Genomic DNA, 115,343 nt, shown 5'->3' with positions numbered 1-115,343 from the left:
ATTAATACCTTGAAAGAGTTTACGGCACATCAAAAGATGTTTATGGTCAATTTATCGGGGTTTGACTGTTTTTTGCCCAAGGTCATTTTTGTAAAAATTATTGACCATAAACCAATAATTTCCATTCATACCCAACTTCAAAAAGTTTTGACCGAAAAAATGGCGTTTAAAGAAACTATCATATCCCAAAATTTCCACCCCCATATGACTATTGCTTCAGGTGATTTAAGTGTTGAGGCTTTTCGTGAAGCCTGGGTCGAATTTGAAAAAAGGGAATTCGAAGCCTCTTTTTTAACCAAGAGCCTGTTCCTTTTAAAACATAACGGGAAGTTCTGGGAAATTTACAGGGAATTTTTATTTAAAAAGTGAGCTAAACAACTTTTAAATTGTCTTCTTAAGAGGTTTATCAATAAACGTATAGTCTAGGAAACGCCAAATGACATCCACAGAGTCTGTTGTGCAAGCAAGCCTTTTTATCCACCCTCCTCCCATTAGACCTAACTGCGTAAATGTAGAATTCATTGATCATATATTCTGGCAAGCCATAATCCAAGGATAAGTGAGGACCTCATGCCAGCGGACCAGATCAATATCGAAAGTTCAGCGAAATTAACAGGTCTTTAAGTCCCTATGGCAGGGTAATTGCTATCTTTATTGCGAAATTTTATGGTTTAAGTATGTACCCAAGACCTGCATTGTTTTTTGCTTTTTTGTTTATGCTGTCCTTTATTGCGGCTGCGCAGACCGACTTGCCCAATACTACCCCTCTTGAAATTGGAACAATTGCCAATCCCGATGAAAACAACAATACTTCGCAAGGAGCTGCTTTGAATATCCCATCGGTAATCGACCTAAAACCGAATGCAAATCTCAGGGATTCCCTTACCAGTATACCGGTAAATATGAACCTTAATAACGGATTGCTCCAAGCCGGTCATGATTTAAAGTTGGATCCTAAAGTAGGAAGGTCTGAAAAACAGGGAGGTTCCCCAGAACGCTTCGGTGACCAGTACCTGGGCGATATTAAAAGCAATGGCAAATTTGTGGGCATCGTCTGTCGTGATCATGAATATGTAGACGGTGATCGGGTAAAAATTTCCTTGAATGGTAGGATTATCGACTATAATGTGATGCTTACAGGGAGCTTTAAAGGGGTTAATGTGGATTTGGAAAAAGGCTTTAACCGTTTAGATTTTGAGGCTCTTAATGAAGGTTCTTCCAGTCCAAACACGGCACAGGTGAATGTGTATGATGATAAAGGGGAATTGATTTATTCCAATAAATGGCTACTTTCCGAGGGTTCTATTGCCACTTTGATCATTACTAAGGAGTAGTTGATTGATGGTTTATGGTCGATTTTAAAACCTAAGACCCCCAAATTTTCAAAGCACCCATTTCCTTTGTCAAACCCTTATTCCCTTTCCCCCGGTTTATAGGTCCTTTTTGCCCTTTTCTGTACATCCTTCTTATAATACGGCACCTCCTTGAATTGCATATCGGCATAGCGCTGGGCTTGATCATTAAAGTGAGCCGAATTAGGATCTCCACTTTGTCCACCGGCCAAAATACTTTTGGCTTTTACTTTATCGCCAAATTCAACTACGGCCACAAAACTATTTCCACGTGTACCATAGATTTTTTTGGTATTGTTGGTATAACGTGCCCCATAGGCCGCCAAGGCACCCCAACGACCAGAGGCAAACCCTATTGGAATACTGGGCTTATCATCATCAAAAGGTTGTTGAATATCCCCGTTTAGGCGTTGGTATCGGTTTATCTCCCCCCAAGGTACATTCCAAGTGCCAAAATCGGCAACCAAATCAGATAGAACAGATGCTAAACAAGCAAGCATTTCTTCTCTTGAAAGGTAATTTTCGATATGGTTAAATAGTTCCATTTGTGTAGGTCTTTCATTCATCTGACCTGACGAACCCAATTCCCATACCCTGGTGCCATAAAAATGCGCCATAGTCATGGCCTCGGATTCTTTTGAAGTCTTAAAATCCCATTCCCGTAAAATATTAATTGCCTCCCCTAATTTTGGATTCTTATTAGGTTGTATATCAAAGGCTTTGACCAATTCCGGTATCAACTTTTCAAAAGCAGGCAAATAAGGGTCATGGGCCAGTTTGATCAAACTATCCAAGGTATACCCCTTTCTATCCTTCAGAAGGTTTATCGCATGTATTCCACGAAAATTCTCCTGGTCGATGGACATATAATCAGGATAGTTTTCCTTCTTTGGACTGTATTCCAAAGCTGCTGTAAATGGCGTTGAATTACAATTCTGCAACCAACCGTTAAGTGGATTTACCAGCAGGATATTTTCATTAACTGTATGCAACCCCTGCCAATCGGTTTCGGGGTTACTACCATCTACAGGTTGTGAATAATCGAAGGCTTCATCCCTTTTTGGTACAAAATTTCCATGAAAATAGGCAATGTTCCCTTCGGCATCGGCGTAAACCGTATTGTTGGAGGAGTTGGTTCGAAGATCCATCATTTTTCGAAACCCTTTATAACCCTCTTGCTTCGTACGAATATAGGATTGCTCCAAGGCCTTTATGGGTTCCCACATCATAGCGGAGGCCGTCCATTGCCCATCGACCAAATGGGTTATGGGACCGTGATGCGTGCGGTAAACAGGAAAAGTCTCTTCTTTCAATAGATCTTCTTCCTTATATTTTAATGTAATTTTTGATTCTTTAATGGGTCGTAGCTCTTGCCCATACCGATATAAGAGCTTGTCATCAACCCTAACAACGGTTTCCTTGAACTCATCCATAACATCGGTATAGGTCGAAGTGTGCATCCACCCGGTTTTTTCATTGAATCCCTGATAGACAAAAAACTGTCCCCAAGTGACCGCGCCGTAGGCATTGAGCCCCTCTTCACTTACGACATGTACTTCCCCTCGAAAATAAAATGACGTATGCGGATTGATCAAAAGCATAGCGCTACCCGATTCCGTTAATTTTCCTGATATCGCGATACCATTAGATCCTTGGGGTTCGACCATTTCTTTATCTTTTTTGATTTTTAGCTCCTCCATGGCAGGGATTTGGTGGCCACTTTGGTAAAATGCCTTGATTTTTGATGTTGAAATACGTTCAATATCCCCACCGATAGAACCTTCACTGAAATACATGGGCATCCAGGGTTCAAATCTGGTCAATAATCGAGGTTTTACTTCAGGATGTGTGTACAAATAGAAATTCACGCCATCAGCGAAAGCATCACACAACTTCTTAAGCCATTCAGGACTATTTTCATAATTGGCCATGGCTTCTTCCTCGGTCATGAACAATTTTACCCGTAAATCGCTGTATAGAGATTCATCCCCTTCCACCTCTGCCAGTCGACCAGTAGCCCAAATATAATTTTGTTCCACCCGATTAAAATCATCCTCACATTGGGCAAAAAGCAAACCGAAAACCGCATCAGCATCGGTTTTGCCATAAATATGTGGCACGCCAAAATCATCGCGGATTATGGTAATGTTTTCAGCTTGGGCTTTCCATTTTTCAACTTCTGTTAAATTCTTTGCCTCTGAACAGGAGAGCATTCCCAAAAACAAGAAAAAGCAAACAATCCTCATACCCTAAATTTTGACGTGGTTTTACATAGCCTTAGACTAGTATTGTGAAATTAATTGACTTGAAAATGATATGCTAATTTTTATACAAAAAACCTAACCGAAAAGGCCCAAGAAACGATTCCCGATATTTTTACAGTAACTTGCAACCTCCTAAATGAATCCCTCAAAATGTCAAACAAAAAAGTAAGCGTTCTAACTGCCTTTAAAACCATCATCTGGCCAAGAAGGAATCTGGTTTTCATAGGTTTGGTGTTGATTGTCATAAGTAGGGCGGCAAGTTTTGTGACTCCTGTGGCTTCCAAATATTTGATTGATGATGTTATTGCCAAGAAAGATGAGGAAATGCTAAAAATACTTGTTATCGTGGTTCTTTTGGCAATATTGGTTCAGGCAGTAACCTCATTCTTACTTACTAAAATCCTCAGCGTACAGGCACAATATATGATTTCGGAATTAAGGGCCCAAGTACAGCAAAAAGTACTTTCCCTGCCCATTCGCTTTTTCGACAATGCCAAATCGGGTGCCTTGGTCTCCCGGATCATGTCCGATGTTGAAGGTGTGAGGAATCTAATAGGAACAGGGCTTGTACAGCTTGTTGGGGGAACCCTAACAGCGATTGTTTCCCTAATCCTATTGCTACGAATAAGTGTCAGCATGACATTGTTCACCTTCGTGCCATTGGCTTTGTTTGGGATTATTGCCCTCAAGGCCTTTAAGATTATTCGTCCTATTTTTCGTAATCGCGGCAAAATCAATGCCGAAGTTAAAGGAAGGCTAACCGAGACGTTAGGCGGTATTCGTGTGATCAAAGGATTCAATGCGGAAGTACAAGAACATAAAGTATTCGAAGCTGGTGTTGAGGAGTTGTTCCAAAATGTAAAGAAAAGTTTGACCACCACGGCCTTTATGACAAGTTCTTCCACATTTCTTATAGGTGTTGCCACTACTGGGGTAATGGGTTTTGGGGGTTACAAAATAATGCAGGGTGAACTGACCATTGGCGATTTATTGATGTTTACAGTATTACTGGGTACTATGGTGGCCCCTATCGTACAAATGAGCAATATAGGCAGTCAATTGACGGAAGCTTTGGCCGGATTGGACCGTACTGAGGAATTAATGAATATGACCCCAGAGTCCGATGAGGAAGAGCGGGTAATAGTATTGGAACAAGTTAAAGGGGATATGGCCTTTGAAAATGTCTCCTTTGCCTATGAGGAAGAAAAAGAAGTATTGCACAACATCAGCTTTGAGGTTAAATCGGGATCGGTGGTCGCCTTGGTCGGGAGCTCGGGTTCTGGAAAAAGTACGATTGCAGGATTGGCAGCGAGCTTTTTGAATCCACAATCGGGCAAAATAACCATTGACGGACAAGATATGTCCAAAGTAAATCTCAACAGTTTTAGGCAACACTTGGGGGTGGTGCTACAAGATGATTTCTTATTCGAAGGTACGATTAGGGAGAACATACTATTTCCACGACCAAATGCCAGTGAAGAAGAATTGCTACAGGCCGTAAAAGCAGCTTATGTTGATGAGTTTACCGACCGCTTTGAAGAAGGTTTGGATACATTGATCGGGGAGCGCGGCATTAAGCTTTCGGGGGGGCAACGTCAAAGGATCGCCATTGCCAGGGCGGTTCTTGCAAATCCGAAAATATTGATATTGGACGAAGCCACATCGAATTTGGATACTGAAAGCGAAGCCTTGATTCAAAAAAGTTTGGCCAAACTAACTGAAGGGCGAACGACCTTTGTAATTGCCCACAGATTGAGCACCATTCGTAAGGCCAATCAAATCTTGGTCATAGAAAACGGTAGGATTGCCGAAGAAGGGACCCATGATGACCTTATTGCCAAAGAGGGTAGATACTATAATTTATTTACATATCAAGCAAGAATCTAATGTAACCGATTGATACGTGGCCAATGATAATTATATAGAGAAGGGACTTTTTAAGATAGTCGGCATTTTGTTGATTTTTATTTTCCTGTGCAATTGTAAAACCAACTATCCTAGAACATTCACCAAAGATCATGGAGCCCTAGTTCGAGGGGATAGTACCCGACAACAACTAACGCTGGTCTTCACAGGCCATGAGTTCGCCGATGGTTCGGAAACTATTCGGGATATCCTTAAAAAGTATAAAATCAAGGCCGCCTTCTTTTTTACGGGCACATTTTATAGGAATCCCAATTTTAAGAGGGTTATCGAAAATCTAATTGAAGATGGGCATTATTTAGGTGCTCACTCCTATGACCATCTTCTATATTGCGATTGGAATAATCGGGATAGTCTTTTGGTCACCTATCAAGAGTTTCTGGGCGATTTAAAATCCAATTATAAGGAAATGAAGCGTTTTGGGATAACCAAAAAGCAAGCCCCCTACTTTTTGCCTCCTTACGAATGGTACAATAATCACATCGCGGATTGGACATCGGATTATGGGCTTAAATTGATCAATATGACCCATGGCACCTTGTCCCACGCAGATTATACGACCCCAGCCTATTCGAATTATCGCAGTAGCGAAGCTATTTACAATAGCATTTTAGATTTTGAAGGAAAGAATACATCAGGTTTAAACGGATTTCTTCTTTTAATGCATGTAGGCACGGATCCTAATCGAGAGGACAAATTCTATAATCGTCTTGAAGAACTTATCCTCGAATTAAAATCTAGAAAATACGCCTTCGTCGGTTTGGAGGACATCCTTGCAAAGGAATGAGAATACCGTTATATTTATAGGTAAGCTTTAAACCTATAAAATGCCCCGACTACTATTTCTTCTCTATTTTGTTTCACAACTGGTCATAGCATCAAACCATCCAAACGATATCCATATTCGAATCAATCAGATGGGATATCTCCCAAATGAACCAAAAATTGCACTACTTTTTGCACATAGACCCATAAAAGAAAGAATTGTACTGGCCACGAAAGACGAAAGCCGTATCGTTGCTTCCTTTAGACCTAAAAAATCAGAAACGCAAGGATGGGGAACATTCGAATATTATTACGAAGTTGATTTTAGTACTGTTTCCGAGGAAGGGGAATATGTCTTACAAACGAAAAACAAGCAATTTACTTCCCAAACCATTAGAATTTCAAAAAATGCCTATGAATTCCAATCTGAAAAACTATTGGGATTCATGAGACAACAACGATGTGGGTACAATCCTTTTTTCGATGTTATTTGCCATCAGGGTGATGGCCGTTCATTTTATGGTCCTATGCCAGATTCAACTTTTGTAGATGCCACAGGAGGTTGGCACGACGCAGGGGATCAACTAAAATATCTGATAACCGGGAGTTATGCAACGGCCCATATGCTGAAGGCCTATGAATTGTTTCCCAATACATTCATGGATAGTGTTAACCATTTAGGGCAACCAGGATCTAATGGTATTGCCGATGTCCTGGATGAGGCCAAATGGGGATTGGATTGGATTTTAAAACTCCATTCCCAACCGGACCAATTGATCCACCAAATAGCCGACGACCGTGATCATCGCGGTTGGAAAATGCCCGACCAGGACAATGCTGATTATGGTTGGGGACCAAATAGTCATAGGGCAGCCTATTTTGCCACAGGCAAACCACAGGGTTTGAATAAATATAAAAGCGAAGCGACCGGGCTCTCGAATTTAGCAGGTCGTTCAGCGGCTGCCATGGCCATAGCCTCCCGTATCTGGAAGGAAGAATTACAGGATTCCATCTATGGAGCCCTTTATTTGAAAGCAGCCAAATCCCTTTATAAATTGGGAATTGACAAAGAGGGTTACCAACAAGGAAATTCTTATGGTGCCCCATATCGATATTCGGAAAAAACATGGGCAGATGATATGGAATGGGGTGCCGCAGAACTTTATAAATCCACGCGGAACAAGAAGTATCTTGAAGATGCCATAAAATATGCTAGACAGGCCAATACCATCTCCTGGATGCCCTATGACTCAGTACCTCACTACGAATACTACCCCTTTGTGAATATGGGTCACTATGCTTTATATGAACATGCCGATCCGGATTTCAAAAAGACCTTGGCCGCGTATTACAAAAGTGGCATCGAAGACAACGTAAAGAGGGGTAACACAAATCCCTATACGATTGGTGTGCCCTTTATTTGGTGTTCCAATAACTTATTGACAAGTTTGATCACACAGGGTATTCTTTATGAAAAAATGACTGGGGACAAAACATATAGAAAATTTATGGTCGAGCAGCGGGATTGGCTTTTTGGCAGAAATCCTTGGGGTACGAGTATGTTCACAATGATGCCAGAGCAGGGTGAATTCCCCTATGATGTCCACACAAGTACTTGGGCCTTGGGTAAAAAACAAGTCCCTGGTGGGTTGATCGATGGCCCTGTCTATAGTACCATCTACAATTCCCTTAAGGGATTACACCTGAGTGAACCCGATGAATTTGCAGAATATCAAAACAACTATGTGGTCTATCATGATGACCTAGGCGACTATTCAACAAATGAACCTACCATGGACGGTACGGCCGGCTCTATACTCATGATGGCCTATTGGGCGGATCAAAATTGAAAAAACAAAAAATAAGTACTAGAAGGAATCAATCTAAATTAATGACTTCCACTATTTGAGGTGCGTATTTCTTAATGGTCATTTCCACACCACTCTTCAAGGTCATTTGATTTACACTGCAGCCAACACAGGCCCCTTGTAATCTCACCTTCACGGAAGTGTCATTATCAATTGAAATAAGCTCAATATCACCCCCATCACTTTGTAGAAAAGGACGAATCTCATCAAGTGCTTTTTCTACATTGGTCCTTATGTCATCCGTTGTCATATGCATTATTTATTAACTGACGAACAACCTGCCATGGTTGTAATCTTTATAGCCTCGGTAGGAGGCATACTTTCATTTCTATTTACCATTTCCCGAACAACGTTCTTGGTAATATCCTCAAATGCCATTGCAATTGGGGTCGAATCCTGAAGTGCAGCGGGGCGGCCTACATCTCCAGCTTCACGAATGCTTTGTACCAAGGGCACTTCCCCTAAAAATGGAACATTGAGATTCTCAGCCAAATTTTTTGCCCCTTCCTTACCAAAGATATAATATTTATTGTCAGGTAATTCCCCAGGCGTAAAATAGGCCATATTTTCGATAATGCCCAATACCGGGACATTAATGGATTCTTGTTGGAACATGGCTACCCCCTTTCGCGCATCTGCCAATGCCACCTCTTGGGGCGTGCTAACGACCACCGCACCGGTGACGGGCATGGCCTGCATTATGCTTAAGTGAATATCGCCAGTTCCTGGAGGTAAATCGATCAATAAGAAGTCGAGGTTGCCCCAATGGGCATCAAAAATCATTTGATTCAATGCTTTGGCGGCCATAGGTCCTCTCCAGATTACAGCCTGGTTAGCTTCCGTGAAGAAACCAATGGACAATAATTGTACCCCATAATTTTCAACGGGCTTCATTTTTGACTTACCATTGATAGTAACGGCCATAGGTCGTTCTGCTACAACATCGAACATAATAGGCATTGAAGGGCCATAGATATCCGCATCCAACAACCCAACCTTAAAGCCCATTTTAGCCAAGGTTACGGCCAAATTTGCTGTTACCGTGGACTTACCTACACCCCCTTTACCCGAAGCAATCGCGATGATATTCTGGATTCCGGGTATAGGTTTTCCTTTAATTTCATTTACCTTGGGATTGGCGGGGGCTTCCACCTTCAGGTTTATTTTTATCTTGGCCTTTTCATATACTTCTTTATGAATGATCTTAAGAATCTCAACTTCGGTCTTTTTCCGTGCCTGAAGACTAGGGTTATTAATGGTAATATCAACTTCAACTTCATCACCGAATACCTGTATGTTCTTAACAGCACCACTTTCCACCATGTTCCGACCTTCTCCTGGAACGGTGATATGTTCAAGGGCTTTTAAGATATCTTGCTTATTCAATTTCATAGCGATTTTCGTTCTTAATATAAATTCATTCTAAACAACAAAGATACGTCTTAGGGCCGAGAAGCTAAAGTTATTGGATTGAAAAGTGGTATTTTGAAATAGATGTTCCCTATGGTATTAACTTAACTCTTTAAAAGGATCCCAAAAGTGTTTTTCAAAATCGATGATTTGATTGTCCACCACTTGGATTCCTTCACTTTCGAGAAGCTGTTGCATTAGGTTAGTGCCATCGAAATGATGCTTGCCAGTCAACAACCCTATTTTATTCACCACCCGATGTGCCGGTATACCTGGCATGTTATGGGACCCGTTCATGGCCCAACCTACCATCCTGGCACTCCGGGCAGCACCCAAATACTTGGCGATGGCACCATAAGTGGTTACCCTGCCATATGGAATGAGCTTGGCAACTTCATAAACCTTTTGAAAAAAGTTACTGTTTTCTTCGTTCATAGAATGAAATCCTAAATGATTTCCATTTGCAAATATTTTTATACACTTCCAAAATGCTTATTTCATCTGTTTAAAATCCTATATATAGTAATCATCAAAAGCACTACCATCAAGGCACTTAGAATATAGTTGGAGTTCTTAGAAAAACGTTTGGTCTTGTTTTCCAGTTTATTGAAATAAATAGTGTACATGTACAAGACCGAAAAAGTACCACATCCGGCGGCCAAAACAAACACCACGATATCCCAAACTTCAAACTTTATCCATCCCGTAGCGTTCCACATAATATTAAGCCCACTATAGTATGGTATGGTCAATAGATTAAGGGCCGCCAATAACATCCCTTTAAAAAAACTATTTCGCTTACTGATGTCCACGGCTTTTACCTTCTTTTTTTTATTACTTCTGGCCGCTATAAAAAAGTAGATGGCAAAAAATGCGAAAACAAGCACTGCAATCTTAAGCAGAACCTCAACAACGTCAGGATTCCTATGTAAGTATTTGGATATATAAACGGCGATTACAGCTTGTAGCATAATCATAGACGATACACCCAGGCTGAATATTATCCCGTTCAATTTCCCTTTCTCGACACTTGTCTTTGCCGCATTCATATTCAAAAGTCCAGGAGGTACCGTAGCCATAAACGCTGCAGAAAATGTTGCGAAAAATAGAATGAGCAAATGTTCCATACGCTAGTTGATCCTAAACTTGATATAGGTAATCGGTTTTCCTTTTTCAAGGTACTGTTTTTCGTAGAAAGTCTGGATATTCAATACCTCCAAGGGGCTTCCCTCGTTTTTATAAACATCATGATTTGCGTAGATTACCTCCCTTTTTGTGCCATGCAAGAGCCCTAAGGTATACCCATGCATAAACCCACTATCGGTCTTTAAATGTACTATCCCCTGATCAACCAATATATGCTCGTATTTTTTTAGAAATACCTCATTGGTCATCCTATGTTTTGTTCGTTTATATTTTATTTGGGGGTCAGGGAAGGTAATCCAAATTTCGGTCACTTCATTTTCCTTGAACAATCGATCTATCAATTCTATTTGGGTTCTTAGGAAGACTACATTGCCCATGTTCCCTTCCAATGCTGTTTTTGCGCCTCTCCACAATCGGGCACCCTTGATATCCACTCCGATAAAATTCTTTTGAGGATACATTCGCGCCAAGTCGATGGTATATTCCCCTTTGCCACAACCCAGTTCGAGCACTATAGGATTGTCGTTTCCGAAATGCGTGTTCCAATGTCCTTTAAGAGGAAAGAAGCCTTCTTCTATTTCGTTCCTATTAGGTTGTACCACATTCTTGAACGTAGCGTTTTCCTTAAACCTTTTAAGCTTGTTTTTGCTTCCCACAGCATTTTATATTATATCCTATGGCAAATCTAATGAAAACCTTCTAGGCAGAATCTACTTGCGGATTATTTTGGGGATGGGCTTTCTCTAAAGTAAAGGAAAATTCAGATCCTACTCCCTCCGCACTTTCAACATATATTTTTTCATTATGGGCTTCGATAATATGCTTTACAATGGAAAGGCCAAGACCGGAGCCACCTTCACTGCGGCTACCACTTTGGTCAACCCGGTAAAATCGCTCAAATAATCGTGGTATGTGGCGTTGGGCAATTCCTTCTCCATTATCGGTTACCCTTACAATTACTTTATTTTTAATCAAGTTCTCAACACTTACTTCCGTGGTTCCATTTTCTTGACCATATTTAATGGAGTTGACCAAGAGGTTGGTTAACACCTGTTGTATTTTATCGCGATCAGCATGAACAAGAATGGGGTATCTATACTCCATGTCGAATGTTAAGGCAATCTTATTCTTGGCAGCTTTCATTTCCAGTAATTCAAAAACATTTTCTATGAGCTCAATAATGTCGAAATCTACAAGTTCAAGATTTAAATCCCCGACTTCAAGTTTGGTGATCATATCAAGGTCCTTGACAATATAGATGAGGCGCTCAACCCCTTTATTTGCCCTTAGTAAATATTTTCTGCGTACATTTTTATCCTCCAAGGCCCCATCAAGCAAGGTTAATATATATCCTTGTACGGTAAAAAGGGGGGTTTTTAGTTCATGGGAGATGTTGCCGAGAAAGTCCTTTCTGTACGCTTCCCTAATATTCAAGGTGTCTATTTCAATTTTTTTATCCTGGGCGAATTTTTCAATTTCTGCAGTAAGTGTCTTCATATCCGTCGTTATGGGACCGGAAGAAAGATTTGTCGATTCAAGCAAAGCAACATCATCATATATTTTTTTTATTCTACGATAGATGAATTTTTCAATTCTAAGCTGCAGGATAATAAAAGAACTAGCGAAAGAAAGTGCGGCAAAAACCCCAAGAAAAAAAATATTTACATATTCAAAATACCAGGATAAACCCAACAATACCAATGTAGTAATAAAGCTGATTAAGAGCGCTGACCTAAGGGCAAACCTATAGGATTTTCTTAAATGAATCGCCATTATAGTACAAACTTATAGCCCACCCCTTTAACAGTCTTAAAATGATCGTCCCCTATTTTTTCACGTAATTTTCTAATATGAACGTCAATCGTACGACCACCTACAACGACTTCATTTCCCCAAACCCTATCCAGGATTACTTCCCGTTTAAATACCTTGTTGGGTTTAGACGTCAATAAAGACAATAATTCGAATTCCTTTCGGGGTAAAATTATTTCTTTGCCATTATTGATAATTTTATATTCCTCCCGATTAATTACAATCTTGCCCACCTTGAAGATCTCTTCATCAACGGCCGGATCTTCTTTAAACCTGCGAAGAAGGGCCTTTACTTTGCGGACTAGGACTTTAGGTTTAATAGGTTTTGTAATATAATCGTCCGCCCCGGCATCAAAACCTGCCATTTGGGAATAATCCTCTCCACGCGCGGTAAGAAAAGTGATAATCGTATTTTCAAAACTAGGGTTTTTACGGAGAATCCCACAAGCCTCAATTCCATCCATTTCAGGCATCATGACATCCAAAATAATCAAGTGGGGCAATTTTTTCTTGGCCATGGCCACACCTTCGATACCATTTTTGGCGGTAAAAACCTGATATCCTTCGGCAGTGAGATTATATCCGACGATTTCCAAAATATCAGGCTCATCATCTACCAGAAGTATTCTAATATCTTTCTTCTTCATGTAACTTTTAATTCATTATGAACATAAAGTAAAGATAACACTATTACAATGAAACGATTATGAAGCGCATTAATTGGTAACGTTATCATAACACTGAGCCCGTAAAAACATAACAATTACATCTGAACTGTTGATCAAACCTTGCATTTCATCGAATTTTTGGCCTAATCCAATGTACGCAACCCCCATCGAAGACAAATATTAGTATATTTGTGGCACACCTATTGCGTTAATTTTTTTATGAAGAAACTTTACTTTGTTTTCTTTTTATTTTTTGTTTCGCTAGGCTTTGCACAAGACGTAAAGTCTAATGGTGATATTGCTGATTTTAAGTTATATCCTAACCCGGTCACTAATGGCAAAGTCTATATTGTTACCGCGGATAAAGCCCCAAAAAAAATCTTTATTTTCGATGTCTTGGGAACCAGGGTTTTGGAAACCACGCTTTTCAGGGAAGAATTGAATGTTTCCGAATTGGATGCTGGGGTATATGTTCTTCGTGTATACCAAAAAGACAAAATCGCCACCAGAAAACTGATTATTAATTAGTTAATCCCGTTTTACGCTACTATATCAGCAATGATTCCTTCGATAATCGACCTAAAATATCGATGAAATGCATCATCGCGATTCTTCACCTACATTTTATCGAATTTCACAACATTTTCAACTTGTAACTATCGTCTTTCAGTATCTTTATATTGTTGATCCCAAATCAATACAATGAAGAAAATCTACTTTATCCTGCTTATGGTGTCCTCTATTGCGCTTTTTGCGCAAGAACCCGAGCATTTAGCAAACGCTCGAAACCATGATCTTCCAGGGTTTAAACTTTATCCGAACCCTGCGTTCAACGATGTAGTCTATATTACTACCGACAAAAATGCAAGGAAAGATATCATTGTGTATGATGTCTTTGGCGAAATCGTATTAACCGATCGGATCTTGAATAGTTCTTTAAACATTTCGAGACTGATTCCAGGGGTATATGTGCTACAGGTTTCAGAGAATAATAATACCATTACACGAAAACTTGTGGTAAAATAAGTGCAGTTTTAGAATTGTTCGATTTGTTGTATCATTACCTTTGTGGGAACAAATCCGATGATCGACACCACCAAAATAATAGCGAAATACTCAAAGGATGAATTTGAATCAAAGGCTTTGGATGTCTTTAGATTTCAATTTAAGAACAATCCCATTTACAATGAATTTTGCCATTATTTAGGCCGATCTTCCTCTAGTGTTAAAAAAGTTCAACAAATCCCTTTTTTACCCATTCACTTTTTTAAATCAAAGAAAGTAGTAGCAACCAATTCTGACGTGCAGACCGTATTCTCAAGTAGCGGAACAACGGGACAGGCGTTCAGTAAACACTATATTACCGACATAAAGTTATATGAACGAAGTTATACCAAAGGCTTTCAATATTTTTATGGGGATGTTGGCCAATATTGTATTATAGCCTTATTACCTTCTTATTTGGAGCGCAGTGGGTCCTCCTTGATTTACATGGTCAATGGCCTTATTGAAAAAAGCAATCACCCTGAAAGCGGTTTTTATCTGAATGGGATAGATAGGCTCATCGATACCTTGACCACCTTGGATGCCAAAGGCAATAAAGTATTACTCATTGGTGTTTCCTTTGCCTTACTCGATTTGGTTGAAAAGCACCAGCTTCGTCTAAAGAACACCATTGTTATGGAAACCGGCGGAATGAAAGGTCGTCGAAAGGAATTGATTCGTAAGGAATTGCACGATTATCTTAAAAAAGGATTTGGCATTGAAACAATTCATTCTGAATATGGGATGACCGAACTACTATCACAGGCCTACTCCAAGGGAAATGGCAGATTTAAAACGCCCCCTTGGATGAAGCTACTGATCCGGGATACTGAGGATCCACTGAATTTTGTGCCCTTTGGAAAAACGGGAGGAATTAATGTGATCGATTTGGCGAATATCTATTCGTGCTCGTTCATCGCTACCCAAGATTTGGGAAAGATGTATGAAGACGGGAGTTTCGAAATCCTAGGTCGTTTCGACCATTCGGATGTACGTGGGTGTAACCTTATGGTAATCTAATTGTCCCCATTTGGCAACCCTAAACCGCTACCATGACAAAATAATTCTTCTTGCCACGCTGCAATAAAACAAACGTATCGTTTATCAAATCCTTGGTCGTAATCAAGTAGTCTTCCTCGACTTTCTCCTTGTTTACCGAAATAGAATTTTGTTTCAATTCCCTTCTGGCCTCCCCATTGGAACCTAAAAATCCAGTTTTTGCGGCTAATGCACCAATCATATCAAGACCGGCATTCAATTCAGACCTAGGAATATTGGCTTGGGGCACCCCTTCAAAAACATCCAAAAAGGTCTTTTCGTCCAATTTTTTCAAATCTTCGGAAGAGGATTTCCCGAAAAGGATATTGCTTGCCTTCTGGGCATTTTCCAAATCTTCCTCGGAATGCACCAATGTTGTAATCTCATCGGCCAATCGCTTTTGGACTATTCTAAGATGAGGTGCCTCCAAATGCTCGGCAATCAAGCTATCGATCTCATCCTTACCAAGGAAGGTGAAAATTTTAATATATTTAGCTGCATCCTCATCGGAGGTATTCAACCAATACTGGTAGAATTTATAGGGTGAGGTTCTATTCGGGTCTAACCAGACATTGCCTCCCTCGGTTTTTCCAAACTTGGTACCATCGGCCTTGGTAATCAGAGGACAGGTCAACGCATATCCCTTTCCGCCACCGATTCGTCGTATAAGTTCGGTACCAGTGGTGATATTTCCCCATTGGTCACTCCCTCCCATTTGTAGCGTACAATTATAATGTTGGTAAAGATGTAGGAAATCGTATCCTTGCACCAATTGGTATGTGAATTCAGTGAAGGACATACCATCCTTGGATTCGGCAGATAACCGTTTTTTAACAGAATCCTTGGCCATCATATAATTTACGGTAATATGTTTTCCTATATCCCTGATGAATTCCAAAAACGAAAAGTTCTTCATCCAGTCATAATTATTGACTAGAATAGCGGCATTTTCAGCCTTGCTGTCAAAATCCAAGAACTTACTTAATTGGACTTTTAAGGCTTCTTGGTTCGAACGCAATGTATCCTCATCCAACAAATTGCGTTCTTCCGATTTGCCCGAAGGATCACCAATCATTCCAGTAGCCCCTCCCAATAAAGCATATGGTTTGTGTCCGGCCAATTGAAAGTGGCGCAGCATCATTACGCTTACCAGATGCCCTATATGAAGTGAATCCGCTGTGGGATCAATACCTACATAGGCAGATTGCATACCCGTCATTAAATGTTCTTCGGTGCCAGGCATGGCGTCGTGTATCATACCCCTCCATCCTAGTTCTTCGACAAAATTTGTGCGCATTTGAAGATTTATTTAATAATAGCTACAAATATATAAGGAATTACATTGCCTTTCCCTATTTGAAATTGGATTTATTAAGCTGCATTTACCTAAATTTGGCCCATGGTTTTGGTAACAGGTGGTACAGGATTGGTTGGGGCGCATCTTATGTTGCATTTACTAAAAAACAATACAACGGTACGTGCAACATATAGGAAAGGCAGTAATCTAAAACAGGTAGAAAAAGTATTTTCCTATTACACCAAAGAGGCTTCGGAACTTTATAATAAAATAGAATGGGTCTTGGCCGATATCAACGATATCCCTGCCTTGGAAATCGCATTTCAAAATGTGGACTATGTGTACCACGCTGCGGCCTTGATTTCATTTGACCCGAGGGATTACTACAAACTTAAGAAAGCAAATATCTTGGGAACGGAAAATATTGTAAACCTATGCTTGTCCCATTCCGTTAAAAAACTTTGTTATGTAAGTACAATCGGTGCCATAGGTAAAAGTACCGAGGGCCAAATGGCCACCGAAGAAAATGACTGGTCAAACCAGGATGTGAATGTGTATGCCCTTACAAAATATAGGGCAGAAATGGAAGTTTGGCGTGGTTCGCAGGAAGGTCTGGATATTGTTATAGTAAATCCGGGTCTGATTCTTGGTCCAGGATTCTGGGATACAGGTAGTGGTGCACTTTTTAACATAGCCCAAAAGGCAAAGGATTATTATCCTCCTGGAGGTACAGGTTTCATTACGGTGAACGATGTTATTCAAATGATGACCGAACTAATGGCTTCAGATATCGTAAACCAAAGGTTCATTGCGGTTACAGAGAATATCACCTACAAGGACATTTTGACCAGATTGGCTATAGCATTAGGCAAAAAACCGCCTTCGAAAATGTTGCGGTTATGGCAATTAAAGCTTGGTCGGCTAATTGATTTTCTAAAAAGCCTGACGACAGGAAGTAAGAGGAGAGTCACTCGAAAAACCATTGAATCTTTATTACATCCAGAAACTTATGATAACCGGAAAATCGTTGATGCCATTGGCTTTCAATTCGAACCCTTGCAGGCAACAATTGCCTTTTGTTGTGAAAAATTCAAAGAAGAGAATCCCTAGTTTTTGATTTATCCCTTTTTAGGGGACGATTCTTCAAGTTACTTTCCAAAAGTAAACTGTCACTTATCCTCTTTTCTTCCGTTATCCGACCTTTCTCCTTTTCTAGAAATGCCTCGATCTCTGTGTACATGGCCTCATATTCTTTAGGTATGGAAGCATAATAGGCATCGCTTGTCACAAATTGCAGACTATCGACCTCGTATTTTTGAAAAACGAAGCTGGTGGGTTCAATATTATGGTCTCGCAATATGTCCGCATTGGAATTCTTCGCGGCATTCAAAATGGCCAGATCACTAAGAATATTGATCATTTTATCCTTCGGGATTAAATCCTCAGGCTTTTTAAGCAACTTCTCGCCACAGGAAAACAGGAATAAAACAATTACGGTTGCTATCAGGTGTTTCATTATGGTCTATTGAAAGTTAGGCGTTTTGCATTCCTTTGGGCAGAAAATTTACCTTCTTCGTAAGCCAGATGTCCATTCACGAAAGTATGGGTCACTTTAGATTTAAATTCGATTCCTTCAAAAGGGGACCAACCGCATTTATAGGCAATATTTCCTTTGGTCACCTTCCAAGGGTAATCAAGATCGACCAGGACCAAATCGGCATAATACCCTTCCCTAACAAAACCCCTTTTTTTAATCTGAAATAACTTCGCCGGATTATGGCACATTTTTTCGACCAGCTTTTCCAAAGAAAGGGGACCATCATGGTACTTTTGTAGCATGGCGGGAAGCGCATGCTGTACCAACGGTCCACCGGATGGGGCCTGGGTATATACATTGCCCTTTTCCTGCAGAGTATGGGGGGCATGGTCCGTGGCAATGACATCAATTCGATCATCTAATAAAGCTTCCCAAAGTTTACTTCGGTCCCCGGCCGTTTTAACGGCAGGATTCCATTTTATCAAAGTACCCTTAATATCATAATCCGCATCTGAAAACCAAAGATGGTGTATGCAGACTTCCGCTGTAATTTTCTTCTGCTCTAAAGGAATGTCATTACGAAACAGATCAGTTTCTATCCCTGTTGATAAATGGAAAACATGAAACCTTGCACCGGTTTTCTTTGCAAGGGCAATCGCTTTCGAAGAAGAAAGATAACACGCCTCGGCACTGCGGATCAATGGGTGGTATTTTATAGGAATATCATCCCCAAATTTTGCTTTATAATTAGCTAAATTTCGAGTAATGGTGGTTTCGTCCTCGCAATGTGCCGAAATCACCATTTCTGTATTTCTGAATATTTTTTCAATAACTACTTCATCATCGACAAGCATATTCCCAGTAGAAGAACCTAAAAAAAGTTTAATTCCCGAACAGGCATTTCTATCCAAACGTTTTATTTCTTCGAGATTATCGTTGGTACCACCGAACAAAAACGAATAATTGGCAAAGGAAGATGCTGCGGCCCTTTCAAATTTTTCTTCCAATTTTTTTATGGTGGTGGTCTGCGGAATGGTATTTGGTTGTTCCATAAAGGAGGTTATACCTCCTGCTACGGCGGCCCTACTTTCCGAGGCAATATCGCCCTTATGGGTTAGTCCGGGTTCCCTAAAATGAACTTGGTCGTCTATCAATCCCGGAAGCAAGTATCTACCCCTTGCATCAATCACCTTGGCCTCTGAATCCCTGATGGCTTCATCGATCTTAACTATAAATTCACCATCAAGGAGAATATCGGATTCAAAAATCTTATTCTCGTTCACGATATTGGCATTCTTAATCAGTACACGGCCCATATTCAGAATTTGTTTTTTTGGAATATACTTTTTAGTTTCATTTTCATTACCCCAAAGACTGCTTCGCTAATGATCGAAGAGCTCATTTTAGACTTCCCCTTTTCCCTATCCCTGAAAATAATGGAAACTTCCTCTATTATATACTTTTTCAAATATGCCCTGAATTTCATCTCAATTTGGAAAGCATAACCTACGAACTTCACAGAATCCAAATTAATATTTTCAAGTACATGCCGTTTGTAACAAACGAAACCAGCAGTAGGGTCATGAACACGCATCCCGGTAATCAACTTTACGTAAAACGACGCTCCATAGGATAGCAGAATTCGATACAACGGCCAGTCAACCACATTTACCCCTTTCTTATAGCGCGAGCCCACAGCTACATCGGCTCCATTCTCACAAGCTTTTTGCAAACGTAAAAGATCTGTTGGGTTGTGTGAGAAATCGGCATCCATCTCAAAGATATAATCATAACTGCGGGCAATCGCCCATTTAAAACCATGGATATAGGCGGTTCCCAATCCGGATTTTTCATGACGTACCTCCACAAACAAGCGATCAGGAAATTCTTTTTGCATGACCATCACATGATCAGCTGTACCATCAGGTGAATTATCGTCAACAACGAGTATATGAAAATCTTTCTTTAACCCAAAAACAGCCCTTATTATGGCATCAATATTCTCAATTTCATTAAAGGTGGGGATAATGACCAAACTACCTGCCATAATCTTCTTCGAATTTCCACAAAAATAGTATTTTAAAAGCTGTAGAAGAATATGAACCTACTATTTATCATTTTTTTAAACCTTTGGATACCATGTAGAATTTGTAATTTTGCGACCGAATCAACAATCCACAATACCATTGAAATTACCTAAGCTTTTCTTATACCTATTAGGTTCTATATTAATTTTAAATCTATTTCAAGCCAATTTTACGGAGCTTATTTACGATGAGGCCTACTATTGGCATTATGCCAAGAACTTGGCTTGGGGGTATTTTGATCATCCATCTATGGTTGCTTTAATGATCAAGATCGGTGGTTTTTTGTTTGAAGGTGAACTAGGTGTTCGTTTTGTCAGTTGCCTGTTTTCTGTCGGGACGTTTGTTCTTTTATGGTTAGCTATTGATAATACTGAAAAAAAGAAGTATGTGCCCCATTTTTTTGTATTGGTCTTTTCAATGACCTTACTAAATGCTTATGGCTTTTTTACCTTGCCTGATACGCCCTTACTTTTCTTTACCGCCTTATTTCTGTTGATATACAAACGTTTTATACGAACACCCACGCTTGTCCTTGCCATTTTCCTAGGTATCATAATGGCCGCACTAATGTACAGTAAATACCACGCAGTACTCGTGATATTCTTTGTGTTGCTTTCAAACCTTAAGTTGGTTTCTGACAAATATGCCTGGATAGCGGTTATCACGGCCTTGCTGTGTTATACACCACATTTTGTATGGCTTTACGAACATGATTTCATATCTATAAAATATCATTTGTTTGAACGGCCTAATGCCCCGTATGATTTCAACAAATATACCTTGGGGTTTTTGGTAAATCTAGTGGCGATTTTCGGACTCACATTTCCATTTATGTATTATGCCCTTATCAAAAGCCGCTCGAAGGACCTATTCACCAAGGCCCTGCTCTATTTAACCTACGGCGTTCTGATATTCTTTTTTATATCCAGTTTTAATCGACGCGTGCAGACCCAATGGATCATCGTGGTTTCTATACCTATGGCAATTCTTGTTTATAGTTATTTGTTGGAGCATGCCAGCGTTCGTAAATGGCTATTCAGGCTTGGCTTGATCAACATTGCCATTATCTTATTTCTTAGGATAGGCTTGATATATGAACCTTTATTCCCCGTATATTATGAAACACATGGGAATAAGGCTTGGATGAAGGAAATACAATCCAAGGCTGGCACGAATCCGGTGGTTTTTGAAAACTCATACCGAAATGCCCCTATGTACGCATTTTATACAGGCGAAACTTCATACTCCTTGAACAATATTAATTATAGGCAAAATCAATATTCAATAGATAATTCGGAAGAAGCGGTTCAGCACAAAAAAGTTCTTTATGTTTCTAAATACTTGAATAAAAAGGAGTTTACTTTTCCAAAAGCAAGCGGTAGTATTTATTACGCCCATTTTATTGATGACTTTGAATCATTTAGAAAATTAAGGTGTATTGTGGAAGACGAAAAATTCAAATTGGATGATCAAACGCATACCGTTAAGGTGTTCAATCCCTATGCCACGAACATCCCTTTGGAAAAATTGCAATTTGCCATTGCTTATTTAAACGAATCCAAACAATTCGAGGAACTTGTACCTATTCAACTGGATACCGACAGAAAGAAATTAATGTATCTTTCATCAAATGATACAACACTTTTTACGTTTAGGTTACGAAAGCCGATAAAAACCGTGTCCCCCAAATATTTTAAAATTGTGATATCAGAAAATGGTTTGCGATACGGATTGAACAGCGAGACGATTAAATTAGACTAATGGAGCCCATACTTCGAAATACCCTAACAACCGATTGGATTACCTTTTTGGTTATCCTTAGTCTTATTTTCATGGTTTTGGCAAAGAATGTATTTTATTCGAGATTCTTAAATTTCATCATACTACCCTTTAATAACAAGTACATTTTCATGTACAATAAAAAGGAAAAAATAATGAATTGGTTTAATCTTTTTTGGGGATTGTTCCTGATCATTAACTTTTCGCTTTTTGTTTATTTGTTCTTGGATGTTTTTCATAAAACGGACCAAATATCAAGTACTTTGGCATTTCCTTGGATTATCATGGCATTGATACTCTATCTGTTTGTAAAATTGGGCATGCAGTTGGGCAATGGGTATATCTTTGGTATCCAAAAAATGGTCACCGAGATTGTGTTCAAAAAATTGTCCTATTTCAATTACAGCGGCATGATCATGTTTTTAGCCAATATCTTCTTGACCTATATTTTTGTCGGTTCAAAAGTTGTGGTTTATGTGGCAATTCTGCTAATTCTTTTGATAAATGTAATTGGCTGGATAACAATCCTAAGGAATTATCAAAAATTGATTACTAGCTACTTTTTCTATTTTATTTTGTACCTTTGCGCTCTTGAAATTGCACCGTTAATCCTCATCGGGAGCTATCTAAAAGACTAGGATTTATGAAAATAAAGACGATTTTGGTATCGCAGCCTGAGCCTAAAATGGAAAATTCCCCATATTCAAGACTCATTGACAAAGAAAAAGTTAAAGTTGATTTCAGGCCCTTCATTCATGTTGAAGGGGTCGATGCTAAAGGAGTTCGTCAACAAAAGATAGATTTACGCAATTATACGGCCATTATATTGACCAGTAGAAATGCCGTTGATCACTTTTTCAGGATAGCCGAGGAAATGCGTTTTAAAGTGCCTGACTCGATGAAATATTTTTGCCAGTCGGAAGCCGTTGCCTACTATTTGCAAAAATATGTGGTGTACCGTAAGCGAAAGATCTATGTAGGCAAAATGAATTTCAATGATCTTATCCCCGTATTCAAAAAATACAAGGACGAAAAATTTCTTTTACCCTCCTCCGATGTCTTAAAACCCCAGGTGCCTGAAATTCTTGATGATTTGGGCGTTGATTGGACTCGAGGTATATTCTACAAAACCGTTATCAGTGATTTGTCGGATTTAAGGGATGTGTATTATGATGTTTTGGTCTTCTTTAGCCCGTCAGGTATTGAATCATTACTGAAGAATTTCCCGGATTTTGAACAGAAGGATACGCGGATCGCAGTGTTTGGCAATTCCACGATTGATGCGGCCACAGAAGCTGGTTTGCGAATAGATATCAAAGCGCCGACACCAGAAACCCCATCAATGACGATGGCACTACAAAAGTATATTACTACGGTTAATAAAAAATAAACGTAAGGCCTCTTAAAAGGGGCCTTTTTTATTTCCCACCAACCTTCAAATCCCGAGCACGTATTTATCTGCTTCGGTAAGAAAACCAAGAAACCTTATTTTGATAAGCTTCGGTTATTAATAAACACCCTATATGCCAATAATATCCACCCAAAAATCAACAAGGTTCCTCCCAATGGGGTCAACAAAGCTATTTTTTTAAAATCGAAAGAGGTCAATGTATTGGTCGCTAGAAAATAGATTGAAAACGAGAACAGGATCGTACCCATAACGATTAAATAAAAGATAGCATTTTTTTGAAGTTCGGGCAAGAATTTGGTGTTCGCCAAGATAAGTAAGAACAAAGCGTGGTACATTTGGTACCTAACTCCGGTCTCGAAAGTCATTATGGCGTTTGCATCGATCAATTGCTCCAAACCATGTGCCCCAAAAGCACCAAGTATAACCGAAAGCACTCCAAATAAAATCCCTGTGCTAAAAATTGTTTTGTTCATAACTTAATACGTCTCTATTTTTATAAAAATAACAAATTGATACCTTCGTATTCCATTACAGTCATGTAAAAGTAATTAAACCTAATGTTACGAAAAATACTAGTTTTAGGTGCCGGGAAATCAACTTCTTATCTATTGGACTACTTCTTGGAAAAGTCCGATACCGAAAAACTGCACCTTTCTATCGGAGATATAAATCCAGATGCGATTCCGTCCTCAATAAAGGACCATCAAAATTGCAATGTCATACTTTTGGATATTTTCAAGGATAAGGACCGCAAAAAGGCTATCAAGGATAGTGATATTGTTGTCTCTATGCTGCCCGCCCGTTTTCATATAAAAGTAGCCGAGGATTGCGTTACTTTGGGCAAACATCTTGTTACCGCTTCCTACATCAGTGAGGAAATCAAAGCCCTTGATGAAGCTGTGCAAAAGAAAGGGCTGGTTTTTATGAACGAAATCGGTCTTGACCCGGGCATCGACCATATGAGTGCCATGCAGATTATTGACCGAATCAGAAACCAAGGGGGGAAAATGGTGCTGTTCGAATCGTTTACCGGCGGGCTGGTCGCCCCTGAAAGCGATAACAATTTATGGAACTACAAATTTACCTGGAATCCTAGAAATGTAGTCCTTGCCGGGCAAGGGGGCGCCGCAAAATTCATACAGGAAGGCACGTACAAATACATTCCATACCATAAACTATTTAGGCGTACTGAATTTTTTGAAATCGAGGGTTATGGCAAATTCGAAGGATATGCCAACCGGGACTCTCTAAAGTATCGTGAGGCTTATGGACTAGAGGATGCCCTCACCTTGTATAGGGGAACCATGCGTAGGGTCGGTTTTTCAAAAGCCTGGAATATGTTCGTTCAATTGGGAATGACCGATGATAGTTATACCGTTGAGAACTCCAAGGGAATGTCTTATCGGGAATTCACCAATTTGTTTCTGCCGTATTCCCCAACGGATTCCGTTGAATTGAAGTTGAGGCATTATTTGAAAATCGACCAAGATGACAGTAAATGGGAAATGCTTTCCGAACTGCATCTCTTCGATGCGAAAAAGACCATTCCCCTCGACCATGCTACCCCTGCCCAAATATTACAACTGATCCTGGAAGATAGTTGGACACTGGACGAAGAGGATAAGGACATGATTGTGATGTACCATAAGTTTGGTTATGAACTTCAAGGTAAAAAATTACAAATCGATGCCAATATGGTCGTGATAGGTGAAAACCGCACCCATACGGCCATGTCAAAGACCGTAGGACTACCGGTTGCCATTGCCACGCTGCTGATTCTGAACCAAAAAATAAAAACCCCAGGGGTACAAATTCCCATATCGAAAGAAGTTTATGATCCAATTTTGAAAGAGCTAAGACACTATGGAATCATTTTTAAGGAATATAAAGTACCTTATTTGGGGTATAACCCAGATAGCGTAGGAAATTAGATTTAAACAAGATTTCGTATTTTTGCTTTCATATTGAAATTTAAAAATGAAATCTGAAGATAAAAATGTAAAGATTGATGGGATTGACAAGAAAATCCTAAGGTTCCTCATGGAAGATGCCCGTAAGCCCGTCCTTGAAATTGCCCGGAACATAGGTATTTCAGGTGCCGCAATTCATCAACGTCTGCGTAAATTGGAAGCTTCAGGCCTATTATCAGGTTCAAAGTTCATTATCAATCCGAAAGTTTTGGGTTATACCACCATGGCATATATAGGAATCTATTTGGATAAGGCCATGAGCAATCCGATAGCCGTAAAACAACTGGAGAAAATCCCCGAAGTATTGGAATGTCATTATACGACGGGCAATTGGTCGATCCTTATCAAAGTACTATGCAGGGACAATGAACATTTAATGCATGTACTCAACAAAGAGATTCAACAGATCGAAGGGGTTTCACGTACAGAAACCTTTATATCGCTAAACCAACAAATCGACCGTCAGATAACGATATAAAAAAAGACGCCCTAGGACGTCTTTTTCTTTTTGTTTGAATAGCCCTTAATCCCTTCCTCCCAAGACTTGTAATCCCCAGTAGAAAAGGGTGGCCAAGGAACCAATGGCCGCTACCAAATAGGTGCGGGCAGCCCACTTTAAAGCATCTTCGGAACCTTTATATTCTTGATGTGTTACCATATTCTTGGCCTTCAACCAAGCCAAGGCTCTATTACTGGCATCATATTCAACGGGCAGGGTAATAAAACTGAACAAGGTCGCCATTCCCATCATCACCAAACCTGCAATGGCTACCCAATAGCCAAAGCCCACTCCTGCTGCTGCGCCCAGCATCAATCCTCCAAATACGACCCACATTGACATGCCCGAAGTAACACTGACCACGGGGACTAACTTAGACCTCAAGGTCAACCATTCATAGGCTTGTGCATGCTGCACGGCGTGACCACATTCATGGGCAGCCACGGCGGCCGCTGAAGCATTGCGTTGGCTATAAACCCCTTCACTCAGGTTAACCGTCTTGTTCTTCGGATTATAGTGATCCGATAACATTCCCGGGGTAGAGACAACCTTTACATCCCTAATCCCATGGTCGGCCAACATTTTCTCGGCAATCTCCGCACCGCTCATTCCATTTTGTAAATGCACCTTGGAATAGTGCTTGAACTTGCTTTTTAGTTTACTACTTACCAGCCAGCTTATCAAGGCAATGGCACCAATTAATATATAATATCCCATCATAATTTTTCTGTTTTAACTATTATCAACTAAAATACTAAAGTTTCCCATCTTTCTGGGATGATAATCAAAACAAAAACCCCGCCAAAATTGACAGGGTATATTTTACTGACAAAATGTACTATTTATGCCAATGCAGCGTCCCAACCGAAGGCCTCAATGATCTCTTTATAAATAACCTCACCTTCAACGATGTTCAGCCCCTTTCTCAAAGATGCATCTTCGGCACAAGCTTTTCTCCATCCTTTATTGGCCAAAGCCAAAACATAAGGTAAGGTTACATTGGTAAGGGCTACAGTAGAGGTGTAAGGCACCGCACCGGGCATATTGGCCACTGAGTAATGAACCACATCATCAATGATATAAATAGGATCCTCATGGGTGGTAGGCCTGGTGGTTTCCACACAACCCCCTTGATCCACGGCAACATCGACGATCACAGCTCCTGGGTGCATCGTCTTCAGCATATCCCTTGTAATCAAATTAGGGGCTTTGGCTCCTTTTACCAATACCCCACCAACGATTAAATCATGGGTTTTAACATGTTTTCTTATATTATATTCATTAGAAAACTCGGTCACCACATGGCTTGGCATTACATCATTAACATAACGCAAACGTTTCATGTTGATATCGAGAATAGTAACATGGGCCCCTAAACCAGCAGCCATTTTTGCGGCTTGTATACCAACGATACCAGCCCCTAAGATCAATACCCTACCTGGAGGAACACCTGGAACACCTCCTAGTAAAACACCACGCCCTTTTTTGGGCTTCTCTAAATATTTAGCACCTTGCTGAATAGCCATTCGGCCAGCTACTTCGGACATTGGAGTCAACAAAGGCAGGGTGCCCTCTTCATCTTCTACCGTTTCATACGCTATACATATAGCCTTCCTTTCGATCATCGCCTTGGTCAAAGGCTCACTGGATGCAAAATGAAAATAAGTAAATACGACTTGCCCTTTTTGAATGAGACCATATTCTTCCTCAATGGGTTCCTTGACCTTTATAATCATTTCACTTATACTATACACCTGACCAATTGTATCCAATATAATGGCACCAACCTGTTTATAATCATCATCGGAAAAGCCACTGCCTTCCCCTGCTCCGGATTGCACATACACCTTATGGTTCTTATGTGCCAATTCAAAAACACCAGCGGGTGTCATGCCCACCCGACTTTCGTTATTCTTAATCTCTTTTGGAATACCTACTTTCATTGGATATGATTTTTAGAATATGCAGGTAAAATTGTGACAATTGTTTGGATTAAAAAAATTATGTATTCAAAAATAGGGGGTTAATTCGTTATAATACATTATTTTTCGTTTTACACCCCTTATTTTTAGGGGTTGTAATTAGTTTATTAACTAATTAATTAGATATATTGCTTTTTACAGGGGGTTAATCGTTTAAAATGTAATAACTTCTTTTCTAAAAAAAAAAGCCGCCTTCCAAAAATGGAAAGCGGCTTAAATTATTTAATAGAAGGTAATTACCCCACAATATTTACGATTTTACCGGGCACCACAATTATTTTTTTAGGGGTCCTTCCCTCTAACTGTTGTTGGGTCTTTTCATGGGCCATTACCGCTGCTTCAATTCCGTCCCTATCCAAATCCAAGGGTAACTCTAACGTAAAACGCATTTTGCCATTGAAAGAAATAGGGTATTCCTTACTGTCTTCAACTAAATACGAGGCATCGAATATTGGGAAAGGTGCTGTGGAGATAGATTCTGTATGACCCAATTGTTCCCAAAGTTCCTCTGCGATATGCGGGGCATAGGGCGAAACCACTATGGCCAAAGGCTCTAAAATTGCCCGACTCGTACATTTTTGTGCGGATAACTCGTTCACACAGATCATAAAAGTAGAGACCGAGGTATTAAAACTAAAGTTTTCAATGTCCTCCTCGACCTTTTTAATGGTTTTATGAAGGGTCTTTAAATTTTCCTTAGTTGGTTCGGTGTCATTGAATTTGGCCCCATTAACATCAAAATACAAGCGCCATAATTTCTTCAAGAACGAATGTGTCCCTGTAATCCCTGCCGTGTTCCAAGGTTTGGACTGTTCCAATGGTCCGAGGAACATTTCATACAACCGCAAGGAATCGGCCCCATATTCCACACAAATACTATCCGGACTAACCACATTGTATTTGGATTTGGACATTTTTTCAACTTCGCGCCCAACGATGTATTTACCATCTTCAAGTACAAACTTGGCATCCTTATATTCTGGCTGCCATTTTTTAAAAGCCTCCACATCCAACTCGTCAGAAGCATTTACCATCGAAACATCCGCATGAATAGGAGTGACCGTTTTATTGCCGATTTTGCCTTTAGAGTAAACATTGCCTGTTTCCTCTTCCCGATATACAAAAGCACTCGTCCCCGTAATCATCCCTTGGTTGATCAATTTTTTCGCGTATTCATCCTTAGGTACCAAGCCCTTATCGAACATGAATTTTTGCCAAAACCGTGAATACAATAAATGCCCTGTGGCATGTTCGCTACCCCCAATGTAGAGATCCACATCTTGCCAATAGTTTATTGCTTCCTTCGAGAAGATTTCATCACCATTTAGGGGGTCCATATACCTATTAAAATACTGGGAACTTCCGGCCCAACCGGGCATCGTATTTAATTCCAATGGAAAAACATTCCCATTATCTATTAAATCATTACTAACTACCCTTGCTTTAAGACGATCCCACGCCCAGACCGTGGCATTTCCCAAGGGCGGTTCGCCGGTTTCGGTCGGAAGGTATTTTTCAACTTCGGGCAAGGTTATAGGCAAATGCTGTGCCTCGATCATTTGGGGTAATCCATCCACATAATATACAGGGAAAGGTTCTCCCCAATAGCGCTGGCGGCTGAATACGGCATCGCGTAGACGATAATTTATCTTTCCTTCACCCTGACCTATTTTCTCCAGTTCAAAAATGACCCGGTTTACCGCTTTTTTATAGGATAATCCATTTAGAAAATCCGAATTTGCGATAACCGTAGTTGCCTTATCCGCAAAGGCCTCCTCCGAAATATCAATACCCTCAAAAATGTTAGGGATAGGAATATTGAAATGTTTTGCAAAGTCATAATCGCGCTGATCCCCACAAGGGACAGACATAACGGCTCCTGTACCATAACCGGCCAATACATAATCGCCGATCCATATGGGTATGGGCTCCTTGGTAAACGGATGCTCTGCATATGCGCCTGTAAAGACCCCCGTTATGGTCTTGACATCAGCCATACGGTCGCGTTCCGAACGTTTGGCAGTAGCTTTGACATACGCATCGACCTTAGTTTGCTGTTCTGGGGTCGTTATTTTTGAAACCAATTGGTGTTCTGGGGCCAAGGTCATAAAGCTGACCCCGAAAATGGTGTCTGGTCTAGTTGTGAAAACCGGAATTCCGAATTCTGAATTCTGAACTCTGAATTCGACTGTGGCTCCTTCGGAACGTCCTATCCAATTGGTTTGGGAGTCCTTTAGGGGTTGTGGCCAATCTATCTTGTCCAAACCATCCAACAAGCGTTGGGCATAAGCAGTGATCCGCATGCTCCATTGCGTCATCTTTTTACGAACTACCGGATGACCTCCACGTTCAGAAACCCCGTTGACAATTTCATCATTGGCCAAAACCGTACCTAACGCGGGACACCAGTTCACCTCGGTTTCCGCCAGATAGGTTAATCGGTACTTCAATAAGATCTCTTGTTGTTTTTGGTTGGAAAATGCGTGCCATTCCTTGGCAGAAAACGCTGCTACATCATCGTCACAAACAGCATTTACCTTTGTATTTCCAACTTTTTCAAAAACAGCGATCAATGATTGAATATCCTCTGCTTTATCGACATCAACATTGTACCAAGAATTGAACAATTGAATGAAAATCCATTGGGTCCATTTATAATATTTGGGATCAGAGGTTCGTACCTCACGACTCCAATCGAAAGAGAAACCGATTTTATCCAATTGTTCACGATACCTTTTAATATTGGTTTCGGTCGTAATTGCCGGGTGTTGACCTGTTTGTATCGCATATTGTTCCGCCGGTAGACCAAAAGAATCATAACCCATGGGATGCAGCACATTAAATCCTTTATGCCGTTTATAACGTGCATAAATATCACTGGCGATATAACCTAACGGATGGCCAACATGAAGCCCGGCCCCTGATGGGTAAGGGAACATATCCAATACATAGAATTTTTCTTTTTTAGAATTGTTCTCCGCCTTAAAAGTTTGGTTTTTGGCCCAATATTTTTGCCATTTGGCCTCAATTTCATTGAAATTGTACTGCATTTTTGTCTTTCTTATCTCTATCGGGCAAAAATAAGTTTATTCAAATTACTTTCCTATTTTTACATATTGAAGTATACTACGCATGAGCAAATCTTTTGAACAGTACCAAAAACGAAAATTGATTTCTTCGTATTTCTCAGTGGTCTTAAGTATTGGGCTGGTACTTTTTCTATTGGGCATCCTTGGTTTATTGGTCTTGAACACCAAAAAAATGGCCGACCATTTTAAGGAACAAATTACGATTTCGGTATTTTTAAAGGAAAACGCCAAGGACGTCGAAGTAGATCAATTGCAAAAGAGCCTTGCCATGGCCGAATACACCAAAACGGCCACCTATGTTTCCAAAGAGGAGGCCGCCGAACAACACAGCAAGGAAATCGGGGAGAATTTTATCGATTTTCTGGGTTATAACCCATTAAAAAATTCTATCGATGTACAATTAAATGCTGATTTTGTTTCGCCCGAACAGATCGAAGAAATCGCCACTGGGATTTCAAAAAAGAATTATGTAGATGAAGTTAGTTATGACAAACCCTTGGTCGGTCTTCTTAGCGAAAATGTGAAAAAAATCAGTTTTTGGATCCTCGTGGCAAGTGCTATTTTTACATTTATTGCGGTTTTGCTCATTAACAGTTCTATAAGACTGTCGATATACTCCAAACGCTTTATCATAAAGACCATGCAAATGGTAGGGGCCACAAAAATATTCATTCGAAGGCCTTTTCTTTGGACAAACATCAAACTAGGCATGTTGGGTGCTGTCCTTGCCTTATTGGCCCTAGGGGGTGTGTTATACTATTTGGATGCGAATTTTACCGAATTCAATATTTTACAGGATAGCACGCTATTGATCATACTGTTCGTAAGTGTCTTTGTATTAGGTGTCTTGATCTCATTGATAAGTACCTATTTTGCAACCCAGCGCTTTTTAAACCTAAGGACTGACGAGCTATATTATTAATTGGAATACTCCTTTATGTGGATCACGTACCACTTTAAGTGCGTTACGCACATAGATCTGTTTTCAAGGCTTCGCCCCTCAAGTTTAAAAATTCCACCACATGTAATAAAAACATAAAATACCGTTTATATAAAAATAAATAGGCAGGACTTCATTACATTTGCGATATGGCCAAAAAGCAGCACAATTCAAATGGGCAACCGGTAAAACCTGAATTTATATTTCAGAAAAAAAATTATTTGTTCATGTTCGTGGGCATTGCCTTTATCGCCTTGGGTTTTATTCTTATGGTTGGCGGAGGTAGTGATGACCCCAATATTTTTAATCCGGATATTTTTAATTTTCGGAGAATCCGATTGGCTCCTACGCTAGTCTTGATAGGGCTTGGTATAGAGATATATGCGATTTTGTTGAATCCCCATAAGAAGCGAAACTAATTTGGAGACCTTAGACGCAATAATCCTTGGGATTATCCAAGGACTCACGGAATTTCTTCCAGTATCATCCAGCGGACATTTAGAATTAGGAAAAGCTATTTTAGGCGATAACTCGATCCCGGAAGAAAGCCTTTTATTTACGGTAGTACTCCATTTTGCAACGGCGCTGAGTACGATTGTTGTTTTCCGTAAAGATGTTTGGGAAATAATAAGCGGACTTTTTCAGTTTAAATGGAATGAGGAAACCCGATTTTCACTAAAGATCATCGTTTCAATGGTACCGGCCACATTAATCGGCCTGTTTTTTGAAGAACAATTGGAAGCTTTTTTCGGTGGCGACATACGGTTTGTGGGTTTTATGCTATTGATTACAGCTGTTCTTCTTTATTTTGCCGATAGAGCAAAGGACACCGATAGAAAGGTATCTTATAAAAATGCATTTGTAGTCGGTGTTTCACAAGCAATAGCCATGCTTCCAGGAATATCCCGAAGTGGAGCGACCATATCAACATCGGTCTTATTAGGTGTTGACAAAACCAAAGCTGCCCGTTTTTCATTTTTAATGGTGGTCCCCTTGATTTTCGGTAAAATGGCCAAAGATATTATGAGCGGGGAACTGAACTTCGAGAGCGAAAATACTTTTGCCATGGGTGCGGGATTTATTGCTGCGTTCATTGCGGGATTAGCAGCATGTACTTGGATGATCAAACTGGTAAAACAAAGCAAACTTACTTACTTTGCCATTTACTGTTTACTGGTAGGACTAATTGCAATCGCATATAGCTATTGGGGCTAATTGGCCCACCCCAAAAATGACCAATAAAAAGACCCTTTAATGAAGTCATTATCTAAAGAGGATTTTTTGGAAGGACAGTTGCTTTTGATTGATAAGCCTTTGGGCTGGTCTTCGTTTCAAGCTGTGAACAAACTAAAATGGGCCATACGTAAGAAATTCCACCTAAAAAAAATAAAGATTGGCCATGCAGGTACCTTGGATCCATTAGCTACTGGACTTTTGCTTATTTGTACGGGCAAGTTCACCAAAAAAATAAATGACCTTCAAGGGCAAGCGAAAGAGTATACAGGAACCATCACCTTGGGGGCAACCACACCCTCTTATGATCTTGAAACCGCTGTGGACGAAACCTTTTCCATAGCGCATATTTCGGATGCCTTGATCCTAAAAACCACAATAGATTTTATCGGGGATATTGAACAGACACCCCCTGTATTCTCCGCGCTTAAAAAGGATGGAAAACGATTGTATGAATACGCTAGGGAAGGCAAGGAGGTTGAAATAAGAAAAAGACAAGTAACCATTTCTGAATTTGAGATCACCAAGTTCAACTTACCAGAAATTGATTTCAGAGTGGTCTGCAGTAAAGGTACTTATATACGATCCTTGGCACATGATTTTGGAAAAGCATTACATTCTGGAGGCCATTTATCGGCATTAAGAAGAACCAAAATAGGTGATTACAACGTAAATAAAGCCATGGACCCCAACGTTTTTGCACAAATGTTGCTTGAATCAGGGAATATTTCAGGTTAAAATCGGAATATGATCCATTTCAAAGAGAAATTAAAATATTTCGACAAAATACAGGTTATAGCCTTATGCACCTAAACCGTCAACAATTATCATTACTCATTACCATCTTCTCTATGGCTATCATTGTCCTAGGGTTGTATAACATTCATCTTGGCGGACAACAAAAAGAAGATGAGTATGTGGTTGAATTGGTTTTAGATGAGGAAGTACTGGAAGAATTGATCAAAGAAGAGGAAAAGAAGTTGGAAGAATTGCAAGAGCAAGACCCTATAAAAAGCCATATGGCCTTTAATGAAACGGCTAAACCCAGTTTTGGGAGCCCTGAGCCCCTTAAGACCCTTGACGAAATATTGGAGGAAAAGGCCGCCAATGAATCTGATGAAATCCAACCATATGATGCTGAAGACTCGGATTATGCGGAAAAGGTAAAGAAGTTGGCTAAACAAAGGGAGGAGAAAAAGCAGTTGTTGGGTGAAAGGGAAGCCCAAAAAGAGGAACGAACCAATAATCTGGCAGCCAGAAGAACATCGGTCTCTTACTCGCTTATCGGAAGGAGAAATTACAAATTACCCCCACCAATCTATACTTGTATAGAAGGTGGAAAAGTGGTAATCAATATTGAAGTCGATGCGCTTGGAAATGTTATCGATGCAAGCTTTAATTCAAAAAGCTCTGGCACCTCGAATGGTTGTCTGGTCGACAACGCTATCACCTATGCCCTCAAGGCCAAGTTCGATGCCTCTTCAAAAGCACTTCAAAAAGGGACCATCACATACTTATTCCAAGGAAAGTAAGACTAAGAGATCCTTGAGTATGCTTTGCCCTTTGTCGGTATTGTACCAAACCTGTAGTTCTTCCTTGAAACTAGTCGTTAAAACTCCATGTTGATTTTTGAAATCAATAACCATTTGCTCCAGATTTTTAGGTCGGGAACCCCACTCTCCCAACACCTCACCCGAAATATTATCAATCATGACCAACTTAGGAATGCCCATGGCCCCGTCGATCAAAAAGCGGTTCATAATATCCAGATTTTCATCTCGCAGGATTATTTTCAAGGTAATCTTGTCATTGAGGGTTGCCACTTTGTTGATCATGGGCAAGGTTTGTGCTGCATCCCCACACCAACTTTCGGTCAACACCAACCAAGTCACATTTTTTTGATCATATCCCTTTATTTTCTTAGCGGAGTCTTCATTGATTTTCAACGTTTTGTCCAAACGTTTCATTCTGCGTTGGTTCAGAAGCGTATAATCAATCATTTCTTTGGATACATCTTGCCCGGTAGCTTTTCCTTCGCTCGACAAGTTGTCCATCAAAAGCCTATAATCCTGATATGATATTCCCTTGGCTATTCCGTTTTGTAACAGTTCTTCGGTGGTAAGCTCCGAATTCTCCACGACGATTGCGTCCATAAGTGTTATATTTTAAAATGGCAAAGTTACCGTAGGAAAACAATTCCATCGGTAACATAGGTGACATTAGTTACGAATTTATCCTAAAACCTTACATAAGCTATTTTTGATCATTCCCTCCCAGATGCCATATGACTTGTTCAGAATTACCAAGGCCTATTTAAGTGTCTTTTCAGAACTAATATTCATTCCTTAAAATGGGTTTCTGGGTTCCTGATGCCATTAAAATTAGATCGTCATAAATTCTGGGGGTTTACCGAAAGGCTTTTGAATAGGTTTGCCTTGGCCATGTAGTATTTGTTCCGTACTTCAATTCTTTTTAATTCGGCATCGATAAGTTTGCTTTCGCGTGAATTGATCAAAAACAATGAACTTTCCCCAAAACTGAATTTGCGTTCCTCGGCCGTTAATAGTGTACTATAATTTTGAACGATTTCATTAATAAGTAGGTTCTGTGATTCAAAGGATTCCAATTCACGATATACGGACAAGATTTTGTTCTTAACCTCTATTTGGGCATTATCTAGCTCATATTGCGCCTCCTGTAATTTGAACTTGGCCAACTGTAGATCTCCTCTTTCCTTTCTTAGAAAAAGTGGCAGTCGAAAACTAATCCCGCCTTTGTACTGCTCTGTTTCAAAGGAATTAATGAATTCCGGCGTTTCGGTCAAAAAATTATACTCCATATCTATTTTAGGCAATAATCGATTTGCCATTAAGCGTTTTTCTACGCGTAATCCATCAATTTTGTAACCCAATGATTTTAATTTCGGATGATTTTCAATAGTAAAACTATCGAGGGGCTTTCCTAAGATTTCAAGGGTAATGTCTATTTCAGCTTCAATTTCGGTTTCAGGGATGACATTGGGTTGCAACTCTATTGGGATGCCCTCATTAATCCATAAAAAATTCGATAGAACCAAGGTTTGTTTCATTAAACCCACATTTGCCTGTTCTAGACCCAATGCCCGAGATTGCATGGCAATTTTCGCCTCCACAGTATCGATTGCAGCAATATCGCCAGCATTAGCACTGCTTTTTATTCCTTCGAACCTAGTATTCGCATTATCCAAGAAGTTTCTAAAAATCAATGCTTCTTTATAGGCTTTCAACCAGTCAAAATAGGCCAATGAAGCTTCATAAAGTATCTGATTGACCAATAAGTCCCGGTCTGCTTTAGACCTATTCCTGAAATATTTCGCTTTTTTCAAGGTTGCCATGCGATCATTGATCCATAAACCTTGACCCACTGACATAGAGATTCCTGCACTATACAGACCCTCAGAGGGAAGCGTCTCCATAGGGTTCAAAAATTCACCATCATTCTGTTCAAAATTACCCTTGAGTTCAATACCATACCAAGTAGGGATCTTGAATGTGGCATTTAACCGGTCGTAGTATTCGGTGCCCTTGAATTTCTTTTGGTCATAATCAACCTCGATCTTCGGATCAAAACCTCCACGGGCTTTCATTAGATTTGCCTGACCGATCCCCAATTGTAAGTCGGCCTGTTTTGCTATGGGATGGTACTTTTTCACATAACCCAGATACTCGTTGAACCGCAATACCATTTGGTCCTCTTCTTGACCTTGTAATGCCAAACACGAGATAAAAAAAAGGAATATACCGTATTTATACATCACGATTTCTTTTTGGAGTCCGTATTGACCGTTTCAGGTTGATAATAATTTGGAGGGAAACCATTCAATTGTCGCCATAGTTCATACCAAATAGGCACATCTTCCAAAAGGGCAATGGTATTCGCTCCTGATCCAACACGAATAGCCTCTGGCCATGGATAATCATCGGGGTCAGGGGCCAACAAAACCCTATACAATCCATTTTCACTGATAAAGCTTTCTATGGCGACAACTTTTCCGCCATACGTACCATAAGAAACATTAGGCCAACCACTGAATACAATTGCAGGCCATCCGTCAAATTGGATCCGTACTTTTTCACCAAGATGCAATAAAGGTAGGTCCAAGGGTTCAACATAGGTCTCAACGGCCAAATCTATATCTGAAGGCATTATACCTACCAGACGATCACCTTCCTTGAAAGTTTCTCCTATTCCGCCTTGTATGGCCTTATTAATATAACCATTCTGTGGTGCCCGAATGTAATAGAGGTCATTTCGCATCTGGTAGTTCGTAAATTCGTTCTCTAATTTGGTAACCTGGGCTTCTGAGTCATACTGATTCGATTGTGCCGTGAACATATCACCTCTTGCCTTTGCTATTTTATCAGTGTATTCGGCCATGACTCGACTAATCTCAACTTGGGCATTTATAATCTCATTTCGGGCGGCCAATACCTTATTTTCCTGGGAAATCAATTTAGCTTGTGTTTCCTGAAGTTTTAGGCGTTTTTCTTCTACATCGGTCATGGCTTTCAGTCCCTCGGACTGTAATTGCAAAATACGGTCATACTGTCTTTGGGCAATTTCCATATTTGTTTTGGCCGCCTCAAAATCAATACTATCGCTTTTCACCTTAAGTTTTGATTGTAGCAATTTGTTTTTGGATTGTTCTAATTTTAATCCCCGCTCTTCGGCCAGCGCTGCGATTTGACTGTTTAATGCCTTTACTTTACCCTCATAGGAGGTGACAGAGGATTCCTTGGCCCTAATTTGCTGCCCTGTTCTTTCAACCAGTTTTGGATCGAGATATTCGTTCTTGATCTCTGAGATGAAAAGAATGGTGTCGCCTTTATCCACGTAGTCCCCTTCCTGTACATACCATTTTTCAATTCTTCCTGGGATTGGGGATTGAATCGTCTGGGGACGTTGATCGGGCTTTAGGGTAGTTAGGTAACCCTTGCTTGTGATGTTTTGTGTCCAAGGCAAAAAAAGGATTAGGAAACCTGTAATCGCAAAGGCCAATAAAAAGCGATTAAAATGCTTATAATGTCTTTGATGAAATACTTTTTTGGCTGAAGTAAATCGGTCTAAAGAAACCTTTTGATTTAATCTGTTATGTGAAATATTCAACATGCTAAATTACTTTTTCATCGATTATTCTTCCTTTCTCCATTGTAACGACATGGTTACAATGTTCGGTCCAAAGCTTATTTTCACTTACCACGATTAAAGACCAACCATTTTTCGGGTCACTTAAAAAGTCGATGATTTCAGTGACCTCTTCCTCATTGAATTGATCCAAAGGGTCTTTTAAAAGGAGTAATTTCGGATTTCTTACAATACTCCGGGCCAAAACTATTTTTTTGGCCACTGTAAACGGTATTTGTTGCCCTTCCGGATAAAGGATCGTTTGCAATCCTTGTGGTTGTTCCTTTACGAATTCGCTAAGCCCTAACTTATTAATGACCCAGTTTATCCGCTCTTGGGCAATGGAAGTATCCCCAAATGTAATATTGTTAAGGATAGACCCCTCGAAAGGCAATTCCCCGGGTAAGGTATGTCCTATTTGTGACCGGTAAAGGTTGAGGTTTAAAGCTTTTAACGAATTTCCATTTACATATACCCCGCCCGAATCAGGTTCCAAAATACCCGATATGATCCGGAGCAAGGTGGTTTTTAAAGATCCACTTTTGCCATTGATGAGCATTCTGGAGTTGGGGGGTATCTTTAAACTTATATTATCGATGACCGTCTTTTGACTTCCGGGAACTTTGTAGGAGACCTTCTCCAACTCCACGGAAAGGGGTTCGTTTTCCCCAAAGGAAATTTGACCCTCTTGGGATTCGAGTTCCTTATCTACTACTTGGCCCAATTTTTCCAATGATGTCAATAGGTCATAAAAAGTCTCCAATCCCAGGATCATTTTTTCTACCGAACTAATGACCAAAAGAATAATGATTTCCGCGGCAACGAACTGCCCAATGTTCATTTCCTGGTTTAAGACCAATAAGCCTCCGATCAAGAGCAAACCGGCAGTTACCAATACTTTGAACCCGATCATTTGGATAAATTGCAATACAAGGATATTGAAATGGCTTTCCCTTGCTTTTAGGTATTCGGTCACCAATTCATCGTTCTTATCCAAGGCGTGGGATGTTTTCCCTGAAAGTTTAAAACTTACCATAGACCGCGCAACCTCTTGCAACCAATGGGCTACCTTATATTTGTTTTTAGATTCGTTCAAGCTTGTATCCAGACCCTTTTGGGCCGTAAACTTGAACACCACATAAATCAATAAGAGCAATAAAATGCCATAAATAATAAAAAACGGATGGTAGAAAGAAAGCAGTAATAGTCCAAGAACTATCTGCAATAACGCAGCCGGAAAATCTACTAAAATCTTCGAAAGACCTTTCTGAACCGTAAGGGTATCGAAAAACCGGTTTGCCAACTCCGGTGGATAATAATTTCTTAGTTCACTCATCTTTATTTTGGGAAACCTGTACGCAAATTCAAATGAGGAACGTGTGAATATTTTCTGTTGCACATTTTCAATGATCCTAATTTGCATTAGCTGTAGCACCCCAACAAATGCCACTCCCAAAGTCACTAAGACAACCAATACGATCCAAGAAGTACTGATACGTGCACCTTGTAGCAAATTGATTATGGCTTGAATGCCCAGTGGAAGGGATAAGTTGACAATCCCTGCGAATATAGCGTAATAAAACACTTGGTAAATATCCCTTTTATCCAAGCGCAACAAGCCCATTAGGCGTTGCCATGAGGTCATAATGGTTTTGGTCATTCTTTCTATGGTTTAAGGACGCTGAAAACAAGGTTTTGAAAGTACACAGTAGGGTCATTGATTTGATGACAATCCGTCAAGGTGGGAAAATGGTCCATGAGAAAATATTGATGTAGTGACCCTTCCAAAATTGTACTGGCAAGACTTGAGGGATACGGATAATCCACATCAATTGCTCGTATCATATCACTTAGGCGTGTGACCAATCTTTTGTATATTACAAAATAACCCTCTTTATTCTCTGCATCGACCTCTTTGGTCAAATAGGATTTGGAATACTCATTAATTACGATCTTGTTCAACAACACCTCATTGATATGTGAAAATGCTGAATCTTCCTCAGTACCTTTGGTGACGATTTCAATGGCTTTTTTTAATTTTTCGGTAGAATTACCCATACTATTGGTGGCAAAAACCAATTGATACTCTAACCAACCCCAATACCAAGAAGTTAAGTATAAGAGTAGTTTATGCTTATTTTCGAAATAGCGGTAGATGGAACTTTCATTGGAAGCGATTTTGATTCCCAATTTCTTGAAGGTAAAACACTCAAAACCCATCTCATTGATCATAAGGATACTTTCCTTTACGATACGCTTTCCTAAAGCCGAAGATTCCGGGTCTTTGACATAGATATTATCGTTGATGTTGATTTTAACCGATTGCATCAAACGTTCCATAACATTATTTTGAAACACAAAATTAATAGCTTTACTATCATATACTAATAGTTTAACTATTTTTTAACGAAAGTTTTACTCTCTTTTTTTATTTTTGGTACCCAAAATATTACTTATTGGGTTTTAGTTGAATCTTTAAATATTTGATTTATGCGAAAATTTATTTTTATAACCACCTTCCTATGTTGTTTAGGATGGGTTAAAGCACAAGAAGATGTACCACTTATTGACAAAGGCACGGTGCTAATATTAGGGGAGCCCTCATCAGGAATTAACTATCAACATATTCATTTCCCTAAAAGGAATTTTATCCTTAAAAGAGGAGGGATAGCAGATTTTAAGCAACTCATCGGGGAAAAAGTTGAAGTCCATCAAATCGAATATGCCGGAACCGATAAGACTAAAATCGTGCTTAAACGAAAAGATGGGCGTCGTTTTTTTAGGTTTTTCCCAAATGTAAAAGCCGATTTTGAGAAAGCCTTGGCATTAGGTGAGTTAAAACTCGAATAAAAAATACAGAGCCTTTTAGAGCAGGTTAAGAAGTCGTTCTCAAACCACCAGTCATCGGTACATATTCTTCGCTAGTTATGTGAAAACCATGATACTGGTGGTTTTTAATGCTCAAAATTCATTAAATATGATTCTATCGCAAAGCAATACTTTAACACAGGACATCAATGCTGCCCGTAAAGCAGGGTATTTAATCGAATTTTATTTCAGGAATGGAAAACTGATTGGCAGAAACCCTAATCGAAGTTATAGCCCCAGCGATTGTTTTCTTGTAGAACATTGTAGACACGAAGGCATGAGCGACCCTGGGGATGCTTCAATTCTATTCTTGATTCAGTGTGCCGATGGCCAAAAAGGGTATTTGAGCAGTGCATACGGAATTTATGCGAATACCGAGCTTATCGATTTTATTCGTTCAATGAAAAAGATGAACAATCCTAAATAATCCCTTTATGGTTTTGACGCATATCCTTACTGATACAAGAGAGCAAGCTCTTAATTGCATTGAAATACTACTTAGTAAAAAATTATTGTTGGATGCAACGATTTCTGAAAAAACTACATATTCTAAAAACGAAACCTCAGGTAAATTGGAATCAAAGTCCAATGTATTGATAATAGGCAGGACCAAAGCCCTACTCTTTCAATCGATCGATCAAGAACTAAAAAAAAGTTATCCCAAGAATATGCCTGGCCTCTATGCGGTGCCCATTGTGTACATGAACGAGGATCAAAGCGATGAAATTCGCGATAAAACCGCAAAGATCTAAAATGGTTTGCCGTTCGATTCAAGTTTGAATTTATCCATATCTTTAAACTAAAGTTAATCATTATGGACAAACACAGATGTGGATGGTGCGTGGGAGATGATCTCTATGAATCATATCATGACAAGGAATGGGGCGTCCCGGTAAAGAATGATGCGATTTTATTTGAATTTCTTATTCTGGAAACCTTTCAAGCCGGATTGAGCTGGATTACCATTCTTCGAAAACGGGAAAATTTCAGGAAGGCTTTTGATCAATTTGACTATAAAAAAATCGCCACCTACGACGAATCTAAAATACAGGAATTACTTCAAAACAAAGGGATTATTAGAAATAATTTAAAAGTTAGGGCAACCGTTACCAATGCCCTTTCCTTCATGAAAATTCAGGAAGAATTTGGAAGTTTCAGTTCTTACATCTGGGGGTTTATCAATGGCAATCCTATTAAGAATGCCATAAAGAATCATAAAGAAGCACCTGCCCAAACCCAATTGTCAAACACCATTAGTAAAGACCTCAAAAAAAGGGGTTTTAAGTTTGTAGGGAGTACTGTGGTTTATGCACATATGCAAGCTACGGGTATGGTCAATGACCATGAAGTCGATTGTTTTAGATATAATGAGGTTTGATTTAATCCTCGATGATGTGTAAAGACGCTTGAATTTCAGCTTAGGATAAATCGTAAATTTACCGAGTAAAAAAAATAAGTCAGACATGGGATATGGTTTGTGGTTCGGATTGTTTGTGTTTATTGGCACCTCTTTGTGCCAAGGCCAGAATAGGGAAGAACGTGAACATCGTATAAGGAAATCACAATTTCCAACAGTGCAATTAGACAGCCTGGCAATTGGCCCCAGAATCAAACAAAAACGCTATTATAAGGAGGTAGATAGTCTGCAGACCACATATATCTTTAAATTCAAAAAAGATCGCTTACATTATTTTCTATCCTATGATGATACTGGCAATTTAATAACATCCGGATTTCGGGTTAATGAAATCGATATACCCGAAGAAACATACCAAAAAATAGAAGGTTATTTATCCGATACTTATGAAAAGTTTAGGATTAAGCGCATCTTTCACGAATATCCCGTAGTGAATACCGAAAGTGATACCCCTGATTTGTCGGACACATTTCAAAATCTCATGCTTCCTGGCAATGCATACAAACTCATCGTATTCGTTAAGAATAGCACAGGGAGGGGCGAACTTGATCTTTGGTTCAAAGCAGATGGAAGTCTTATTCGAAAACGGCCAGCATTACCAATGAACCACGACCGTATTTTATACTGAATATGATATCATAAAATGAACGAATTCATCCAAACTTTGGAACTTGAATTTCAGTCGAACTCAGATCCAAGTATTGCAGCTGGCCAAAAGGCCTATATGCGTAATCAATTTGAATTTTATGGTATAAAAAATCCAAAAAGAAGGGAAATTCAACGACCCTTCTTGGAGAAATCCTATTTGCCACCAAAAGTTGAATTGCAACTTATTGTGAAAACGCTTTGGCAAAAACCCCAACGTGAATATCAATATTTTGCCCAGGAATTGGTTTTTAAATATAGAACCCAATTCGATAAAAATGATATTGTTCTTCTGGAGTTTATGGCAACCCATAAATCGTGGTGGGATACCGTGGATTATATAGCGGTTAAATTGATAGGTCCGTATTTTGAATATTATCCTGGGCAATTAGACACCTACATCGAAAAGTGGTTGGCCTCGGACAACATTTGGTTACAACGTTGTTGTTTACTGTATCAATTGAAACGAAAGGATAAAATAGATGCCCAAAGATTGGAATACATTATAAAGAGACTTTTGGGATCCAAGGAATTCTTTATCAATAAGGCTATCGGCTGGGTATTACGGGAGTATAGTAAAACCAATCCCTCATGGGTAAAAAACTTTACCCAGCTAAATGATTTGTCAAGCTTAAGTCGGCGTGAAGCACTCCGGTTAATGGATTGAACTACCGCCTTGTTAGAATAGCAATGAATTCAGATCTTGGGATTTCCCTTGCCCCCAGACTTTCTAAATGCGTGGTATACAATTGACAGTCGATCAATCTGTATTTTTTTTGCTGAAGTTCTTGTGCCAACTTGATAAAAGCAAACTTCGAAGCGTTATTTACCAAACTGAACATGCTTTCACCACAGAAAACATGACCTTGGTCAATACCATAGAGCCCCCCTACCAATTCACCATCTTCCCAAACCTCATACGATTGTGCATGTCCCAGTAGGTGCAATTTCAAATAAGCTTGCTTCATTTCATGGGTTATCCAAGTACCATCTTGATGCTTTCTTTTTACTTTCGCACATTGATCGATGACCTCTTCAAAGCAGGTGTTTTTGGTCAACGTAAATTGATTGTCCTTCAAGACCTTTCGCATACTTTTCGCAATCTTGATTTGGTCAGGGAATAAGACCATCCTTGGATCCGGACTCCACCACAAAATCAAAGACCCCTCATTGAACCAAGGGAAAATACCACTTTTATACGCCAGCATTAATCGTTCAGGGGAAAGATCGCCACCCACGGCCAATAACCCTTCCGCATTTGCATCTTCGACCGGAGGAAAACAAATGGCATCGCTAAGAAAAGTCAAAGGTCTGTATGGACTATTTTTTTTCACTGATAAAGTTTAATTTAAAAATACATAATTCAAAAGAATATGGAGGTTCTAAAAAATATGGGCAAAAAAAAGACCCTTAAGGGTCTTTTTTATTCGATTATTAAGTTTCCCTAAAATGGAAGGTCATCATGGTCCTCATCGTTGATATTATCAGCAGGCTCAAAGGCATCCATTGGTGGCACGGGTGGTATATTGGGAGAACCTTCGGCAACTTGGAGATTCTCGATACGCCAACCCTGGATAGCATTGAAGTATTTTACCTCCCCTTGAGGGTTTGTCCATTCCCGGCCCCTTAGATTAATACTAATCTTTACATCCTGGCCAACCTGATAGCTATTCAGCAAATCACATTTATCCTGTACAAATTCTACGAGTATATGTTGTGGGTATTGTTCCTCAGTGGTCACGACCACTTCCCTCTTTCTAAAACCATTGTTCCCAAAAGTCTTTGTTTCATCAATCAGTTTGATTTTTCCTTGTATTTCCATGTTTCAATAATTATGCTATCTGCGTTTAATGTTTACTATATCCTATTTCTAATTAGGGAGCCCTAAAAGATATGTTCCCTGTTTTTTTCCGTTCTGCTTTTTTGCATGTCCTTTTTCCCACCTGTAGTTTTCAGAACCCAGACCATCTAACAAAAGCTCCAAATCCTTGAGTGTATACATTCTTGGCAACGAGGCCTGACCGTCCCAAGCATAACAGATCGGGATAATCGGAATCAGATAGGTAAAAACAATTTGCCGACAAGTTAAGGGTTTTACAAATGGTGTCATAAAAAGTACCATAATAATTAATAAAACCAATGAAATTGGCAGTAGTAACCACCAAATAAGCAGTGGAATGTTATTATCGCCCATCTCATAAATCAATAAGGGCTGGTGGGTTCTTTGGGCTGATTCCAAGATTGCCCTAGCCTTCGCTGGCCGCATATGATGAAAACTGTTCATCATGGTCTTAAGGCCTTTGGGAGCCGATGAAATATTGGTTGCATCAACCGAAGTTTCGAGATAACTGATATTGTCCGAAGTTTTCGAATTGAACTTTTTCAACATTTCAGGGCTGGGATACATATCGGTCATGATCAAGGAAACCTCTTCCAGACCATTGATTTTATGAAGCGAGGCTAAAACTTCCGGCATTGCCCCGCCTGATCCAGAACCTAAGTCAACAATCGTATTCAGGTTTTTGCTTTTTAATATATCCGCAATCATCTTGGCCAACAGTTCTGGAATCCCGATCATCTTTTGAAGGATTACGATTAAATTGGTCATACATACACGTAGCCATGCAGGAAACCATCCAAAATCCTCGAATTCGAATAATTGGATACGTTTTAGATTGCCAAAAGTAGTTTCCATGCCAAATCCACTTCTTTTCCGTTAATATACTCCTGGGCCCTGCGATGTATCCTTTCGGTGTCCTTTGATTCGACCAATGTGCTTAGTTCTCTGTTAGAAGCAATAAATTCATTGATTTCGGAGGATGTGGGTAGCTTTGCTACATTACCTAACATTCCGAGATCGTTACCGGTCAAAATACGGCTTAACCTAATTTTTTTGGGAATGGCATCTACACCAATTCCTAAACTTGACAAGGGTTTGGGCACTTCGAACAAGCCTTTGGCGGCCCTTGAATACCAATTGCCCCCCATACGGGCCACTTGGTCTATCTTTTTAGGGTCAATACTGCCATTAGCGTCCAAAATTTCGGAATCAATATGTATTTTAACCACCTTGGAAAAAATCAAATTCCCTGCGCCACCTTCATTCCCCAAAGGTTCGATTTTCGTCACCTTACATTCAAATTGCACGGGGGATTCCGCTACCCTAAATGGTTTTACAAAATCGGACTTCACCATGGTAAGTCCGGCTTTCACAAACTCATTTATCCCTTCGGGATATTCGGTACTCGAGAGCGACATTTGTTGTACCATATTATAATTAACCACATTGATAACCACCTCCTTGACTTTTTCCACGTTTTCCAAGGTATGCTTTGTGGTATTGTCCCTCACCCTACGGGCAGGCGAAAATATCAATATGGGCGGATTGGCACTGAACACATTAAAAAAACTATAGGGCGATAGATTGGGCCTGCCCATGGTATCAATGGTGCTCGCAAAGGCAATAGGTCTAGGTCCGATCGCCCCTAAAAGATATCCGTGTAATTCCGGTATGGTGATATCTTTTGGATCTATTGAGATTGTATTTGCCATAGTCTAACAAATGTAGTCAATTTGGTTACTATTAAAAATATATGGCCTTGCATGCCACACACCAATTATGCTCATTTTACGTTATCTTTAAAGCAACAAACCGGCCTGATGGATTTTAATCCCAAAAAGAAGACTTCGAACTTTGTTTTACTGGCAATTGCCTTTGCCATTGTGAGTTTGATTTTATGGAACACCAATAGTTTCTTTAAAAAGTTCAAGGAGGAGGAACGATTGAAAATGGAGATTTGGGCTACCGCCCAATCCGAGTTATTACAATATTCCGAGGACATGGATATGGGTAATCTTACCATAAAAGTACTTCAAAACAATACTTCTACCCCAATGATCCTAGTAAACAAGGATGGGTCTATCAAGACCAATAATATGCCGAAAGACAAAGTAGGGGACTCTCTGTATGTACAGCGAAATATTCGAAAATTCGAAAGTGAAAACATGCCAATATCCATAGACCAACAAGGCGAACATTTAGCTACTTTATACTATGGGAACTCAGAGATGTTGAACAAATTAAAATATTATCCCATAGCGCTCTTGTTGATTATTTTTCTCTTCGGGGCCGTTATTTTCTTTTTCTTTAAAACCAACAAAGCCTCGGAGCAAAACAAATTATGGGCCGGCATGGCGAAAGAGACAGCCCATCAGATCGGTACTCCATTGTCCTCACTTTTAGGATGGAACGAACTATTGAAGGCTGAAAAAATAAATCCGGAGATCACCAAGGAAATCCAAAAGGATATTTCGCGATTGGAAACCATTACGGAACGATTCTCCAAAATAGGATCCTTACCCGAGCTCAAAGAAGTTGATATCGTACATGAAACAAAGGAAGCCTATGATTACCTGAAACTTAGAAGTTCTAAATTGATCCATTTTTCGTTCAATACAAAGGTCGAAAAAATGCCTGTACTATTAAATCACGCTTTATATAATTGGACCATCGAGAACCTGGTCAAAAATGGCATCGATGCCATGAAGGGCAAGGGGAGTATCGCCATCGATATTGTGCCGGCAGGGAGATATGTAAATATTTTAATCGCCGATACTGGGAGTGGTATTCCGAAAAGTGATTACAAAACCATTTTCAATCCTGGGGTAACGACCAAAAAAAGAGGCTGGGGCCTAGGGTTGTCACTGGTCAAGAGAATAGTGGAAGAATATCATAAAGGAAAGATAAAAGTACTTTCTTCAGGTAAGGAGGGTACCATAATGCAAATTTCATTAAAAGTAAATAAATAAGCCATGTCGAAGGAGAAGTTAGTACTACTTAAAGAAGCGGATATTACCAATAACTGCCCTGAATGTTTCAATCAGGATATGAAAATAACCTTTAAACAAAAACATAAGTATGGGAAGTTATATGACCGAACGACCAATGAAGTGACCCATACCATCAAATGTAATAAATGCGAATCGATCATCTATCCCGTAAATTGGACCGATGATATAGAACGCATATTCAATTATTATCAAAAAATGGTCAAGCCAGAGAAGGCCTCGATTCGATTTACATCCCTATTCTATATTCTGGTGATTTCCCTGTTGGTAATACTAGGGGCGGTAATATACCTGTGGCAATCCGGGATTATTCAATTTTAGAACGGATTTTTGCTGCAATAGACTCAAAATCCTGTTTAGATAGGGAAACTTTATATTGAAAAGTAGCCTCTTTCATTTCATTCAAGGGGATCAAATGTACATGAACATGGGGCACTTCGAGACCGATTACCGTTATCCCTACGCGTTTACAATCGATGGTGGCTTCAATGGCCCTCCCTATCTTTCGTGAGAAAGCCATAAGTCCTAAATAAGTTTCCTCATCCAAATCCATGATCTTATCGACTTCTTTTTTGGGAATACATAAGGTATGTCCTTTGGCATTCGGATTAATGTCTAAAAAGGCAAAAAAATTATCATCTTCCGCTATTTTGTAACACGGGATTTCCCCATTGATGATTTTAGTAAAAATGCTGGCCATGGTTAGAACTTGTTTTATGAAAGGCAAAAAAAAATCCTATCGATATTGATAGGATTAAATATAAAGATTTATCGTTATCTATTCCCTTGTAATCTCTAAAATCTCAAAGGTGATTTTTCCGCTAGGCACTGATATTTCAGCAGTATCACCTACTTTTTTCCCCAACAGACCTTTACCGATTGGAGAGCTCACAGAAATCTTGCCGGATTTCAGATCCGCTTCGCTTTCAGCTACTAATTTATATTTCATTTCCATACCATTGGTTTGGTTCTTTAGTTTTACGGTAGACAGGACCAATGCCTTTGAAGTATCCAATTGGGACTCATCGATCAACCTGGCGTTGGCCAAAGTGCCTTCCAACTTAGCAATTTTCAATTCCAAAAGTCCCTGTGCTTCCTTGGCAGCGTCATACTCCGCATTTTCGGACAAATCCCCTTTGTCCCTAGCTTCGGCTATTGCTTGAGAAGCCTTAGGGCGTTCAACATCCCTAAGATGGTTCAGCTCGTCCTTTAGCTTTTTCAACCCTTCTGCCGTGTAATAAGATACGTTACTCATAGCTTCATCGTTTAATAAATAGGAAAATCCCCTTTTTTAAAGAGGATTTAACGCAAAGATACATATTTTTTGTTCAATTTTGTTGGTCTCTTCGTTATAGGAAACGTATTATGAATCGTATCTGTGGAATATTTTTGGTCATTTTGGCCTTTGGGTGTAGCAATGATACAACCAATCGAAATCCGTATTTGCAGGAAATTGGTTTTAGGTTCGACATGAACCTAAACCTTCCTTTATATAGTCCTCTGACCAATACCGGCTCAGCTATTTATGTGGGCACAAAAGGTGTGGGTACTGCCGGGATTTTCGTGATCAATACAGGTTTCAATGAATTTGTCGCCTCTGAAGCAAGTTGTCCCAACCATGCGCCCAATGATTGTTCGACCATGGTCCTCAATGGACAAACGGCCACCTGCGCTTGTGATGATTACGAATACAGTCTATACACGGGACAAATGTTGAACAGACCCGATGATGGTAAACGTTATTATGATATGCTGATTTATCGTACTGCCTTTAGCGGTAATATATTAAGTGTCTCGAATTAAGAATAACAATAGTATTGTATATGGCATGAAAATGAAAGGCATCATCATTTAATCTATTGCTACCTTATTTTCTTCATGCCAAGGCCCAATATCCCAATAGTTTATTTCATATAAAATCCACTGGATTAAATCCTTCTTTTACCTTAATTTAGTACCTGGAACATAGATTTTAGTGATAAACTAATCTGGTCACTCATACTAAAACCGGTTTGAAATGAAGTATCGAAGGCTTGGGAAAACCAATTTGAATGTCTCGGAAATATCACTTGGCACCTGGCAGGTAGGTGGCCCGTGGGGAAGTGGATTTGATTCGGCTTCGGCTATAAAAATCATCAATACAGCTATTGATCATGGTGTGAATTTTATTGATACTGCTGACGTCTATGAAGCTGGACTTAGTGAAGCGGCCGTCGGTAAAGTGGTTCGATCCCGAAAAGAGGAAGTCTTTGTCGGCACCAAATGCGGAAGGCAGATAACGCCCCATACAAACGAAAATTACCACCCAAAAGAACTGAGGAAATATGTTGAGGCCTCCCTGAAAAATACAGGTTTGGAATGTTTGGACCTCATTCAGTTGCATTGTCCACCTACGGAAGTATTCTACCGACCTGAAATTTTCGAATTATTCGATCGCTTAAAGGATGAAGGAAAAATAAAAAACCTGGGAATCAGTGTCGAAAAAATCGAGGAAGCCTTAAAGGGCATGGAATATGAAAATGTCGCTACGGTACAGATCATCTTCAATATGTTTCGGCAAAGGCCGAAAGAACTGTTTTTTGAACAGGTTAAAAAAAGGGATATCGGCGTTATTGTAAGGGTACCTTTGGCAAGTGGTTTATTGACGGGTAAATTCAGTGCGGCAAGCACTTTTGATGCAGATGACCATCGAAATTTTAATCGGGAGGGTGCGCAATTCGATAAGGGCGAGACTTTTTCGGGTATTCCCTACGATATAGGGCTTGAAGCTGTTGAACAACTTAAGGCCTTATTTCCAAACCAAAAGAATTTAGCACCTATCGCCTTACGGTGGATTTTGGATCATCCTGAAGTTGGATGCATTATCCCAGGAGCTTCCAAAGTGGAACACTTACTATCGAACATCACCGCAAGTGATCTTGCACCCCTCACGGACAAAGCAAGAAAAAAGGTGGATGCCATATACGACCGATGGGTTCGAAAGCATGTACACCACAGGTGGTAATTTAATTTATTGTTTCCCCAAAATACGATCCATCACCCAACTGGTATGTAGACCTGATTCTCCCAAAGAAGGATGTAAGCTTTTACCCAGTAAATGCTCCTTGATATTCGCCACATGGAACTTTTGAATATGTTTAGGATTCTCGATTTCAAGTTTTTCCTCGCCCAGGCTGTTTATTAGAACAATAGGAGCTTCATCAAAGACGGAAAACATGATTTTTCCTCGGCTTCCATATATTTCGACCTTGTCTTCCCGTTGATGACTGCCAAAATTCCAGCTTCCAGAGCCAGTAATGCTGTTCTTATGTATCCATTGCCCTAAAATGGCATCTTTCGCACTATACAACCCCATTTGATTTGTGGTAATGCCATAGGCCTCCTTTATTTCACCCAATAAAAATACAAAGAGGTCGAGCCCATGGCTGGCCAAATCATCGAAATACCCACCAGGCGCAATTTTGGCGTCTGTCCTCCAATTGGGCGTCCCACTCAAATCCAATTCATTGGGCGGTTTGGACAAATGCCATCGAATATGGCGAACCTCGCCAATAGCATCCTCATCCAACCATTGCTTTATTCGAAGAAAACGGGGCAATGAACGTCTGTAGTAGGCTATGAACAATGGCAGGTTCCTTTCATTGAAAGCCTTGTGGATTTCAAGGCTATCCAAATAATTAGGCGCCATTGGTTTTTCAACACAACAGGGCTTACCCGCATCGGCCACTTTTAGCGCATAGTATTTATGGGAATCTGGAGGGGTGGCTATATAGACCGCATCAACCTCCTTATCCCCAATCAAGTCCTCCGCACTGGTGTAAAACTTAGGAACGCTGTGCCGTTTCGCATAATCTGCGGCTTTTTCCTTATCGCGGCGCATAACGGCCACCACTTCGAAACCCCCGGTATTTTGATAGGCCGGACCGCTTTTAATTTCGGTTACCGAACCACAACCTAGTATGCCCCATCTAATTTTATTATTATTATTCATTTATAACGCTTGATTTATAGATCCTGACTTTTAATTTGCGTTTCATTTTCCACTACTTTCCGATCTTTTCCAATTAAAAAATAAAGCAAGGTACCCAAAGGGTTCAATAGTAAGACTACAGCTATCCAAATCAATCTATCATAATTTCCCTTAAACCTACCTTTAAATATATCGATAATGGCAACAACGGGAAAGATGGCCAAAACAGCGATGATAGCCAAAATCAAAATTTGCCAAATTCCGAATCCAATATCCATACGATGGCTTATTTTTCTATAAAACTACAAATATTCAACATGATACAAGACCTGAAATACCACCATTTTGGGTCCTACTTGACCCATGAATGAAATGTAGGGAACAACTTTATAATTCAAATGTGGCACCAAGTAGAAAATTCGTGCCTGCTTGTGGGTAATAACCGGCCCCTTCTATGGTTGTTGTTTGCCCTGGAGATGTCCAATTATCATCATAGGTAAAGAAATATCCATTAGAAACATACTCGGCATTGAAAATATTGTTCACCAATAACGATAATGTCAATCGTTTGATAAAGGTGTTGGTTTCTATCTCATATTGTGCATTGAAATCGGTTTGCGAATAGGCATCCAAAATTGATCCTTTGGCATCGATATTTCCCATATATTGTTTTCCCACATATTTACTCAACAACGCTAATTGAAACTTTTCATTTGGCAGATACGATATCTGGTTCCCAATAATGATATCGGGCGAAAAGGCAATATGTGTATCTCCCAGATTCTCCAGTACCCCATCACGCTGAAAAAGGAAGTCTTTGTTCTTATTGGAACTTAAGGCAATATTTGGACTTAGGGCAAACTTATCACCTATGGCAATTTGTGCATCGATTTCCAAACCAAATCGATAACTGTCCCCTACATTAGCCCGCAATGGGGCGCCTACATCATTCAGCTCACCGGTAAGCACCAATTGATCTTTATAATTCATATAATATACATTGGTATTGACTTGTACGTCTGAGGAAACATACCGCCAACCTAACTCCAAGTCGTTCAGTCTCTCTGGTTTTGGGCTCCCATTTTCATAGTCATTTCGATTGGGCTCCCGATTTGCCACGGCGAAGGACATATAAAAATTATTATTTGGATTCAGATTATATGTTGCCCCTAACTTTGGATTGAAAAAGTCAAATGTATCGTCTACTATTCCGGTATCTTCACCATTGGCCTCGTAACCAACAGTTCTATACTGTAAATCCCCGAAAAGACTCCAATGATCATTCAATCTATAATTGGCCTTTGCGAAAACATTAAAATCTTTCTTTTTCGAAGTATCATCATAATACCGATCCCTTATAAAACTGTTGGATGCATATGCTGCCCAAATCACTTCACCGAAATGTTTGCCTTCATAGGTATTCCACCCTCCACCTAAAATCAAATCAAGATTCCCTTTGTTGTAATTGGCCGAAAAAACGGTGCCATAGAAATCATTATCAAGCCACCTTCTTCGAATTAAATCCGTCGTGTTCACTTCTTCCCCATTGACCACTAAAGGCGTGAAACCATACGTATCAAAATCGTCATCCTCCCTAAATTGCTCAAAATATCCCCTTCCTTTTGTATAATGCAATGCAAGATTGGTGTTCCAATATCCATTCAATTTTTGGTTCCACAAGAGTTGGGCGTGGTTTTGTTTATAATTATCAACTTCATTATCGTAAAATTTTGTATTGCCGTTTTCATCAGTATAGATACCGGAAGGGTTGAAGGTTCTATCTATTTGCAATGTGGCGGCATCGATACCATTCCATGCTTGATAGGTAATTTCATGTCCTCCGAAAAGCACGGCCTTCAGTAAGGTTTGGTCATTTTTAAACGCTCCCTGTAAAAAATAGGAATCCAAGTCTGATGAAGCCCTATCTATATACCCATCCGAAATGATTCGGGATAATCGCCCTGATATCTCAAACTGATCATGCATGAGCCCCGTACTGAATTTAAGGTTATTTCGTAAGGTATTGTAACTACCAATTGAAGAGGAGATTCGTCCATAAGCCTCTTCGGACAAACCGTCTGTAGCAATATTAAGACTTGCCCCAAAAGCCCCAGCGCCATTTGTTGATGTTCCAACCCCACGCTGCAATTGCAGGCTTTCTGTAGAAGAGGCAAAATCGGGCATATTTACCCAAAAGGTGCCATGGGACTCGGAATCATTATAGGGTATCCCATTAATCGTGACATTTACCCTTGTCGCATCGCTGCCACGAACCCGGATACCCGTATAACCTACCCCTGCCCCGGCGTCGGAAGTTGTTACCACAGCAGGCATAAAGTTCAATAACACAGGTATATCTTGCCCAAGATTTCTTGGTTTTAATTGCGCTTTGGTCAGATTGGAAAAAGTGACCGGTGATTCCTTGGTTACCCTGATGGCAGAAACAAAAACCTCATCCAGGGTTATTTTTTCACCTACCAAAGAATCGGTTTGGATTTCTTGGGCAGTGAGCCACATACCCATGACCATAAAACCTATAATAGTGGTTAAAAGTTTAAAGCGACGGTGCTTTTTGGTCTTCTTAAATTGATTTGGATTGCAAGACGAATCCGGGATTTTGAAATTTGAAATTGAATAGTGCAGTTTCATCCGTAATACCATTATTACGAATAAAAGGGGCAATTATTCCTTGTTAACATTGATTTCTGTTTCGAATAGAAACATTGGCCTTTCCAAATGGCAACTTTTGCCTCCCTTGACAGCATTACCTGTCCAGGTTCGTTGGGTGTAATCTCAGCTTTTCCCGACCTTGTTTCAGAAACTGATCTTAACAAGTCCGGGGTTTTAGCACCCCTTTGAGATACGGCAAAGGTAGTACAGCCTTTTGATATTTCGTATAAAAAAAGAAAAAAATATAGCAATAAAAAAAGTGCATCTGAGTGATGCACTTTCTGATTATATTTCGCAGTCCCTACCCTATTATGAGACCTGATGCGAGGGTTTCAACAAGTCGTTCACGGTTTTAACGGGATTGAAGGTAGATAATGGCACCTCTACAAAAATCGTGTTCCAATATGCCATAGCCCCATTCCATAACCCAGGTAATTCCAAGGCCTTTAGGGCACGGCCTCCTTGTGTTTTTTCAGTAATAAAGCCTTGCTTATGATCAACAAAATTCAATAGATTGAATTTTTCCCCTTTATAATTTTTCACACCACAGACCAAATCTACCGGATTGAAGTGGGTAGCATTGTTAAGAATGTCCACTTGTTTTTCATCGGACATATCTATTTGAGCCGATTCAATGATCTGCAATGACACATGGTTATGGGCATTCCTAATCCAAAAAGGCCCACCTCCAGGCTCTCCCTCATTTTTAACCATTCCACAAATGCGGATAGGCCTATTTATTTTATCCTTCAAAATCTCAATTTGCTCCCCAATACTGAAACCCTGATATTTGTCCACAAAACGTACATTAAGCTTATCTTCTAGAAACTCCTTGATCTCTAACATAATATCGGCCGTCAAATTATTATCGTCGATTCTTTTGGCATATGCAAAAGCTTTCTCCTGTATCTTTAAAAGTAAGCCTGCCAACATTTTCTTGCTTTTAGCTAGTTCTTCCTGAGCCTTTGGAACTACAACATTATCAATGTTCTTGATAAAAATAACATCGGCTTCCTCTTCGTTCAGGTTCTCGATCAATGCGCCGTGACCACCGGGCCTAAAAAGAAGCGAACCATCGGAATTTCGGAAAGGATTATTATCCATATCAACAGCAATGGTATCGGTTGAACCCTTTTGGTAGGAATAGGCAACATTGAATTCGGTTTTTGTCGTTTGGGATAGTCTTTTATTGATTGCACTATATTCTTTGGTAAACATGCCAATATGTTGTTCGGAAATCGTGAAGTGCAAGTTGGCTTCGCCATCAACTTTGGCATAGTTAGACGCTTCCTTTAAATGTTCTTCAAAAGGGGTGGCGACATGATCTCCATAATCATGGAAAGGCAAAAGTCCTTTAGGATAGAAACCATAATTCAATGCATCTTCGGACATCATTTCCTTTACAAAAAGATACAGTTCCTCATCGCTATTCGATGCCTTGCCCTTTATTCTTTTTTGAACGGTTTTATAAAAGGGGAAATTTTTTAACCCTTTACTGAAAACCTTTAAATCGGAATCATTTGTTCGTTTAAAGTATTGTTCCAAGCTTTCTTTCTTGGGGTCATAAGCATCCAAGAAATTGAACAATGCCTTGAACATTCTTGATGCTGCCCCCGAGGCAGGAACAAATTTGAGAAGCGACAATCCGGCTTTGGTCTCTTCAAAAGTATTGATCAGGGAATTCTGTTCTCGTACGGTGAATTTAAGAATACCTTCGTCTATTACAGCGGCGTCGACCAAATTTACAAAGGGAATTCCCTCTTTGAAAATCTGAATCTGATTTCTTACTTTATCTTTTTCTATGCCTTTGGCAGCCAGTTGTTTTAAATCGTCTTCGGTAAATTGCATCATTTGTTCAATAGGTTATCAATATGTTCTACAGCGGTTTTTAAACGGGTTTTTTTATCCCCTTTCAAGATAACAAATTTCCTATCATATTTCTCTAACGTATCTTTAAAATATTGAAACATACGCTCACGTTCATCGGGCTTGTCCCTAAGATCATCCTTTTCCCAAGGTATATCTATATAGGTCAGGAAATAGAGGTCATACTGGTTTTCCAAGGCATACTTTTCAAGTACTGGATCACAATACCCAAGATAATAGGCTTCGGAATACACTTTTGTTTCCAATAAATCAGTATCACAAATAAGCAGATCTGTCGCCTTTTTGGCCAATTCATTCTCCAAGCGCATTTGTCCTTCGGCAATAGGCAGCAAATCTTTGGGCTCACAGGTTTTTCGTTCATTGTTCCATTTATCCTGAAGGTACTCCCTAGCATATTCAGGTACCCAGACGGAATTATAATGCCGGGCCAATTGTTCTGACAAGGTGGTTTTCCCTGTAGATTCAGGGCCGAACATGACTACTTTTATAATGTTTGCAGGTTGCTGCTTAAATTTTTCTTCCATAAAAGATATCCTTGGATGGCCAAGATGGTAAATATAATGTATTGTAATGACAGCATGCCCCATCCTCGATAGGCATACAAAGGAATTGTGATAATATCCGCAATTATCCAAAGTGTCCAGTTCTCCAATTTCTTCAAGGCCATATACCACATTGCGGTAAAGAATATGCCTGAAGTGAAAATATCGACATAGTTAGATGTTTCTATTTTATAATTGAAAATTCTGTACACTCCATAATTTATCATCATGGTTAGGATGAAGAGTCCAAAACCTATCCATTTTTCATTTGTGGTGGTTCTAGAAATCCGGACTACTTTTTTATTGTCCTTTTTCCTTGACCAATTCCACCACCCATATATACTCATGGCAGACCAATAGAAATTCATCATCATATCGCCGAGCAAGCCATCCCTTAAAAATAGAAATACCGTAATAATGGTGGCCACCAAACCTGTGGGATAGACCAGTATATTTTCTTTCTTCGCATACCAGACACTCAAGATTCCCGCAACCATCACGATAGACTCCAAGACAATGATATAGGTTTCCTTACCTTGATAGGTATCTAGAAAAAACTCAAAAATGTGGTTCATATCCGCTTCTGTCAGATTTAACCAATTTCATGTAAAGCAGTCCTTGATCCATAAGTTCAAAGGCCTTTTTTATCTCAGTGCCCAAAACTTCCATGACCTCATCATAAGGCCCGAACACCTGCGTACTTAAGGGATTCTCCAAAACCGTAAGGCCAGATGCCCTTAATTTTTTAATAAAATTGATGATATGCTCTTCAAAATCATCTTGCAGAGGGGAAAAAGTAAGTTCAACAGATATTTCCATGGTTCTAATTCATTCTTATTTCTTAACCGCATAAACGCAGGTAAAGCCTTCAAATTCCAAATATTTCAATTCATAATAGGTAGTGTCACCTTCATAATGTACCTCGCCTTCAATGATTTGGTCCGAAAATTCAAAATCATTTATGTAGATATGGTTTAAAAAACTCAGTCCGACAGTGGCATAGATTTTATACAGTGATTCCTTGCAACCCCAGACGATGGTATATTTTCGGACAAGGTCATTATTGTCACTAATATGGCCATAGGCTTCGGTAGGGGTGAATTTATGGGCTATGCGGGTAATTAATCCACGTTGCATTTCAATATCGATACCTACCTCACTGACCGCACTAACAATAATCCCCGTAAATTGATGTGAATGGGTAATACTGATATGCGCACCATCATGTAAATGGGGTTTCCCTGCTTTATCATAAAAAAGGTCCTTATCCTCGTACCCTGCCTCTGCCATTAAATGTCGAATACTTAAAAAGCCCTTCCGATGTAATTCGGATTTCATTCCGTCCATACGGTTTTGGCAGTGATCTGTAAGTTGAATTCCTTTTGAAAGTACCTTTTCAGATTCTTCGATTTTCCAAATATATACTTTAATGGTCTGGGTAACCTGTATTGTCTTATAAAGAGGCATGTTGTTATTTAGGATATTCGTAACTTTGCCAATCTAAAAAAAAGAGCAATAGTTAACAACGAAAGTAAAAAGAAAAAAGGATATGGCGACCAAAACTGTTTCATATGTACCTTATAAGGTCAAAGACATTACCCTAGCGGATTGGGGAAGAAAAGAAATTATATTGGCTGAGGCAGAAATGCCAGGTCTAATGGCACTGCGTGAAGAATATAAGGATGAACAACCCCTTAAAGGTGCCCGGATCGCTGGTTGTTTGCATATGACCATACAAACAGCGGTCTTGATCGAGACTTTAGTGGCCCTCGGCGCAGAGGTTACCTGGAGCTCATGTAATATCTTCTCGACCCAAGACCATGCCGCCGCCGCTATAGCTGCTGCTGGCATTCCTGTATATGCGTGGAAGGGAATGAGCGAAAAGGAATTTGATTGGTGCATTGAGCAAACCTTGTTTTTTGGTAAAGATCGCAAACCATTGAATATGATTTTGGACGATGGTGGGGATTTGACCAATATGGTTTTAGATCAGTTTCCTGAACTTACATCTGGGATAAAAGGGATTTCTGAAGAGACGACGACCGGGGTACACCGTTTGTATGAAAGGGTGAAAAAAGGCACCTTACCAATGCCGGTCATTAATGTGAATGATTCTGTCACCAAATCAAAATTTGACAATAAATATGGCTGTCGAGAGAGTGCCGTTGATGCTGTCCGTAGGGCTACTGACACCATGTTGGCAGGTAAACGCGTCGTGGTCGCCGGGTATGGTGATGTAGGCAAAGGTACGGCTGCCTCATTTAAAGGCGCTGGTTCTATCGTCACGGTTACAGAAATCGATCCCATTTGTGCCCTACAGGCTTGTATGGATGGCTTTGAGGTAAAACGGCTTGAGACCGTTGTTGGCAATGCCGATATCGTAATTACGACCACAGGAAACAAAGACATTATAAGATCAAAACATTTCAAAGCCATGCGTGATAAGGTAATCGTTTGTAATATCGGGCATTTTGACAATGAAATCGATATGGCCTGGTTAAATAAAAACTATGGCAATACGAAAGATGAGATAAAACCACAGGTTGATAAATACACCATTGATGGCAAAGACGTTATCATCCTGGCAGAAGGGCGTTTAGTAAATTTGGGCTGTGCCACGGGGCATCCAAGTTTTGTGATGAGCAACTCCTTTACCAACCAAACATTGGCACAGATTGAGCTTTGGAAAAACAGTGGTGCTTATGAAAACAAAGTATATATGCTACCCAAACACCTAGACGAAAAAGTGGCTAAATTGCACTTGTCACGATTGGGAGCCGAACTTACGGAACTTCGTGAAGACCAAGCGGAATATATCGGTGTTACCGTAAAAGGACCTTTTAAGCCAGACTATTATAGGTATTAACGTTATTACCTTAAGCGCCCACCTGACTCGGGCATGGCAGCCGAAGAGTAGACCGCTTTACTTTTGGATAAGAGAAGCAAGACAAAAGACCCTTACAGAGATGTAAGGGTCTTTTTGTTTTCGTTTTAATACAGAAAACTATACATATAGCACAATTGGCAAATTAATTAGAATACTAAAAGAAACCGCGTTCGGAACACTTTGTGATAAGGCCGGACAAGTTCTTAAATAAGAACTATAAAATGACCGTTTGAAGGGATATACATATGTCTTTTTAACTTTGTTAAGACGACGTTAGAATCTGAGAGTAACTCTCTATATTCAGTAGGAGGCTGACCGAATTTTTACTAAAGATCTTGGAAAAGTAGCTTCTACTCGCTAGGCCTATTGAATACACAATCCCTGAAATATTCTTGTTGCTATTTTCCAACATTTCCAAGGCTTTGTAAAATGGAATGTTTTTATCATAACTATTAAGGTCGTGTTGAAAAAGTATTTAAAGCCAACCTGAAATTTTTAAAACGTTTTTTGGGTTGGTAAATGACCAATAGGTTCCATTTTTTTGATTGAAGAATTGGTCAACCCAATGAAAACAGTATGGCTTGGTATGGTCTTAGGGTTATGCAAGTACCTTCAACAGCAGTACCTTCATAATTGTCGATGACAACTTTTTCAGATGTCAGCCCTTGCAGTTCAACTAACTCTATTTCGGATTCAGATTCGGAAAAATTAAGGAGTACCAATATTTTGTCCTCATCCAACTCGCGGGCAAAGGCATAGACCTGTTCGTGTTCCGGAAGCAACAGGGTATAATCTCCATAGACCAGGACCGGATTTTTTTTGCGTACTTCGGTCATACGTTTAAAGTGCGAAAGCACGGAATTAGGGTCTGTTTTCTGCTTGGCTACATTTATTTCAGTATAGTTCGGATTGACACGGCGCCATGGGTCGCCCGTGGTGAAACCTGCGTTTTCGGATGCATCCCACTGCATCGGCGTACGTCCGTTCTCTCGGGAATTGTAGTTGAGTGTATTTATGAACTCTTCCATATCGGCACCGGCCTTTAAGGCGCTCTGATATTTACCTTGGGCCTCAATGTCGGTATATTCTTCGATGTTGGGCATATCGATGTTGGTCATGCCGATTTCATCCCCGTAGTAGAGATAAGGCGTACCACGCATGCTCATTAAGAAAGTGTTCAATAATTGGGTGGATACCGTTCTAAAATCGTCACTGTCATTACCGAACCGGGATACCAAACGGGCATTGTCATGGTTGGATAGATAAATGGCTAACCACCCTTTTTCGGAAAACGCATTGTCCCATTTTGAAAAAACTCCCTTAAAATCCAATAGGGAGTATCCTTTAGGTGTTTGGGACAGATTCACGGCATCGAAGTGATAGGCCATTTGAAGTTCGTTGCGGTCTGAATCTACTAGATTATGGGCATCCTCGAAAGTGCTTCCAGTTCCTTCGGCAACCGCAAATACATTATATTTTCCTATGATTTTATTGTACATTTCATTTAAATACCCGTGCAATTCAGGACGTAGACCGTACCATTTGACATAATCTTTTTCGTGTCCTTCAGGAAACTCCGGCCAAGTAGTGTCCTTACTTACAAATTGAAAGGCATCCATACGAAAGCCGTCTACCCCTTTTTCGGCCCAAAATTTCATGATGTCATAGACTTCTTGACGAACTTTGGGGTTCTCCCAATTTAAGTCGGGCTGATTCCCCGTAAACGTGTGCAGATAATATGCGTCGACCGCTTCGACATAATCCCAACCGCCCTCAGGGTCGAACAAACTATGCCTATAAGGTGGTTCACCCTTTTCGGCAGGCCACCAATGGTAGTAGTCGTAGTACTCGTTGTCCCTTGAACTACTTGCCCCTTTAAACCATTTATGCTGATCGCTACTATGGTTTACGACCATATCGAGTACAAACTTGATTTCCCGTTCGTGCAGACCGTAAATCATCCTGTCAAAATCTTCCATAGTACCGTAACGGGGGTGTATGGCTTTGTAATCGCTCACGTCATAGCCATTGTCGACCATGGGGGATTCTAGGAAAGGGGTTATCCATACCATAGTGATGCCAATGCTTTTGAGATAGTCCAATTTCTCGACAACTCCATTAAGGTCACCAAAACCGTCACCGTCGGTATCCTTAAAACTCTGGAGGTAGATTTGGTAAAGGATACCCTCTTTCCACCAACTTTTATTCGATTGGGTAGTTTCCCCAGCAGTACTCGGCTTTTGCTTTTTATTGTATACACTATTTAGCATTCGAAGGAACGCTACAGGGGCCGTCCTACTTTTCATGGTTTTGGCGGATGCGTTGAATTTATGTTGATATTGTTTCTGTAAAATAAGGATTTTTGAAATAATATCAGAACGATTTCTTTTTATTGGTATAATAGTAGTTTAATAATACCATTTTTCAGAACTGAGGGTAGCAAAAAAGACGGTACAATAAAACGAACCTTATTTGGGATGCGATAAAAAAGTCGACAATCACTTATTTTAAATTCAGGAAGCCCACTTATTGACTCAAAAGTCTTTGGTTCCCATAAAAAACCGGTATTTGTTTATATCGTGCCTGCGTTCTAACTCTAAGTACAAAAGGAGCATTAGATATACACAATTCTATCTAAATATTTAGGATACAGCGAACATAAAACCCTTGTTCATTGAACAAGGGTTTTATTATGGACCTTTAAGTCGATACATTAAAATGGATGGTAGCTGAATTTTTGTCCTCCAACAGAGGCATCGGCCATTAAGCCCGCTTTGGGCAGTGCAAATACCGCGACGCCGTCTTTGTATTTCGCGTTAACGGCTATACCAGATTTTAAAGCGACCGCAGAGGCTTCCGCCGCGAATTCAAATTTACCGGCTTTAAACCGATCTAAATCCACCGACGTTTCAAAAAAGATGACTTCGATAATTGCCTGACCACCAGCTTGTAATCCTATATTCAATTTCTTAAGATCGGCCATTCCGATGGCCTTACTTTTTTCGTAGACCACCCCGTTACCAGAAGCACCACCTATAATGAACCCGCCTTTACCCACATTTGGAAAAATTACAAATCCCGCTGATTTTTTAAAAAACCGTTCAAGGGACGAATCCGTTTTTAATAAGGTCTCTTTTGCTGTTTTAGCATCCTCTATAAGTTTATTATCCTTTTGTGTTTGTCCTATTGCTGAAGAAACCAGCATTAATAGGCACAGAACCAATATCGATTTGAACACTTTCATATGATGTCTTTTTTATAATTATGGTACAAAGATATATCGCAATGTCCGCAATTTGATCTAGGCGAACTATAAGAATTTGTTAATATGTGGTACGGATTCTTCATCCTATTTTAAAGGGAGCATCTATTTTTTTACTATCCTTTTTCACTTAAAGTCTTTGAATACAAGCTAATTACTTCCCATAGCATATCATTTTGCGATTGCTATTTGTAACTTTAGACTTTTACTAATCGATGGTCTTACGAAAAATCATTTTCGGTTCAGGACATTTTTTTAGTACTTCGTAGAAAATTTTTGAATATGACAATATTTGTTGATATGGACGAGGTTATTGCGGACACCTACCTTGCCCATATAGAAATCTACAACGCGGAATTCAACCAAAATCTCAATACTGAAATATGTTTGGGCCATGAGGTTTGGCAGAAGGTTCCAAAGGAGCATCAAGAGAGTATTCGAAACCATGCAAGAAGAGAGGGCTTTTTTCGGAACTTAAAACCCATTATGGACAGTCAGACTATTTTAAAAGAACTGTCCGAGAAATATGAGGTTTATATCGCATCGGCAGCAATGCAGTTTCCAAACTCCCTAAAAGAGAAAAGCGAATGGCTGGATCTCTATTTTCCCTTTATACCATGGAGGAAAAGAATTTTATGTGGGGACAAACATATATTACAAGGCGATGTATTGATTGATGATCGCAGTTATAATTTGGAACATTTTAAAGGAAGGTCTATTTTATTTACCTCACCCCACAATGTTAATAGTAATGGATTTGAACGGGCGGATTCCTGGGTGGAAATTGGTGAAAGACTATTATAGGTTGTTTGACGTAAAATAAAAACCCCCTCCAATAACGGAAGGGGTTTTCTATATGATAAGGTAAAACTTTTTAAGCCTCGAAAGGTTCTATCGAAACGTAGGATTTTCCTCCTGATTTCTTTTCGAATTTTACCATCCCGTCTACTTTTGCGTGCAATGTATGATCTTTACCTGCATAAACATTATCTCCAGGATTATGTTTAGTACCGCGTTGTCTTACGATTATATTTCCTGCTATGGCAGCTTGGCCACCAAAAATCTTGACACCTAAGCGTTTCGATTCTGATTCCCTACCGTTTTTTGAACTACCTACACCTTTCTTGTGAGCCATTTTTTTCGGTTTTTATTTTGTTATACATAAGGGTATTGCAATTAAGCTTTACCACCGTCTAGTTCGTCTTGCCATTTCTTCAACTCATCCCATTTGCCATCGGCAGCCAATTTGGCTTGTGCTGGCCACGTATCGGTTACATGGTTGCCACGAACATCAGCTATTATCTCAGCGATCTTCGCTGGCTTTGATTTCGCCAATTCAGCAAAAGTGGAAATGCCTGCAGCGATTAAGGTTTCCGCTATTTTTGGTCCAATACCTTCAACCTTTTTTAAATCATCGGCTTTCTTGGGTGCTGCCTTCTTCGGTGCTGCTTCTTTAGGAGCTGCTTTCTTGGGTGCCTCTACTTTGACAGCAGTTTGTTTGGGTTCAGCTTTCACCTTTGCTTCAACCTTTGCTTTTGGTTCTGGCTTTGCTTTTGCCGGTGCCGATTTTTTAGCACCAGTAGCAATAATGCTTTCAACAATGATTTCAGTCAATGATTGACGATGGCCATTCTTTACAGTATATCCTTTACGTCTTTTCTTCTTGAAAACGATAACCTTGTCACCCTTCAGGTGTTTAATGACTTTTGCCTCTACAGCGGCTCCGTCTATAGCCGGGGCGCCAACAGTAACGTTCTTACCATCATCCAAAAGAAGTACATTATCAAAGGTTACCTTTTTTCCTTCTTCTGTCTGTAAACGGTGAACATATACTTTTTGGTCTTTCGCAACTTTGAATTGCTGCCCTGCCATCTCTACAATTGCATACATAGCGTATATATTAGTTTAATTTAGGCCCATTTTTTTAAATAGGCGGGTGCAAATATACTGCTAAATGCCAAATCTACAAGCGTTTTTAAAGGTTTTTAGGAAGATTTTTTCTTTAGGCCAGTACTGGATTTAAATAGTTGCATAAAAGCAAGGGTAAGTACTATGGTCGTAGAGAAACCCATGATGGCGACTGTGAAAAAAACTATGGCCTCGAAATTGTTGTACTCACCAAACCACGCTGCTGATAATTCCTTTAAAAAATCTGTGTTGATCTCTGTTGCATAAAATGCAAAAAAGATCGTAAAAATTATAGTTGCAACACTTCCTGTGACCAACCCTGCAGTAAATCCTCTGCCATAATTAAAATTAACCCCCTCTCTTATCTTAAAGATTTTTATAGTCTCATAGATGCCAAAACCTGTGATTACACTATTAAAAATGCTAAAAAAAACGTTGGTATGTAAAAAGAACAATGACAAAATCAAAAAATAAGCAATCAAGCAACCACTAGTCGCAATTCCAAATCGAATGGGCAAGGCATAATTCTTCATTGCACAAAATTCGTTTTTAATACCTTAAAATAAACAATATAATTTCAATCAGGCCTTAAATTCTTGTTAAAGACCAATCCGTTGTACTACGCTTATATTGAAAAATTTATATTAGCAAATCAAATTATAAAAAGGTAATACTTTTAAACTGAAGAAAATACTATCCTATGCGATTAAGAACTTCCCATATAATAGGCCTGTTTGCATTGTTATCTATGTCAACGACCTTAGCCCAAAAAGTTTCCTATGAGGAATACGATCTTGATAACGGACTCCATGTTATCTTACATCAAGACAATAATGCCCCCGTGGTTACCACATCGGTAATGTACCATGTTGGCGCTAAGGATGAGAATCCTGAAAAAACAGGATTTGCCCACTTTTTTGAGCATTTGTTATTTGAAGGCACCGAAAATATTGCAAGAGGTGAGTGGCGCAAAATAGTTTCTTCCAGAGGTGGCCAAATGAATGCAAATACCACTCAAGATCGAACTTATTATTATGTGTCTTTCCCTTCAAATAATTTGGAATTGGGATTATGGTTGGAATCTGAACGCTTAATGCATCCTGTAATTAATAAGATTGGGGTGGAAACCCAAAGTGAAGTGGTTCAGGAAGAACGCAGAATGCGCTATGATAATTCACCTTATGGTCGTTGGAGGGAACAAATGTACATTAACCTTTTCAAAAAACATCCTTATCGCTGGCAGACCATTGGTTCTTTGGAACATTTGGCAAATGCCTCTTTGGAGGATTTTAAAGAGTTTAACAAAAAATATTATGTTCCTAATAATGCGGTCTTAGTAGTTGCTGGGGATATCGAAATAGATAAGACCAAAAATAAGATCCAGGAATATTTTGGTGCCATCCCAAAAGGCAAAGAGATTCAAAGAAACACCTTTACAGAAGACCCTATCGTTTCTACCATTAAGGCCAAATATCACGACCCCAACATACAAATTCCAGCAATATTCTTAGGCTATCGCACCCCTGCGCAGACCGATAGGGAAGCCTATGTATTAGATATGATATCGACCTATTTAAGTGACGGCAAGAGCTCTAAACTCTATAAAAAATTGGTCGATGAAAAGAAAAAGGCACTTCAAGTATTTGCCTTTAACGGTTCTCAGGAAGACTACGGGGCATACGTGGTGGGCGCCCTACCAGTTGGCGAGACCACATTGGAAGATTTGAAGATGGAGATTGACGAGGAAATTAGCAAACTTCAATCTGAACTTATTACTGAAAAAGACCATCAAAAATTACTAAATAAGTTTGAAAATAATTTCGTCAATTCGAATAGTAGTATTTCTGGCATTGCCAATTCCCTGGCCAGATATCATATGCTTTATAATGATACTAGTCTGATTAATAATGAAATAGAGATCTATCAGTCGATTACTAGAGAGGAAATTTCCGCAGTTGCAAACAAATATTTAAAACCAAGTCAACGCGTGGAATTAGAATACTTACCCCAAGAAGCAACTGTAAACTAGAAACAATGAACAAAATTTTAATAACCCTAATACTGGGCTTTGTAGCTCTTAATTTACAAGCGCAGATCGACAGAAGTAAAATGCCGGAGGCTGGACCGACACCGGAAATAAACCTCAATGACCCGCAACGTTTTGAATTGAATAACGGCCTAAAAGTTTTGGTTGTTGAAAATCATAAACTACCACGGGTTTCCATTCAGTTACTCATAGACAATCCTCCAATACTCGAAGGCGATAAAGCGGGTGTCTCTAGCTTTACCGCTAGTCTATTAGGTAATGGTTCCAAATCTATCCCAAAAGATGATTTTAACGAGGAAGTGGATTTTCTTGGAGCACGTATCAGTTTTGGTTCCCAGAGTGCCTTTGCGAGTTCATTATCCAAATATTTTCCTAGAATATTGGAGTTAATGGCAGATGCTGCCATCAATCCGAATTTCATTGAGGAAGAATTCGAAAAAGAAAAACAAAAATTGCTTACAGCTTTAAAGGCAGAGGAAAAGGATGTTTCGGCAATTGCAAATAGAGTTCAAAACGCTTTAGTTTATGGTACCGACCATCCATATGGTGAATTTATTACTGAGGAATCCGTTAACAACGTTACCCTTTTCGATGTAATTCAGTTTTATGAAGACTATTTTGTTCCAGCAAATGCTTATTTGGTTGTAATTGGTGATGTCCGGTTTGACAATGTGAAAACTTTGGTAACCAAAAATTTCATGCCATGGACAAAGGCCGTTCCTCCCTCCTTTCAATTTTCAAAACCCTTAAATGCACAATACACCCAAATTAACTTCATAGATGTTCCCAATGCCGTACAATCTGAAATAGCTGTTGAAAGTTTGGTTGATCTTAAAATGAAAGAGGAGGATTATCTGCCATCGATAATGGCAAATTTTATTTTGGGAGGAGGTTCTGTAAGCAGATTGGAACAGAATATAAGGGAAGATAAGGCATATGCTTACTATTCTAGATCAAGATTAAGCGATGATAAATATGGGTTTGCAACTTTTAAGGCCTATACTGGCGTTCGAAACTCAGTAACTGATAGTTCTGTAGTAGAAATTCTAAAAGAAATGGATAAAATAATTAAAGAACCCGTCTCAAATGAAGAATTGATAAACGCAAAAGCTACATATGTCGGTAATTTTGTGATGGCTTTGGAACAACCTTCAACCATAGCTAGATATGCTTTGAATATAGAAACAGAAAGTTTGCCAAAAGATTTTTATAAAACCTATTTGGAGAAAATCGAGGCTATTTCCGTAGCTGATATTCAAAAAGCCGCGCAAAAATACTTTTCAACAAACAATGCTCGAATAGTGGTAACTGGCAAAGGAAGTGATGTTCTCAACAACTTGGAGCAACTAACCTTCAATGGCAAAAAAGTGCCAATCAAGTATTACGATAAATATGCGAATGAAATTGATAAACCCGACAATAGCGTTACCATCCCAGAGGGTATGACGGCCCATGACGTTTTGGAAAAATATATCGAGGCCATAGGAGGAAAAGAAAAATTATCGGAAGTGACCTCATATGCAATAAAAGCAGAAGCCGATATGCAGGGTACGAAATTAAATCTTGAAATAATGAAAACGTCAAAAAATCAATTTATGAAAGAAATAAAGTACATGGGGAATTCCATAAGCAAGGAAGTGGTTGATGGGGATAAGGGTTATACAATTCAGCAAAATCGACATAAGGATATGGGTGAAGAGTTGTTAAAAGACCTGAAAGAAGAATCAGCTCCTTTTGCGGAATTGAACTTACTTAAAACAAGTATGGAGGTAGAAGGTATAGAAGTGATAAATGGTAAAAAAGCCTATAAATTAAAACTGTCAGATGTAAAATCCACTTTCTACGATATTGAAACCGCACTTAAAGTTAGGGATGTCATGAGTGTTAATGTTGATGGAAAAATAATGGTAATGACAATGGATTATGATGACTATAAAGAAGTTGCTGGCATTAAATTCCCTTTTTCAATAACGGAGAGTATGGGGCCTCAAAAATGGAATTTTATAATTCAGGAAATCAAGGTGAACGAAGGGGTTTCGGATGTTGATTTCGAATAGTTAAAATAACGATTTTAAAATAAGGGAAAGGTTTCAAAAAACAGTGGTAATACGTACTTTTGAAACTTATATCCAGTAAAACAAAAGAGCCATATTCCCATTACGCAAAGTGATTGTAGTTAAACAAAACGCGGTGCTAAATGGACAATTGTCTAAATCGAAAATCTAGGATCAACATAATAATTTAAAGTAACAGATGAAAAAGATTTTAAGCATTTTAGCCGTAATAGCCGTATTTGCAAACACTTCATGTAAAGAGGAAAAAAAAGAGGATTCAAAAGTCAATAGTCAAATGGAGAGAGTCATGGCTATTCATGATGAGGTTATGCCTAAAATGGGCAGCATGGGCAAAATGGTCGGTGAATTAAGCGCAAAAGAAGATAGCACCGAATTGGGAATGCAATACGCCAACGCAAAAAAGGGACTACAAGACGCCCACAAAGCAATGATGGACTGGATGCAAGGATTCGGCAATCGTTTTGATGCCGATGAGATATTGAATGGAAAGGCCCTAACGGAACAAAAACAAACCTGGCTGGATGAGGAAGAAGAAAAGGTAAAAGCCTTGCGTGAACAAATCAATACCAGTATCGCCAACGCTAAAAAGCTTCTTGGCGAGGAATAGTGGGTAAAAAATCATTTTTGGAATTGGCTGTTATTGCCTTGGGTATACCACCCGCCTCAATATTATTTCCATCTAATACTTTCCATGAACTTCTTAATGTCGTTTTGTAAATACGTTGCCGCCGGGTAAATGGAGTCGTAATTGGGCCTAGTATAGAAATAAAGTGAGCCCGTTACAAAATGGTCCGTACTGTCGGTTACGTAAAATTGTGCTTGGGAGGCGGCATCACCCACAACCTCAAAAAACATTCCATATACCTTGTCCTTTTCATTTACGAAAGGATGGGGCAATATGCCATCAGCTTTAGAGGAGTGTTCTATGGACAGTCTTTGGGCATCGACCAATAGTTTGCCAATATTGTTGTCTACACCTTTATAGGTGATAAACAGGGAACCTTTCATTGTCGGATAATCCAAGGTTATCAAGTTGCCCTTCTGTTCTTTAATTTCACTTATTTGGTTCTTAAGAAATTTAAAATGGTCGGTTTCCATCAATTCGTATTCCGAAGCGGGGTATTCCAACCGCAACATGGCTTTAGGCTTTGGGATAACCTCTTCCTGGCAGCCTACGAAAAGCAATATCCAAATCCATAAAAAATAGCCGCTCTTATTTTTCATGTGGTAAGATCACTTTAATCTGTTTTAATCTTTTTTTGTCCAGACTTTCTACGATAAATTCATAATTCTTAAAAACGATTTTTTCCCCTTTCCTAGGAAAGCTTCCGGCAATCTCCAATACAAAACCGGCAATAGTCTCAGATTCACCTTTCTGTTCTTCAAAAACCTGCTCATCCTCCAATTTTACCACACGATAAAAATCCTTTAAAGTCGTCTTTCCCTCAAATACATATTTAAATTCATCCAATTTTGAATAAACCAAATCCTCATCATCGAATTCGTCACTGATATCACCAACAATTTCTTCGATAATATCCTCTAGGGTAACAATACCCGATGTGCCCCCATATTCATCGACAACCACCGCCAGATGGTTTTTCTTATCCTGAAACTCCAATAAAAGATCATCCAATTTCTTGTTTTCCGGTACAAAATAAGGTTCCCGAATCAATGATATCCAATTAAAGGTCTTTCGATCGATGTAAGGTAAAAGGTCTTTCACATAAAGAACACCCAATACATTGTCCATATTTTCAGAGAATACGGGTATTCGAGAATATCCCTGAATTTTTATTTCATTTAAAACCTCAGGAAACTTCATGTCTTCGCTCAATGCGAATAAATCGATACGTGGACGCATCACTTGCTTGGTATCGGTATTTCCAAAAGTCACTATACCTTCCAACAATTTTTGTTCTTCTTTGGTCGTATCGCCCTCGGAAGTCAGTTCCAAGGCCTGGGACAAATGGTCTACACTGAGGTTCGACTTGTATTTACCTAGTTTGTTGTTCAAGTAAATCGTACTTGAACGCATGGGCAAGCTTAATGGTGAAAAGATAAAATCGAGCACTTTCAGGGGATAGGCCATAAAATGGGAAAAACTATCCCGATTTCTATTGGCATATACCTTGGGTAAGATTTCACCAAACATCAAAATCAGGAAAGTGGCCACCACGACTTCCAAAAGGAATCGTACCGAAATAAAATTGAACAACACATAGGTGATATTCGAGAACAAGGTGTCGCCAATCACATTAAAAAGAAGGACCACCCCTATGTTTATTGCATTGTTGGCAATTAATATTGTCGCCAACAATTTTTTCGGACGATCTAACAATTTTATAATAATATTGCCTTTGGTCGTATTGTTTTGCGCAATGGTATTTACTTCGGTTGGGGACAAACCAAAAAAGGCCACCTCGGCACCGGAAACAAGTGCTGAACAAAATAATAATAATACAAGTATGGAAATATTGAGTGCCAAGGCACTCTCCACGGCAATAAAAGTTGGTAATAAACTAAGGGGTTCTGGGTCCAATAGTCAAATTTTAGGATTTTTGGGGTCAAAATGGTAAATCATCATCATCTTCGGGCTCATTCGAAATTGTAGGTTCAACGGTCTTTGTTGGTTCTTTTTGTTGTGCAGGCTGTGAAGGTTGGCTAGCTGACTGTGCGTTGGCCATACTTTCCTTTTTCGTGGTTAGGAAGGTGAAATCCTGGACATGTACTTCGGTCGTGTAACGCGCATTGCCATCTTCCCCTTGCCATTGTCTGTTTTTCAACCGGCCCTCTACGTAGATCTTATCCCCTTTGCTTAGATATTTTTCGCATATTTCAGCCGCCTTGTTGCGTACAACAATGTTATGCCAATCGGTATTGGTTACACGTTCACCTGTTTGCTTGTTGGTATAGGTCTCATTGGTGGCAATAGGGAACCTGCCTATGCTTCCACCTCCTTCAAAATAATGCATTTTTACTTCGTCTCCCAAATGCCCGATAAGCATCACCTTATTCAATGTTCCACTCATAATTTAAATCTTAGGCCCAAAAGTACTAAATTTTAAATGTTTTAATAAAATCTGCTATTAAAACCGGAACAGGAAAATCTACCAATGTTCTGAAATCAATCCCATTTTTTAAGGGGGCATTGGTTTTCACTACCCAAAACTTAGTGTAAAGATGCTGGTGCGATAGCTTATGTACAATAGCATCATGGTTAAATTGATATACTTCTGGACTATCTGGGAGGTCTATGACCTCATCATATCTTCGTTCCAATTCATCCCTCTCGATGATATCCTTCGTTTCCAATAAAGGAAATTCCCAAAGATTTTGCCAAATACCCCTTCCTTTTCGCTGTTGTAACAGGGTTTTGTCATCGGGATCAAGGATGACCAGATAATTAAAATATCGGTTCTTTATTTTGGCCTTTTTATTTTTAACAGGGAGTTCGTTAATCTCGTTTTTTTGAAGCGCTATGCATCCTTCGTTCAAGGGACAACCCTGGCAATCCGGGTTTTTTGGGGTACATTGAATGGCGCCAAATTCCATGATAGCCTGATTGTAATCCCTTATATGCCCTGAATTCATGACCTCCCGTGCCAACTGTTTGAAATATCGAATCCCTTGCGTGCTGTTTATGGGCAATTTCACGCCATAAAAACGTGAAAGCACCCTATAAACATTCCCATCGACCACGGGTTCGGGAATATTATAACTTATTGAGGCAATTGCACTGGCCGTATAGTCGCCAACACCTTTTAATTTTAAAAGCCCCTTATAGGTCTTGGGAAATTCGCCATCGTATTCATTAACAACCATTTTAGCGGTTTCGTGTAAGTTCCTGGCTCTTGAGTAATAACCCAATCCTTGCCATAATTTCAATACTTCATCTTCGGAGGCATTCGCTAAATCGCTAACTGTGGGAAACCGATCCGTAAACTTCAAATAATAGGGCAAACCTTGCGACACCCTAGTCTGTTGTAGAATAATTTCAGATAGCCAGACCTTATAAGGATCCTTGGTTTCCCTCCAAGGTAAGATCCGTTTATTTTTCGTATACCAATGAAGAATTTTGTGGGAAAAAGTCATGCGTATGAATACTATATAATAAAAGTAGGTGTTTATATACTTAAAATTAGTTCATTAGGACAAAAAGAATGAATTTAATTTATATATTTGCAAGCCGAAAAAAACATATAGAAAATTTAATACATAAGATGACGAAAGCGGAAATTGTATCGAAAATCTCAGACAAACTGGGAATTGAAAAAGGAGATGTGCAAGCAACTGTTGAATCCTTTATGGAAGAGGTAAAGACCTCTTTGGAGAGTGGTGACAATGTTTACCTAAGAGGATTTGGTAGTTTTATCATAAAGACCAGGGCGGAAAAAACTGGCAGAAACATTTCTAAAAATACCACTATTAAAATTCCGGCGCATAATATCCCGGCATTCAAGCCAGCCAAGGTTTTTGTAGAAGGGGTGAAAAGCAACGTTCAAGTAAAATAATATAATAATCTTTAAATAAGAACTTTATGCCGAGTGGTAAGAAAAGAAAAAGACATAAGGTAGCTACCCATAAGCGCAAGAAGCGTAGAAGAGCTAACCGACACAAGAAAAAGTAGTTGTATTCAACTACTTTTTCGTTTAATACGTTCATTGACATAGAAATTCGAAAAAAGAATTTCGACGGGTTTATAAAACCTGTAATAACTATTGTTTAATCTATTTGTTCACTCCTCAAATCTATAGGGGGAACAGATATAAATAAAATCAGGTGAATAGAGAATTAATCGTACGATCTAGTTCTAACGCCGTCGATTTTGCCTTACTAAAAGAAGGAAAACTCACTGAATTACACAAAGAGGAAGACAACAACGATTTTTCTGTTGGAGATGTATTTTTGGCCAAGGTCAGAAAACCTGTAACCGGTCTAAATGCAGCCTTTGTAAATGTAGGTTATGAAAAAGATGCTTTTCTGCATTACCATGATCTAGGGCCACAATTGTCTTCGATGTTGAAATTCATAAAACAAGTGAGTACCGGAAGGCTCAAGGATTATTCCTTGAAAAACTTCCCATTGGAAAAAGATATTGATAAACATGGCAGCATCAATGATGTCATAAAATCGAATCAATCCTTATTAGTACAGATTGTTAAGGAACCTATTTCCACCAAAGGACCACGAATCAGTTCTGAGCTTTCATTGGCCGGACGATATTTGGTCATGGTGCCATTTTCAGAACGCGTATCGGTCTCTCAGAAGATCGGTAGCAAGGAAGAGAAGGACAGGTTAAAAAGACTTGTAAAGAGCATTAAACCAAAAGGATTTGGTGTTATCATCCGGACAGTCGCCGAAGGCAAAAAAGTCGCCGAGTTAGATAAAGATCTAGAAAACTTGCTGAACAAGTGGTCAGCAATGTGTAAGAAATTGTATAAAGCTCCTACACCCTCAAAAGTATTAGTAGAGCTCAAGAGGGCTTCAAGTATTTTAAGGGATGTATTCAACGATTCCTTTACTGGAATACATGTTGATGATCCAACGCTTTATACCCAGATCAAGGATTATGTGCAAGAAATCGCTCCGGGCAAGGAATCTATAGTCAAACTATACAGTAATACTTCTGTCCCAATATTTGAAAAATTTGGGATTGAAAGGCAAATCAAAACTTCTTTCGGCCGTACGGCTACAATGAGTAAAGGAGCATACTTGATCATAGAACATACGGAGGCATTGCACGTCATAGATGTGAACAGTGGCAACCGTTCCAACAAAGCCAAAAATCAAGAAGATACGGCTTTGGAGGTCAATATGTTGGCAGCTTCGGAAATAGCAAGGCAGTTACGCCTTCGTGATATGGGAGGAATTATCGTTATCGATTTTATCGATATGGTAAAAGCCCCCCACAGAAGAAAGCTTTTTGATCATCTTCGCGATGAAATGAAAGATGATCGGGCCAAACATAAGATTTTGCCCCCGAGTAAATTTGGTCTTGTACAGATTACCAGACAACGGGTACGACCCGAAATGAATATTAAAACAACAGAAGTGGACCCAAATCGTGTGGGTCAAGAAATAGAAGCTCCGATTGTTTTGATAGACAAAATAAATTCAGACCTTGAAAAACTTGTAAAAGGCCCTAAAAAGGATAGTAAGATCACGTTGAACATACATCCCTTTATTGCGGCCTACCTTACCAAAGGTTTTCCATCTATGCGTTCCAAATGGTTTTTGGAGCATAAGAAATGGATAAAGATACAACCAAGGGATGCATACACATATCTAGAATACCGTTTTAAAGACAAGGACGGTAAAACGATATATTAGTACACCCACTTCCATTATCGTTTTAATAAAAGGGGAAATTAAAATTCAAAGGCGTCTTCGGAAACGGAGTCGCCTTTTTTGTTTATTGATTATTTTTATATGATGGATTACTCTACGAATCATACAATCACAGAAGCCACCAAAAAACTGGAAGGTTATTGTGCCTATCAGGAACGTTGCCATAAGGATGTGATTGCCAAATTGAAGCAAATGCGAATGATTCCAGAAGCCATAGATCAAATTGTGGGTCATTTGATCCAAGAAAATTATTTGAACGAGGAACGCTTTGCCCAAAGTTTTGCACGTGGTAAATTCAATATAAAAAAATGGGGCAGAAACAGGATCGTGAATGAGTTGAGACAACGGCACATTTCCAGCTATAATATAAAATCCGCGTTAGCGGAAATCGATGACCACATATATTTGGAAACCTTGGATAACCTTGCCAAAAAAAGATTGGATTCCATAAAGGACACCGACATTCAAAAACGAAGACGTAAACTGGCCGATTATCTACTCTATCGTGGTTGGGAGAGCCATTTGGTATATGACAAGATCACCGAATTGATTAAATAATAAAAGGACGACTGCCTAGACAATCGTCCTTTTCTACTATTTAGAACCTTATTATAAGTTAAAAGTAGCCCCTATGCTAAAGACAAATTGATTGTGTAATTCTTCTGCTAAAGTTAAATCATCTGATTTATATTTCGCAAAAGGTACTGACGCTTCTGCAAACAAACCAAAACCATCACTAAAGAAATAACGGGTACCCAAGTGACCTCCAAAATTCTTTAAACCTAAGTTTAAACCAGGATAAACATCAACGTTACTTGGCATTTGCATTACGCTTCCTAGGTTTGCATTAAACCGTACTTTAAGATCAAATCTATTGCCAAAATCAGCATCAATAGACTCCTCAACTCCCAGAAGATATGAAGATGCTGCGCCTATTGAGAAATTCTCTCCCATTCCGTAATCATACGTAACGACGATTCCGGTACCGTTTTCTTGAAAATTGGCTCCGATTTGAAATTTAGTGTCATCCTTCCCTTCAAAGGCTTGGGCATTTACAAGGGAAACTCCTAGAAGCATTGTTAAGGCAACTAATACTTTTTTCATTTAATTATCTATTTATTTAGTATACAATTTTTGAGGGGGCAAATATATCCAATCTTATTTGATTGTACTATGCATAATTCTATTTGTTCGTTGAACAGCTTGATCATTCTTCCAATCAATCCATTTTTGCCCCTGCAATTTGCGCATTAACCCATCGTAATTACGCATCACAATTACATTGTAAAAAGCGGAGAATAGGTTTTTAGGGTTTTTAGCGATAGAGCGCAAACTCATTGAAAACCCCGGGGTCACATATCGCATATAATGCCAATACCCCTCTGGTATATACAAAACCTCCCCATGATTCAAATGGGTCTTATAGCCCTTAGCCTGCTTTAAGGCCGGCCATTTTTCGAAATCAGGATTCGTAAAATCGATACTTTCATGGGTAATCAAGGAGTGGGGAACCTTATAAAGATGTTTGCTCTCCGTTTGCGGGAATAGGATACATTCCTTCTTACCCTCAAAATGAAAATGGAATATATTGGCCAAGTCAATATCGAAATGCATAAAAGTATATGAATCACGACCCCCAAAGAAAAGCATGGGTAGGGTTTTCATCAACCGTAATCCAAAATCGGGATAGGTAAAGTCCTTTTGCAGTTCGGGCACTTCCTTTAATATGTTCCACAGGAAAATACGGAATTTAGTGGGCTCTTTTTGAAGCAGGTCGATATAATCGGCCATCTTCATCTTGGCATGGGGCTCATTAAACCCATCCTTGTGATGCACGGGACGGTCATCGTACAAAGGCACTACCTTTTCCCCTGCAACCTTACGCATATACTCTAAGTTCCATTTGGAATAGGCAGGCCATTCCTCAATAAACCGTTCAATAACAACAGGCCTCTGAGGCTTAAAATAATCCTTGATAAATTGCTCCTTGGTAAGTGTTTTTACCCGAGGAATTTCACTTAAGTTCAAGTCTAATTGGGTTGAATTATCCCACAAATGTATGAAATCTATTAAAATGGGGCTTCAAAATCCCTTTGAGAAATCACATCTTGATAATGATCTTAAGAAGTATCTAAATTATGATTGCTATTTAAAACTATAACGCAATCCAAATAACACATTACTTGGCGGCATTGGAGTAAAACCAGACTCAATATATTCAGCATCAAAAATATTACTTGCCATAATTGATAATTCAACTTGTTTCAATGTCATTACAATAGAGGCATCCCAAACGTTATAAGTTTGTCCTGTGGTGCGTTCCGCATATTTATAAACGATATTTTGACGCACGTTTTTCAATAATTGGGTACTGAATCGAGTTGTAAAATGATGTTTCAATGTGTTTAGGGAGTAACGCGATAATTCTTCGTTTTGGTCTAAAATATTATCATCTAAAAAAGCATAACCGATTGCTAAGCTTTGGTTGAAGTCATCCAGTTTGAAATTATAGGCGACATCAATTTCCAATCCTTTCGTATTAACCTCGGCGATGTTGGTTGCGGTAAAGGTTTCTACCTCTGTATTTGGTCTGATATAATCAATAAGATTTGTGGCATCTCTATTAAAAACTGAAATACTTGCTCCAATTTTAGGACTGATATACTTAATTCCCAATTCTTGTGCAAAAGCTTCTTCAGGTTCCAAATCCGGATTTCCCGCACTTCCACCTCCGTTATAATATAAATCAGTATAGGTCGGAATTCTGTAAGTAAAGCCAATGTTTCCATAAGCTTTTAGGTTGTTGGCCATATCAAATCCAATATCCAAACCAGGAAAAGCATTAAATTTAAAATCCGAAAAATAGGTCATAGCAACTCCAGGTGTAATATCTAAACGATCGTCAGCAAATTGAAATCTATGTTCTAAAAACAAGGTTGTCATAAAACGATTACGATGGCCTAAATTATTACTTCGTAAATACACTTTAGACAAGTCGATTCCAAATCCTGTAATACCTAATTTAGAGGTGTAAGCCGCATTAGCTTCGGCTCCAAGTTTATCTGTAATATGAAAATTTCTAAAAAAGTTAGGGTCATCCCGTTGTAGTAAAAACATATCTTGATTCCGTTTCCAATACACACGCGGTCGAATTTTTAGTTTTTCAGACTTAAAAGTGGTTGTAAATGCAACTAAACTATTTTGAGTTTCTTCATATTCATTAAAACCCCAACTACTTGGCGTGTAAAAATTTTGAGCTCCGAATTTGCGTTCTAAGAACGTTGCAATCATCTCAATAGGTTGGTCTTTTTTATTGAATATGCTTTTTAGAAAAAAGTTCGAATTGTTATAATCTGAATTATTTCTATAACCTTCAGAAGTCATTTTTCCAGCATGGAAAATATGTGTTGAATTCCCTAATTCAGACCCAACAGTTAGGGAACCATTAAGCTGACCAAAAGAACCAGCTTCAAGATTTGCAGAAACGGAATTACTTAAATTGGATTTAGTGACAATATTAATTGCACCACTAAATGCATTTTGCCCAAAAACTCTAGCTGCAGGACCTTTTATGATTTCAATACGCTCAATAACTTCAAGTGGTAATGCCGCATTCATGATGTGATGGCCTGTTTGTGCATCGTCCATCTTAATACCATCAATTAACAAAAGGGTTTGGTCAAAACCACCTCCTCTAATAAATAAATCAGCCTGACTTCCGCCAGTGCCACGTCTTCTAATGTCTACACCAGCAACTTGCTGTAATAAATCTGCAATGGTAACGGCAGAACTATTTTTAATATCAGTTGCTGTAACAATATTTATAGTTCTAGAATTTTCTTTAAAGGGCAGATCAATTCGATTTGAAGTAACTACAACTTCACTTAAAGAATCGATTTTTATCATAGGTTCTTCTTGTTGAGCATGTAATCGAAATGCGCTAATTAACAAAAATGTAAATAGTAAGCCTATATGTTTCATCTATGTGAGTTTTGCTATGGTTGTTATGGCATCATTTAATTTTACTCTGCAAAAGTCGTAACTTTCCGGACGAGTAAACTAGTCCAGTTTTAAAACAATGAATAGTCCGGTTAGTGATATACTAAAACAACTGGTCACATTCGACAAAACGAATGTGCAACCTGTTTATATTCAAGTAGCACAACAAGTAATAAATGCGATACAACGTGGTTATTTAGAAAAAGGCAGTAAGTTACCCGGTACACGTGTATTAAGTCAGTTGTTAAATATTCATCGCAATACAGCGGTTGCTATTTATGAAGAATTGGTTTCACAAGGCTGGGTAGATATAATAGCCAATAAAGGGACTTTTGTTTTGGTGCCAGAGGAATCCACTGTAAAAATCAAAGCAACAGCCCACCATATTCAGCAGGCTTATACGTATCCAAAAGTGGCTGGTTTTCCTTTTCAACAGTCATTTCATTTGGCTTCAACATCAGAAGAAACTTCTTTAAAATATACGCTAAACGATGGTAAACCAGATTTACGTTTACATCCCGTACATCAATTTTCTAGATGGTATAGTGCAGCCATGAAACGAAAACCATTAATTAATAAATGGAATAGAACAAGTGCGTTGATTCCTTCGATTTTTAGCACACAACTTTGTAATTATCTAAACGCAACACGAGGATTTCATATAAAACCAAATAATTTAGTAAATACACGTAGTACGGAAATGAGTCTGTACATAGTCTCACAATTATTGATTAAACAAGATGATTTGGTGTTGGTCGGGCAGTTGAGCAATTATGCTGCTAACATGATTTTTCAACAAGCAGGTGCAACCATTCGAACGATTCCCACAGATAGTGAAGGCCTAAATGTTGAATATATAAAAAAGCATTTTGTTAAAGGAAGTATACGCTGTGTGTATGTTTGTGCCAATAGGGATTACCCCACAACTGTAACGTTGAGCGCAAAACGACGATTACAATTATTGCAATTAGCAAAAACGCATGGATTTGCTATTATAGAAGATGATTACGATTACGATTTTCAGTTTGAAGGATCTGCAATGTTACCTATGGCGAGTGCAGATGCCAATGGAATGGTTATTTATTTGGGCAAGTTAGGACAGTCGCTATTTCCAAGTTTTCACACGGGCTTTGTAGTAGCACCGGAAAACCTGATTTCTGAAGCTAAGAACTACTTGCAATTACTTGATAAACAAGGCGATTTAATACAAGAACAAATGCTTTCCGAACTTATTTCTGAAGGTGAAATTTATAGACTTAAGAAAAAAAATATAGTTACTTACAAAAAGCGTCGCGATAGTTTGTGCCATTTTTTGAACTATTATTTTGAAGGTATTACAACTTGGGAAAGGCCCTTAGGTGGTTTAGCAATATGGCTGCAATTTGCAGAAACAATATCATTAGTGAAACTTGCTGAGGAAGCCGGAAAATTAGATTTATTCCTACCAAAAACTATTTTATATCAAGATAAAAATACCTGTGCTATTCGTTTTGGTTTTGGGCATTTAAATGAAGAAGAAATCGAAATTGTAATCAAAAAGTTGAAAAGTGCTTATTATAAGGTCATTAATCTTTAATAGGAAATTCAGTTTTGCAATCTTCACATTTGTATTGTTAACCTGCGCTAAAAGCACAATGTAAATAAAATGAGACCAATAAGAATTGGCATTAAGAATTTAAAATGATTAAAGTTGCGTACATCTCAATATATTCATTTTTATCATTAGGACAAACAATAGGATTTCCTTCATCGTCTGTAGAATATGCTTTACTTGATTTTAAAATTGCTCCATCTTTTTCTTCGTCTTTAGTAAGTACTTTTTATTTAACGCCTCTAATGGCTTGGCTGACTAAAGGAACAATGACTATTGTCGGATAATTTCGTAATAAACTTCGATACCATCTGCTTCTAATCTTCTTTTTGCGAATGCTGTTTCTCTAGAATATAGAAATCTGGCACTATGATAATGAAGGTGTCTTGCCTAGTGTTTTCTATCGCGTTCGGAAAGTTTTTTTTATGGCCATTGAATTCAATACATCCGCATTTTATATATCTTGCGAAGATGGGAATTAATCCCAGTAAAATACATGTCCTATACCCTTATAAATTCGATTTTCAAGAACTATAACGACCTGAAGGATAGGATGGTAATTCTTCTGATTTTCTGTCTTTCTTTCATTATACGCCTCCCATTTTTCTTTAGGGATTATATTGATCGCGATGAAAGTACATTTATACTGATGGGACAATCCTGGGTCGAGGGTCATTTACCTTATACTGAACTTTGGGATTTAAAACCACCCCTAACTTTCCTTATTTTTGGTGGAATTATTTACGTATTCGGAAAAAGTTTTGTTGCGATCCGGGTATTCGGGGCCCTAATGGTCGCATTAACCGCATTTTTTGCATATAAGATCGGCCAAGAGGCCCATTCAAAGAAGATAGGTTTTTGGGCAGCGATTTCAACGGTTATAATGCTCTCGCTTTTCGGTAGTTTACAAGGGGTAATGTCCGAACATATTTGTATGGCCTTTTTTATGCCAGGATTATACCTCTTACTAAAGTCGAAAAAACCAAATTATCTTTTTCTATCCGGGTTGTTGATGGGAATGGCGGTGATGACCAAAATAAACATGGCCTATACCCTAGTGTTTTTGAGCATCTTTCTATCCTATACCGAGATGAGGAACCGAAAATGGGCCAAAGCTTTATTTCATACTTCCTTGTTTGGACTGGGTATTCTACTCATCATTATACTGACGCTCTTGCCCTATTATTTACAAGGAAATACGGAATTGTGGTATAAATCGGTTTTTCGGGCTCCCCTAGCATACATTGGCGCTCGAAGATACATGTGGTATGAGTTGGCCCCTTTATATATTGTTGTGGTCGACTTTTTGATCCTGACCTATAAAAAGAAACTCTTGGATTTTAAAAAGGTCCCAATCCTATATTTATCGGTAGCTATTTTAGGGGTAATGTACGCATTTTACAAAGGAGGAAGGATCAATGGGCATTACTTGATACAACTACACCCGCTGCTTTTGATTTTGGTGGTCATCGTAATAAGTAAGCTTCAATTTTTAAAAAATCTACAATGGAAACCCTATTTCCTTCTTTTGATATTATTGATTCCCATGGAATCTTATCTCGAGTACATCAATATCCTCGAGAACAAGATAGAACGTGGAACTTTCTTCAATGGCGAGGGTATTTCTGTTCCAAACTATATTCAAGAAAATGAGTTGGATACTGAAAATATCCTGTTTTTTGGATATCATATAGGGTATTGGGTCTTGGATACCAAGCCCCCGACTAAAGCGGCAACCCATCCCAGTAATATTTGTCGTGATGAATTATTTCCATTCTATGACAATCCTCGTAAAACGGCTATGGAAGAACTTCGATACATCATGGAAACCATTCAACCTAAAACTGTAGTGATCCGTAAGAACCGTCGGATCTTTGATAAAAAAGAAGTAGAGGAAAACGAATATATCAACGCCTATTTAGCGGAGCATTACCATGTACAGGCAACCGTTGAAAAAGCGGAAATATTACAACGGTTAGAGTGATTGTAACGTTAATCGGAACTGATCCGCATACTTTTTTATGACCGATGGATCAAAACTTGGTTCTTCCTTGATCCTTCCCAACGATTGCACGCCCGTCTTTTTAAGTATGATGCTTTCCGTGGAAGGGTTTTCATCCCCACTAAATATCAATGACACATCATACCCTTTAAGTTGAAGCCAGTTAACCGTCAATAGGGTATGGTTTATACTTCCTAAGTAATGTCGCGAAACAACGATCACTTTATAATTCGGCAATATTAAGTCCAGGACCGTATCGGTATCGTTCAAGGGAACAAGAAGTCCTCCTGCTCCTTCTATGACTAAATGGTTCGTGGTTTCCGGTTCAAAAATGTCATTAACATCAATCCTTATTCCGTCTATTTCCGCAGCAGCATGTGGACTCATCGGGGTTTTGAGTTCAAAATTACATGGATGTATTTTCGAGTTGCCGTTCGAAATCAAGCGGGCAACCTTATGACTATCGGTATTATCTAAATCACCCGCTTGTACCGGTTTCCAGTAATCGGCCTCCAATGCCTCCGCAATAATGGCCGAGACCATTGTTTTACCGACTCCGGTCGAAATCCCTGTAACAAAAAACCTATACATTTTGATCTGGTTTAGTAATTATTCCACAATTTAAACATTTGTATTTTTTCTCCTCAAAAAATGGAAAGAGTTTATAAAAAATTGTTTTTCGGTCGTAATAGGCTTCTGATTTTTGTGCTTTACAGTTTGGGCAAACAACGGGATTTCCTTTATTATCGATCGCATAGGCCCTAACCTCATTATATATTTCGAGAGCCCTTTCCTTGTCCTTGGTATATACTTGCAATTTGACCCCTCCAATCGCATGACTGATCAATGGATCCGAATTCAAAGTATTTTCATCCCGTAAGAACACGGGTATACCTTCAGACTCAAGCTTACCTTTCAAGATCTGGACATCAGCTGCAAATTCAAAAGATGCCACGATAAAGAACTTTTCTTTCATAGACTTATATCTCGCTTTTCAATACTTCTAAAACCATGCAGGCAAAATCGAAGACGCTTTTCCTCTTTTGGTACCCTAGGTTACGATATGGGGGTAAACCCCCAAACCATTATCCTGTATTTTTTTAGCCACTTTTCTCACATTACCATTTCCCATTGCTCGAATACTCTTCAATGAAGAATTTCCCTGCCTGAAGATTCCAAATTTTGAATATAGAACTTTCCTTGCCAAGAATTTTTTTTGATAAGCATTTTATCGATCTTATCCAAGATTTCCTGTTTTCTTACTCCACCCCATTTCGGGGCAATAAGTAGGTCCTTCGGAGCTTCACTAATAAACCGCTCAATACTGATATCATGTCTTAGATATCCAATGAAATCGGTAATAAAATCGACGTATTCCTCTAAGGCAAAAAGGTTGAAAATTTCGGGGTTTCGCTTGTATTGTACTGCCATTACGGAATTTTTGACGATCTGGAGGTGATGGATCTTCAAGGTATTTATAGGGAGTTTCGAGAGTTCTATGGCATGTAGCAGACCTTCTTCCCTGGTTTCACCGGGCAATCCGATAATAATATGTGCCCCCAAATGAAAGCCTTTATTCATACATTTTTGATAGGCATTTACGGTATCACTATACGTATGGCATCGATTCACAGTGAGTAGAGTGGCTTCATTGGTGCTTTCAACACCAAAATCAAGAGAAATGAAATACTTCTTGGAAAGTAATTCCAAAAAGTCAATAATTTCGTCAGAGATACAGTCCGGACGCGTGCCAATGACCAAACCAACCACGTTTGGAACCCTTAATGCTTCCAGATATAGTTCCTTCAGGGATTCAGAATCGGAATAGGTGTTGGTGTACGCTTGAAAATAGGCAAGATATTTATTGTTCTTCCCCCTTTTGGCAAAAAATTGCATACCCTGTTCCAATTGCCACCGAATGCTTTTCCTGGGTTTGCAATACTCCGGGTTGAAGGTGTTATTATTGCAATAGGTACAACCCCCAAATCCTTTAGATCCATCCCGATTAGGGCAAGAAAAACCGACATCCAAGGATATTTTTTGTACACGTTCCCCAAAATGCGACTTTATAAATGAATTATAATCGTAGTATCGTTTGCCTATAAACCCCATTTGGAATATTTGAACTATCAAAGGTATCGAATTCGATTCAAAACCTAAGATTCCCTGGCCAACTTGAAGGAGGTATATATTTCTATTTCCGGTTACTTGGAAGTAATCCAATAAAAATTACAAACACCCAGAATCTGTATTGTCCTTGAACTAACCTGCATATCAATAAAAATACCAGGAATAAAAAAAGCCATACTATTCGTATGGCTTTTACAGTATTACTTATGATATTTAATCTGCCAAAACGATGATTTTGTTATCCTTCATTTCTACGGTACCACTGATTATGGATAAAACCGTCTTGCCCTTGGCATTTTTTGTGAATTTATTTTCGTACTCCTCTTCTATGGTAATATCACCATCTACGATAACCTTTCCTTTTTGAAGCAATGAAACGATGGGTGCGTGATCATTTAGCATCTGAAACTCCCCATTAATTCCTGGAACTGTAACCGAATTTACCTCTCCGGCAAACAAGGTCGCTTCCGGCGATACTATTTCTAAATACATATTCTTTAATTGTTCGTTGCTAGTTCTTCGTTGATGGTATAATTACAAGCAACCATCAACTTTAAACCAATATCTAATTATGCTTCTGCCAACATTTTTTCCCCAGCTTCGATTGCCTCTTCTATAGTACCTTTAAGGTTAAACGCAGATTCTGGCAAGTGATCTAATTCACCATCCATAATCATGTTAAATCCTTTCATGGTTTCCTTAATATCTACCAATACCCCTGGGATACCAGTAAATTGTTCCGCTACATGGAATGGTTGTGAAAGAAAACGCTGTACACGCCTAGCCCTACCAACTGCCAATTTATCCTCTTCGGATAATTCTTCCATCCCTAAAATAGCGATGATGTCTTGCAATTCTTTATAGTGTTGTAATAACTCTTTTACCCTTTGGGCACAAGCATAATGGTCTTTACCCAAAATCTCAGGAGTTAAAATCCTTGACGTGGAATCTAATGGATCCACAGCAGGATAAATACCCAACTCTGCAATCTTACGTGAAAGTACGGTCGTAGCATCCAAGTGGGCAAATGTAGTTGCCGGTGCCGGATCCGTTAAATCATCCGCAGGCACGTAAACCGCCTGTACCGAAGTAATGGAACCTCTTTTGGTCGAAGTAATACGTTCTTGCATGGCACCCATTTCTGTTGCCAAGGTAGGTTGGTACCCCACCGCAGAAGGCATACGGCCCAATAATGCCGAAACTTCGGAACCTGCTTGAGTAAAACGGAAAATATTATCCACAAAGAACAAAACGTCTTTTCCTTGACCTTCACCTGATCCATCGCGGAAATACTCTGCAATGGTCAATCCAGAAAGTGCCACACGTGCACGGGCTCCGGGAGGTTCGTTCATTTGTCCGAAAACAAAGGTCGCCTTGGATTTCTTCATTGCCTTTTTATCGACCTTTGTTAAATCCCATCCACCTGCTTCCATAGAATGCAAAAAGTCATCGCCATATTTTATAATACCGGATTCCAACATTTCACGAAGCAGGTCGTTCCCTTCACGGGTACGTTCCCCAACCCCTGCGAAAACTGAAAGTCCACCATGGCCTTTGGCAATATTGTTGATCAATTCCTGGATCAGTACTGTTTTACCAACACCTGCACCACCGAATAACCCGATCTTACCTCCTTTAGCATAAGGCTCTATCAAATCAATAACCTTGATACCCGTAAAAAGTACTTCGGTAGAGGTAGAAAGATCTTCAAATTTTGGAGGATCACGGTGAATGGGCAATCCGTTTTTACCCGCTTTGGGCAAATTCCCAATGCCATCAATCGCATCACCGATCACATTAAACAAACGTCCGTAAATATCATCACCAACTGGCATTTGAATCGCACTTCCGGTGGCAAACACCTCTACCCCCCTACTCAAACCATCAGTAGAATCCATGGCAATAGTTTTAACCGTGTTCTCACCAATATGTGATTGAACTTCCAAAACCAAAATAGATCCATCTTCCCTTTTAATTTCCAGGGAATCATAAATCTTGGGAAGATCCGATTCAGATTGAAATTCAACATCTACAACTGGCCCAATGATCTGGGAAACTTTACCTGTAATTTTCGACATTAGTAACGTGTTTATGTTTTTGGCTTAAGACCACAAAGGATTTAAAAAACCGACAGGTCTTATCTCTAACTTTTAAGGCTGCAAAGATATGTTTTTACTGTTAAACTAAAAATAGTTTGGTATGATTTTGAACAAATAAAAAAGAGCAATCATATATTGCTCTTTTTTTATAGACTACCTTAAAGCTACTACTGTAATGTTGGTGAAAAATTTGTTGGATAATTACCAGCATCAACGAAATTCCCGGATTCCTCAAAATTTGAACCATAAGTAGCATCTATCGCCTTCATAAACTCATTTGCCATTACAGCATATCCCCTTGCGGTTAAATGAATACCATCTAGGCTGACTAATCCGCCAGTTACCAAATTCGTAGTTAATGTATAATTCCCTGTAGGTATACCAGTTGTTGATGCCTGTTCCAATATCGATTTAAAATCAACAAAAGCGAGACCATTTGTAGTAGCAGCATCCGCAATTGTACTATTAAAAGCATCGGTTGCTGTTTTAATTTCAAGTTGTTCTGAAGGAAGAAGTACCCATTTATCTTCTAATGGAAGTGTAATCCCTTCAACTGAAAATTGACCTGCTAATGCCGGTGGTAATGAAAATGGTGGTGACGATAACTGTGCAAAGGTATCTGTATTAACCTCACCGATTACATTACTACTTGGTAATACAAATAAATCGTCTTCGGTAGCTTGCCTAGCTTGACCATAAACCAATCCCAATAAACCTGCTACACCCGGAGCTGCCTGGGGTGGCAAATTAAATTGCCCAATAAAGGCTTCAAATGCGGGAAGATTTGATAATAATCCTCCAGAAATTATTGCTGAAATATCCGCTAGACTTTCATCTTTTATGACAACTGCACTTGCTTCTGTTTCAGAAAATAAAATAATACGCGAAGGGTCTACTTGCGCAAAAATCTGATTTAATGCACCAAATATTGAATTTAACAAAGGTATTTGTGGTCCAAAATCGGGGTTAGAAGGATCTAACGGATTATGGGGTACCGTTGTAAAATGAGGTAAATCTGTAATATAAGGGATATTTGCAATGACTCCATTTGCTCCATTGGATGTTAATGTAGTCACCGTAGCATTAAATGCTTGAGCAAAAACATTAGGGTCTGTAATATCATTAATACCATACGTAGCTGGATTAATATTACCTGTCTGATCTACACCAGTTCCTCCTGAAAGCGCATAAGATAGCACATCATTTCCTGCAATCTCAGACAAAGTAAAGAAACTAGGATTTTGTGCCATAACATCTCCCAATACACTTGCCGAAGGACTAGATGCCATTCTTATAAAATAAGGATTTGCATAAACCCCTAACCCCATGATATCCCCATATCCAGATCCAGGAATACCAAGATCCAGAAGGTGAAAACTTTTTGCACCAGGGATCCCCATATTGTTAAAAGGTCCTGTCGGATTGGCCGTTAAGTCTGTAGTAACCGTTACTGGGCCTATTAAAGATTCTAATGGCACAGGACCAGCACCACCAAAAACAAGCCTTGGCTCTGCTATTCGGGCTCCGTTGGCGGCAAGTCCGCCAAAATTATCGTTCATCAAAGGTTGTGTAAAAGCTCCTCCTCCAACTTTTGCGAATTGTTTTGATAGTATATTTGGAAAAGAATTTTCCTGTGCAGCTTTAAATAATGCTCCATCGGTATATCCTGCCGTAAAAGAAGCACCAATCGCTACATAATTAGAAAAATCGGCCGAACCAGATGATAAGGCAGGTAACTCTGCGACCACCTCTTCTTCGATCAGTGTAACATCTTCTGGGTCATTACATGCTGTAAATCCTATAAAGGCAACCAGCAATGCTATATATTTTATATTTATGATTTTCATATTCTTAAGATTATTAGTTATTGATTGTCCAGGACACATAATACATAGATCCTATGAAGCCAGTTCCGAAAGCGGTAAAATACTCATCGCCTAAAAGATTAGTTGCCCCTACCTTAAATGAAGATTTTATGCTGGGTACCGTATAATTTATTTGTGCATCAACAGTGTGGAATTCTGGAACAACACCATCTCCAAAGGTCGCCTCCCAGAAATAGTCATCGCTAAACCGGTACGCTATGTTGAATCCAAAATTTTCAAATAAATTGGCATTCCCAAAAAAGGCTTTGAATTTATGCTCGGGCGTATTAAAGTTAAGCACAACATCAGGGTTTGCCTCTCGATCAAAATCGAGCTTTGAATAGGTGTAACTTCCCCCTAAATCAAAATCACCAAAAACTTTTGCGGTCAATCCTAAGGCAGCTCCGTATGAGTTAACGTCTGCATCCGAGTTAGTATAAGCACTATAGCCCTGCCAGTCTCCATTAGCTATCGCTAAAACAGATAATGAGCCGTCTCCAGCAGTACCATAATAGGGTGAAGCAACTGCTTCCTGTGAAATAAAATCCTTATAGCTGTTATAATAAGCACTGAAATCTATGGTTAGTTTTTTTATTTTCCCTCTATATCCAACCTCTGCGGACGTAACTTGCTCTGGTTTTATTATATCTGGATTGGCAACTTCCAAAACAGAAGGGTCACTGGTTGCTGCAAAGGCTACCATTGAACTTTCAGTATATGAATTAGTATAGGGGGCAGCACCGGTTTGTGTAATGACTGCAGGTTGGCCTAACAATTGACCTGAACCACTAACATCAAGAGGTCTTGACCATCTCTCTAAATTATTAGGTGCAGAGCCTACTAAAAAACCTTGACCAGAATCCAATCCTATAAATAAATCCTGGGTTGTTGGGTTTCTGAAACCCGTTTGTAAAGAGGCTCTAATATTATGATCGCGATTTACAGTCAAACCAGCGGATATTCTAGGAGAAACGAAACCATCGAAAAATTCGGATTTATCGTAACGAACTGAACCCGTTAATTTCAAATCCATGGTTTCATTTAACTCAAAATTATTCTGAACCTGTGTATATATACCAAACTCAGAGTAATCAATAGGGCCATCATAATCCGTGTAAATGGTTCCAAAGGAGTTTAAACTATATCTTCTGTATGAACCACCAACTTGAATATCGGCAAAGTCTTTGGTTAAATGGCTAAAATTATAATTTCCATCAGCATGGTAATATTTTGATGCATCCTGGAATTTAGAACCTGTTAGCAAATTAGGATCGTTTATACTTCTGTTAAAAGCGGCTTTAAACCCGGGGCTTCCAGGCTCAAAACGTCCAGATTCTGCTTGTGCACGTCCAGCAGCATGTGCTTGGGTATCCGTGGCACCTCCAAGTGTGGCAGTTACATAGGCTCCTACATATTCTCCAAACCAAGTTCGGTGATCTTTCCAATCATTTAAAATATTAATCCCAGTAAACACCATGTCATATGAATCTCCCGCTTTATCGGCAACCAAATAGCCTCTTAGGAAGAAATTATCATGCTTCACCTCGAGTTTATGTTGTTCTTGGAAAAACCCATCAATATTGTATCTGTTTAAACCTTGATAAATGGTGGTACCTGTACCTACCTTCCCCACATAAGACAGTTCTAAACTATTATCGGTTATTGGTCGATAATATAAACCCCAATCTGCTTTTATGCTTTCTGCATTATAATTGGTCAAATCCCGTTCATTATATCCAATTCTACTAACATCAACTGAAGGCACTAAAGCACTCGCCCCAGCAGGTAAAAGGCCTAAATTTTCAAGTGTTACGGCAACCTCTGTTTTTATATTTCTTGATACTTCGTCACCATAAACATTAACACCATTGTAATTTAAGTCTGCCCGTGTACCACCTGGAGTTGTTTTATCAACCTCGCTAGTTGCTGCCCAATCTGTACCTTGTAAATACCCAAAATTAACTTTGACCGCAAATTTATCACTGAATTTGTGTGCCGCCCTAATTCCAATATCGGTATAGGCATTATCTCCCGAAGCTTTTTGCGAAGTTATACCTCTTTTTACAGAAACACTGATCCCTGCATGATCAAAAGGACTTTTACTTCTCATAAAAAGGATACCGTTAAAAGCATTTGCACCATAAAGGGCAGAAGAAGCTCCAGGTAGGAGTTCGACACTCTGAACATCTGTTTCAATCATACCTACTAAATTTCCTATTGGAAAATTAAGGGCAGGTGTTGAATTGTCCATGCCATCTACCAACTGCATAAAACGATTGTTCGCAAACGTGGCGAAGCCTCTGGTATTGACAGATTTAAAGGTTAAACTGTTTGTGTTCACATCGACTCCCTTTAGGTTTTCCAATCCATCATAGAAATCCACTGAAGCCGTATTCTTGATTTCTTGAATCCCAATGCGCTCAATTGTTACCGGGGATTCGAACAATCGTTCGGGCGTTCTTGATGCCGATATAACAATCTCATCAAGAATTGTAGATGCCTCGTTAAGAACAATCGTGATATTCTGATTGTTCGAAGTGACATCAAAAGTGGCATCGGTATAACCGATGCTTGAAATATTTAATTGAAAGGGGGGAGTTTCAGAAGTTTTCAAAGTAAAATTACCATCAAAATCCGATACCGCGCCTACTGCCTTTCCGACAATAACCACATTAGCCCCTGGAACAGGTTCGTTGTCAGGATCCACAACATTACCTGTAATAGTCGTTTGGGCAAACCCGAAGCCGCCCAACATCAACAAGGATAGAAAAAGTATCGCTCTCATTATAGTTTTAGTTAAATTAGTTCGCTGCCAATATACAGATTTTTTCATATTGAAAAATGAAAAAATAATAAAATTATGCATGCATAATATCTAATTCCTTAATATTTGGTGTAAATATTGCATAATCCCTAACTATTCAACAAAAAAGGCCATGATTAAATCATGGCCTTTTTTGATATTTTAAGTGATTATTGTTATTCCACCGTTACCGATTTTGCCAAATTTCGTGGCTGATCTACATTACAACCTCTCATTACGGCAATATGATAGGACAATAATTGTAAAGGAATTGTGGTTAAAAGTGGTGTTAAACTCTCGAAGGTTTCAGGGACTTCGATTACATGGTCGGCTAATTCCGTAACTTGTTCATCACCTTGGGTCACAATGGCGATAATCTTACCTTTACGGGACTTGATTTCCTGTATATTACTTACTACTTTTTCATAATGGCCTTTTTTGGTCGCTATGACAATTACAGGCATTTGCTCGTCTATCAAAGCGATTGGACCATGTTTCATTTCAGCAGCTGGATAGCCCTCGGCATGTATATAACTGATCTCCTTTAACTTCAATGCCCCTTCAAGAGCTACTGGGAAGTTGTACCCTCGGCCAAGATACAGGCAATTCGTAGAATCTTTATACACATCCGCTATAATCTCCACTAAAGGATTAGCTAACAAGGCCTTTTCTACCTTAGCAGGGATTGTTTCCAACTCGGTCAAGTATTCATGGAATCGGCTTTCTGAAAATACACCTTTTTCCTTTGCCAATTTCAAGGCCATTAATGTTAATACCGTAATTTGTGTGGTAAATGCTTTTGTAGAGGCAACTCCTATTTCCGGTCCTGCATGTGTGTAGGCACCGGCGTCGGTCTCCCTTGCAATTGATGAACCTACAACATTACAAACCCCAAAAACAAAGGCCCCTTTTTCCTTGGCCAGTTTAATTGCTGCCAAAGTATCGGCCGTTTCCCCCGATTGGGAAATCGCTATCAACACATCCTTATCGGTAATAACGGGATTTCTATATCTGAATTCAGAAGCATATTCCACTTCAACTGAAATACGGGCCAAATCCTCAAAGATATATTCAGCTACCAATCCAGCATGCCAGGAAGTACCGCAGGCAACTATTATTATTCTGTTGGCATTGAGGAATTTTTCAAGATTTTGATCGATTCCCGACATTTTTATCAAACCTTGATCCGCCAATAGACGTCCACGATAGGTGTCCTTTATGGCCCTGGGCTGCTCATAAATTTCCTTCAGCATAAAATGATCATACCCTCCTTTTTCAATTTCCTCCAAATTCAATTGAAGTTCCTTAATATTTGGATAAGCGATCGCATCATCCTTAATTTTTCTCAACTTTATTTCTTTCCCTAGTCGAATTATGGCCATTTCTTCATCTGCCAGATAAACCGCATTGTTAGTGAACTCAATAAATGGAGAGGCATCGGATGCGATAAAGAATTCATTTTCGCCTATACCAATGGCTAATGGGCTACCTAACTTTGCTACTACGATCTCATCAGGTTTTTTTCTGTCGAAAACGGCAATAGCATACGCGCCAACTGCTTGATTAAGCGCTATTTGAACCGCCTTTCCCAACATCACACCTTCCGTTTTCTGTACCTCTTCGATAAGGTTGATCAGTACCTCGGTATCCGTATCGGAAGTAAAGGTATACCCCCTATTCATCAATTCTTTTTTGAGGGATTCATAGTTTTCGATGATTCCATTATGGATAATCACCAAATCTCCAGAATTGGAGTAATGCGGATGCGAATTCACATCGTTCGGTACCCCATGTGTGGCCCAACGGGTGTGACCTATTCCCAAGGTCCCCTTCAACGAAATGTCAGCATTGGATTTTAGTTTTAAATCCTCAACCTTGCCTTTGGTCTTTGAAAGATTGATGTCCTTCCCATCATATAACGCTATTCCAGCACTATCATAACCTCGATACTCCAAGCGTTGTAGTCCTTTCATTATTATCGGATAGGCATCCCTGTGCCCAATATAACCTACAATTCCACACATAATTATTTTTATTAGATGGCTTAAATTATAATTATTGCAAATCTAGCCTAATGGCCGTAAAATCCTGTAACTCTTAGATGTAAAACGTTAAAACTCTGTAAGTGGTATATTACCGTTAAAAAACTGATTGCATCTTATACTCGGGGGAAGATATAATTTTATTGATTCGTTTCTGTATAGAATATTTCCAACTTTAATCTTTTTCCAGCATTATCTTCTGTAGTACCGTGCAGTACCGTACCTAAAGGACTCAATGTGGATGTAGCAGGAATATCCATCTCAATATCTTCAAAAATGGCCTTGCCAAATACTTGTAACACCTCAATGGTAATATCGGGTGTACTTGTAAGGCCCAAGGTGGCATTGGTGGCATCCCTGACAATCAAGTCATTGATATAATCCGTAATTCTTATTGTATATTTTTCGCCTATATCATCGGAAGATTTTTGTATAACACCGTCATAGTTAAGATATCTACCAAAAAGGGGTAAGGATAAATCGTCGTTGAACTCGGTACTTGTATTGATCAATGGAATACTTTCATCCAAATTATGCAAATACAACCGGGGTGGTTCTACAATGCCCCCTGGCACTTCAACGGCTTCACGATCTACATATAACACCAGATTGGCCTCATTGATAATCCAATTATTGCTTTTTATCTGATCGATGACGTCTTGGGCATCTTCCTCATCCTCGGCAAACAATTTAATTTCAGTATATGTGCCTGCACCGCCTTTTACATAAATCTTCGAGGCGTTTTCGCCGGTATCCAGTGCATTGGTGATCTCTGTGGGATAAGGTTCGTTCTCAAAAGTGTTCACCGCATTCCAATTGGTATTTTGACTTGATAAATTAAATACGAACTCCTTTTGTTCCTGAACTACCTCATCATCCGAAGTATCATCAGCGGTCCCATTGGTATCTACCCGATCATAATGATAATATATGGTAACAGAAGCCCCACTTAGTCCTAGTAGCAACATTACATCCTGCGTACTGGGTTCTAAGGATAAATGTAGTCCACGTATAAAATCATTGAAGTTAGCCTGGCTTAAAAGTTCGGACCCCCCTTCCTTGTCAAGTATATTTTCCTGGAAAAAACTAGCATCCAACGGCACCCTAATACCTGGATCTAATTTTACGAACAATAATGATTCATCTTCCTCGGTATCCGAATCATCTTGTTGACGCAATAAGAACTGTTCATCATTGATGACATAGTTCCCCTGAAACAATACATCGGAAACAAAATTGGGCGAAAACTTTTGTGATGAAAAATACTCCTGGGCTTCCTGAAAATTGGAATCTGGATCTAAATCCCTTAAAAAGTAGGTTGATCGTTCTACTTTTAAATCGAATGAGGTTTCAACGTCCCTATTGAAATTATTCCCATCGACATAAACACTATCGATATCAACTCTTTTTGCATAATTGTTCAAAGTGGTAGAGTCATCTTCCCCATCATTGATGCCATCCCCATCTGTATCTTGGTTCAATGGGTCTGTCCCAGTCTGATTTTCCTGCAAGTCAGTCAGTCCATCCCCATCAGTATCACTATTCGCGTCTTCTGGGTCTATATCAAAAGCATCCGCCAAACCGTCATTATCCAAATCCCCTTTGGGGTTTTTAAGGTATGGGATATATAAATAAACCGAATCTACCATTTCCACTTCCGGAATCGTATTTATACTAGAATCGGTATCGGCATTGTCCTCGATTTCTTGGGTATAAAACCCAAAAGTAGGCTTCGTCAGGGATAATAGGAGTTGAGCTGTTATACGTGCTTCCGACTTACCATAAATCGGGTCATTATATGTTCCCAATTGGTACAATGGTAATTTATTGGACCTTACGGCTTTTGTCTTTTTATTGTATGCAAATACATCGAACTCGGCCTTATCTGTTTTGAAAGGCTCACCTCCAATGACTTCCGAACCTATGGTCGTAATTTCTTCCGAGCAAGAAAAAACGGTGACAACCAATATAATGCCCGTTAAAGCGGGAAGATTAAATCGCTTAATAAAATTCATTTAGATTACTTTAAAACTTCAGTGTTATAGAAATTGGCATATGCTTCTTCAAAACCTTGTAAAGGAACATAGGGCAACACGGGTTTTTCTAGGTTGGAAATATGGTTTAATAAATCTTCAGGAATATCTTCCGCGGCTAAAATAATAGCATCGGAATAATCTACAGCCACTTTTAACAAATTATTATAGTTGGGTTTTTTTAGAGGACCTATACTATCTTCGGAAATACCATCAAAAGTTATTTTTTGGATCATATCCTTATCCAGTTCACCATCGAAACCTTTACCGTAAACCGAGGTCACGATCTTACTATCCCCGAATAGTGGTTCATCTTCATAGTATTTTTTCAAATACAAGGGCAAAAGCGATGCTAACCATCCGTGAACATGAATGATATCGGGGGACCAATTTAGTTTTTTTACGGTTTCGACAACACCTTTGGCAAAAAATATGGCCCTTTGATCGTTATCTTCAAAAAGATTACCATCGGTATCGGTAAATGTCGCTTTTCTTTTGAAGTACTCTTCGTTATCGATAAAATAAACCTGAATCCTCTCTTTGGGGATTGAAGCAACTTTTATGATCAAAGGCATATCCATATCATTGATGACAAGGTTCATGCCTGATAATCGAATAACCTCATGCAGTTGATGTCTGCGTTCATTGATGTTCCCATATCTGGGCATAAAAATCCTGATTTGGCCACCATTGCTATTGACCATCCTTGGGGATTCGTATGACATTAATGAAACTTCGTTCTCTGGGAGGTAGGGGACTAATTCTGAAGATACAAACAATATCTTTTTACCATTCATAAAAGCAATATTTTATTTATCTTGAAAAGATTGCTGCAAAATTACAAAAATTATGCAGATTAGCAGTATTTATAGTAAGTTTGCTGCCTTTTTAAATGAAACCTATGTTGCTGATCAAAACCAGAAAACAACTAAAGGAACATCTTACCTCATTGGACGAAAAGGACAGTATTGGGCTCGTGCCTACTATGGGGGCCTTGCATATAGGACATACGGCCTTGGTTAAAAGGGCAGTACAAGAGAATTCCGTGGTAGTGGTGACCATTTTTGTTAACCCAACACAGTTCAATAACCCAAAAGATCTCGAGAATTACCCACAACCCTTAACTACCGACTTAAAAATTCTTAGGGAGATAGCAGATCACATAATCGTTTTCGCCCCTAGCGTAGAAGTAATGTATGCTGAAAATGTCAAATCGGTTTCTTATGATTTTGATGGTCTGGATCAGGTCATGGAAGGTGCCTTCAGAGACGGGCATTTTAATGGTGTAGGCACTATTGTAGAAGCTTTATTGACCTTGGTCGAACCTACCCGTGCCTATTTTGGTGAAAAGGATTTTCAACAACTTCAAATCATAAAAAAGCTTACGGAAATCAGGAACATACCTGTAGAAATCATTGGCTGCCCCATTGTTAGGGAGGCTAACGGATTAGCATATAGTTCAAGAAACGAAAGACTGTCTAAAAACATTAGGAATGAAGCCTCTTTTATCTATAAAACCTTAAAGGCTGCCAAACAGAAATTTGGCACGAAAAGTGCTATAAAGGTTAAGGATTGGGTAACAAAACAATTTGAACAACATGAAGATCTGAAGCTTGAATACATTGAAATAGCCCAAGCCGACACATTGAAACCTATGATCCGAAAACATAAAAATATAAAATATAGGGCGTTTATTGCCGTTTATGCGGAAGACGTACGACTAATAGACAATATTGCCCTGAATTAATTAACTTTGTCCCATGCAAATAGAAGTTGTAAAATCTAAAATACACCGCGTGCGGGTTACCGGTGCGGACCTTAACTATATAGGCAGTATTACCATAGACGAGGATTTAATGGATGCTGCAAATATTATTCAAGGTGAAAAAATCCTGATTGTTAACAATAATAATGGGGAACGATTGGAAACCTACGTTATTCCAGGACCAAGGGGCAGCGGTGAACTTACCTTGAACGGGGCTGCAGCCCGAAAAGTCGCAGTTGGTGATATATTGATACTGATTACTTATGCCATAATGGATATCGAGGAAGCAAAAAAATTTAAACCGGCCTTGGTTTTTCCAAATGAGGCTACGAACCTGTTAAATTGATTTTTTGACGCTCTCATTAAAAAAGTCCTTAAAAAATATACTCCCGATTGCATTGGGAGTTTTTTTGGTTTGGTATCTATATAATTCAACCACGGCAGAACAAAGAACAGAGATACTGGATTACATTAAAGGAGCCGATCCATTATATATCGGCATTTCGATTGCAATAGGGATTTTAAGCCACGTTTCAAGGGCCATTCGTTGGAATTATCTCTTGCAACCTTTAGGATATAAACCTAGAACAATCAATAATGTTCTGATTATTTTAACTGCATATCTAACAAATTTAGGTATTCCGAGATCTGGTGAATTCCTTAGGGCTACGGCTTTGGCCACTTACGAGGATGTGCCTTTTGAAAAGGGATTCGGAACTATAGTTACAGAAAGGCTTGTTGATGTACTCATGTTATTGTTGATAATTCTAGTAGCCCTATTTCTACAAACCGATCTTATTTTTGGGTTCATTCGTGACACCGGCATAGGGCTTTTTGGCGGAATGATTTTTCTTCTTATCAGTATATTAGGTTTAATAATCGCTGTACGCTTGATAAAGAAATCTAAATCTGGCATTGTAATCAAAATAAGAGGTTTCCTTAAGAATTTACTGGATGGCGTTCTAAGTATATTTAAAATGGAGCATAAATGGCTTTTTATTTTCCATACGATACTTATCTGGTCCTGTTATGTAGCTATGTTTTGGGTCATAAAATTCACGGTATTAGAAACAGCAGACCTTTCCCTAGGGGCACTCCTTATTGCCTTTGTTGGTGGTGCCATAGCAATGACCACGACAAATGGAGGTTTTATTGCCTATCCGGCATTCGTGAGCAAATCATTGGAAATTTTTGGAGTGAGTATTGTTTCAGGAAATGCCTTTGGATGGATTATGTGGATTTCGCAAACCTTAATGGTTGTCGTTTTCGGGGCAATATCTTTTCTGTTATTGCCGTTATTGAACAGAAACCGGTAACAACTTAGGTTAAAGTTGCCATAATGCTGTTCTATGCGACGTATACCCTTACTTTTAGCTTTTCTTGCCTGTTATGCCCTAAATGCCCAGATAACCAAAGAGATATTCGAATCGTTTAAGCTTCAGGAAAGAAGGGATGTCAGTTATTATTTCCCTGAAGACTATGATAAGGAAAAAAAACACCCGCTTATTGTGGTTTTGGATGCCGATTATCTATTTGAACAAGTGGTGGCTACCGCCAAATATTACAGTAGGTTCCATGGTATGCCAGCGTCTATTATTGTTGGTATACACCAAAGCAAGGAAAGCATTCGATTGGATGATTGTGCCTTTGATAAGCAAACAGGCCTACCGGCTGAGAAGGGAAATAAGTTTTTTGAGTTCCTAGGGATGGAAATCATACCCTATCTCGACCTAAATTACAATACAGCCCCATTTAAAATGATCGTAGGATACGATATTACCGCCAATTTCGAAAACTATTGGTTGTTCAAGGATAGGTCACTTTTCAATGCGTATATCAATATTTCACCCACCTTGGCCCCTGATATGGAAACCAATATACCCCTAAGATTGGGAGCCTTGAATCAACAGATTTTCTATCAACTGATCCTCGAGGGGGAAAATAGCAGGGATACCCCCAGAATCCTGGCCATGGATAAGGCCATTAAGGCCATAGACAAAGAAACCTTGCACTACTATTTTGACGAGTACCCTAGTGCCGATCATATCTCCATTGCCACGTATGGTATAGGCAAAGCCTTCGATAATATCTTTGGAATGTTCAAACCCATTAGTCCCAAAGAATATAAAACGCAGATTTTAACCTCGGAAGAGCCGGTCTTCAGCTATTTGGAAACCAAATACAAAACCATTGAAAATCTATTCGGTATAAAAAAACCCGTTGACCTCAACGATATTATGGCCATCTATGCCGGTACCCGAAAAAAAGAGGATGTCGAATCCCTGAAACCATTATCCGATTTATGCAAGGCCGAATTTCCCGGAACCATGTTGGGCTTTTATTTTGAAGGGGAGTACTATGAGCAATTGGGAGAGCCGAAGAAAGCACTGCGTACTTTTGAAAAGGCCTTTGGAATGGAAGAAATAGATTTTCTTACCAAAGAAATGGCCTTGGAAAAAATCGATGCCTTAAAAGCGGATTTCGGGTATTGAAAAACTGGAATAGCCCAACTTTTTTAAAAGTTTACTTTATCTTTAGCCAAAACCAGAGAAGAGGTAATGGCCAAAACCAAAACTGCATTTTTTTGTCAAAATTGTGGCACCCAATATGCTAAATGGGTGGGACAATGTACTGCCTGCAAGGAGTGGAATACCGTTGTGGAAGAGGTATTACAAAAAGAAGAAAAAAAGGGGTGGAAAAGTCCCTCAAATTCTTCAAAAAAAATAGCCAAACCGTTACGGGTCAATGAAATAAGTATTGATCAAGAATTGCGTTTAAACACGTATGACCTCGAATTCAATCGTGTCTTGGGGGGCGGACTAGTTCCGGGGTCATTGGTCTTATTGGGTGGCGAACCTGGGGTGGGCAAGAGTACCTTAGTGCTCCAAATTGCTTTAAAACTACCTTATAGAACATTATATGTCTCAGGGGAGGAAAGCCAAAAACAAATCAAGATGCGGGCCGACCGCATTCTACCCCATAGTGAAAATTGTTATATCCTTACGGAGACCAAAACCCAGAATATTTTCCAACAGATCGAAGCCATGGAACCCGATATTGTGGTCATAGATTCTATACAAACGCTACATTCCGACTATATCGAATCGGCTGCGGGGAGCATTTCACAAATTCGGGAATGTGCTGCGGAACTCATCAAATTTGCCAAGGAAACCAATACGCCGGTAATCCTAATCGGGCACATTACCAAAGATGGATCTATCGCCGGGCCAAAAATCCTGGAACATATGGTAGATACCGTACTTCAGTTTGAGGGGGATCGAAATTATGTGTATCGTATACTTAGGGCGCTTAAAAACCGATTCGGATCTACAGCGGAACTCGGTATTTATGAAATGCAGGGCAGTGGTTTACGGGAAGTGAACAACCCCTCTGAAATCTTGATCTCTAAAAACGATGAAGGGCTTAGTGGTACTGCCATCGCCTCAACGGTAGAGGGCATGCGGCCTTTGATGATAGAAATACAAGCACTGGTCAGTACGGCAGTATATGGTACTCCCCAACGTTCTACAACAGGTTATAATGCCAAACGATTGAACATGCTCCTAGCCGTACTTGAGAAAAGGGCAGGATTTAAATTGGGGGCCAAAGATGTATTTCTGAACATTACAGGGGGAATATCAGTAGATGACCCGGCCATTGATCTAGCCGTAATCGCCGCCATTCTATCGAGCAATTCCGATATTCCCATAGAAAAAGGAGTCTGTTTTGCCGCTGAGGTTGGTTTGGCAGGGGAAATTAGGCCTGTACAGCGTGTAGAACAACGCATTCTTGAGGCAGAAAAATTGGGTTTCAATACCATTTATGTTTCCAAGAACAATAAAATAAGCCTAAAAAACCCAAAAATCGAGATTGTACTTGTTGCCAGGATAGAGGATGTGGTAAGCCGTTTGTTCGGCTAACGCCTATCCCGCATTATTCTGGCAAAGACAAGGATAATTATGATTACCAAGATGATAAGTACCAGCTGTCCGAATCCTACTTTAAGAAAATACATAGTTTGGTTTTATGGTGATGGATTTGGAATTTCATTGTGTATGGCATTAATCCCTTTTATCACTTCATCGCTCAATTGAACATCAATACTACCTATATTCTCCTTGAGTTGATCCATAGTAGTCGCCCCTATGATCGTGCTGGTTACAAAAGGTCTGGTATTTATAAATGCTAAAGCCATTTCTGTGAGTGATAAGCCATGTTCATGGGCGAGATCAAAATATTTTTGGGTCGCTTTAACGGCGGTTTCCCTATTGTATCGATTATAGGCCGGAAATAATACGATCCGTGATTTTTCGGGGCGTTTTCCTCCCAAATATTTACCGCTCAGTACGCCGAAACCTAAAGGGGAATAGGCCAATAAGCCTATTTGTTCCCTGATTGCTATCTCACTTAATCCTATTTCGAATATTCGATTTAGTAAATTAAATGGATTTTGAATGGTAATCATTTTTGGAAGACTTTCATGAACCTTGCCTTCTTCAAGACAACGCATGGCACCCCATGGGGTTTCATTTGAAATACCAACCTGCCGTATTTTGCCTTCACGTATCAAATCACGCAACGTTTCCAAAACCTGATGAAAATTGTCTTCCCAATGATCCCTAATGTCATGTTGATAATCCCTTTGTCCAAAATAATTCGTAGATCGTTCGGGCCAATGTAATTGGTACAAGTCAATATAATCGGTCTGCAATCGTTCCAAACTGCCTTCAACGGCACCAATAATCGCTTCCCTAGAAAAACCAGTGGTTCGTATGAATTTTGTATAATCGCCATTACCTGCAATTTTGGTCGCCAAAACTATTTGGTCACGGTTTTTGTTCTTTTTAAACCAATTACCAATGATCATTTCGGTATGGCCATAACGATCGGGATGCGCCGGAATGGGATATAATTCAGCAGTATCAAAAAAATTGATGCCTTGATCAATGGCATAATCCATCTGTGCATGACCATCTGCCTCGGTATTCTGATTACCCCAGGTCATGGTACCCAAACATATTTTACTTACTTCAATATCGGTATGCGGTAATTTTGTATAAATCATTCAATTTGTGCTTGTTCTATGCTTAAATCCAATTATTACAATTTATCAATACTTTAAAATTGTGTGCTTTGTTTATCCCAGTTCTACCAATATCGGGCAATGGTCACTGTGTTTGGCATCGGATAAAATAACCGACCGTTTTAACTTTTTTTCAAGGGGCTCACTCACCATTCCGTAGTCTAAACGCCAACCTTTGTTGTTATTTCTGGCATTGGCACGGTAGGTCCACCATGTATAATTATGGGGTTCCGTATTAAAATACCTGAAACTGTCTATAAACCCACTTTGTATAAAGTTCCCTATCCATTCCCTTTCTACCGGTAAAAATCCGGAAACATTCTTATTGCGGACAGGGTCATGAATATCAATGGCCTGATGGCAGATATTGTAATCGCCCAGGATAATCAAATTGGGATATTCATTTCTTAACTTGTCCACATATTTCTGAAACTCGGCCATATAATTCAACTTAAAGCCTAATCGATCCATATTCGTGCCCGAGGGCAAGTATAGGCTCATGACAGATACCCCGTTGAAATCGGCTCTCAGATTTCTTCCCTCAAAATCCATATAATCGATGCCGGTGCCGTACTCGACTTGCTCCGGTTTTTTCTTGCTCAATATGGCAACGCCACTATACCCTTTTTTTTTGGCACTAAACCAGTAATTATGCGAATATCCGGCTTCCTCGAATAACGAAAGATCCAATTGTTCTTTCATGGCCTTGATTTCCTGAAGACATAGAACATCGGGGTCTGCAGCTTTCAACCAGTCTAAGAAACCTTTGTTAATGGCTGCTCGAATGCCATTCACATTGTAGGATATTATTCTCACTAACTTAAATTTTGTCCAAAAATAACGAATGTTTTTCGTTCGCTAGCCCTACATTTAAAGTATCTAAAATATCGGGCGGATTCACTTAATTTGACAATAGATTTCTATTTTTACCGGTTTGGAACGGGATTTGATTCCTCTTGGAAGAAAAAACGGTGTAACATGAAAAAGATATTTTTGGCAATCGCATTGTTGAGTGTAGGTATGGCAAGTGCCCAGGCTTATCCTAGATTCAATAATAATAATGAATTGAAGTTCAATATTGGTCTTTTTTTGGCCAACAGCACCCTAGAAGGTTCCTATGAATATTATATCAATGAGGATATGAGTATCGGAGGAACCCTATATTTTGACAGCAATGCGACGGATTACAACGGTAATTTTGGCATAGGCCCAAATTTAAGGGCCTATTTTGGTTATATGCCGAGAAGTGGCTTCTTCGCTGAGGCCTTTGGTCTTTATTATACCGGGGAGGATGAAATACCGGATAACAATCTTGGTGTCAGAAATAACGATTATAGCACCACGGCACTGGGTTTAGGCATGGGCAATAAATGGGTGACGCAAAGTGAAAGATTCAGTTTGGAAGTAAGTGCCGGTATTGGACGGAATATTAATCCAGAGGATTTTCAAGATACCTTTATGTTTCGTGCGGGCCTTTCAATTGGTTTCCGGTTTTAAAGCTCCTACAGAGTATCATTTATTTTCTTAATCCACATCTTCGAATTTGGTATCCGCCATTCCTGTCTTCTCTATAAAATCGAATTTACGATTGGCGTGATCATTGAAACGCAAGGTCTTTTCCCCAACATCAAAAACAACGTAGTTTGCTTTATTTACCGATTTTTGAAATGTCACATCTACCCCTAGATTATTATTTTGCAATTGTAGCACCTTTAATTTTGGAAGTGAAAAAATAATCTTGGGTACGGAACCACTTAATTGATTTTCAGAAAGTACGAGGCGATTAAGGTTCAAAAGTTTTCCAAGGCTTAAGGGAATGGTCCCTTTCAATTTATTGCTTCCAAGTTCTAAGCCTACCAACCGTGCTAAATCACCAATAGTTTCTGGTATTTCCCCTTCAATTTCATTATTCGACAACACCAAAAATCTTAATTTGTGCAGCTTACCTATACTTAATGGTAGGTTACCAGTCAGTTTGTTCTCAAATAACTCCAAAATCATCAAAGATTGCAATTCCCCAATACATTCGGGAATTGACCCTGTTAACCTGTTTTTCCCCATACGTAGCACTTTTAATTCCTTGAGTGTTGTTATTTCAATGGGAATTTGTCCACTCAATTGGTTAAAGGCAACATTCAGGAACTTGAGCCGCTGTAACTTGTAAATGGAAAAAGGTAATTGGCCTACCAGGTTATTATTGAACAAATGAAGACCAACAATATGGTCATTCTCGATTTCAACACCGTGCCAAGTAGCAATGGGCTTATCCAATGACCATGTAATCGTCCAGTCCTCACCATGTGTTGCATTGAACAACTCTAGCAAGACCTCTTTTTCTGATTGGGGTACTGTAGCGTTCATGGCAAAACCCATCATTAAGAAAACAAAAAACCAAGTTCTATTTTTCAGTATCATGTATGGCGAACATTAAGGGAATAAAAAGTCTAATATATATGAACATCGTAGTCTTTTTACTACTTTTTAAGCTCAAAATAAGAAAGGTTGCCCTAATTAATGGTATTTACAATGAACAATGTTGTATAAAACCGTTTTATTGTGGTAATAAGCCCGAAATTTGATGTTCGTAATTAATTGCAGTGCATAGTTTTCAACTTTTCACCCTATGGATTTCCACCTTGAAAGACGGTATATATCCTTTTCGAAAACTGAATGCCTTTTTATTGTTATTCCTGCTTTTTGTTAGCTATCTTAGAGTTATGAGATATACTATTTTGGTTTGTTTTTTCATTTGCGCACACACCATTTCCTTTGCCCAAGAATCGCTGGTCAGGGATAGTATCACCCAATTGAAAGAAGTGGTGTTGATCGATTCTATAAAGATGAAACAAGCCACTGGAATACTGCCTTCCCAAATAATCGGCGTCAAGGTCTTCCAAAATTTCAGTCCGGTCGAAATGGTTTCTTCCCTAAACCAGGTTTCTGGAGTTTATGTTCTTTCGGGAGCCTTGAACACCAATCGAATCACTATTCGTGGTGTTGGGGCGAGAACGCCCTACGGTACCGATAAAATACGGCTTTATTACAACGATATTCCGGTAACCGACGGTTCTGGATTTTCTACCATTGAGGCTTATGATCTCGAGAATATGAATTCGATTGAAGTTATCAAAGGCCCCAAGGGTACGGCCTTTGGCACCAATTTAGGAGGAGCGATTATATTGAATCCAAAGGAAGCCTTGCAACATACGACCACGCTGCGCAATAATGTTACCGTGGGTTCTTATGGATTATTAAAAAACAGCCTTGGTTTTACACATGCCGATACCCAGTTTTCTTTGGAGCTTCGTTATGGCCATATGACCTTGGATGGCTATCGGGAAAACAGTCGTTTTGAACGCGATGGTTTTTTATTGAATACTTCCTACACTATAAACGATAAAAACAAGATCACACTTTTATTCAACCATATAGATTATTCAGCACAAATCGCTAGTTCAATAAGTCAAAGTGCATTTGATGGGGATCCCACCCAAGCAGCTTTTACCTGGAAGGCCGCCAAAGGGTATGAAGCCAACAAGTATACGTTGGCCGGACTCTCCTTTACCCATGGCTTCAATCAAAAACTCTCGAATACCTCCAGTGTTTTTTATAGCTATTTGGATCATTATGAACCTCGGCCTTTTAATATTTTGGATGAATTTACCAATGGCTATGGATTCAGAACCCGATTCTTGGGCGATTTTATAATTGGGGAACACCCAAGCCAATACTCTTTCGGTGCCGAGTTTTATAAAGATGAATACAACTGGGCTACCTATGAAAACCTTTATGAAACCAATAATGGCCAAGGAAGTCTACCTGGAGATCAGCTAAGCGACAACAAGGAATTTAGGACGCAAATCAATGCTTTTGGTACTTTTACCCTGCCCTTTGCCAGTTATTTTTCTGCCCAATTGGGCTTGAACATCAATAAGACGGATTATGATTTTAGGGATATGTATAATACAGGCGCGGAAGATACCAGCGGAAAACGCAGTTTTGACATCATCTTTTCTCCCAGCCTCACTTTGATGTATACGTTCTATCCCAAGCAACATGTGTATCTGAACATCAGTCGTGGTTACGCCAACCCCAGTTTGGAAGAGACCTTGACCCCAGGAGGCGTAATTAACCCGGATATCGCCCAAGAAACCGGTACCAATTATGAGTTGGGAAGCGAACTGTTTTTAGACAACAATAATTTAAGGATAAATCTTGCCCTATACCGAATGTCTATTAAAAATCTCTTGGTGGCCCAACGGGTGGGCGAAGACCAATATATCGGTAAGAATGCCGGAAGTACCAAACATCAAGGTGTTGAACTTGATATGGACTATAAACTTGACCTTATCCCAAAATTTATAATAACCCCTTTTATGAGCTATTCTTATAGCAACCATAAGTTTGTGGAGTTCATTGATGAGGGAAACGATTATTCGGGCAACCCATTGACCGGGGTTCCAAAACATCGATTGAATACCGGATTACAATTACAATGGCGAAACGGGCTCTATTGGAATACCTCCTATCAGTATGTAGGTGCCATTCCATTAACCGATGCGAATACGTTATCCAGTGCATCCTATAATCTGTTGAATACCAGAATAGGACTTAAAAGACAACTTTCACAGAAGTTCTCTATTGGCCTCGATATGGGGGTTAACAACATGACCAATACCAAATACGCCCAATCGGTATTGATAAATGCCGTCGGTTTCGGAGGTAGTGAACCACGATATTTCTATCCGGGAAATGACCGCAACTATTATGGCAGTTTACTTCTGAATTATACCTTATAACAATTCCTTTTATAACCCTATTTGTTATCTTAGTTTTTAGAATGGGAATATAGATACGCATATCTATTTTCGTATGTTGTACCTAATTAGAATAGAAAGTAAAATATTATATTGGCGAGCCCATTGTGAGGGCATAAAAACTGATTAACATGATAGCAGAAATTATTACGAAAATTTTCTTTTTAATAGCCGTAATTGATCCTCTTGGTTCTGTTCCAGTGTTTTTGGAAGCTACAAAACAATTAGACCAGAAGCACAAAAAAAAGGTGGCAATTAGAGCCTCGTTCATTGCATTTCTTATTCTATTGTTTTTTATCGTCGTAGGTCAACTAATCCTTGATGGAATGGATGTCACCTTGGATGCTTTTCAAATCTCAGGTGGTGTAATACTGTTCCTATTCGCATTGACAATGATTTTTGGGGAAGGCAAACCAGAGTCGGAAAAACATTTGATCCACGATTATAAACACGTCACTATTTTCCCAGTTGCAATTCCATCCATCGCTTCACCGGGAGCTATAATGGCCGTTGTTTTATTAACGGATAATAACATTTACTCAATCCAGCAGCAAGCTATTACCACGGGATTAGTCATAGTAGTAATTGTGATCACCATGTTGATCTTACTCGGAGCGAGTTTGGTGCAAAAAAGAATCGGCGATTATGGAATTACGGTAATCAGTAAGGTAATGGGCTTGATATTGGCCGCATATGCCGTTCAAAGCATACTGAGTGGACTAAAAGACTTCTTTGTAATACTGAAATAAAAAAACTAAGTGCACCAACCTATCCTATGAAAAGCTTTAGTTGAGTTCTCTATTGCTAATAACTATGGTATTTAAATCTCATATGATTTACTTTTCCCTGTAAAGGATATTCAGTAACTTACCCTTTAAATGATTAAAATCTTGTCTAGCATTGCCTTACAGAAAGAAGCCATGTGGGAGGAAAAATTAAAAATCTATGACCAGTTGGTGGCCAAGTGTCATCGGTTTAAGCGAAAAGGGAAAACGGTACCCTATACGTCAGCGAATGGATACATGTTTTCATTATTAAATAAAAACGGGGAAATCGGAATTCGATTTTCAAAAGAGGTCCAAGAAAAATACATTAAGGAATTCAATTCTAGTATTTACAGATCGCATAATGCCGTAATGAAAGGATATGTATTGATACCAGACGACATGCTTCATGATTTGGATAATGTAGCGAACTATTTGAATGAGGGTTATGACTACGTCATGGACTTGGAACCAAAATAAAGAACTCCCAAAATAAAAAAGGTGACCTGAGCATTTTCAGGTCACCTTTTAAACTTTAATTTCTCTGTATAATTTACACTATACGGTGCAACCAAGTCTTCATATCCACTTCTTTGTGAATAATACTTTTAAGGTCGGTAATGGCAACCCTTTGCTGTTCCATGCTATCGCGATGGCGAATGGTGACGGTTTCATCTTCTAATGACTGGTGATCTACCGTAATACAAAATGGAGTGCCGGCAGCATCTTGTCTTCGATATCGACGGCCGACCGCATCTTTTTCGTCATAGACAACATTGAAATCCCATTTTAAATCTTCGATGATCTTATGGGCTACTTCCGGTAGTCCATCTTTCTTGACCAAAGGCAAGACAGCCGCTTTTGTAGGCGCCAAAACTGCGGGTAATTTCAATACTGTTCGTGTGGTATCATTGTCGAGCTCCTCTTCCCGTAGGGAATGGGAAAATACGGCCAAGAACATACGATCCAATCCAATGGAAGTTTCCACAACATAAGGCACATAATTTTCCTTAAGTTCCGGGTCAAAATATTGTAGTTTCTTATTCGAATATTTTTCGTGCTGGCTTAAATCAAAATCGGTTCGGGAGTGTATCCCTTCCAGCTCTTTGAACCCGAAAGGGAACCTGAATTCGATATCGGCCGCTGCATCTGCATAATGGGCCAATTTTTCATGGTCATGAAACCGGTAGTTCTCTTTTCCCATGCCTAATGACAAATGCCATTTCATTCTATTATCTTTCCACTTTTCATACCACTCTTGCTGTGAACCGGGACGAATGAAAAATTGCATTTCCATTTGTTCAAATTCGCGCATACGAAAGATGAACTGTCGGGCAACGATTTCATTTCGAAAGGCCTTTCCCGTTTGTGCTATTCCAAACGGAATTTTCAAACGGCCTGTTTTCTGTACATTCAAGAAGTTCACAAAAATACCTTGGGCGGTTTCTGGTCGTAAATAGAGGTCCATCGCACTTTCCGCACTAGCCCCTAATTTAGTCCCGAACATTAGGTTGAACTGTTTTACTTCGGTCCAATTCTTTGAGCCCGACATAGGGCATGCAATATCCAACTCTTCGATAAGGTCTTTTACATCGGCCAAGTCCTCATTTTCCAATGACCTTCCCAATCTCTTTAGAATTTCATCTGCCTTTCCTTGATATTCGACCACGCGCTCATTGGTTGCCAAGAATTGATCCTGGTCAAAAGCAGTCCCGAAGCGTTTAGCGGCCTTGGCCACTTCCTTTTCTATCTTCGCTTCTATTTTGGCCACATAATCCTCGACCAAAACATCGGCCCGGTATCTTTTTTTAGAATCCTTATTGTCTATCAAAGGATCATTAAAGGCATCGACATGACCAGAGGCCTTCCAGGTAGTGGGATGCATAAAAATGGCAGCATCTATCCCAACGATGTTTTCATTGAGCTGTACCATGGCTTTCCACCAGTATTCCCTAATATTCTTTTTGAGTTCCGCACCGTTCTGCGCATAATCGTATACGGCGCTTAATCCGTCATAAATTTCACTGGATTGGAAAACATATCCATATTCCTTTGCATGTGAAATTACTCTTTTAAAATCGTCTTCTTGATTTGCCATTGGGCAAAAATAGAATATTCCAACAAAAGCCTGATGTTATTTTAACTGAAATTCTGCAGAGTCCAATAATCTTTCGTCCTCAAAGACATTAAGGGTATAACTTCCGGGTTGCAAGGAACCCTCTGGTATGGTAATGGCTTCACATAGCTGCATCTCATCACCCATAAAGTCAAACTCTAACCTTTTGCTGTAGACATTCCCATTCACCAAAATAGTATTGGCATTATCCTCGATAACTCCCATATTCGGCCCCAAGAACTGGAAATATAAAATTTTCTTTTTGTTGATCATCGTAAGATCTGCCTTTATGGTAACACAACCTCTTAACTTTTCTACGGTAGAGGCTTTGTTCGTCCTTAGGGGTTTACCTCCCCGTAACCTAAAACTAGTGCCTTCGGTATCCCTGAGTTCTAAATAACTTTTTATTTTAAGCTCCTTGTTCAGTTCCAAGATCTTTTGGCGCTGTAAGGCTTCCGCTTGCGCTATCGAATTACTTGCCTGTCTCAAGGCTTCCATCTGTGCTTGGGTTTCCTCAACCTTATTGGTAAGAAGCATATTGTTGTACCTGAGGAAATTATTCTTAAGCTTAAGACTATCGTTCTTGGCCTCAAGTCTTCGCAGTTCGGATTTGAATTCGCGTAATTTTTCTATGGTAAAGGTGAGCCTACCTACAGAATCCAAAAGCTGTTGTACTTCATATCGAGCCCCTTGGATCTCTATTTCATTTACCTCGTTCAAAGCGGTAAGTCTGTCAACATCAGCCTTCATTAAAGTAAGGTCTTTCACTAAAATCTCTTTTTCTTGCTCTAAAAAACTAATTTGATTTTCAGATTGGGCATAACTATAGTAAAATGCGATCAGTATACCTATGATTACAGCAACCAAAGCAGCAAGAATAATCTTGTAGTTGAATTTATTATCTTGTCCGTCCATTAATCCAAGTCGGCTTTAAGTAGGTTATTAATTGTAAGATTCGTGTATTCCAATCTATCAAAGATACTAAATGATATCAACTCGGTCCTGCTACCTAGGGTGTGTTTTGGATGTAATGCACGATTAAATAGAGGAGAGTATCACTTGTGTACCGTTTGTCGAAACCAGTTACCACTCACCGAATATGATTTTAACGTTGAAAATGCTGTTGACCGTATTTTTTATGGTAGAATTAACATCAAAAAAGCGAATTCTTTCCTTTTTTTCATCGAAAAAGGTATTGTAAAAAACCTTATCCATCATTTAAAGTATAAAAATCAAGAGCAAATCGGCACGTTTTTGGGTGATTGGCATGGCCAAATTATTGCAGGGAACAATTTCTTGGCAACTATAGATTACGTAATTCCCGTGCCCCTACATCGAAAAAAATTGAGAAAACGGGGATATAATCAAGTTTCGGCCTTTGGAAGGCGCTTGGCAAATCATTTAAATGCCGAATTTCTTGAGGACGCCTTGATCAAGACAGCCAATACCAAAACCCAGACTAAGAAAAGTAGAATTGGACGTTGGCAAAATAATAAGGCCCTGTACCTACTTAAGTACCCGAAGCTGTTGGAAAATAAGAATATACTCTTGGTCGATGATGTCATCACGACGGGCGCTACGATGGAAATCTGTGCCAAAACCTTGAACGGGGCAAAAGGAATAACCCTCTATATTACGAGTATGGCAGTAGTACCTTTAACACAATGACCTTTAAACGCCACTGCCAACCCTTATGCAATGTTAATTCTTGAAGGCAAGTTCCAAATTATGTGTTACTTTGCCCCATAGATCGGTAAATTTATGTTCAAACGTATTTTCGCTTACATTTTCCTCTTTTTGATCACCGCAGCCCTAATGCAATGTGCAAGACGTGGAAGACCTACAGGAGGACCTAAGGATGTTACCCCCCCTGTATTGTTGAAAGCGGAGCCCGAGAACATGACCATCAATTTCAACGCGAAAACGATAAGGCTGTATTTTGATGAATTGGTAAAACTGGAGGATGTCCAGGAACAACTAATTGTATCACCGCCCCTCAAGTATATGCCGAATATAACACCCCAGGGTGGCGCGAACAAATTCATCGAAATCACCATCAAGGATACACTTCTTGAAAATACCACGTATACCCTAAATTTTGGACAAAGTATCGTGGATAATAACGAAGGCAACGCCTATCGCTTTCTAACCTATGTATTCTCAACGGGAAGTTATATAGATTCGTTGCAAGTTCAAGGTGCGATAAAAGATGCCTACAATCGTAAAGCGGATGAATTCGTCAGTGTGATGCTATATGAAATCGATTCAGCCTACACCGATTCGACCATATACAGGAAACCCCCAAATTATATCACCAATACGTTAGACAGTGCCGTGATCTTTACCCTGCCCAACCTTAAGGAAGGGAAATATGCCATGTTCGCATTAAAAGATGAGAACAAAAACAATATGTTCAACCAAAATATGGATAAAATCGGGTTTATCGCCGATACTGTTGCAATACCTACCGATTCGACGTTCCTTTTGACCTTGTTCAAGGAAATTCCCGATTACAAAATATCAGTTCCCAGTCTAACGGCCCGCAATAAGATCATATTTGGTTATTATGGCGATGGAAAGGATTTGGATATAACGCTTTTAAGTGCTGTACCCGATACGGTTAAAACCACGATTACCAAAGAACGTGATAAGGATACATTGAATTTTTGGTTTACACCTTTTGAAATGGATTCCCTAATTTTTACCGTTAGAAATGACGCCCTCCAAGCCATTGATACCTTTACGGTTAAGAACAGAAAAGTAGGTATAGATTCATTGAACCTAAAAGCCAACCAAAGTGGAAACTTGGGTTTCAACACCCCATTCAATATACAGGCCAATACACCATTAACGGCTCTTGATACCAGTAAAATCAGCTTGATGAATAAGGATTCCCTTGCCATTGATTTCACCGTTGTGCTAGATAGTATCAGGAGTAAGATAGATTTTGACTTTGAAAGGCAGGCCATAGAAAACTATGAATTGGAACTGATGCCGGGTGCGGTCACCGATTTCTTTGGAAGCCAAAACGACACGATGAATATACGATTGCGAACCAAGGAATATGCGGATTATGGCAACCTGACAATGAACATTATCGCAAGTTTAGAGGACTATCCTTTGATTGTTCAATTGACCTCGGAAAAAGGGGAAATAAAACAAGAACTGTATGCCGAAGAACCCAAATTAATGGAGTTTAACTATATAGAACCTACAAATTACCTTGTGCGTGTAATCTTTGATGCCAATGGAAACGGTATTTGGGATACCGGAAACTACTTAAAACGCATTCAGCCTGAAAAGGTGAGCTATTATCCCGATGTCATTGAGATCAGGGCCAATTGGGAAAAGAACGAGACGTTTATAATTTCAAAGTGAATTCATCCCGATCTTCGAGAAATTTGAGTTTATCCCTTGTGGTGTCAATATGGTTTTTATTAAGCGTAGTAAAGCATATGGTTTCTTCTGTGGCAAATACCATCTGTTCCCCAAGGCAGTCATAAACGGCTGAATGCCCTGAATACACAAAACCCGCCTCATCCGTCCCACAGCGGTTAACACCAATGGCATAGGACATATTCTCAATGGCGCGTGCTTTTAATAAAATATCCCAAGCCCTTATTCTTGGCTTGGGCCAATTGGCGACATAGATCAATACATCATAATTTTGGGTGTTTCTGGCCCATACAGGGAATCGCAGGTCATAGCAGATCATGGGATTGATCCGGAACCCTTTGTAATCGATGATCAAAGATTCGGTTCCAGCCTTATATACCCGGTCTTCCCCGGCCAAGGTAAATGTATGGCGCTTATCATACTTTGAGATGGTGCCATTGGCTTCAACAAAAAACAAACGGTTAAAAAAGTGCCCATTCTCAAAAAAAAGAATGCTCCCAACTATTGCCGCATTTTGATTTTTTGCTTCCATAAGCATCCAATCCAAGGTTTTTTGGCCTTCTTCATACTTGATGTTCCCGGGTGACATGGTAAACCCGGTAGTGAACATTTCAGGTAATATTATAAGATCCACTTTCTCAGAAAGCGATTTGAATTTTTTAGAGAAATTCTCCCTATTGCGCTCCGGATTTTCCCAAACCAAACTGGTCTGTACTATAGCAATATTCAGTTCTTGTTGTTTCATGGATCAATCAAAATAAACGTTCATATTACCCTCAATTACCATTTTGTAAAGCTGATATAATTGCGACTCCAATATGCGGTCTATAGATATTTCAGGTAAGTTGTCGAGCTTGAAAAATGAGGCCCCATCCATGTCAAAACCATGTTCAAGTTTTCCTCCTTGTATCGTACATAAAAATACCAATTTATAAATATAGAATGGCTGTGGTGGGTGCGCATGCATACGTTTGTCATAGACCGCCAATAATCGATCTACGGAACATCTAAGTCCAGTTTCTTCCTCAATCTCCTTGACGACCACCTCTGATGGGGTATATCCAATATCGGCCCAACCTCCTGGAATGGTCCATTTACCATCTACCTGTTCCTTGGCAATAAGAATTTCATTGGCACTGTTTAAAACAAAACCCCTAACATCGACTTTTACCGTGGGATAATCC

Annotated in this window: 114 protein-coding genes (2 of these 114 only partly in view); 50 read left to right on the top strand and 64 right to left on the bottom strand. The window is 39.3% G+C overall.

All coding sequences use genetic code 11. The features are described 5' to 3' along the window. Both HPE63_RS12760 and HPE63_RS12755 read left to right on the top strand, forming a co-directional pair. Positions 1–369: the 3' portion of a 2'-5' RNA ligase family protein gene (locus HPE63_RS12760; protein WP_188314653.1), read on the top strand. Its footprint begins 198 nt before the window's first position; only the last 369 of its 567 coding nucleotides appear in the window; its start codon lies beyond the left edge, outside the window; it ends in the stop codon at positions 367–369. A gap of 308 nt (positions 370–677) precedes the next feature. Further along, positions 678–1,334 (top strand): hypothetical protein, encoded by a 657-nt coding sequence (locus tag HPE63_RS12755; RefSeq protein ID WP_223198145.1) that lies wholly within the window; start codon positions 678–680, stop codon positions 1,332–1,334. Between the two features lie 77 nt (positions 1,335–1,411). On the opposite strand, the gene HPE63_RS12750 is transcribed toward HPE63_RS12755, so the two are convergent. Further along, positions 1,412–3,598, bottom strand: coding sequence for an acylase (locus tag HPE63_RS12750; protein ID WP_188314652.1), 2,187 nt, complete (start codon positions 3,596–3,598; stop codon positions 1,412–1,414). 168 nt (positions 3,599–3,766) lie between these two features. Here HPE63_RS12750 and HPE63_RS12745 point away from each other — a divergent pair, with 168 nt between their 5' ends. From HPE63_RS12745 to HPE63_RS12735, 3 genes are read left to right on the top strand one after another with little or no spacing between them, the layout of a single operon-like run. Beyond that, on the top strand, positions 3,767–5,503 hold the full coding sequence (locus tag HPE63_RS12745; protein WP_188314651.1) for an ABC transporter ATP-binding protein: 1,737 nt from the start codon (positions 3,767–3,769) through the stop codon (positions 5,501–5,503). 16 nt (positions 5,504–5,519) lie between these two features. Then, positions 5,520–6,326, top strand: a complete 807-nt coding sequence (locus tag HPE63_RS12740; RefSeq protein ID WP_317172917.1) for a polysaccharide deacetylase family protein — start codon at positions 5,520–5,522, stop codon at positions 6,324–6,326. Positions 6,327–6,366: 40 nt separating this feature from the next. Then, entirely contained in the window at positions 6,367–8,154 is a 1,788-nt protein-coding gene (locus HPE63_RS12735; protein WP_188314650.1) for a glycoside hydrolase family 9 protein, read from the top strand. Between the two features lie 28 nt (positions 8,155–8,182). Here HPE63_RS12735 and HPE63_RS12730 read toward each other — a convergent pair whose 3' ends face one another. From HPE63_RS12730 to HPE63_RS12700, 7 genes are all read right to left on the bottom strand, one after another. Further along, on the bottom strand, positions 8,183–8,422 hold the full coding sequence (locus HPE63_RS12730) for a NifU family protein (RefSeq protein WP_188314649.1): 240 nt from the start codon (positions 8,420–8,422) through the stop codon (positions 8,183–8,185). A 5-nt stretch (positions 8,423–8,427) separates the two neighbouring features. Beyond that, on the bottom strand, positions 8,428–9,564 hold the full coding sequence (locus tag HPE63_RS12725; RefSeq protein WP_188314648.1) for an Mrp/NBP35 family ATP-binding protein: 1,137 nt from the start codon (positions 9,562–9,564) through the stop codon (positions 8,428–8,430). 117 nt (positions 9,565–9,681) lie between these two features. Further along, positions 9,682–10,017 carry an MGMT family protein gene (locus HPE63_RS12720; protein ID WP_188314647.1) on the bottom strand — a complete coding sequence of 112 codons (336 nt, stop codon included), beginning with the start codon at positions 10,015–10,017 and terminating at the stop codon, positions 9,682–9,684. 62 nt (positions 10,018–10,079) lie between these two features. Further along, positions 10,080–10,709 (bottom strand): LysE family transporter, encoded by a 630-nt coding sequence (locus HPE63_RS12715; RefSeq protein WP_188314646.1) that lies wholly within the window; start codon positions 10,707–10,709, stop codon positions 10,080–10,082. 3 nt (positions 10,710–10,712) lie between these two features. Beyond that, on the bottom strand, positions 10,713–11,384 hold the full coding sequence (gene trmB, locus HPE63_RS12710) for a tRNA (guanosine(46)-N7)-methyltransferase TrmB (protein WP_188314645.1): 672 nt from the start codon (positions 11,382–11,384) through the stop codon (positions 10,713–10,715). A 43-nt stretch (positions 11,385–11,427) separates the two neighbouring features. Continuing rightward, the gene (locus tag HPE63_RS12705) at positions 11,428–12,501 is read right to left on the bottom strand and encodes a sensor histidine kinase (protein ID WP_188314644.1); all 1,074 of its coding nucleotides are present in this window, start codon (positions 12,499–12,501) and stop codon (positions 11,428–11,430) included. After that, entirely contained in the window at positions 12,501–13,187 is a 687-nt protein-coding gene (locus HPE63_RS12700) for a response regulator transcription factor (protein ID WP_188314643.1), read from the bottom strand. Before HPE63_RS12700 ends, HPE63_RS12705 begins: the two co-directional genes overlap by 1 nt. A 240-nt stretch (positions 13,188–13,427) precedes the next feature. On the opposite strand from HPE63_RS12700, the gene HPE63_RS12695 reads away from it, so the two are divergent. The 3 genes from HPE63_RS12695 (at position 13,428) to HPE63_RS12685 (ending at position 15,272) form a co-directional block, all read left to right on the top strand. Beyond that, entirely contained in the window at positions 13,428–13,736 is a 309-nt protein-coding gene (locus HPE63_RS12695; RefSeq protein WP_188314642.1) for a T9SS type A sorting domain-containing protein, read from the top strand. Between the two features lie 174 nt (positions 13,737–13,910). Beyond that, positions 13,911–14,234, top strand: coding sequence for a T9SS type A sorting domain-containing protein (locus HPE63_RS12690; protein WP_188314641.1), 324 nt, complete (start codon positions 13,911–13,913; stop codon positions 14,232–14,234). A gap of 57 nt (positions 14,235–14,291) precedes the next feature. After that, the gene (locus HPE63_RS12685; protein ID WP_188314640.1) at positions 14,292–15,272 is read left to right on the top strand and encodes a LuxE/PaaK family acyltransferase; all 981 of its coding nucleotides are present in this window, start codon (positions 14,292–14,294) and stop codon (positions 15,270–15,272) included. A gap of 19 nt (positions 15,273–15,291) precedes the next feature. On the opposite strand, the gene tyrS is transcribed toward HPE63_RS12685, so the two are convergent. Further along, on the bottom strand, positions 15,292–16,587 hold the full coding sequence (gene tyrS / locus HPE63_RS12680) for a tyrosine--tRNA ligase (RefSeq protein WP_188314639.1): 1,296 nt from the start codon (positions 16,585–16,587) through the stop codon (positions 15,292–15,294). Positions 16,588–16,689: 102 nt separating this feature from the next. Here tyrS and HPE63_RS12675 point away from each other — a divergent pair, with 102 nt between their 5' ends. Continuing rightward, positions 16,690–17,697, top strand: a complete 1,008-nt coding sequence (locus HPE63_RS12675; protein WP_188314638.1) for an NAD-dependent epimerase/dehydratase family protein — start codon at positions 16,690–16,692, stop codon at positions 17,695–17,697. On the opposite strand, the gene HPE63_RS12670 is transcribed toward HPE63_RS12675, so the two are convergent. The 3 genes from HPE63_RS12670 to HPE63_RS12660 are packed head-to-tail and all read right to left on the bottom strand — an operon-like array spanning position 17,678 to position 20,171. After that, the gene (locus HPE63_RS12670) at positions 17,678–18,103 is read right to left on the bottom strand and encodes a DUF4296 domain-containing protein (RefSeq protein WP_188314637.1); all 426 of its coding nucleotides are present in this window, start codon (positions 18,101–18,103) and stop codon (positions 17,678–17,680) included. The two genes, HPE63_RS12675 and HPE63_RS12670, sit on opposite strands and share 20 nt — an antisense overlap. Next, entirely contained in the window at positions 18,103–19,440 is a 1,338-nt protein-coding gene (locus HPE63_RS12665; protein ID WP_188314636.1) for a dihydroorotase, read from the bottom strand. The genes HPE63_RS12670 and HPE63_RS12665 overlap by 1 nt, the downstream gene beginning before the upstream one ends. A gap of 2 nt (positions 19,441–19,442) precedes the next feature. Continuing rightward, positions 19,443–20,171 (bottom strand): polyprenol monophosphomannose synthase, encoded by a 729-nt coding sequence (locus HPE63_RS12660; protein ID WP_188314635.1) that lies wholly within the window; start codon positions 20,169–20,171, stop codon positions 19,443–19,445. Positions 20,172–20,310: 139 nt separating this feature from the next. Between HPE63_RS12660 and HPE63_RS12655 the strand changes: the two genes are divergently transcribed. Genes HPE63_RS12655 through HPE63_RS12645 form a run of 3 tightly spaced genes read left to right on the top strand, consistent with a single transcriptional unit; the run spans position 20,311 to position 23,380 of the window. Continuing rightward, entirely contained in the window at positions 20,311–21,972 is a 1,662-nt protein-coding gene (locus tag HPE63_RS12655; RefSeq protein ID WP_223198144.1) for an ArnT family glycosyltransferase, read from the top strand. Continuing rightward, entirely contained in the window at positions 21,972–22,628 is a 657-nt protein-coding gene (locus tag HPE63_RS12650; RefSeq protein WP_188314634.1) for a DUF4271 domain-containing protein, read from the top strand. The genes HPE63_RS12655 and HPE63_RS12650 overlap by 1 nt, the downstream gene beginning before the upstream one ends. A gap of 5 nt (positions 22,629–22,633) precedes the next feature. Further along, positions 22,634–23,380 carry a uroporphyrinogen-III synthase gene (locus HPE63_RS12645; RefSeq protein ID WP_188314633.1) on the top strand — a complete coding sequence of 249 codons (747 nt, stop codon included), beginning with the start codon at positions 22,634–22,636 and terminating at the stop codon, positions 23,378–23,380. Between the two features lie 95 nt (positions 23,381–23,475). On the opposite strand, the gene HPE63_RS12640 is transcribed toward HPE63_RS12645, so the two are convergent. After that, positions 23,476–23,874: a DUF423 domain-containing protein gene (locus tag HPE63_RS12640; protein ID WP_188314632.1), complete on the bottom strand. Its 399-nt coding sequence runs from the start codon at positions 23,872–23,874 to the stop codon at positions 23,476–23,478. An 84-nt stretch (positions 23,875–23,958) separates the two neighbouring features. On the opposite strand from HPE63_RS12640, the gene HPE63_RS12635 reads away from it, so the two are divergent. Together HPE63_RS12635 and HPE63_RS12630 are read left to right on the top strand one after the other, a co-directional pair. After that, positions 23,959–25,332: a saccharopine dehydrogenase family protein gene (locus HPE63_RS12635; protein ID WP_188314631.1), complete on the top strand. Its 1,374-nt coding sequence runs from the start codon at positions 23,959–23,961 to the stop codon at positions 25,330–25,332. A gap of 46 nt (positions 25,333–25,378) precedes the next feature. Beyond that, positions 25,379–25,849, top strand: a complete 471-nt coding sequence (locus HPE63_RS12630; protein ID WP_188314630.1) for an Lrp/AsnC ligand binding domain-containing protein — start codon at positions 25,379–25,381, stop codon at positions 25,847–25,849. Between the two features lie 45 nt (positions 25,850–25,894). Here HPE63_RS12630 and HPE63_RS12625 read toward each other — a convergent pair whose 3' ends face one another. From HPE63_RS12625 to leuS, 3 genes are all read right to left on the bottom strand, one after another. Continuing rightward, positions 25,895–26,590, bottom strand: coding sequence for a zinc metallopeptidase (locus HPE63_RS12625; RefSeq protein WP_188314629.1), 696 nt, complete (start codon positions 26,588–26,590; stop codon positions 25,895–25,897). A gap of 122 nt (positions 26,591–26,712) precedes the next feature. Continuing rightward, a complete protein-coding gene (gene ald / locus HPE63_RS12620; RefSeq protein WP_188314628.1) occupies positions 26,713–27,813 on the bottom strand; it encodes an alanine dehydrogenase in 1,101 nt (366 codons plus the stop codon). Between the two features lie 275 nt (positions 27,814–28,088). Beyond that, positions 28,089–30,902 carry a leucine--tRNA ligase gene (gene leuS / locus HPE63_RS12615; RefSeq protein ID WP_188314627.1) on the bottom strand — a complete coding sequence of 938 codons (2,814 nt, stop codon included), beginning with the start codon at positions 30,900–30,902 and terminating at the stop codon, positions 28,089–28,091. Between the two features lie 82 nt (positions 30,903–30,984). Between leuS and HPE63_RS12610 the strand changes: the two genes are divergently transcribed. The 5 genes from HPE63_RS12610 (at position 30,985) to HPE63_RS12590 (ending at position 34,646) form a co-directional block, all read left to right on the top strand. Further along, positions 30,985–31,863: a cell division protein FtsX gene (locus HPE63_RS12610; protein WP_188314626.1), complete on the top strand. Its 879-nt coding sequence runs from the start codon at positions 30,985–30,987 to the stop codon at positions 31,861–31,863. Positions 31,864–32,030: 167 nt separating this feature from the next. Then, positions 32,031–32,300 (top strand): DUF3098 domain-containing protein, encoded by a 270-nt coding sequence (locus HPE63_RS12605; protein WP_188314625.1) that lies wholly within the window; start codon positions 32,031–32,033, stop codon positions 32,298–32,300. A 1-nt stretch (position 32,301) separates the two neighbouring features. Next, complete coding sequence (locus HPE63_RS12600) at positions 32,302–33,096, top strand: undecaprenyl-diphosphate phosphatase (protein WP_188314624.1); 795 nt, start codon at positions 32,302–32,304, stop codon at positions 33,094–33,096. Between the two features lie 39 nt (positions 33,097–33,135). Further along, positions 33,136–33,852 carry a tRNA pseudouridine(55) synthase TruB gene (gene truB / locus HPE63_RS12595; RefSeq protein ID WP_188314623.1) on the top strand — a complete coding sequence of 239 codons (717 nt, stop codon included), beginning with the start codon at positions 33,136–33,138 and terminating at the stop codon, positions 33,850–33,852. 65 nt (positions 33,853–33,917) lie between these two features. Beyond that, a complete protein-coding gene (locus tag HPE63_RS12590) occupies positions 33,918–34,646 on the top strand; it encodes an energy transducer TonB (RefSeq protein ID WP_188314622.1) in 729 nt (242 codons plus the stop codon). Here HPE63_RS12590 and HPE63_RS12585 read toward each other — a convergent pair. From HPE63_RS12585 to HPE63_RS12565, 5 genes are all read right to left on the bottom strand, one after another. Further along, positions 34,629–35,267 carry a thioredoxin family protein gene (locus HPE63_RS12585; protein WP_188314621.1) on the bottom strand — a complete coding sequence of 213 codons (639 nt, stop codon included), beginning with the start codon at positions 35,265–35,267 and terminating at the stop codon, positions 34,629–34,631. The genes HPE63_RS12590 and HPE63_RS12585 overlap by 18 nt on opposite strands. Before the next feature lie 236 nt (positions 35,268–35,503). Beyond that, a complete protein-coding gene (locus tag HPE63_RS12580; RefSeq protein ID WP_188314620.1) occupies positions 35,504–36,907 on the bottom strand; it encodes a TolC family protein in 1,404 nt (467 codons plus the stop codon). After that, a complete protein-coding gene (locus HPE63_RS12575; RefSeq protein WP_188314619.1) occupies positions 36,907–38,262 on the bottom strand; it encodes an HlyD family secretion protein in 1,356 nt (451 codons plus the stop codon). The genes HPE63_RS12580 and HPE63_RS12575 overlap by 1 nt, the downstream gene beginning before the upstream one ends. Before the next feature lies 1 nt (position 38,263). After that, positions 38,264–39,937: a peptidase domain-containing ABC transporter gene (locus tag HPE63_RS12570; protein ID WP_188314618.1), complete on the bottom strand. Its 1,674-nt coding sequence runs from the start codon at positions 39,935–39,937 to the stop codon at positions 38,264–38,266. A 5-nt stretch (positions 39,938–39,942) separates the two neighbouring features. Continuing rightward, a complete protein-coding gene (locus HPE63_RS12565) occupies positions 39,943–40,617 on the bottom strand; it encodes a TetR/AcrR family transcriptional regulator (protein WP_188314617.1) in 675 nt (224 codons plus the stop codon). 150 nt (positions 40,618–40,767) lie between these two features. On the opposite strand from HPE63_RS12565, the gene HPE63_RS12560 reads away from it, so the two are divergent. The 6 genes from HPE63_RS12560 to HPE63_RS12535 all read left to right on the top strand — a co-directional run bounded on the left by HPE63_RS12560 (position 40,768) and on the right by HPE63_RS12535 (position 43,874). After that, positions 40,768–41,127 carry a hypothetical protein gene (locus tag HPE63_RS12560; protein WP_188314616.1) on the top strand — a complete coding sequence of 120 codons (360 nt, stop codon included), beginning with the start codon at positions 40,768–40,770 and terminating at the stop codon, positions 41,125–41,127. Positions 41,128–41,254: 127 nt separating this feature from the next. Continuing rightward, on the top strand, positions 41,255–41,572 hold the full coding sequence (locus HPE63_RS12555) for a hypothetical protein (RefSeq protein ID WP_188314615.1): 318 nt from the start codon (positions 41,255–41,257) through the stop codon (positions 41,570–41,572). Positions 41,573–41,579: 7 nt separating this feature from the next. Then, positions 41,580–41,897: a divalent cation tolerance protein CutA gene (gene cutA, locus HPE63_RS12550; protein WP_188314614.1), complete on the top strand. Its 318-nt coding sequence runs from the start codon at positions 41,580–41,582 to the stop codon at positions 41,895–41,897. A gap of 62 nt (positions 41,898–41,959) precedes the next feature. Continuing rightward, the gene (locus HPE63_RS12545; RefSeq protein ID WP_188314613.1) at positions 41,960–42,523 is read left to right on the top strand and encodes a DNA-3-methyladenine glycosylase I; all 564 of its coding nucleotides are present in this window, start codon (positions 41,960–41,962) and stop codon (positions 42,521–42,523) included. 85 nt (positions 42,524–42,608) lie between these two features. After that, positions 42,609–43,190 (top strand): hypothetical protein, encoded by a 582-nt coding sequence (locus HPE63_RS12540; protein WP_188314612.1) that lies wholly within the window; start codon positions 42,609–42,611, stop codon positions 43,188–43,190. 15 nt (positions 43,191–43,205) lie between these two features. Further along, positions 43,206–43,874 carry a DNA alkylation repair protein gene (locus tag HPE63_RS12535; RefSeq protein ID WP_188314611.1) on the top strand — a complete coding sequence of 223 codons (669 nt, stop codon included), beginning with the start codon at positions 43,206–43,208 and terminating at the stop codon, positions 43,872–43,874. Between the two features lies 1 nt (position 43,875). Here HPE63_RS12535 and aat read toward each other — a convergent pair whose 3' ends face one another. From aat to HPE63_RS12515, 4 genes are all read right to left on the bottom strand, one after another. Continuing rightward, positions 43,876–44,541, bottom strand: a complete 666-nt coding sequence (gene aat / locus HPE63_RS12530) for a leucyl/phenylalanyl-tRNA--protein transferase (RefSeq protein ID WP_317172916.1) — start codon at positions 44,539–44,541, stop codon at positions 43,876–43,878. A gap of 110 nt (positions 44,542–44,651) precedes the next feature. After that, a complete protein-coding gene (locus tag HPE63_RS12525; protein ID WP_188314610.1) occupies positions 44,652–45,029 on the bottom strand; it encodes a DUF3127 domain-containing protein in 378 nt (125 codons plus the stop codon). 48 nt (positions 45,030–45,077) lie between these two features. After that, the gene (locus tag HPE63_RS12520) at positions 45,078–45,902 is read right to left on the bottom strand and encodes a class I SAM-dependent methyltransferase (protein ID WP_188314609.1); all 825 of its coding nucleotides are present in this window, start codon (positions 45,900–45,902) and stop codon (positions 45,078–45,080) included. Then, positions 45,878–46,759 carry a flavin reductase family protein gene (locus HPE63_RS12515; RefSeq protein ID WP_188314608.1) on the bottom strand — a complete coding sequence of 294 codons (882 nt, stop codon included), beginning with the start codon at positions 46,757–46,759 and terminating at the stop codon, positions 45,878–45,880. Before HPE63_RS12515 ends, HPE63_RS12520 begins: the two co-directional genes overlap by 25 nt. Before the next feature lie 108 nt (positions 46,760–46,867). On the opposite strand from HPE63_RS12515, the gene HPE63_RS12510 reads away from it, so the two are divergent. Together HPE63_RS12510 and HPE63_RS12505 are read left to right on the top strand one after the other, a co-directional pair. Continuing rightward, positions 46,868–48,016: a sensor histidine kinase gene (locus HPE63_RS12510; RefSeq protein WP_188314849.1), complete on the top strand. Its 1,149-nt coding sequence runs from the start codon at positions 46,868–46,870 to the stop codon at positions 48,014–48,016. Positions 48,017–48,019: 3 nt separating this feature from the next. Beyond that, the gene (locus tag HPE63_RS12505; RefSeq protein WP_188314607.1) at positions 48,020–48,376 is read left to right on the top strand and encodes a hypothetical protein; all 357 of its coding nucleotides are present in this window, start codon (positions 48,020–48,022) and stop codon (positions 48,374–48,376) included. On the opposite strand, the gene HPE63_RS12500 is transcribed toward HPE63_RS12505, so the two are convergent. Continuing rightward, positions 48,363–48,755, bottom strand: a complete 393-nt coding sequence (locus HPE63_RS12500; RefSeq protein ID WP_188314606.1) for an HIT family protein — start codon at positions 48,753–48,755, stop codon at positions 48,363–48,365. The genes HPE63_RS12505 and HPE63_RS12500 overlap by 14 nt on opposite strands. Before the next feature lie 78 nt (positions 48,756–48,833). Then, on the bottom strand, positions 48,834–49,310 hold the full coding sequence (gene greA, locus HPE63_RS12495) for a transcription elongation factor GreA (protein ID WP_188314605.1): 477 nt from the start codon (positions 49,308–49,310) through the stop codon (positions 48,834–48,836). Positions 49,311–49,420: 110 nt separating this feature from the next. Between greA and HPE63_RS12490 the strand changes: the two genes are divergently transcribed. Next, positions 49,421–49,858: a Rieske (2Fe-2S) protein gene (locus HPE63_RS12490; RefSeq protein WP_223198143.1), complete on the top strand. Its 438-nt coding sequence runs from the start codon at positions 49,421–49,423 to the stop codon at positions 49,856–49,858. Between the two features lie 214 nt (positions 49,859–50,072). Beyond that, positions 50,073–51,059 (top strand): aldo/keto reductase, encoded by a 987-nt coding sequence (locus HPE63_RS12485; RefSeq protein ID WP_188314604.1) that lies wholly within the window; start codon positions 50,073–50,075, stop codon positions 51,057–51,059. A gap of 6 nt (positions 51,060–51,065) precedes the next feature. On the opposite strand, the gene HPE63_RS12480 is transcribed toward HPE63_RS12485, so the two are convergent. From HPE63_RS12480 to HPE63_RS12445, 8 genes are all read right to left on the bottom strand, one after another. Next, the gene (locus HPE63_RS12480; RefSeq protein WP_188314603.1) at positions 51,066–52,046 is read right to left on the bottom strand and encodes a Gfo/Idh/MocA family protein; all 981 of its coding nucleotides are present in this window, start codon (positions 52,044–52,046) and stop codon (positions 51,066–51,068) included. A 14-nt stretch (positions 52,047–52,060) separates the two neighbouring features. Then, on the bottom strand, positions 52,061–52,303 hold the full coding sequence (locus HPE63_RS12475) for a PLDc N-terminal domain-containing protein (protein ID WP_188314602.1): 243 nt from the start codon (positions 52,301–52,303) through the stop codon (positions 52,061–52,063). 109 nt (positions 52,304–52,412) lie between these two features. After that, a complete protein-coding gene (locus HPE63_RS12470; protein ID WP_188314847.1) occupies positions 52,413–54,554 on the bottom strand; it encodes a TonB-dependent receptor in 2,142 nt (713 codons plus the stop codon). A gap of 450 nt (positions 54,555–55,004) precedes the next feature. Next, complete coding sequence (locus HPE63_RS12465) at positions 55,005–56,546, bottom strand: DUF4301 family protein (RefSeq protein ID WP_188314601.1); 1,542 nt, start codon at positions 56,544–56,546, stop codon at positions 55,005–55,007. Continuing rightward, positions 56,543–57,106 carry an AAA family ATPase gene (locus HPE63_RS12460; RefSeq protein ID WP_188314600.1) on the bottom strand — a complete coding sequence of 188 codons (564 nt, stop codon included), beginning with the start codon at positions 57,104–57,106 and terminating at the stop codon, positions 56,543–56,545. Before HPE63_RS12460 ends, HPE63_RS12465 begins: the two co-directional genes overlap by 4 nt. After that, complete coding sequence (pnuC, locus tag HPE63_RS12455) at positions 57,067–57,699, bottom strand: nicotinamide riboside transporter PnuC (RefSeq protein WP_188314599.1); 633 nt, start codon at positions 57,697–57,699, stop codon at positions 57,067–57,069. Before pnuC ends, HPE63_RS12460 begins: the two co-directional genes overlap by 40 nt. Continuing rightward, positions 57,683–57,943: a thiamine-binding protein gene (locus HPE63_RS12450; RefSeq protein ID WP_188314598.1), complete on the bottom strand. Its 261-nt coding sequence runs from the start codon at positions 57,941–57,943 to the stop codon at positions 57,683–57,685. The genes pnuC and HPE63_RS12450 overlap by 17 nt, the downstream gene beginning before the upstream one ends. Before the next feature lie 15 nt (positions 57,944–57,958). Then, positions 57,959–58,591 carry a 4'-phosphopantetheinyl transferase family protein gene (locus tag HPE63_RS12445; protein ID WP_188314597.1) on the bottom strand — a complete coding sequence of 211 codons (633 nt, stop codon included), beginning with the start codon at positions 58,589–58,591 and terminating at the stop codon, positions 57,959–57,961. An 82-nt stretch (positions 58,592–58,673) separates the two neighbouring features. Here HPE63_RS12445 and ahcY point away from each other — a divergent pair, with 82 nt between their 5' ends. After that, complete coding sequence (gene ahcY, locus HPE63_RS12440) at positions 58,674–59,990, top strand: adenosylhomocysteinase (RefSeq protein ID WP_188314596.1); 1,317 nt, start codon at positions 58,674–58,676, stop codon at positions 59,988–59,990. Positions 59,991–60,568: 578 nt separating this feature from the next. Here ahcY and HPE63_RS12435 read toward each other — a convergent pair. Together HPE63_RS12435 and HPE63_RS12430 are read right to left on the bottom strand one after the other, a co-directional pair. After that, positions 60,569–62,317: a glycoside hydrolase family 13 protein gene (locus HPE63_RS12435; protein WP_223198142.1), complete on the bottom strand. Its 1,749-nt coding sequence runs from the start codon at positions 62,315–62,317 to the stop codon at positions 60,569–60,571. A 407-nt stretch (positions 62,318–62,724) separates the two neighbouring features. Further along, a complete protein-coding gene (locus HPE63_RS12430; protein ID WP_188314595.1) occupies positions 62,725–63,255 on the bottom strand; it encodes a lipid-binding SYLF domain-containing protein in 531 nt (176 codons plus the stop codon). 300 nt (positions 63,256–63,555) lie between these two features. On the opposite strand from HPE63_RS12430, the gene HPE63_RS12425 reads away from it, so the two are divergent. Then, a complete protein-coding gene (locus HPE63_RS12425) occupies positions 63,556–64,077 on the top strand; it encodes a 5' nucleotidase, NT5C type (RefSeq protein ID WP_188314594.1) in 522 nt (173 codons plus the stop codon). 70 nt (positions 64,078–64,147) lie between these two features. Here HPE63_RS12425 and rpmA read toward each other — a convergent pair whose 3' ends face one another. The 3 genes from rpmA to HPE63_RS12410 all read right to left on the bottom strand — a co-directional run bounded on the left by rpmA (position 64,148) and on the right by HPE63_RS12410 (position 65,714). Next, positions 64,148–64,408, bottom strand: coding sequence for a 50S ribosomal protein L27 (rpmA, locus tag HPE63_RS12420; RefSeq protein ID WP_013306164.1), 261 nt, complete (start codon positions 64,406–64,408; stop codon positions 64,148–64,150). Positions 64,409–64,449: 41 nt separating this feature from the next. Further along, positions 64,450–65,163, bottom strand: coding sequence for a 50S ribosomal protein L21 (rplU, locus tag HPE63_RS12415; RefSeq protein ID WP_188314593.1), 714 nt, complete (start codon positions 65,161–65,163; stop codon positions 64,450–64,452). Positions 65,164–65,258: 95 nt separating this feature from the next. Then, positions 65,259–65,714 carry a DUF4199 domain-containing protein gene (locus HPE63_RS12410; protein ID WP_188314592.1) on the bottom strand — a complete coding sequence of 152 codons (456 nt, stop codon included), beginning with the start codon at positions 65,712–65,714 and terminating at the stop codon, positions 65,259–65,261. 167 nt (positions 65,715–65,881) lie between these two features. Between HPE63_RS12410 and HPE63_RS12405 the strand changes: the two genes are divergently transcribed. From HPE63_RS12405 to HPE63_RS12395, 3 genes are all read left to right on the top strand, one after another. Continuing rightward, positions 65,882–67,210, top strand: coding sequence for a M16 family metallopeptidase (locus tag HPE63_RS12405; protein ID WP_188314591.1), 1,329 nt, complete (start codon positions 65,882–65,884; stop codon positions 67,208–67,210). A 5-nt stretch (positions 67,211–67,215) separates the two neighbouring features. After that, positions 67,216–69,285 carry a M16 family metallopeptidase gene (locus HPE63_RS12400; RefSeq protein ID WP_188314590.1) on the top strand — a complete coding sequence of 690 codons (2,070 nt, stop codon included), beginning with the start codon at positions 67,216–67,218 and terminating at the stop codon, positions 69,283–69,285. Positions 69,286–69,481: 196 nt separating this feature from the next. Beyond that, entirely contained in the window at positions 69,482–69,910 is a 429-nt protein-coding gene (locus tag HPE63_RS12395; RefSeq protein WP_188314589.1) for a hypothetical protein, read from the top strand. Between the two features lie 62 nt (positions 69,911–69,972). Here HPE63_RS12395 and gldD read toward each other — a convergent pair whose 3' ends face one another. From gldD to mutY, 4 genes are read right to left on the bottom strand one after another with little or no spacing between them, the layout of a single operon-like run. Further along, positions 69,973–70,527 (bottom strand): gliding motility lipoprotein GldD, encoded by a 555-nt coding sequence (gldD, locus tag HPE63_RS12390; RefSeq protein WP_188314588.1) that lies wholly within the window; start codon positions 70,525–70,527, stop codon positions 69,973–69,975. Beyond that, entirely contained in the window at positions 70,517–71,845 is a 1,329-nt protein-coding gene (locus HPE63_RS12385; protein ID WP_188314587.1) for a gliding motility-associated protein GldE, read from the bottom strand. Before HPE63_RS12385 ends, gldD begins: the two co-directional genes overlap by 11 nt. A 25-nt stretch (positions 71,846–71,870) precedes the next feature. After that, the gene (locus HPE63_RS12380; protein ID WP_188314586.1) at positions 71,871–72,335 is read right to left on the bottom strand and encodes a single-stranded DNA-binding protein; all 465 of its coding nucleotides are present in this window, start codon (positions 72,333–72,335) and stop codon (positions 71,871–71,873) included. A gap of 25 nt (positions 72,336–72,360) precedes the next feature. Continuing rightward, positions 72,361–73,398, bottom strand: a complete 1,038-nt coding sequence (gene mutY, locus HPE63_RS12375) for an A/G-specific adenine glycosylase (protein WP_188314585.1) — start codon at positions 73,396–73,398, stop codon at positions 72,361–72,363. Between the two features lie 128 nt (positions 73,399–73,526). Between mutY and HPE63_RS12370 the strand changes: the two genes are divergently transcribed. From HPE63_RS12370 to HPE63_RS12360, 3 genes are all read left to right on the top strand, one after another. Further along, complete coding sequence (locus HPE63_RS12370; protein ID WP_013306152.1) at positions 73,527–73,817, top strand: HU family DNA-binding protein; 291 nt, start codon at positions 73,527–73,529, stop codon at positions 73,815–73,817. 268 nt (positions 73,818–74,085) lie between these two features. Next, positions 74,086–75,636, top strand: a complete 1,551-nt coding sequence (locus HPE63_RS12365) for an Rne/Rng family ribonuclease (RefSeq protein ID WP_188314584.1) — start codon at positions 74,086–74,088, stop codon at positions 75,634–75,636. A gap of 102 nt (positions 75,637–75,738) precedes the next feature. Then, the gene (locus HPE63_RS12360) at positions 75,739–76,212 is read left to right on the top strand and encodes a regulatory protein RecX (protein ID WP_188314845.1); all 474 of its coding nucleotides are present in this window, start codon (positions 75,739–75,741) and stop codon (positions 76,210–76,212) included. A gap of 51 nt (positions 76,213–76,263) precedes the next feature. Here HPE63_RS12360 and HPE63_RS12355 read toward each other — a convergent pair whose 3' ends face one another. From HPE63_RS12355 to HPE63_RS12345, 3 genes are all read right to left on the bottom strand, one after another. Then, on the bottom strand, positions 76,264–76,758 hold the full coding sequence (locus HPE63_RS12355; RefSeq protein WP_188314583.1) for a DUF6646 family protein: 495 nt from the start codon (positions 76,756–76,758) through the stop codon (positions 76,264–76,266). 54 nt (positions 76,759–76,812) lie between these two features. Beyond that, positions 76,813–77,682, bottom strand: a complete 870-nt coding sequence (locus tag HPE63_RS12350) for a cupin-like domain-containing protein (RefSeq protein ID WP_188314582.1) — start codon at positions 77,680–77,682, stop codon at positions 76,813–76,815. Positions 77,683–77,799: 117 nt separating this feature from the next. Continuing rightward, on the bottom strand, positions 77,800–79,635 hold the full coding sequence (locus HPE63_RS12345) for a TonB-dependent receptor plug domain-containing protein (protein WP_188314581.1): 1,836 nt from the start codon (positions 79,633–79,635) through the stop codon (positions 77,800–77,802). Positions 79,636–79,732: 97 nt separating this feature from the next. On the opposite strand from HPE63_RS12345, the gene HPE63_RS12340 reads away from it, so the two are divergent. Together HPE63_RS12340 and HPE63_RS12335 are read left to right on the top strand one after the other, a co-directional pair. Further along, positions 79,733–81,229, top strand: coding sequence for an aminotransferase-like domain-containing protein (locus HPE63_RS12340; protein WP_188314580.1), 1,497 nt, complete (start codon positions 79,733–79,735; stop codon positions 81,227–81,229). Between the two features lie 511 nt (positions 81,230–81,740). Beyond that, positions 81,741–83,228 carry an ArnT family glycosyltransferase gene (locus HPE63_RS12335; protein ID WP_188314579.1) on the top strand — a complete coding sequence of 496 codons (1,488 nt, stop codon included), beginning with the start codon at positions 81,741–81,743 and terminating at the stop codon, positions 83,226–83,228. Here HPE63_RS12335 and bioD read toward each other — a convergent pair. The 10 genes from bioD to HPE63_RS12285 all read right to left on the bottom strand — a co-directional run bounded on the left by bioD (position 83,220) and on the right by HPE63_RS12285 (position 97,015). After that, a complete protein-coding gene (gene bioD, locus HPE63_RS12330; RefSeq protein ID WP_188314578.1) occupies positions 83,220–83,837 on the bottom strand; it encodes a dethiobiotin synthase in 618 nt (205 codons plus the stop codon). The genes HPE63_RS12335 and bioD overlap by 9 nt on opposite strands. Continuing rightward, positions 83,830–84,222, bottom strand: coding sequence for a putative signal transducing protein (locus tag HPE63_RS12325; protein ID WP_188314577.1), 393 nt, complete (start codon positions 84,220–84,222; stop codon positions 83,830–83,832). Before HPE63_RS12325 ends, bioD begins: the two co-directional genes overlap by 8 nt. Before the next feature lie 170 nt (positions 84,223–84,392). Continuing rightward, positions 84,393–85,358 carry a TIGR01212 family radical SAM protein gene (locus HPE63_RS12320; protein WP_188314576.1) on the bottom strand — a complete coding sequence of 322 codons (966 nt, stop codon included), beginning with the start codon at positions 85,356–85,358 and terminating at the stop codon, positions 84,393–84,395. 231 nt (positions 85,359–85,589) lie between these two features. Next, positions 85,590–85,868 carry a FoF1 ATP synthase subunit delta/epsilon gene (locus tag HPE63_RS12315; protein WP_188314575.1) on the bottom strand — a complete coding sequence of 93 codons (279 nt, stop codon included), beginning with the start codon at positions 85,866–85,868 and terminating at the stop codon, positions 85,590–85,592. A gap of 77 nt (positions 85,869–85,945) precedes the next feature. After that, complete coding sequence (gene atpD / locus HPE63_RS12310; protein ID WP_188314574.1) at positions 85,946–87,454, bottom strand: F0F1 ATP synthase subunit beta; 1,509 nt, start codon at positions 87,452–87,454, stop codon at positions 85,946–85,948. 188 nt (positions 87,455–87,642) lie between these two features. Further along, positions 87,643–89,322, bottom strand: coding sequence for an SGNH/GDSL hydrolase family protein (locus HPE63_RS12305; protein WP_188314573.1), 1,680 nt, complete (start codon positions 89,320–89,322; stop codon positions 87,643–87,645). A gap of 13 nt (positions 89,323–89,335) precedes the next feature. Beyond that, positions 89,336–92,125 (bottom strand): TonB-dependent receptor, encoded by a 2,790-nt coding sequence (locus tag HPE63_RS12300; RefSeq protein WP_188314572.1) that lies wholly within the window; start codon positions 92,123–92,125, stop codon positions 89,336–89,338. Positions 92,126–92,319: 194 nt separating this feature from the next. Continuing rightward, positions 92,320–94,167: a glutamine--fructose-6-phosphate transaminase (isomerizing) gene (gene glmS / locus HPE63_RS12295; protein WP_188314571.1), complete on the bottom strand. Its 1,848-nt coding sequence runs from the start codon at positions 94,165–94,167 to the stop codon at positions 92,320–92,322. 158 nt (positions 94,168–94,325) lie between these two features. Next, positions 94,326–96,200 carry a DUF4270 domain-containing protein gene (locus HPE63_RS12290; RefSeq protein WP_188314570.1) on the bottom strand — a complete coding sequence of 625 codons (1,875 nt, stop codon included), beginning with the start codon at positions 96,198–96,200 and terminating at the stop codon, positions 94,326–94,328. A gap of 5 nt (positions 96,201–96,205) precedes the next feature. Further along, on the bottom strand, positions 96,206–97,015 hold the full coding sequence (locus tag HPE63_RS12285) for a glycogen/starch synthase (RefSeq protein ID WP_188314569.1): 810 nt from the start codon (positions 97,013–97,015) through the stop codon (positions 96,206–96,208). Positions 97,016–97,119: 104 nt separating this feature from the next. Here HPE63_RS12285 and panC point away from each other — a divergent pair, with 104 nt between their 5' ends. From panC to radA, 5 genes are all read left to right on the top strand, one after another. Then, positions 97,120–97,965 (top strand): pantoate--beta-alanine ligase, encoded by an 846-nt coding sequence (gene panC / locus HPE63_RS12280; RefSeq protein ID WP_188314568.1) that lies wholly within the window; start codon positions 97,120–97,122, stop codon positions 97,963–97,965. 13 nt (positions 97,966–97,978) lie between these two features. Then, the gene (gene panD, locus HPE63_RS12275) at positions 97,979–98,329 is read left to right on the top strand and encodes an aspartate 1-decarboxylase (RefSeq protein ID WP_188314567.1); all 351 of its coding nucleotides are present in this window, start codon (positions 97,979–97,981) and stop codon (positions 98,327–98,329) included. Between the two features lie 4 nt (positions 98,330–98,333). After that, positions 98,334–99,299, top strand: a complete 966-nt coding sequence (locus HPE63_RS12270) for a lysylphosphatidylglycerol synthase transmembrane domain-containing protein (RefSeq protein ID WP_188314566.1) — start codon at positions 98,334–98,336, stop codon at positions 99,297–99,299. Between the two features lie 33 nt (positions 99,300–99,332). Continuing rightward, the gene (locus HPE63_RS12265; protein ID WP_188314565.1) at positions 99,333–100,475 is read left to right on the top strand and encodes an alpha/beta hydrolase; all 1,143 of its coding nucleotides are present in this window, start codon (positions 99,333–99,335) and stop codon (positions 100,473–100,475) included. Positions 100,476–100,541: 66 nt separating this feature from the next. Next, complete coding sequence (gene radA / locus HPE63_RS12260; RefSeq protein WP_188314564.1) at positions 100,542–101,903, top strand: DNA repair protein RadA; 1,362 nt, start codon at positions 100,542–100,544, stop codon at positions 101,901–101,903. Between the two features lie 104 nt (positions 101,904–102,007). On the opposite strand, the gene HPE63_RS12255 is transcribed toward radA, so the two are convergent. Together HPE63_RS12255 and HPE63_RS12250 are read right to left on the bottom strand one after the other, a co-directional pair. Then, positions 102,008–103,048, bottom strand: coding sequence for an aldo/keto reductase (locus HPE63_RS12255; RefSeq protein WP_188314563.1), 1,041 nt, complete (start codon positions 103,046–103,048; stop codon positions 102,008–102,010). 72 nt (positions 103,049–103,120) lie between these two features. Then, entirely contained in the window at positions 103,121–103,882 is a 762-nt protein-coding gene (locus HPE63_RS12250; protein WP_188314562.1) for an exodeoxyribonuclease III, read from the bottom strand. A 162-nt stretch (positions 103,883–104,044) separates the two neighbouring features. Here HPE63_RS12250 and HPE63_RS12245 point away from each other — a divergent pair, with 162 nt between their 5' ends. Then, on the top strand, positions 104,045–104,563 hold the full coding sequence (locus HPE63_RS12245; protein WP_188314561.1) for a DUF3575 domain-containing protein: 519 nt from the start codon (positions 104,045–104,047) through the stop codon (positions 104,561–104,563). Between the two features lie 27 nt (positions 104,564–104,590). Here the strand turns inward: HPE63_RS12245 and HPE63_RS12240 are convergent, their stop codons facing one another. Then, a complete protein-coding gene (locus HPE63_RS12240; RefSeq protein WP_188314560.1) occupies positions 104,591–105,481 on the bottom strand; it encodes a hypothetical protein in 891 nt (296 codons plus the stop codon). A 302-nt stretch (positions 105,482–105,783) separates the two neighbouring features. On the opposite strand from HPE63_RS12240, the gene HPE63_RS12235 reads away from it, so the two are divergent. From HPE63_RS12235 to HPE63_RS12225, 3 genes are all read left to right on the top strand, one after another. Then, positions 105,784–107,865 carry a TonB-dependent receptor family protein gene (locus HPE63_RS12235; RefSeq protein ID WP_188314559.1) on the top strand — a complete coding sequence of 694 codons (2,082 nt, stop codon included), beginning with the start codon at positions 105,784–105,786 and terminating at the stop codon, positions 107,863–107,865. A 152-nt stretch (positions 107,866–108,017) separates the two neighbouring features. Then, complete coding sequence (locus HPE63_RS12230) at positions 108,018–108,632, top strand: MarC family protein (RefSeq protein ID WP_188314844.1); 615 nt, start codon at positions 108,018–108,020, stop codon at positions 108,630–108,632. A 129-nt stretch (positions 108,633–108,761) separates the two neighbouring features. Beyond that, positions 108,762–109,127 (top strand): hypothetical protein, encoded by a 366-nt coding sequence (locus tag HPE63_RS12225; RefSeq protein WP_223198140.1) that lies wholly within the window; start codon positions 108,762–108,764, stop codon positions 109,125–109,127. A gap of 73 nt (positions 109,128–109,200) precedes the next feature. On the opposite strand, the gene HPE63_RS12220 is transcribed toward HPE63_RS12225, so the two are convergent. Together HPE63_RS12220 and HPE63_RS12215 are read right to left on the bottom strand one after the other, a co-directional pair. Beyond that, positions 109,201–110,745 carry a glycine--tRNA ligase gene (locus tag HPE63_RS12220; protein WP_188314558.1) on the bottom strand — a complete coding sequence of 515 codons (1,545 nt, stop codon included), beginning with the start codon at positions 110,743–110,745 and terminating at the stop codon, positions 109,201–109,203. A 36-nt stretch (positions 110,746–110,781) separates the two neighbouring features. Continuing rightward, positions 110,782–111,678 carry a hypothetical protein gene (locus tag HPE63_RS12215; protein ID WP_188314557.1) on the bottom strand — a complete coding sequence of 299 codons (897 nt, stop codon included), beginning with the start codon at positions 111,676–111,678 and terminating at the stop codon, positions 110,782–110,784. Positions 111,679–111,720: 42 nt separating this feature from the next. Here HPE63_RS12215 and HPE63_RS12210 point away from each other — a divergent pair, with 42 nt between their 5' ends. Continuing rightward, positions 111,721–112,431: a ComF family protein gene (locus HPE63_RS12210; RefSeq protein WP_317172915.1), complete on the top strand. Its 711-nt coding sequence runs from the start codon at positions 111,721–111,723 to the stop codon at positions 112,429–112,431. A gap of 93 nt (positions 112,432–112,524) precedes the next feature. Further along, entirely contained in the window at positions 112,525–114,141 is a 1,617-nt protein-coding gene (locus HPE63_RS12205; RefSeq protein WP_188314556.1) for an Ig-like domain-containing protein, read from the top strand. Here HPE63_RS12205 and HPE63_RS12200 read toward each other — a convergent pair. After that, positions 114,125–114,904: a nitrilase family protein gene (locus HPE63_RS12200; protein ID WP_188314555.1), complete on the bottom strand. Its 780-nt coding sequence runs from the start codon at positions 114,902–114,904 to the stop codon at positions 114,125–114,127. The genes HPE63_RS12205 and HPE63_RS12200 overlap by 17 nt on opposite strands. 3 nt (positions 114,905–114,907) lie before the next feature. Then, on the bottom strand, positions 114,908–115,343 hold the 3' portion of the coding sequence (locus tag HPE63_RS12195) for an NUDIX hydrolase (RefSeq protein ID WP_188314554.1). It continues 188 nt past the right edge of the window; the window shows 436 of its 624 coding nt (coding positions 189–624); its start codon lies off the right edge, out of view — the gene reads right to left on this strand; its stop codon occupies positions 114,908–114,910.

Origin of the sequence: Maribacter arenosus (assembly GCF_014610845.1) — a bacterium.
GTDB lineage: Bacteria > Bacteroidota > Bacteroidia > Flavobacteriales > Flavobacteriaceae > Maribacter_A > Maribacter_A arenosus.
This window is presented reverse-complemented; position numbering and strand designations above follow the sequence as displayed.

Coding starts and splice junctions, on each gene's coding strand:
- HPE63_RS12755 (WP_223198145.1), top strand. CDS start 678: ATGTACCCAAGACCTGCATTGTTTTTTGCTTTTTTGTTTATGCTGTCC.
- HPE63_RS12750 (WP_188314652.1), bottom strand. CDS start 3,598: ATGAGGATTGTTTGCTTTTTCTTGTTTTTGGGAATGCTCTCCTGTTCA.
- HPE63_RS12745 (WP_188314651.1), top strand. CDS start 3,767: ATGTCAAACAAAAAAGTAAGCGTTCTAACTGCCTTTAAAACCATCATC.
- HPE63_RS12735 (WP_188314650.1), top strand. CDS start 6,367: ATGCCCCGACTACTATTTCTTCTCTATTTTGTTTCACAACTGGTCATA.
- HPE63_RS12730 (WP_188314649.1), bottom strand. CDS start 8,422: ATGACAACGGATGACATAAGGACCAATGTAGAAAAAGCACTTGATGAG.
- HPE63_RS12725 (WP_188314648.1), bottom strand. CDS start 9,564: ATGAAATTGAATAAGCAAGATATCTTAAAAGCCCTTGAACATATCACC.
- HPE63_RS12720 (WP_188314647.1), bottom strand. CDS start 10,017: ATGAACGAAGAAAACAGTAACTTTTTTCAAAAGGTTTATGAAGTTGCC.
- HPE63_RS12715 (WP_188314646.1), bottom strand. CDS start 10,709: ATGGAACATTTGCTCATTCTATTTTTCGCAACATTTTCTGCAGCGTTT.
- HPE63_RS12705 (WP_188314644.1), bottom strand. CDS start 12,501: ATGGCGATTCATTTAAGAAAATCCTATAGGTTTGCCCTTAGGTCAGCG.
- HPE63_RS12700 (WP_188314643.1), bottom strand. CDS start 13,187: ATGAAGAAGAAAGATATTAGAATACTTCTGGTAGATGATGAGCCTGAT.
- HPE63_RS12695 (WP_188314642.1), top strand. CDS start 13,428: ATGAAGAAACTTTACTTTGTTTTCTTTTTATTTTTTGTTTCGCTAGGC.
- HPE63_RS12690 (WP_188314641.1), top strand. CDS start 13,911: ATGAAGAAAATCTACTTTATCCTGCTTATGGTGTCCTCTATTGCGCTT.
- HPE63_RS12685 (WP_188314640.1), top strand. CDS start 14,292: ATGATCGACACCACCAAAATAATAGCGAAATACTCAAAGGATGAATTT.
- tyrS (WP_188314639.1), bottom strand. CDS start 16,587: ATGCGCACAAATTTTGTCGAAGAACTAGGATGGAGGGGTATGATACAC.
- HPE63_RS12675 (WP_188314638.1), top strand. CDS start 16,690: ATGGTTTTGGTAACAGGTGGTACAGGATTGGTTGGGGCGCATCTTATG.
- HPE63_RS12670 (WP_188314637.1), bottom strand. CDS start 18,103: ATGAAACACCTGATAGCAACCGTAATTGTTTTATTCCTGTTTTCCTGT.
- HPE63_RS12665 (WP_188314636.1), bottom strand. CDS start 19,440: ATGGGCCGTGTACTGATTAAGAATGCCAATATCGTGAACGAGAATAAG.
- HPE63_RS12660 (WP_188314635.1), bottom strand. CDS start 20,171: ATGGCAGGTAGTTTGGTCATTATCCCCACCTTTAATGAAATTGAGAAT.
- HPE63_RS12650 (WP_188314634.1), top strand. CDS start 21,972: ATGGAGCCCATACTTCGAAATACCCTAACAACCGATTGGATTACCTTT.
- HPE63_RS12645 (WP_188314633.1), top strand. CDS start 22,634: ATGAAAATAAAGACGATTTTGGTATCGCAGCCTGAGCCTAAAATGGAA.
- HPE63_RS12640 (WP_188314632.1), bottom strand. CDS start 23,874: ATGAACAAAACAATTTTTAGCACAGGGATTTTATTTGGAGTGCTTTCG.
- HPE63_RS12635 (WP_188314631.1), top strand. CDS start 23,959: ATGTTACGAAAAATACTAGTTTTAGGTGCCGGGAAATCAACTTCTTAT.
- HPE63_RS12630 (WP_188314630.1), top strand. CDS start 25,379: ATGAAATCTGAAGATAAAAATGTAAAGATTGATGGGATTGACAAGAAA.
- HPE63_RS12625 (WP_188314629.1), bottom strand. CDS start 26,590: ATGATGGGATATTATATATTAATTGGTGCCATTGCCTTGATAAGCTGG.
- ald (WP_188314628.1), bottom strand. CDS start 27,813: ATGAAAGTAGGTATTCCAAAAGAGATTAAGAATAACGAAAGTCGGGTG.
- leuS (WP_188314627.1), bottom strand. CDS start 30,902: ATGCAGTACAATTTCAATGAAATTGAGGCCAAATGGCAAAAATATTGG.
- HPE63_RS12610 (WP_188314626.1), top strand. CDS start 30,985: ATGAGCAAATCTTTTGAACAGTACCAAAAACGAAAATTGATTTCTTCG.
- HPE63_RS12605 (WP_188314625.1), top strand. CDS start 32,031: ATGGCCAAAAAGCAGCACAATTCAAATGGGCAACCGGTAAAACCTGAA.
- truB (WP_188314623.1), top strand. CDS start 33,136: ATGAAGTCATTATCTAAAGAGGATTTTTTGGAAGGACAGTTGCTTTTG.
- HPE63_RS12590 (WP_188314622.1), top strand. CDS start 33,918: ATGCACCTAAACCGTCAACAATTATCATTACTCATTACCATCTTCTCT.
- HPE63_RS12585 (WP_188314621.1), bottom strand. CDS start 35,267: ATGGACGCAATCGTCGTGGAGAATTCGGAGCTTACCACCGAAGAACTG.
- HPE63_RS12580 (WP_188314620.1), bottom strand. CDS start 36,907: ATGTATAAATACGGTATATTCCTTTTTTTTATCTCGTGTTTGGCATTA.
- HPE63_RS12575 (WP_188314619.1), bottom strand. CDS start 38,262: ATGTTGAATATTTCACATAACAGATTAAATCAAAAGGTTTCTTTAGAC.
- HPE63_RS12570 (WP_188314618.1), bottom strand. CDS start 39,937: ATGACCAAAACCATTATGACCTCATGGCAACGCCTAATGGGCTTGTTG.
- HPE63_RS12565 (WP_188314617.1), bottom strand. CDS start 40,617: ATGGAACGTTTGATGCAATCGGTTAAAATCAACATCAACGATAATATC.
- HPE63_RS12560 (WP_188314616.1), top strand. CDS start 40,768: ATGCGAAAATTTATTTTTATAACCACCTTCCTATGTTGTTTAGGATGG.
- HPE63_RS12555 (WP_188314615.1), top strand. CDS start 41,255: ATGATTCTATCGCAAAGCAATACTTTAACACAGGACATCAATGCTGCC.
- cutA (WP_188314614.1), top strand. CDS start 41,580: ATGGTTTTGACGCATATCCTTACTGATACAAGAGAGCAAGCTCTTAAT.
- HPE63_RS12545 (WP_188314613.1), top strand. CDS start 41,960: ATGGACAAACACAGATGTGGATGGTGCGTGGGAGATGATCTCTATGAA.
- HPE63_RS12540 (WP_188314612.1), top strand. CDS start 42,609: ATGGGATATGGTTTGTGGTTCGGATTGTTTGTGTTTATTGGCACCTCT.
- HPE63_RS12535 (WP_188314611.1), top strand. CDS start 43,206: ATGAACGAATTCATCCAAACTTTGGAACTTGAATTTCAGTCGAACTCA.
- HPE63_RS12525 (WP_188314610.1), bottom strand. CDS start 45,029: ATGGAAATACAAGGAAAAATCAAACTGATTGATGAAACAAAGACTTTT.
- HPE63_RS12520 (WP_188314609.1), bottom strand. CDS start 45,902: ATGGAAACTACTTTTGGCAATCTAAAACGTATCCAATTATTCGAATTC.
- HPE63_RS12515 (WP_188314608.1), bottom strand. CDS start 46,759: ATGGCAAATACAATCTCAATAGATCCAAAAGATATCACCATACCGGAA.
- HPE63_RS12510 (WP_188314849.1), top strand. CDS start 46,868: ATGGATTTTAATCCCAAAAAGAAGACTTCGAACTTTGTTTTACTGGCA.
- HPE63_RS12505 (WP_188314607.1), top strand. CDS start 48,020: ATGTCGAAGGAGAAGTTAGTACTACTTAAAGAAGCGGATATTACCAAT.
- HPE63_RS12500 (WP_188314606.1), bottom strand. CDS start 48,755: ATGGCCAGCATTTTTACTAAAATCATCAATGGGGAAATCCCGTGTTAC.
- greA (WP_188314605.1), bottom strand. CDS start 49,310: ATGAGTAACGTATCTTATTACACGGCAGAAGGGTTGAAAAAGCTAAAG.
- HPE63_RS12490 (WP_223198143.1), top strand. CDS start 49,421: ATGAATCGTATCTGTGGAATATTTTTGGTCATTTTGGCCTTTGGGTGT.
- HPE63_RS12485 (WP_188314604.1), top strand. CDS start 50,073: ATGAAGTATCGAAGGCTTGGGAAAACCAATTTGAATGTCTCGGAAATA.
- HPE63_RS12480 (WP_188314603.1), bottom strand. CDS start 52,046: ATGAATAATAATAATAAAATTAGATGGGGCATACTAGGTTGTGGTTCG.
- HPE63_RS12475 (WP_188314602.1), bottom strand. CDS start 52,303: ATGGATATTGGATTCGGAATTTGGCAAATTTTGATTTTGGCTATCATC.
- HPE63_RS12470 (WP_188314847.1), bottom strand. CDS start 54,554: ATGGTCATGGGTATGTGGCTCACTGCCCAAGAAATCCAAACCGATTCT.
- HPE63_RS12465 (WP_188314601.1), bottom strand. CDS start 56,546: ATGATGCAATTTACCGAAGACGATTTAAAACAACTGGCTGCCAAAGGC.
- HPE63_RS12460 (WP_188314600.1), bottom strand. CDS start 57,106: ATGGAAGAAAAATTTAAGCAGCAACCTGCAAACATTATAAAAGTAGTC.
- pnuC (WP_188314599.1), bottom strand. CDS start 57,699: ATGAACCACATTTTTGAGTTTTTTCTAGATACCTATCAAGGTAAGGAA.
- HPE63_RS12450 (WP_188314598.1), bottom strand. CDS start 57,943: ATGGAAATATCTGTTGAACTTACTTTTTCCCCTCTGCAAGATGATTTT.
- HPE63_RS12445 (WP_188314597.1), bottom strand. CDS start 58,591: ATGCCTCTTTATAAGACAATACAGGTTACCCAGACCATTAAAGTATAT.
- ahcY (WP_188314596.1), top strand. CDS start 58,674: ATGGCGACCAAAACTGTTTCATATGTACCTTATAAGGTCAAAGACATT.
- HPE63_RS12435 (WP_223198142.1), bottom strand. CDS start 62,317: ATGAAAAGTAGGACGGCCCCTGTAGCGTTCCTTCGAATGCTAAATAGT.
- HPE63_RS12430 (WP_188314595.1), bottom strand. CDS start 63,255: ATGAAAGTGTTCAAATCGATATTGGTTCTGTGCCTATTAATGCTGGTT.
- HPE63_RS12425 (WP_188314594.1), top strand. CDS start 63,556: ATGACAATATTTGTTGATATGGACGAGGTTATTGCGGACACCTACCTT.
- rpmA (WP_013306164.1), bottom strand. CDS start 64,408: ATGGCTCACAAGAAAGGTGTAGGTAGTTCAAAAAACGGTAGGGAATCA.
- rplU (WP_188314593.1), bottom strand. CDS start 65,163: ATGTATGCAATTGTAGAGATGGCAGGGCAGCAATTCAAAGTTGCGAAA.
- HPE63_RS12410 (WP_188314592.1), bottom strand. CDS start 65,714: ATGAAGAATTATGCCTTGCCCATTCGATTTGGAATTGCGACTAGTGGT.
- HPE63_RS12405 (WP_188314591.1), top strand. CDS start 65,882: ATGCGATTAAGAACTTCCCATATAATAGGCCTGTTTGCATTGTTATCT.
- HPE63_RS12400 (WP_188314590.1), top strand. CDS start 67,216: ATGAACAAAATTTTAATAACCCTAATACTGGGCTTTGTAGCTCTTAAT.
- HPE63_RS12395 (WP_188314589.1), top strand. CDS start 69,482: ATGAAAAAGATTTTAAGCATTTTAGCCGTAATAGCCGTATTTGCAAAC.
- gldD (WP_188314588.1), bottom strand. CDS start 70,527: ATGAAAAATAAGAGCGGCTATTTTTTATGGATTTGGATATTGCTTTTC.
- HPE63_RS12380 (WP_188314586.1), bottom strand. CDS start 72,335: ATGAGTGGAACATTGAATAAGGTGATGCTTATCGGGCATTTGGGAGAC.
- mutY (WP_188314585.1), bottom strand. CDS start 73,398: ATGACTTTTTCCCACAAAATTCTTCATTGGTATACGAAAAATAAACGG.
- HPE63_RS12370 (WP_013306152.1), top strand. CDS start 73,527: ATGACGAAAGCGGAAATTGTATCGAAAATCTCAGACAAACTGGGAATT.
- HPE63_RS12360 (WP_188314845.1), top strand. CDS start 75,739: ATGGATTACTCTACGAATCATACAATCACAGAAGCCACCAAAAAACTG.
- HPE63_RS12355 (WP_188314583.1), bottom strand. CDS start 76,758: ATGAAAAAAGTATTAGTTGCCTTAACAATGCTTCTAGGAGTTTCCCTT.
- HPE63_RS12345 (WP_188314581.1), bottom strand. CDS start 79,635: ATGAAACATATAGGCTTACTATTTACATTTTTGTTAATTAGCGCATTT.
- HPE63_RS12340 (WP_188314580.1), top strand. CDS start 79,733: ATGAATAGTCCGGTTAGTGATATACTAAAACAACTGGTCACATTCGAC.
- HPE63_RS12335 (WP_188314579.1), top strand. CDS start 81,741: ATGTCCTATACCCTTATAAATTCGATTTTCAAGAACTATAACGACCTG.
- bioD (WP_188314578.1), bottom strand. CDS start 83,837: ATGTATAGGTTTTTTGTTACAGGGATTTCGACCGGAGTCGGTAAAACA.
- HPE63_RS12325 (WP_188314577.1), bottom strand. CDS start 84,222: ATGAAAGAAAAGTTCTTTATCGTGGCATCTTTTGAATTTGCAGCTGAT.
- HPE63_RS12320 (WP_188314576.1), bottom strand. CDS start 85,358: ATGGGGTTTATAGGCAAACGATACTACGATTATAATTCATTTATAAAG.
- HPE63_RS12315 (WP_188314575.1), bottom strand. CDS start 85,868: ATGTATTTAGAAATAGTATCGCCGGAAGCGACCTTGTTTGCCGGAGAG.
- atpD (WP_188314574.1), bottom strand. CDS start 87,454: ATGTCGAAAATTACAGGTAAAGTTTCCCAGATCATTGGGCCAGTTGTA.
- HPE63_RS12305 (WP_188314573.1), bottom strand. CDS start 89,322: ATGAAAATCATAAATATAAAATATATAGCATTGCTGGTTGCCTTTATA.
- HPE63_RS12300 (WP_188314572.1), bottom strand. CDS start 92,125: ATGAGAGCGATACTTTTTCTATCCTTGTTGATGTTGGGCGGCTTCGGG.
- glmS (WP_188314571.1), bottom strand. CDS start 94,167: ATGTGTGGAATTGTAGGTTATATTGGGCACAGGGATGCCTATCCGATA.
- HPE63_RS12290 (WP_188314570.1), bottom strand. CDS start 96,200: ATGAATTTTATTAAGCGATTTAATCTTCCCGCTTTAACGGGCATTATA.
- HPE63_RS12285 (WP_188314569.1), bottom strand. CDS start 97,015: ATGAATGGTAAAAAGATATTGTTTGTATCTTCAGAATTAGTCCCCTAC.
- panC (WP_188314568.1), top strand. CDS start 97,120: ATGTTGCTGATCAAAACCAGAAAACAACTAAAGGAACATCTTACCTCA.
- panD (WP_188314567.1), top strand. CDS start 97,979: ATGCAAATAGAAGTTGTAAAATCTAAAATACACCGCGTGCGGGTTACC.
- HPE63_RS12265 (WP_188314565.1), top strand. CDS start 99,333: ATGCGACGTATACCCTTACTTTTAGCTTTTCTTGCCTGTTATGCCCTA.
- radA (WP_188314564.1), top strand. CDS start 100,542: ATGGCCAAAACCAAAACTGCATTTTTTTGTCAAAATTGTGGCACCCAA.
- HPE63_RS12255 (WP_188314563.1), bottom strand. CDS start 103,048: ATGATTTATACAAAATTACCGCATACCGATATTGAAGTAAGTAAAATA.
- HPE63_RS12245 (WP_188314561.1), top strand. CDS start 104,045: ATGAAAAAGATATTTTTGGCAATCGCATTGTTGAGTGTAGGTATGGCA.
- HPE63_RS12240 (WP_188314560.1), bottom strand. CDS start 105,481: ATGATACTGAAAAATAGAACTTGGTTTTTTGTTTTCTTAATGATGGGT.
- HPE63_RS12235 (WP_188314559.1), top strand. CDS start 105,784: ATGAGATATACTATTTTGGTTTGTTTTTTCATTTGCGCACACACCATT.
- HPE63_RS12225 (WP_223198140.1), top strand. CDS start 108,762: ATGATTAAAATCTTGTCTAGCATTGCCTTACAGAAAGAAGCCATGTGG.
- HPE63_RS12220 (WP_188314558.1), bottom strand. CDS start 110,745: ATGGCAAATCAAGAAGACGATTTTAAAAGAGTAATTTCACATGCAAAG.
- HPE63_RS12215 (WP_188314557.1), bottom strand. CDS start 111,678: ATGGACGGACAAGATAATAAATTCAACTACAAGATTATTCTTGCTGCT.
- HPE63_RS12205 (WP_188314556.1), top strand. CDS start 112,525: ATGTTCAAACGTATTTTCGCTTACATTTTCCTCTTTTTGATCACCGCA.
- HPE63_RS12200 (WP_188314555.1), bottom strand. CDS start 114,904: ATGAAACAACAAGAACTGAATATTGCTATAGTACAGACCAGTTTGGTT.